The organism is Methanomicrobiales archaeon (assembly GCA_030019205.1).
Classification (GTDB): Archaea; Halobacteriota; Methanomicrobia; order Methanomicrobiales; family JACTUA01; genus JASEFH01.
On the sequence record JASEFH010000010.1, the window covers coordinates 1 to 88239 of the forward strand.

Below are 88239 nucleotides of genomic sequence, written 5' to 3' on the forward strand. Positions count from 1 at the left end.
ACAGGTAAAAGGTATTTATCAATGGAAGAGAGATGATCATGCGGGATCCAGGGTATCCATTTTACAGAAAATTTGAGACACTACCAAAATTCTTGTTCTGCACGCCAATCCATGATTAATTTCAGGCACTTGTGTTAGCTCCACGCCACCAGAGGTTCGTTCCATTCACAGGGCGTACCAACCTCCCGTTTCACGTCCTTTCGGGGACTCCGGGCGTGATACTCCCCGGGCCTCGGCAGTGACCGTCACCCAATCACCGAGTTTTTTTCCTGCTGTTGTCCTTTGTTTCATGCGGCACCCTCCTCAATCGGCCCATCACCGTCTTATCCCATGGTGATTCCTCGTCGCGCAATCTGCTCCCTGCAGGCTGCCCTTTGTGCTCCGGGTCACGGTACAGGTCACGCACGATCCCGCATGCCGAACCCGGTTCTTGCACGAGTGCGGAAAATGCCCTTCAGATCCTCCGCAGGGCTCTCCGGCATCGCAGGATGGCGCCCCCGCGATTCGATCTCTCCGATTATTCCCTGTCTTCCGATGGCAGCAGGACCGCTCTGCACCGTGTATCATGCCACAAGACCCCCTCTCCCCGGAACGCGGCGGATCCTGTCGTGTCGTGATGTGGTAGCGCGACCGATTGGCATGGCAATCGCATGGGCACCCATTCATCCTCATCCAGAAGCCTCCGGCTCATGGCATGCTCTATTGAAACTGCCATCGAAGGAGGGAGCTACGCCGGGACGACGAAACCCCACTCCCTCGGGCAGAACCGGAGAGTATGTTTGCTCGGGATGCCCCGACCCTGCCGGCCTGGCACACGGATCCCAAGGAAACGGGGGACTCCCCGCAGGTCAGAGGCAAACTGCGCCGGAGAGCGTTTCCTCAAATGGAGGATCCCCTCACAGGGAACACGGTTTCTTCGTCGGCGAACCTGAGGTTCCCGGGCGGCAACAGAGCCGCGCAAATGACGATTCTTCCGGTGGATCGTGCCGGGATTGTTCCGATGAACGCTCGTTCCGCAGAACAGGAAAGACCGTGTACCGGATCCTTGCTGGGCTCACGGGCCGCTTCGGTGGATATCGACTGCCGGCATCGAACGGACCGACGCGACTGCAGTACGGGAGCCGTCGCTCTGCAGGAGGAATATCCGGGAGAATCGGGAAGGCGGAAGACCGCCGGATGAGGGGGTGAAGAGAAGCCATGCGGACCTCTTCACGATCGACTCTCCGCCCTACACCGTATCGAAACCCATGATCCTTCTCGATTGGCGGTTCCGCGAGGGTCCTCCAGTGAGATCTCGTTCCTTCCTGGCAGAGTCGATCCGGGAGGAGATGAGGGGACCGGACAGCCGGAAGAGAATTCTGCACGGCTGCAAACGCCTGTCCGATCGCCTTTCAGGGGGTTCACCTGGCACGCGGCTGGATGATGAACTCCCCGGACTGGACCCAGAAGTTTTTTACTTCGGGAGGTTCCGCAAGGTTCTTCTCCAGATCCGACGTGGCTGCCCCGAAAATCTCCTGATACGAGGAACTCAGCGCCGCTTCGTCCTCCCAGAGCGATATCACAACGATGGTGTCGGGGTCATCCCGGGCGATCAGGTTGAATGCCCCCCGATAGCCCCTTGCCGCACGGGCGATCGGATCCGCGATCTTCTTCTGAACGTCGAAGAAGGTCTTCTGCTGACCTTCTTTCATCCTCCACGTGGACATCCTGGCAAACGTCATCTGAATCGTGGCCAATTGCCGTGCATGGCATATAACCGTTGTGCCTCCCGAGAACGCTTCCGGGGGTCAATGGCTCCCGGGCGCTCCGGCAGATACGCATTCCTGACTGCACCGCTGCAACCCGATGCAGGAAGACCTATCAATGACGATTTCACTGGCGGCCCCATTCGACAGCATCCCTTTCGGCCTGCACGGTCTCGCACCTACCGCAGCAGCTTCTTCGATCTTCCCGGCCGGCGGAGCGCCTCCCTCGTACCCTCCCCGATGCCCTTCGGTGCGCCATCCGCAGTCCCGTCGGCATAGAGGGCGAGCATCAGCCCCCGGAGAAGGACCTCCCTCGCGCCCGCAGTCAGCTCTTTTGAAGCCTCGACCTTCTCGATCAGATCGAGGATGGCCATCTTCCGGTACCCGTCCGACATCACAGACGACTCTCCCGTACAGGGGGACGAGCCGGTTTTTTCTATATAAACATTCGTCTGCCGGCTCCCGTGCGGTCAGGGGACGACCCTTGAGCGGGGATGCCGCCATCATCCGCAGGTCTCCAATGAGCCATGCGGCCGGCTCGGCTCTGGCGTCGGGATCGGGAAATCCTGCAGTGCGCGTGAATACCACCGGGATCGCACAGAATCTGGCACGATTCCAGGGGGCAGGATACGGCCGGATGTACTTCTGCCCCCTCTGCCGGGTCGGAATGGGTAGGGCCGAAGCAGCGGATTACCTGGGGCCTTCATGCTGCAGGAGCGGAAGAGGCGCGGCCTTCCTCCCGTTTCTCTCTCCCTTCGGCAGGATTCGGCAACGAAGAGACGGGTGATGCAGAAGGAGCCTCCGAAGAGATGAGCGGGAGGACGCACCCGGGGCCGTCCCCCGGGATATTCCTGCGGGAGAGCGCCCCTGCATGCAGGTGATTGTCTCGAGAACCGGTTCTCGTTGAGTTCAGGTATGCTCCGTGCGGATAATGCCTTCTCGGAATTCTGACTGCGGGGGGTACCGGGCGAGGGAGCCCCCCCTTGATCCCCCACCGATGCGAAAGGGCTGTATACAGAGAGCATGAGATCGGTGTTCGTTCCGTTCCAGTGCGGATCGGGCTGGCCGCGTCTCCCCGTCGCTCTGGCATGCGGAACTTCAAGACAGAGCGGAATGGAGACACCCGGGGATCGGTCCTGCGCTCGAGCTCAGGGTGGAGCCGCCCTTCTGCGGCATCCCGCGGTGCAGGTATCCTGCAGGCTGACAGATAGAGAGAAACCGATCTCCGATCGTGCGGATTGGCCTGGAACGGGGATACGGGCTCGGCAGCCCCCGATATCAGGCCGCTCGCACCGGGCGCGTGCATTCCGGAACCAAATCGCGGTCTCGATGGTTCGAGCGTGTATGGCTGCGACGGGAGGGTCTGCCATGAGCAGGGAGTTCTCGGCAGGTTATCTGCGATCCGCCGTCAGCCAAACTTCAGCTTCATGCCCAGGATGTAGCCGACGAGACCGATCGTGACCACGTTGGCGATGACGATGGGATGCGACTGGATGGAGACGCCGTACCACGTCCAGAGGGAGAGCCCGGCGAGAAAGAGGGTGAGCATGCCGTAGGAGAAGTCCCGCGCCGATCGCGTGGCGCGGGTCTTTGCCACCTGGGGGAGGAAGGATATGGTGGTGAGAAACCCGGCGATGAGGCCGAGCGCTGTGATCTGATCCATGAATGCTCCTCCATACTGGATCGCAGCCGCTGAAAAAGGTGTCCGTTCGTGCGGCGAAAACCTGATAATGCGGCCGATGCGATAACTGAACCGGCAGATCCGTATTCTACCGCTCGCCGCAGGCGGGCGATCAGCGGAGAGTGTAAGGTGTCGCGAAACGAGAGGGCGGGGCGGGGCGGCATGCCCGCTGCACGGCTGGCCGGGGGAAGACGGGCAGGCGCACCCATCCGCGCGGTCATCTTCGACATGGACAACACCCTGTTCGATTTCGTGCGCGCCCAGATCGGGGCATGCAGGGCAGTCGTGCATCACCTCGGGAGAGGGTCCGGGCACGAACTCTTCGAATACTTCCGCCGCCCGGGGAAAGGATTCGAGGACCCCGAGAACATCCTCGACTACATGCGGGATATCGGAATGGCGCCGGACGGGCAGTTCGCCCGCTGCTGCCGCATCTACGAGGATGTGAAACTCTCGGGAATCGCCCCCTACCCCGGCGTGCCCGAGATGCTGGACCACCTCGCAAACCTGGACCTCTCCCTCTCCGTCGTCACCGATGCCGTCCAGGAGAACGCCCTTCTCCGTCTGGAGCGGGCCGGCATCCGCGACCGTTTCGACCTGGTCGTCACGCCGGATCGCAGCGGCAGTCGCAAGCCCGATCCGGCGCCATTCCTGTACGCTCTCCGCGGGATGGGAGCGGTACCCGAAGAGACGATCGTGGTGGGCGACAGCATGCGCCGCGACATCCTGCCGGGCTGCCGGCTCGGCATGGTGACCGCCTATGCCGCATACGGAGACCGCTCGTTCACGGCTGCGGAGTCTCACGCCGCGGATTTCGTCCTCCGCAGCCCCGCCGAGCTGTGCCGGATCGTCAGGGCCAGGGAATAGCGGCGCCCATCCGAGTCAGAGCAGCGGGGATGGGGTGCTTCCCCCTTCGAAGGGGAGCTTTTCGGACTTCACCAGCAGAGGATCGCCCGACTCCCGCAGCTTCGCCAGGACGATCTCCTTCCCCCTCGGCGTGATGGCGAAGACCGGGATCGCGGCGCCCGCCTGGAGGAGGGCGACCCTGCCCGCCGCCTCCCGTACGGTCCGGGATGCGCAGGCGGTGACCAGGTCGGCAGCCTGCACCAGCCGTTCGGCCCCGCCCCTCGAAATCCCCGTCGTATGGACCCCGAAGATGAGGGAATCGGGGAACCGCCGCCGGATCTCCGCCGCCACGTCGGGATCCGCCACGGTGACACCCACCTGCCGGAAACCGGCGTCGCAGGCCCGCTGCACACCCGCTGCCAGGTCGATCCGTGCCGTCTCTCGATCGAGCACGACACCGCCCTGCTCCTCGATCGCCGATATCAGCTGCGGAATGGGAGACGTGCTGACGAGACCGGACATCCGGCCGCCGATCCCCTGCACCAGTGCGGGATTCTGCACCAGCACCGTGCCCGCCCCCTCGCAGACCAGAACGACGCAGTCGAGAAGCCCCTGCCGCAGCCCGCTGCTGAGCAGCTCGGATGCTCCGAAGAGGACGAAGTCGCGGTCCGAGACGATCTCACGCCGCGGAGTGAACATGCCATAGGACTGGATGCGGTTCTCGATGTTCTCGCGCACCGCATCCTCGGTGATCTCGTGCACGGGTCGTGCGAACCTCCGCGCCAGGGGGCACTCGCGGATGATCGGAGGCCCGACCTCCACCACGCGTCCGTTGCGGATCACGACGCGGCACCTTCCGATCGCTTCGATGATATGCTCGTCCTCGCTCATGGACATCGCCACCAGTAAAGTAGTTGAGCCCTGCATATAATAGATATACGGGACGCATGGACGGGAGCCGCCTGATCCGCAGTGCCGAGGGGAGATACTGGGAGATCGACCTGGTGCGCGGGATCGCTGTCGTGATGATGATCACCTTTCATGCCCTCTTTGCCGTGAACTACCTCGGGGTATACGACGTCGAGGTGAGCAGCGGGTTCTGGCGATCGTTCGCCCTCGCCACGGCCATCCTCTTCGTCTTCCTCGTCGGTCTCTCCCTCTCCATCCACGATGCGCGGCTCCAGGAGAAGGGCGGCATATGCTCCTGCCGCCCCTACGCCCTCCGGGGTCTCCGCATCTTCGCCCTGGGGCTGGTCATCACCGCCGCCACATGGCTGATCCTCCGCGAGGGCTACGTCGTCTTCGGGATCCTCCACCTGATCGGGCTGTCCATCATACTCTCGCCGCCTTTCTTTCGGCACCGCGGCCTCGCCCTCTTTACGGGAATCTACGTCATTGCCCTGGGGCTCCTCCTCCCTTACTATCCGGGCCCCATCTGGCTGATCTGGCTCGGGTTCCGGCCGTATTCCTTCTACAGCATCGACTACGTCCCTCTCTTCCCCTGGTTCGGGGTGGTGCTCCTCGGACTGTACGCGGGCGGCGTTCTCTATCCGGACGGGCGGCGGCGGTGGGCGCTTCCGGAGGAGGGGAGATCGATCGCCGCGCCTCTCGCGATCCTCGGGCGCAACAGCCTGCTGGTGTACATGGTGCACGTTCCCCTGATCCTGCTCGCCATCGGGATCTGCTGCCCCGAATCGATCGCAGCCCTGCTGGGGTGAGGGGCGGCATTCGAAACGGATAAGGGGTGAGCAGACAGAGGTACGGTGCATGGCCCGCCCTTCTGGCCGCCCATACCCGGAACGACCCCCACTCCACCGACAGCGGCAGGAGACGCTGCTCTCCCGCCTTCTCCTGCTGGCGGTGACCGTGGTTGTTCTTGCCTTCCTCTGCGCCAGCGCCGCAGCGGCTCCGCAGGATCCGCCTCCGCAGGATCCCGTCACGGCCGTCTACTTCACCGGAGTGGGATGCTCGCACTGCGCCCGGGTGGATCCCGTGCTCTTCCAGGACTGGATGCAGGCGTATCCCGAGCTCGTCGTCGTCGAGTACGAGATCTTCCGGCAGCGGGAGAACGGAGCGGTCCTTCTCCAGTTCGACGAGCGCTACGGGACCGGGACCGGGGTGCCTCTCCTCTTCTTCTCCGGCGGCCTCTCCTATGCCGGAGACAGCGCGATCCTGGCGCAGACGCCCGGTACGATGGCCAAGCTCCGGGAAAATCGATCGCTCCTGGCGGAGGATGGAATCGATATCGCATCCGCGGATATCGCAGCGCTTCCGGGCTATCCCAAGATCTGGCACCGGGAGAGAGTGCTCATAAAGAAGGGTTCGGGAGGGGAGACGGCTATCCTCCGGACGCTTCTCCTCTCCGGGAACGTGACGGCATCCCTGTCCGGCATCCCCTACCGTGTCGTCCCCCCGGAGCCTGTCCCGCTCTCCGGACGGGAAGCGGCGTTCCAGCATGCGGTGGAGCTGGAGGGCTGGATCCTGCAGTGGAACGCCTCCGTGGGGCCCAGCCCCTCGGATGAAGGCCAGGTCGGGAATGAGAGCAGCGCCAACTGCACCGCCCTGCCGCAGATCTCGCTTCCGACCGTGATCGGCCTCGCGATCGTGGATGCGATCAATCCCTGCGCCCTCGCCGTCCTGATCCTGATGCTCCTCGCGGTCACCACGCACAATCCCGGCGGAAAGCGGGACGTCCTCCTGGCCGGAACCGCGTTCACGGCCGCCGTATTCGTCTGCTACTTCATGTACGGCATCGCCCTCACCCTCTTCTTCCAGGCGCTGCAGGGTCTGGCACCCGTCCGGCTCCTGCTCTATCAGGTGCTCGGGGTGGGAGCGATTCTGCTCGGTTCGCTCCACCTGCTGGACTTCTTCGGGCGGAGCGGAGGACGGAGAATCACCGCGCTGCCGGGGAGCTCTCGCGCCCGCATCGGGCGGATCCTCTCTCGCATGATCTCACCCCGCGGAGCGTTTCTCGTCGGGGCGTTCGTCTCGGTGTTCCTGCTCCCCTGCACCATCGGCCCCTACATCCTCGGATGCGGGATCCTCTCCATCCTCGGGCTCGTGCAGGTGATTCCGTACCTTCTCCTCTACAACCTGATCTTCATCCTGCCGATGGCGGGAATCACCCTCGCCATGTACGTGGGCATCGGCACAGCGGCGGATGCTGCCGGCTGGAGAGAGCAGAACGTGCGCTACCTCCACCTGATCTCCGGCACGATCATCCTGCTGATCGGGACTGCGATGCTGATCGGGCTTATCTGAATGTCTCTGCCGAACCCTTCCCCCTCCGCGTGGCTGCCACCCGCCCATATTCTTATATGGGTACCCCTCCTATACCGCGCCTCGAAGCGTGGAGGGATGACGATGGTTGCAGAGATGGGAGGGACCAGATTCTCCATCGAGACAAATACCGAGATGATGAAGGTTGCACGAGACGTCCCCCGGTTGATCGAGACGCTCCTCTACAGCGAGGATATGTTCGCCCGTGCGCGGGCAGCGGAGATCCTGGGGGAGCTGCAGAACGGGCTCGCCATCGAACCACTGGTCGAGGCCCTGGCGGATTCCCATGCCAGTGTGAGGGAGAATGCGGCGGAGGCTCTCCGAAAGTTCGGCGATATGGCCGTGGACTCGCTGATCGATGCGCTCGGGGATCGTAGCGAGACCAAGCGCTCCTATGCGGCCGGCATCCTGGGGCGGATCGGATCGGAGAAGGCAGTATCCGCCCTGATCGCCGCTCTGCAGGACGAGAACCCGGATGTGCGCTGCTATGCGGGCGGGTCTCTCTCGCAGATACCGGCGGCGGTGGATTCCTTGATCAAGGCCCTTGAGGGGGGGAACCCGGACGTGCAGGCCCTGGCTGCCGCGGCTCTGGGGAGGATGGGGGATGCGAGGGCAGTCGAGCCGCTTGCCGGGGCGCTCGCCAGCGGTGACGAGCGGGTGCGGAACGCCGCTGCCGGCGGGCTCCTCGCCCTGGGGCGGGATGCGGTGACGTCCATAATCGGACTGCTCTCCGACGGGAATGCCGTCGTCCGCTTCTACGCCGCCTCCCTCCTTGGGATGCTCGGGGATCCTCGCGCGCTCGGTCCGCTGGAGGAGCGCCGGGGAGACGCGGATGCTGACGTGCGGGAGGCGGTGCAGAGAGCGCTGGAGAGGATCCGGAAGGGTGAGTGAACGGGGGACCCCGTCAGGCATCGCGGACGAAGAGGGGGACGTCCCGGAACGCAACGGCATCGAACGGACCGCGGATCGTGACGCGGAGCTCCGGGATGACGGTCAGGGCCAGGAACGAGAGGTACATGAAGGCGTCCTCGATCCCGCCCATCGCTGCAACCCTCCGCTGCAGTTCCCGCAGCCGGCGGGCAACCTCGTCGTAGGGCTGCTCCGACATCAGCCCGGCGCACTCCAGCGGGAGCCGTGTGCACCCGCCCCTGCTGACCGCGACCATACCGCCTCGGAGAGCGATCACCTCCCCGATCGCGCGCAGGATGGCAGAATCCTCAACGCCCGCCGCCACGATGTTATGCGCATCGTGCGAGACGGATGCTGCGATCGCCCCCTCGGAGAATCCCAGACCGTGCACCAGCCCCAGGCCGAAACCCCGGTTGCGGTAGCGATCGCAGACGACCACTTTCAGGATATCCCGCTCCGTATCGGGGATGCTCTCGACGGAGTACCGCAGGTCCCGCGTTCGGATCTCGCCTTGCACCAGCCCGATCACGCGGGCCTCTCCCGCGCCCGCGAGATCGAGGCGTTCGGGAACCCGGCTCTCGAATGCGCAGGAAACGCCGCCGCTCCTGCGGTAGGGCAGGTCACGGATACGGATGCCTTTCTTGTACGTCTCCAGAACCCGGAATCCCCCCTCGCCATCGACGATGCAGAAGTCGGCCCACCGCCCGGGGGCGATGGCCCCGCGGTCCGACAGCCCGAAGCGCTCGCTCGGGGTAAGAGTGGCCATGCGCAGGGCGATTTCAGGTTCCATGCCATATTCGACTGCCTTGCGGATGCAGTCGTCGATCTGTCCGTCCGCCTCCAGCGTCTCCGTCGAACGGTCGTCAGTGGCGAACGAGCATCGGGAGGTGGTGCAGGCATCGGCGAGAGGGGCGAGAGCCCGCAGGTTCCGCTCGGCCGATCCCTCCCGCATGTAGATGTACATACCGCGTTTCAGTTTCTCCCGGGCCTCGGCGAAGGTCGTGGACTCGTGATCGCTCTGGATGCCCGCGAGGATGTAGGCGTTGAGCTCCTTTCGCGTGAGCCCCGGGGCATGGCCGTCCACCGTCCGCAGGAGCGCGATCTTGGCGAGCACCTCCGCATCCCCCCGGAGCACGCCGGGCACGTTCATGACCTCCCCCACCCCGATGATGCCTTCCCGCCCGCTCAGGGAGGCGAGGTCCCGGCTGGAGAGCATCGCACCCCCGCTGTCCTGCGGGGTTGCCGGGACGCAGGAGGGAAGCATGTAGAAGATATCGAGAGGGGTGCGTGCGCTCTCCCGCAGCATAAACTCGATGCCGGGTATGCCGCAGACGTTGGCTATCTCGTGGGGATCGGCGATCGCGGTGGTGGTGCCGTGCCGGAGCGCCAGGCGCCCGAACTCCGATGGAGTCAGGAGAGAACTCTCGATGTGCACGTGGGAGTCGATGAGGCCCGGCACCACGCGGGCGCCGTGCAGGTCGTGTTCCTCGATCCCGCGGTAGTCGCCGATCCCGACGACTATGCCCGCCCGTACGGCAAAGGAAGCCCTCTCCCAGCTGCACGTAAACGGACTGAAGATCTCGGCATTCTCGAAGACTGCGTCGGCAGGCGTTCGCCCGAGCGCAGTCCCGAGCATGTCCTCAACAGGCATCAGACGACGATGTCCCGGATGATGCTCGCGGTCCTCTCATTTCCGATGGTGATGTAGACGTAGAGCTTGTACCTGCCGGGATCCAGGTCGACGGGGAGGGAGTAGGCGTTCTTCCCCTGCGCGAACGTGACGATGCTGGCATTCTCGAAGATCTGCATCTGCTCGAGGTCCCGGATCTGGAAGATATTCACCTGCAGCACGGCATCAACAGTCCCGCCTCCATTGGTCGCCTCGACGTGAAGCTCCCTGCCGTCGTAGGAGACGTCATCGAGGCTGGTTCCGACGCAGCCCGCGAAGACGCCGAGGATACCGAGTGCCGCCACCAGTAGGATCGACCATCTCGACATTATCTCAATGTAAAATGTCCAAGTTTTAAAACTATTGGATTGTTGCAGGAGAGAGGACCTCTTTCACAAAAGCCTCGAATGCATCGGAAACCGTCTCGGGGCGGAGTGCGGACACGGCGTAGATCGGCGCACGGTAGAAGCGACTTCTGAACCTCTCCGGCGTGGAACCGGGGTGATCGCACTTGTTGAGCATGATCGCGTAGGGAATGCCCCTCTCCTGCAGCCAGCGGTGCTGGCGCTCCGTCAGGGCGTCCAGATCCCGCGTGGTATCCACCACCATGACCGCCCCGTGCATCCCCCGCGAGAGGATCTGGCGGGCGAATTCGAAGCGCTCCTGTCCGGGGGTGCCAAAGAGGTAGACGACACGCTGCCCCATCCGCACCCTCCCGAAGTCCAGCGCGACGGTGGTCGTCCCGCCATCGCTCTTCACCTCGATGTGGCGGGAGAAGGGATCCAGGGATCGGATGAAGGTCGATTTTCCCGCATTGTACGCCCCAAACACCACCACTTTGCACTTCTCTTCTCCCATGGATCCAGCGTGACCGCAAAGGGCATAAATATCTTCCGTGTCGCGCGGACATCGATAGAAAAAATTTTAGAGGTTAAAATGTCGTATATGCTGTTATTATCTGTTATTATATCCTTTAATAAATTAAAAATTGTTTTCTATCAAAAGACAGGTATAAATATTCAATATGCAAATCCCAATTCTGCCGCTTCCGGCGGTTTCTGCCGGACTGCTTCCTCTGCATCTGAACACGGTTCTAAGAGACTGCATGCACCTTATTCAGAAAAATATCAGTTTTTTACTCAATATAGGCAATTATGTCAGACATAACAAAAAGAAAATATTTAAATATTAAATAAAGAAAATGTTCAGATCAGAGGATCCGAGATGCATCCTGCGGTGACCGCCGAATGGCAGGGATGCGCCGCAGGATCGATACCTGAAGTGATGGATATGTCAAAAGCAGCCAAGAAAGCGATAATCTCCCAGGTCGCCCGCGAACCTCCGGAGACTGCCAGTACCGAACTTGAAGCGCAGGTGCATGCGATCGAGGAGGCCCTGCACAGGGCCCTCTCGGGAGACTTCTCCGTGCGCCTGAACGGCGAGTTCGCGGAGCCCTCGATGCAGGCGCTCGCGGGCACCGTGAACACGGCGATCGAGCGGCTGGCCGCAAAAGACGCAAAAGGCCAGAACCTGATCTTCTCAAGGAATCCCCTGCCCATGGTTGTCGTCGACTCGAAGTTCAAGCTCCTGGATGCGAATGCGGCGTACGAGACGCTGATGCAGCTCCCGCGCGAGCGCCTGATGCGGATGGAGGCAGGAGACTACCGGATCCGCTTCATCCAGGGCGACCGCACGGAGAAGACGTTCAACGAGGGGCAGACAACGAAGTGCGAACTGGAGCTCACGTTGAAAGACGGCTCGCGGAAGATCGTTGAGCAGTACGGCGTCCCGCTGCTCACGAGCAAGGGAGAGGTCAAGACCGCCTTCTTCGTCTACAACGACATCACGCGCCAGCGCCAGGACGAGCAGGCGTTAAAGGAGCAGATGGAGAAGAACACGGTCTTCCGCAAGCGCTCCGACACCATCGTCCAGCAGAACCCGATGCCGATTCTCCTGATGGACCCTGCCTTCAAGATCCTGATGACGAACGATGCCTTCGTCTCCATGAGCGGTTTTTCAAAAGAGCAGCTCCGCGGCATGAGCGCACGGGACTTCAAGGTTCTCGCGCAGAAAGGCGAGGGGCTCAAGTACGTCCTCCAGGAGAAGAAGCGCAGCTTCGGCGAGACGACGGTCGACCTCCCGAGCGGCGTCCATATCCTGGAGCAGTACGGCATCCCGATCCTCGGCGAGAATGGCGAGATCTCCACCATCCTGATCGTCTACAACGACATCACCGAGCGGCGCAGAAAAGAGGAGGAGGTCGCCAGGCTGATGGAGGAGTCCTGCGAGAGGGCGGAGCGGCTGACGCAGAGCGCGATGGATGTGGAGCGCGTCATGGCCGCTGTCGCCCGCGGGGATCTGACCGCCGTATGCACGATCGCGGAGAACGACCCCCTGGCAAAACTGAAAAACGATTACAACGACTCCATCACTGCCATCCGTTCCCTCCTCCTCGAGGTGGCGAAGGCGGTCGTACAGGTTCAGAACACCACCCGCGACGTCAGCCAGAGCACCGCCGAGATCGGCAAGGCGACCGAGCAGGTGGCCACATCCACCCAGGCATCCGCGGACTGCGCCCGCAAGCTCCTGGAGCAGATCGAGGCGGTGGGACGAGAGGTCTCGGATCTTTCCGCTTCGATCGAGGAGATCGCCAGCACCTCCCATGAGGTGACCGATCGCGCTCAGGGAGCATCCCGGGAGGGGCAGAACGCTGCAAACCTGGGAAGCCAGGCGAACGCCAAGATGCAGGCGGTGGAGAGGATCGCCCGCCAGAGCGTGGAGGAGATCAGTCGGCTCAACGAACAGATGCGGGAGATCAGCAACATTGTCAAGCTGATCACCGACATTGCCAACCAGACCAACCTTCTTGCACTCAACGCCGCCATCGAAGCGGCGCGGGCCGGCGAGCATGGGCGGGGGTTCGCCGTCGTCGCCGGGGAGGTCCGCAACCTCGCCGGCGAGGCGAAGAAGGCGACCCAGCACATCGAAGACGTGATCAGCAGCATCACGGCAAACAGCGACCGCACCGCGACGTCGATGAAGAACGCCTATGGAGAGATCGCGCTCGGGATTGAGAGCGTAAACAAGACCATCGAGGCCCTGAACCGGATCATCGCGGAGATCGGGGTCGTTGCAGATGGCATCACGGAGATCTCGAAGGCGACAGAGGATCAGGCGAATGCTACGAATCGCGTGATGGAAAGAATGGACGAGGCCACACGGATCACCAAGGGGAACATGACCCAGATCGAGGATATGGCAGCTCTCGCCGAAGAGGTGAACGCTTCGACCGAGGAGGTCGCCAGCGGGAGCCAGGAGCTCTCACAGATGGCGGTCCAGCTGAAGTCCATGATGGAGCAGTTCCGGCTCAACTAGGGTGGATCATGAACGCGACGATCGACCTGGTGGAGTTCGAACTCGGCGGGGAGCACTATGCGCTGGACATCCAGCTGGCGCGGGAGATCGTGGAGATGATGCCGATCACACCCATCCCCCGCGCGCCGCCCTACCTCTCCGGTGTCATCAACCTCCGGGGGGAGATCACCACCATCATCCATCTCGCAAGCCTCCTCGGGATTCAGGAGCGGGACCGGCAGGCAAACCAGAAGATCATCGTCCTGATGTCGGAGTTTGCCCGCGGCGCCAACGTCGGCGTGATCGTGGACGACGTCCACTCCGTGATCCAGGTGCCGGAGTCTGACATCGAACGGCTTGGCGACGGGCTCTCCACGGAGTTTGCCAGTTTCGTGAAAGGCATCATCAAGATCGGCGGCGAGAACGGAGAGGGGGCCGGCAGGCGTGAGGACGGGAAGCGAAGAAAAGAGCTCGTCATCTGGATCGACCTCCAGAAGATCGTCGGGGACCGGCTGGATCCAAGGAAAGGATCCTGATAGGCCCCATCGCTCCGCATCCGCCGGAACCATGAACTCCTTCCAGACGCTGACGCGGACGATCGAGCGGATTCTCCACATCCGCTGCTCCTGCTACAAAGAGGACTACATCCAGCGGAGGATCCTGTCCAGAATGCGGCTGCGGGGCGTGGAGGGGTTCGACACCTACCACCATCTCCTCCTTTCCAGCCCAGATGAGCAGGAGGCATTGCGGGACGCGCTCACCATCAACGTCACGAAATTCTTCCGGGATCCCGCCGTCTTCCAGATCCTGCAGAGAGAGATCCTCCCCGACCTGCTGACCCGGAAACATCGGGTTCGCATCTGGTGTGCAGGATGTTCGAGCGGCGAGGAGCCCTACTCCATCGCCATGATCTTGCAGGATCTCCGGTGTCTTCATCCCACGCTGTCGGCTGTCATCTACGCAACCGACATCGACAACCGGGTGCTGCAGAGGGCAGAAGAAGGCATTTACGAGAGAAGATCCCTCGATCACCTCGATCGGGGGCAGATCAAGCGGCACTTCTCTCTTCTCCCGGACGGCAGGTATGCGGTGAAGCCGCATGTACGGGAGTGGGTGCGGTTCCGCCGCCACGACCTCCTGACCGATGCGCCCGTCGCACGATTCCTGGATCTGATCACCTGCCGGAACGTGACGATCTACTTCACGGAGGAGCAGAAGAACGCTCTCGCCCGCACGTTCCATGCCGCCCTGAACAGCGGTGGCTATTACGTCATGGGAAAGACGGAGTATCTGGGCAGGGAGGTCGAAGCCCTGTTCACCCCGTTCAACACCGCAGAGAAGATCTACACCCGCGGGGACACTACCCCCTGGTAATCCAGGATGACCGATGCCGGCAGGCGGATCCGCCCGTGGTAGCAGCGGACAGGATAGATCTCCTCCAGGATATGGAGCGAACAACGCTCCAGGCATCCCCCCAGCAGGGCATCGTAGCGCTGCTCCTCCCGCCGGTAGAACTCCTGCAGCGCATCCGCCACGGGGAGGGCGCTCCCTTCGATGACGCCTGCCACCAGGCGGTGTCCGATCTCCGTCGGAATCGCCTCCTCCCTTCCATCCACGATCAGCAGCGTCCTGTGCACCTCCAGCGTCCCGGGGGGGATCACGGTGAACAGGATCTCGATGTCCACGGCATGCAGGCTGTTTGCTCCGGCGACGACGAAGTGCTCGAGGAGTTCGAAAAACGTCGTTCGGTTCGCGGCGATCTCCGTGTTGACGGCATGGATGACCGCATCTTTCAGGGCATCCGCGATCGCTTCCTCGGAGCGCAGCCGCTCCACCAGCTCCCGTTGAGCGCTCCTGCGCAGGAGCACGGACCGCAGGTGCATGTAGCGTTTCCAGAACTCCTTCTCCAGGAACTGCATCGAAGCCGTCTCATCGGTCATGACCATCTCCCCGCTCCGCGGGCTCGGGGACGAACAGACTCTGCATCCTCCTCCGTCGCGAGGCATGCCGGCGGATCTCCCCGCACACGATCGCACCATTGACGCCAACGACCACGATGACCAGCGTGAGGCTGATCCAGAGCATGGAACCCTGCGCGGTCAGGAAGACGGCCCAGAGCAGGGTGGCGAGCGACACGAGGTAGAAGATGACCCAGGTCTTCGTCTCCAGGAGATCCATCAAAGAATAAATGAATACAATCTTATTTAAATTATTTTAAATAATATTAGCCTTTTATTCCCAACTAATAATAATTTAAGCAAACAATCGAACATTTTCAGGGCTTACTCCATCTATAATCCATGCGAAGATGGCATGCACTATCGGAAGGGATTTATCTGAATTTTCGCCATAATATGGCGTGGATAAACGGGATCTCCTCTTTCTCGCCGCGGGGGTGGCGTTTGTCGTTGCCCTCTCCCTTCTTCTGCATCCGCCGGCGGTTCAGCCTCCTGCCGGGGACATCCCGCCGCCGGCGGCGCCCACCCCCCCGCTGTCACCCCCGCCGGCACCGCCTGAGGCGACCCGCCCCGAAGTCGCCCCGCAACGGATCGTCTACACCGAGAGACCCCACCAGTATACGGTGTACCTGCTGCCTGCCGACATCGCCTCGTACGGGAATTCCGATCCCCCCTGGGTTTACCGGAACGTCACGACGTTCGCTGTCATGGAAGGATCCCGGGGAGGAGTCACGGAGCGGTTTGCGGTTCCCTATCCGCTGTGGAGGATCAACTGCTCCGTCGCAGCCGAGAGGACCCCGCAGTACGCCCGCTTTCAGGTGGCCCTCATGGACGCGGAGACGGGATCGCTGGTGGATGCCCTGGAGATGCGGTATCCCGGCAGCAGCACGCGGATCATCCGTGAGCACAGCCGGGAGTTCTACCTGATCGTCGGCGCCAGCCAGATCGACCGCTTCACCATCGCACTGGAAGTGCCCGACGACTGGACCGGCGCTCCCGTATCCGGATGCACGGGAATACGGTGCGGCTGAAATCCTCGCGCTGCTGAGGATGGTTGCGCTACTCCCGCACCCGGGTACGGTTCCCCGCCGCGGATCCTCTCCGTCAGGGGGGACACAGGGCGGGGCGCGGATCCGGACGCGAGCGGTCTCTGTAGGGGAGGCTTCGGCCGCCGCGGACGTTCGGGAGAGTTCTCCTCCCGCCGTCGATGCGGCAGGCCCGGGAATCCTTTCCATCGCGGAGACGTGACCGTCGCCGTCTGAAGCGAGGAGTCCTCGCACCGCGGGAAGACGGTGAAGCCCCGCTCCCGATCGCTCTCTCGGGGAGGGCGCCCCCGTGCAGGGGCGATCGCGTGCGGGGACGATCGGGTGGGGGCGGGAGAGCGGGAAGAAGGCTGCCGTTATCAGGATGATCCTCTCGCGGCAGGGAGTACGGGGCGGGGCGCGAGGTTGCGATTCTGACGGCGGAAAGGCTCATGGATGCAGAGCCGGGCGGTGCAGGATGCGCCCTCGAAGGCGTAGTTACGTCTCTGCGGGCGATCAGAGCCTCTCCACCGTAACCTTGACCCGATCCCCGGCCTTGAAACCGTGCCCCTTGGGGAGATCGATGTTGAACCAGGGGACCGCGGGATCGTCCTGCGTCTTGTCCTGGGACATCAGGCAGTCCTTGCTCTCGTTGATGTTGGCGACGAAATCGATAGTGCCGACAATCTCGACTCTTTTCTCCACGGCAATTCACCTCGAACTGTATGCGACCGGACTGCCCGCCGCCGCGGACGTCCTCTGCAGGATAGAAAAGACGCAGAAAGAGATAAACATGTAGGTCCTGCGGGTAGCCGACGGGCGGGAATCTTACGGCGCCGCTTCAGGCCGCTGCCCCGATTCACGTGCTCCGCGGGGCGGGAGAATGCGGGGAGGGGGGTTGGGAGCGATACCACTAACCCGAAAGGCACGCCATCTGGCACGGGGGACGGGAGGCCCCTACCCCAGGGCCTTGTTGGTGACCATCCATGTGGTGCTGTTGGAGTAGCTCCATTTGATGATGTTCAGCTCCTCGCAGACCTCCGCCAGAATCCCCATGTTAGTCCCCACCTCTTTGGGGGAGAGCCCCAGGTCCCGTGCGATATACTTGGACTTGAAGAAATGATTTCCCCGTTTCAGGCCCTGACTGAGGTAGTATACGATCTTCCTCTGGGTCTCGTTGTACTTCTCTCGGATTCTCCGGGTCGACGGCACGCAGCCCCACCTCGATTGTTGCTAAATTCTATCCAGTTCGAATATATATATCTAGCGATATTATCGCAGCAAGACGCATTTACGTTTTCATTCGTTCTGCAAATCCATTAGCCGGCCCGCCCGGGTGGCTGCTGCCGCCCGGGCCTGTACACCACGACCGTCACGTTATCCTGCGTGACTCCGAGGGCATTCTTCAGCAGGTCGTGCACGATGGCGGAGCAGTCGCCCCTCGACGCAGCCGACACGAGCACCGCATCCTCCACGTAATCGTGGATCCCGTCGCTGGTGAGAAGGAGAGTCCCTCCCGCGGCAAGGTCGACCTCGTAGAGATCCAGGCCGAAGTCCAGCCCGAGAGCACGGGTCACGATGTGCCGCAGGGGATGCCGCCTCGCCGTCTCCGGCGAAATCTCGCCGCGATCCACGAGCTCCCGCACGAGGGAGTGGTCCTTCGTCACAAACGCGATCCCCCTGCCGATCACGTAGGCGCGGGAATCCCCGGTATTGGCAATCACGGCGGTGCCCTCTCTCGCCAGGGCGGTGACGAGCGTCGTCCCCATGCCTTCCCGCCCGCTCGTGGCCTCTTCCAGGATCTTCCGGTGAGCCTCGCGGTAGGCTCCGGTGAGGAGCAAGCGGATGGCGGGTGCATCCATCCCCTCCTGATAGGAGTCTTCCATCACGGCGCGGACCACGTCCACCGCAATCCGCGCAGCCTCTTCTCCGGCGGAATGCCCGCCCAGACCGTCGGCGACCGCGAGGAGCGAGGCATCCTTCAGGGAAAGAACGAGCATCGCGTCCTCGTTCTGCGGTCTTCCTCCCGCGTGGCTGCCCCCGCAGGCATGGTCGGTTGCGACGAAGCGGAACCTCTGCGTATGGATGCGGTGAACCATGGAACCCCCGACTCCGGGGATGCGATTCCCTCAGCTGCCGAGGGGGGCTTTCCCGATCTTCTCGATCAGCCCCTTCAGCACCGCATCCCGCATCCCTTCCACGAACTTGATGCTGCCAACCACCAGGTGACCCCCGCCGGAGACTCCCCCGCCCGAGATCTCGGTGCGGAGTTCGCGCACCATCTTCGGGATGTTCATCATCACACCCCGGGAGCGGAGCACGGCGAAGTCCGGCCCGAAACCGATGGTGACCACCGGCTCGCCGGCATGCTGCTGCACCAGGCGGTCGTGCACCTCGCCGGAAGTCTTCCCCGGCGGCGGGAAGGTGAACTTGTGCGCGTGGATCTCCACGTCCAGCAGGAAGAGACGGGCTCCATTCGGGAGCACCTCCGAACGGACATGAGGCATCGTGGCTTCCAGCTGATCCTCGATGGCGGCATTCGCCGCGGCCGTGAGCAGCTCCACCAGTTTCCGATGCCGCAGGGTGTTGCCATTCAGGTTCAGGATGTCCTTTATCAGTTCCCGCCCGTCGTTGAACCGCAGCCAGAATTGTTCGTAGTCGAGGGCGAGAGCGATATCCCTGCAGAGCTCCTCGGTGTACTCCTCCTCTACGAGGGCCAGGTACCATGCCCGCTCGGGAGCCTCGCTGCGATCGCCGACGGCGGCAACGGCCGGCAGATGGCGGATGAGAGGGTCCACCGCGGGATTGATCATGCGGGCGATCTCGGTGCCCAGCATCCCCGAGGTGATGCCAAAATCCCCGCCGACATGGTAGGGGTTGACGTGCGCCTGCAGATACTGGTCGATCACGGCATCGGGATGGTGGTGGTCCACCACGACCACGGGCAGCCCGTAGACCTGCGCAATCTTCAGGGAGGGTTCGTCCTCTTCGGTGGAGCCGTTGTCCGTGAGCAGGATCATCGGGAGTTTCTGGCCGAAGCGGGCGAAGTCCTTCAGGGCTCCGTCGAGGTCGCGGGTGATGTCCTCGATCTCGTAGAAGGGCGCTTTCGAGGGAGCCCGCCGGAACAGAAAATAATCCGAATCGAAGTCCCCGCCGCACTCGCGTATGAGCGCAACCACCGCCTGCTCGATGGCGACCGCCGAGCAGATCCCGTCGGCGTCGGCATGGTGGCGGAGGAGGATGGGCTGGGCCTCGAAGACCGCTTTGCGGATCAGTTTCGCCACCTTCCGCATCTGGGGACGGAGTCGATCCAGGATCTCGCTCTCGATCAAAAAGGGCATGTCCTGCGGTTCCGCCCGCCGATCGAGAGCCTGCTCAATCTGCTCTTTCAGGTTCCTGGCATCCTCCCCGGTGAGCGTGGACAGGGATGAGACCTCCACCTGCAGCTGGTTGTTCCGCTGCATCACCTCCCCGACGATAGACACCCCTTCGCCGAGCTGCACCTCCGGGTAAGCCCTGACACCGGCCTCGACGAATGCGGCCGCATTCACCGTACCGTAGCCATCCACGAGGGTGAAGATGGTCGGTCCGCTGGTCTGCTTGATCTGGGCGACCTCCCCCTCGATGTAGACGGTCCGCCCGATCTTCTTCCCGAGCTCCGAGAGTTTCACGGGGGCGGAAGTCCGTTTGACCACCTCCACGCGGTACTCGGGGAGGATCACTTCCTCGAGGTCGATGTTCCCGTTGCTGCGGATGGTGAGCACCTTCACGAGCACCTGATCCCTCTCGGCGTGCCGCGTCCTGACGTTGCTCTTGTGGATCAATCCCTTCGTGCGGTCGTTGAGCTGCACGAAGGTGCCGAAGTTTGCAAATCCCTGCACCCGTGCTACGTAGGTCTTGCCCACCTCCACATCCTCGAGCCCGCAGGCGGGGCAGAGGCGGTATACAATCGTATTCGTATCTTGCGCCATGATTACTGTTCTCCGCATTCCACAGGGACCACCTCTCGCTCTCCCGAGAGCTGCAGCAGCCTGCACTCGCCATCCCGCCGCCCCTTGGCAATGATGACATCCCCGCCCTCCAGCCTCGTCCGCTTGCCGGGGCGGTAGGTCCAGCGGTCCCCTCTCTTGATGGCAAGGACCACCATTCCCGTGACTGTCCCGAGGGATGCCTCCTGGAGGGTTCTCCCCGCCAGCAGAGAATCCGCCCGGATCTCCACGCGGGAGATGATCTCGTCGGACTCCCGCACGATCTTCCGGAAGAGCGGAGGTATCTCGATGTCCCGCAGGATCACATCGGCGATGGCATGTGCAGCATCGCCAATCGCCTCGGCAAACGAGGTCATGTAGAGGAGCCCGCGCAGATATTCCACGTCTGCTATCCTCCTCGCGGACTCCAGCACCCAGAGATCCAGCTGGTAGCGCATCCCGTGCATCCTGTCGGCGAGTGTGGCGACCTCGTTTGCCACCTCCTTGCTGTTGAACAGGAGGGAGGTATAGGCAAGACCGACGGCAAGCTCGCTCAGGTTCTTCATCTCCACGATGAGCCGCACCGCCCGATCGAGGTCGTCGACATCGCCCGTGCTTTCGCGTTCGCGCCAGGCGTCCATTGCACCGCCGGCCATCTCGTGCAGAAGCGCCACTCCGCCTTCCAGACCCTTGGCGATGAGGATGTCGCCGCCGCAGATCTCCGAATTCTTGTCGGGGTCGAAGAACCAGCCGTATCCCCTGCGGATGGCGATCACGCGCATTCCGGTGCGGCTCTGGAGCCTGAGTTCGCCCAGGGTATGCCTGTCGAGGGCGCTCCCCGGGTTGACGATGACGCGGATGGTCACCTCCTCCGCCTCGGGGAGCGCCTGCTTGATCTTGGCGGGGAACCGGATATCACGGAGCACGATCTGGGCGATCTGAGATGCCGAGTTGGAGATCCGCTCGGCAGCCTCGGCGACCTGCAGCATCCCACTCATCCACTCCGCCTCCTCGAGGCGCCGGGCGCCCAGGATGCTCGTGATCCGGGCCTGGTACACCATCTCGTTCATCGACTCCTCGAGGTGCACCACCTCCCGGGCTATCTCTTTGTTCTCGAACAGTATCGCAGAATAAGAGAGATCGACCATCAATTCCGAGATGTCTTTCATCTCGATCAGAACATCTTTGAAGCTTCGGGGTTGATAATCGCGTTCCACCATAGGTCGCTTTTCACTTCGTCTCACATACGTATGACCATGTAACACTATATTAGTTTATGTTCAGGCACGGAGAACGCCCTGGCCGCAGGGATACCCGCATGAATGCGGTCGATGTCAGGCTCTTACCGCCGCCGATCGAGGGGCTCATCCTCCTGCCGCTGTTCCCAGGCCGGTTTACCGCTCGGGAGACTGTGGACGATGAAGGACCGCCAGCCCGGCGGTTCACCGTGAATTCATCCTCCAACACGCACGGATCCGCGGACGATCCGAGGAGGATCGGTCATGCCTTCTTTACCGGGATCCGATGCGACCCGGGCATAGAGGTTGCATGACCGAACGGTGCGATCTGAAACGGTTTCGGCCGGGTATCCCGGAGAGGGGGCAAACCGCGGTTCAGGCCACCGTGTGAAAGAAGGCCCATGGAGGCTTCATCCCGAGGGGATGGGGGGACAGGGGAGAGATCCCCGCGGGATCCGAATGCAGCCTCGGTGAAGCCGGCGGGGGGAGGGGCCCTTCCCTTCCAGCAGGATTCCCCTTCCTTCGTGCGGCAGGCTCTGGGAGGGGAGACCGCAGGCTATCACCGCAGATGGATGAAACGATGTTTGCAACAGGATCGAGCCCGGGCCTTCGGGATTGGCGAAGCTCGCGGCGGAGTATACGGATCCCGTCGTGCACGACAGGGACAGGGCGGGTGGCATTGCCCGGATCCTCCTTCCCGTGCATCGTATCGGGGGTTGCGCACCCCGCCACTCCGCGATACCCTCTCCCCCTGTGACAGCGATACGGCCTGTGCCGGGATACTCTCTCCTGTATTCCGTGGCCGAAGGGCGGACAACACCTGCCCATCCTCCCGCCGCGCTGATCGAAGAGACGGGGGGTGCGAGACTCGAAGAAGTTCTGCCGGTGATGCGGGCATTCCCGGAGCCTTCCGGGATCCGGTTATTCGTGGAGCGGGGAGTCTCGCCCTGTCCGGAGAACGATGAGCGATGCGGGTACCCCTGCCGAAGACGAAAAAAGGGGGCAGGGCCATGCAGCGATTCTCAGATATCCTGGGATATCCTGTATTCCGTCACGTGCAGTGGGGCACCCCCAGCTCGCCTTCGTTGTAGTCGTTGATCAGGTCCGCCAGCTCGATGAACCTCTGCCGGACCGCACTGTTCCCCTTCAGCTGAGCAATCTGCGAAGGGGTGTACGTGTTGAACAGAACTGCCGCATCTTCCATCGCATCCTCCACAGCCGGCGGGAGATGCGCACCGCTCAGGACGTTCAACTGGGCGGCGATGAACTGGAACGAGAGGATGTAGTACGCGTTGCCCCGGGGTTCGGTCCACAGCACCTCATAGAAACTCTGGCCGCTCTCGTAGAACAGGGTATCCTCTCCAATGGATGCCCAGGTGCTGTCGTAGGGTGCCGGGCCGTATACAGAGTGCGTCTTCCAGTATCCGGGTGTCCGCGTGCATCCCAGGGGTTCGTTGCAGAAACTTCTCCAGATCGACTTGTGGCATGCATCGCCGCACGGGTCAGGGTTGCAGCCGCAGCACAGGTACGCTGCATGGTAGCCGTAATTGGGCAGGAGTGGAAAAGTCAGCACCCAGCCATTCTGCTGGACTTCGCGGATGTGGTATTCGACAGAGTCCTGAGTGCAGTCGAACTGGATCAGGTAATTGCCAGTCTCGTTCGTGATGTCGTAGGGCTCATTCTCATCCCACATCCCGTTCTTGTTCAGGTCGATGTAGATCTTCCAGCCCTCGAGCCCGGTGCAGGTCTCGCGGGAACAGCAGGTTCCTGCCTCGCAGTAGCCATACTTTGCACCCTTCACGGTGCACTTGCAGCCGTCGGACGGTGTGCATACAGAATCGCCGGCACTGGCGACCCCGACAAACGCCACGGCAACCAGCAAGACCATTGCGAGAATGGTGCCTGCTCTCATCAGCATCTTCATAGCGTTGTTCTCACCTCAACCAGATGGAGTATTCCCTGCCTAGCGAACCTAAGCGGGGGCACGGGGATATACATTGCTTTAACTATTTAATCCTTATTACCGACTAAAAAGTTTAAAATCCATCAGCCTGTATCAAGATTATAAGATAAAATTAATATATAAAACTTGGTTGAACCTGAATCAATGATAATTATGTTGATTCCGTATTTACATCGCCCAATAGGGAGATCCATGCAGACACCACCGGAATAATGTTTTGCGGTCCCAAAGCGCACCGCATTCGTTCAGACCTGAGGCATGGATACTGCGGGGATTTCACCCGATTCCGCCTTACATCCCCGAAACGATCCCCGCATATCTGTCTTTGTCGCAGTGCAATCCTGCCCTCCCCATCCGGTCGGACTGGGTTCATGCGGGTATGCGCACATCGGATTTCCAGCACCTGCCATCAGCAGAGACCGGCAGAACCCGGCTCTGGTGCATGCAAGGGGCTTCAGAACTCATTTTCTTCCTGTTCTGCAGCCCTGAAGTATCCATCTCGCTGCTCAGGGCACGACTTTCCAGGGAGTGCTCGCGGCTGAAGGGGAATGAGCGCGCAGGAAGACATGTGCCGATCTGTCAGACCGATTATGCCTTCGTCTCTCCCCCTCTCGAACGGCCGGAATCCACGGCATGGATGCACAACTGCTCGCACGGGACCTGATCGCCTGCGCATCGGATGCACCATCGGATCTCTCTCATCCCGGAGTACATCCGCCTCTTTTCGGTCGGCGAGCCTGTCCGCAGCCTTTGCCTGCAGTCTCGACTCGTGCGAAGGTAACAAATACCGGCAACTCCTCCGCTTCCTCGAACTGTGCGATCGGAGCCCGCCTTTCCTCGGGATAAAATCGCAATTTCGGGACAGAGGACCGGACAGGAATCAGCCGAGCACAATGGCGATCATCGTCGTCAATACCAGCGCTCCAATCACATCAATCGTGGTTGTGATGATCGGTATCCCGAAACTGTCCGGATCCAGATCGTGCAGGAAGGAGAGGCTGGCAACCAGGTAAGCGATGGCACTTGTCAGGGCCATGACTGCCACTCCCGCGGACATGCTGATCCCCACCAGCAGGAGCGCGCCGGGCGATCCCATCCCAAACACCCCGGCAGCGATGTGGACGGTGAATCCGAGGAACGGGAGCAGTACGACCGCGTACAGAAAAGTGAGGGAGAAGTAAGGAAGAGAGTCCCGCCCCGGCAGGTATGTCGGAGAGATTGTCCCCATGTGGAGTCCCGTCGCGAGCCGCGAACTCATGATGCCTCCAATCGAACCGCAGACCCCCATGAAAGGCGGGATAAGGATGAGCAGCGCTGCAGAGGTGGTCAGCTGCTCCGCCTCCGTGCTGTAGACAGCACCCGCGATGATGCCAAGGAAGGCGAGCAGGGGTAAGAGCATGAGACTTTCCCGAAAGATCGAGCGGATGCGGTCTGTTGTCCGCGAAGTGTAGGCCACGAGGAGAATGGCCAGTATGAGAATGGCAATTCCGCAGGCGACCCGGATCTCCATTGGAATCCGGAGAACGCCGAGTGCGGTGATGAGCAGGATCGGAACCGTCACCAGATCCCCGATCGCTGTCACCGATGGAGCCCCGATCATGTCCAGATCGAGACCATACCAGTAGCTGGCGGCGGATATGACCAGGGTGAACAGGATCAGGAGAGATCCTGACAGGATCCCGCTGAAGACGGATATCAGCGTGAAATCCAGGGGAGTGAGACCGTGGATCCCCATGAGTCCGGCCGTTCCACTCGCCATGAGTCCGAGAAGAAGGGAGATGACCAGGGTGATGATGATGGCTGCCCGAATATTGTCCCCCAGCACACTCTCTTCTGCAAGTTTGATTTCAAACTCGCCAAGGTGCATGGACGATGCCAGGCGGGAGACGAGTGCGCCGGATATATTCCCCCGCATGTCTATCGATGGCGGCACCAGCAGCAGCAGGCCGGGGAGCATCGCGATGAGCTCGTTGACGGAACCTAGGGATATTCCTGCACCGATTTCGGCCAGGGAAGCGATCAGAAGTGCGATCAGCCCGGTAAGAAGATATCCGATGCGGCGGCCTATGCCCTCGATCATCGGAATCACTCTCGCCTGCCATATCAGCTCCTGAAGGATATCTCCAGCACGGTCAGATCGGGCGGCGCGATCACTTCCCCGTCGAACTTCTTGCGCGCATCGCGGATGTGGGTTGCCGGATTCGTGTACCGGGAGCTGATGTGCACGAGCGCAAGCCTCTGCACGTTCAGATGCGCCGCCGCCTCCCCGGCCTCGCCAGCGGTGGAGTGGAATACCTCGATCGCCCGCTCCCGCTCGGCATCGTCGAACGTGGCGTCGTGGATGAGGAGATCCGCCCCCCGTCCCACCGTCTCGATGCTGTGGTGTATGGGCCGCGTGTCGCCCGTATAGATCAGCTTCCTCCCCGGGCGGGGAGGCCCCAGGACATCGTCGGGATGGATCTCTCTCTCCCTGCCGTCCTGCACGATCGTGACCGTCTCCCCCCGCTGGAGCCGCCCGAAGAGCGGTCCCGGAGGCACTCCCAGTTCGATCGCGCGCTCCCGGTTGAACCTCCCGGGGCGGTCGTCTTCTGCGAGGATGTAGCCGAGGCCCGGCATGCCGTGCTGGATTCCGAACGCGGTGACGGAGAACCCCTCGAACGGGACCGTGGATCCGGGAGTCAGCTCCTGCGCAAGGAGGGGGAAGCCCAGCTTGGACCTTCCGATCTGCCGCACCAGCCCCGCGAACTCGTGCACGCCCTCCGGCCCGTAAACGGTGAGCGGCTCCGTCCTGCCCATGAACGAGAGCGTCTCCGTGAGGCCGAAGATCCCCAGGAAATGGTCCGCATGCCAGTGCGTGACGAAGATGCCGTCCACTGAAAACCCGCTGCGGGCCCGCATCATCTGCTGCTGCGCCCCTTCCCCGCAGTCGAAGAGGAGGGTGACAGAGCCCCGCCGCACCATGATGCAGGGCGGGTTCTTGTAGGGGGTGGGGAGTGCCCCCGCCGTCCCCAGGAAGTAGACGTGCAGCGTCTCGCCGGCTATACGAACCACCTCCGGAACATGGACAGGCTCTGGTTCGCTTCTTCCAGGCTCCGCCCCTCCACCACCACCGTTCCCGAGTAGCGGGAGGCGACTGCCCGCCCGACCTCCTTCCAGTCGATGGTGCCTGCGCCCAGGGCCAGATGTTCGTCGCGGCTGCCGTGGTTGTCGTGGATGTGCAGGTGGTGCACGGATCCGAGATGGGCCAGGAACGCCGGTACCCGACCGACCGTGTTCGCGTGCCCCACGTCGAGCGTGATCCCGATTCCCTCCAGATCCTCGGTCATGCCCAGGATCTCCTCCGGGAAGCGGCAGAGGAACTCCCGATATCCTCCCAGGTTCTCCAGGCATGCCAGCACCCCGAACTCCGATGCCGCCCGCCCGATCTCGGCGAGAGCGGACTTTTGCGCTGCCCAGACCTTGTCCGGCACCAGTTTGCCCACGGGGGAGAGGTAGCCGGGGTGAAAGGTCACTGTCGAGGCCCCGAGCCTGTTCGCAGCCTCGATCGTCTTTATCGTCTGGCGGATCGACTCGCGGTAGATGGGGTGGTTCATCGAGGCGATGTTGAGGTCGCTGTAGGGGGCGTGTACGGTCACCTGCAGGGAGGTGCTCCCGATCGTATCCCGGATGCCCCGGAATGTATCCTCATTCAGGAGGCTGTACCTTCCGTCCGAGACGATCTCCCAGCCCCGGTAGCCCATGGGCTCAAGGGCATGCACCCAGTCGCATGACTCCCAGACGCGGGATGAGGCGGAGAAGGCCGGTGTGAGCGGCATTTACGCCCCCTGCAGATTGGACAGCAGCCGGATTACGCTCTCCTCGAACTCCGCCACGGTTCCCTCGTTGCAGACGGTGTAGTCCGCTTCGGCAAGAGCCCTCCCCAGCCCCCAGGCGAGCTCGCGGCGGTCCCGTTCCCGCAGCTCCGCATGGTGGCGGGGATCGTCGCTCCTTCCCCGTCGGCTCAGTCGCTGCGCCCGAATCTCGAACCCGCAGCAGATACCGACCAGCGTGAAGTCCGCACAGTGGCGGCGGAACGTCTCCACCTCCGCGTCCCCTCGGATGCCGTCCACGACCACCCGGTCGGCGTCCAGCCCCGCCAGAAGGGGGAGCGTGCGCTGCGCGATGGCATCCATGCCCTCCTCCCTCCGGAGGCGGTTTGCCATGTCGCCCAGGTTGCGGTCGGTCAGGGGAAGCCCCTCCTCCTCCACCGCAGCCCGGATGACGTCTCCCATGACCACGACGGGGATGCCCATCCCCCGCGCGATCCGCGAGAACTCTCCCTTACCGCTCGCGGGCAATCCAACGACTCCGATCACCTTCATACTCCACCTCGCCTTCTTCCCTCGTGCGGATCTTCACCCGCCGGCCGAGCTGATCGCCGACCCTCTTCATCTCTGCCAGCGTCAGCGGGGCGATGGTTCCGAGGACGCCCTGCTGAAGCACCAGATCCACGCCGTTCGCCTCCCTGGCGATGTACTGGGCCTCGTCTTCGCAGCCCCGGAAGAGGGTGATGACCACCTCGAACTCCGGCAGTTCGCCCTTCTCGTACGCCTGGCGGCAGATGAGGAGCGAGCGCTGCACCTTATCCACGAATTTTCGCTTCAGAAGATTATCATACCTTTCCCAGCGGGTCTTCAGGTCGAGGGCGATCCGGTCGACCAGACGCCGCTCCAGGAGAGCTTCGAGCGTTGCCGGAAACACGCCGTTCGTCTGGACCCCAATTGCAAGGCCCATCTTCCGACAGGCAGACGCCAGCGCCAGCAGGGGGGCTTTCTGGAGGGTGGGCTCCCCCCCCGAGAAGACCACACCGCTCACCAGGAGCCGGGAGGTATGGATCAGGGAGATCACTTCCTCGATGCTGCGGAAGTCCTCGCCGTCCTGGATGGATCGGTTGTGGCAGTAATCGCACCGCACCGGACAGCCCCGCAGGAATACTGTGCAGACCGCTCTCCCCCGCCAATCGACCGTGCTGAGGGGGACAAAACCCCCGAAATTGACCTTCAACCAACCACCGACTCGTGTACTAAGTGGGCAACAGCGGTTTTTAATCTATTGCGTGGGGCGCGGGCATGTCCCGCTCCCGGGGACGGAGCAGATCTCCCGCCGTCCCCCTCCTTCGAAGGGCTCGTGCCCGCCGTGCACCGCCATCCTTCCTCCCCGTTACGAGGCCACGCATCATCGCGCCCGACTGAGATGGCGAGAGGGGAGTTGAGTCTCTCGCCCCTCACCCGCGTCCCGCCGGGATCGCCCTTCGCGATGATGGAAAGGGAGTCATCCTCAGGGACACACCGGGTGCGCATGCGCGAAGCCAGGGGGCGCTGGAGGGGTTGCAGCTTCGTTCCCTCCCTCCTCGAGCCCCACAGGGTAAAAAAAGTTGTCCTAATGCAAATCAAGTTTACTTGATGAGTTAACAAGCCAGATTTAGTCAGGAACAGAAAAACCGAGCCTTTATCAGGTCTTTTCTCCCACCAATACTGCATGGGACTCATTCAGGATGCGCGACGGGGCGTCGTCACGGAGGAGATGCGGCAGGTGGCAAGGGCTGAAGGCGTGACGGAAGATTTCGTGCGGCGAGGCGTCGCCAGCGGCCACATCGTCATCCCCGTATCCCCCTACCGGAATGTCAGAATATGCGGGATCGGCGAGGGGCTCCGCACCAAGGTCAACGCCTCGATCGGCACATCGACAGACATCGTGAACGTGGACATGGAGGTGGAGAAGGCGATCATGGCGGAGCGGGCCGGCGCGGATACGCTGATGGAGCTCTCGACGGGCGGCGACTTCGTGGACATCCGAAAACGGGTGATTGCGGCCACATCCCTCTCCGTCGGCTCTGTTCCCCTCTACCAGGCATTCATCGAGGCGGCGCGGAAGCACGGCGCCGTGGTGCATATGCGGGAGGACGACCTCTTCCGGATCACCGCCGAACAGGCGAAGCTCGGGACCAACTTCATGGCCATCCACACGGGGATCAACTACGAGACGATGAAGCGGCTGCGGAACCAGGGGAGACACGGGGGTCTCGTCTCTCGCGGCGGGGCCTTCATGACCGCCTGGATGATCCACAACGAGAAGGAGAACCCGCTCTACAGCGAGTTCGACTACCTCCTGGAGATCCTGAAAGAGCACGAGGTGACGCTCTCCATGGGGAACGGCATGCGGGCGGGCGCCGTGCACGACGCCACCGACCGGGCGCAGGTCCAGGAGCTGATCATCAACGCCGAGCTCGCCGACAGAGCGCATGCAGAAGGTGTCCAGACGATCGTGGAGGGGCCGGGCCATATCCCGATCGACGAGATCGAGGCGAACGTGATCCTCCAGAAACGGGTGACCAACCGCAAACCCTTCTATATGCTCGGGCCGATCGTGACCGATATCGCGCCCGGTTACGACGACCGCGTCGCCGCCATCGGGGCGTCCCTCGCATCCGCCAATGGCGCCGACTTCATCTGCTACGTCACCCCGAGCGAGCACCTGGCCCTGCCGACGCCTGAGGAGGTCTACGAGGGTGTGATCAGCTCCCGGATCGCCGCCCACGTCGGGGACATGATCAAACTCAGAAGACGGGATGCCGATCTGGAGATGGGGCATGCGCGCCGGGATCTCGACTGGGAGCGGCAGTTCCAGGTGGCGATCAACCCGGAGCACGCCAGAAGGATCCGAAGCGAACGGATGCCCGCCGACACGGATGCCTGCACGATGTGCGGTGACTACTGCGCTCTGAAGATCGTCAACCGCCACTTCACCTTTTAACACCCCTTTTGCATTTCTGCGGTTCCTGGGACATTTCAGAGGACTATTCCGGACGACCGTTGAGGCCCGGGGCAACCCCCCCGATCCTGCACGGGCGGCAGGAATGCGCCAGCGGAGCCAACTCGTAACGGCACGGCGGGGCGATCGCAAACCCGCGGGATCCGATGCCTGACCGGTCGGCACTGGCATCCGCCAGTTTCCCGGGATCCGGCTCTGCAGAATAGCTCCCCGGCAGATTTTCCACCTGTCCCGCGGATGACCCATCGATGATCCGCATTCACCCTTCCCCTCGGTGAGGGGAGGGGGACCGTGCGACAGGCCCGTACCGGAACTGTACATGCCGGGCAGGATGCTCTCTGTCGCACGAAGGGGCAGGAGGAGCGGGGCCCTTCCCCGGAGAACACCCGAGAGCCGAACACAGGCCCTTGGTGAGGATTTCGACAGAGCCCGGGATCCAATATTTTAAGTGGGTATTTCATCAACTATACGTAAATGAGCGGCACATGAGTGTCGATAAGCGGGAGCTGCGGCAGGTGGCGAAGGATCGGAGGCTGAACCTCGCACCGGGGGTGCGCGCGGAGAAGGCGCGGCAGATCCGCACGCACCTCCTCCCCCTTCTCGAAACGCACGATCCCATTCTCACGTACGTCTCCAAAGAGCCGGAGGTGGACACCCGCGAACTCATACAGTGCCTCCTCGCCAGCGGAAAACATATTGTCGTCCCAATCATTGAGCGGCAGACGGTGTCGCTCCGCCTGACCTATCTGGAGCATCTCCATCACCTGGTGGAGAGCACGTTCCACGTGCCCGAACCCATCGGGCACGAGATTCCGGCACGGGCGGAGGACGTCACGGTCGCAGTCATACCTATGCTCGCATTCGATCCCGCCGGGAACCGCCTGGGCTACGGTGCAGGCTACTACGATCGGTTCCTGATCCGTCACCGCAGAGTGGTGAAGATCGGCGTGGCATTCTCCTGCCAGCAGGTGGATGCAATTCCGGCCGATGCAAACGATGTCAGGATGGACTGGATCGTCACCGAGGACGGGGCGATCCGCTGCAACCATTCGGGCGATCCAGAGTAAAATTTATATATTCTAATACACTTACCTTACGTAAATCTCATACCTGTAGACGACGCATACTGAAAGAGAGTGGGAGATCGTACCATGGCCGATACATACGAAGTCACTGTGAAGGAGGCCTTTCACGGGGATGCGGGAAGAGGCATTGCGCGGCTGAGCCTGGACCTGATGAAGGAGATGCGTCTCGTCAGCGGAGACGTGATCGAGATCTCCGGGCGGAAGAAGGCCGCTGCAACGGTCTGGCCCAGCGATCCCGAGGATACCGGAAAGGCCATCCTCCGGATCGACGGCAACATCCGCAGTAATGCAGGGGCAGGGATCGACGACAAAGTGCGCATCCGCAAGACAGAGGCCGGCTACGCCAAGAAGGTCGTCATCCAGCCGACTCAGCCCATACGCCTCGTGGGGGGCGAGCAGTACCTGGGACGCCTCGTGCGCGGGCGGCTGGTCATCGAGGGGCAGACCCTCCGCGTCAACCTCATGGGCAACCCGCTCACCTTCGTGATCTCGAAGGTGATGCCGAAGGGGGTCGCCATCGTCACGGACGATACCGAGGTGGAACTGAAAGAGACCCCCTATGAGCCGGAGAAAGGGAAGAAAGAGATCGGGGACGTGCACTACGAGGACATCGGAGGACTGGACCGCGAGCTCCAGCTCGTCCGCGAGATGATCGAGCTGCCCCTCCGCCACCCGGAGCTCTTCGAGCGGCTGGGGATCGAGCCCCCGAAGGGCGTACTCCTCTTCGGCCCGCCGGGCACGGGCAAGACGCTGATCGCGAAGGCGGTCGCAAACGAGGTGGACGCTCACTTTATCACGCTCTCGGGCCCCGAGATCATGAGCAAGTACTACGGCGAGAGCGAGCAGCGGCTCCGCGAGGTCTTCGAGGAGGCGACCGCGAACGCTCCGGCCATCATCTTCATCGACGAGATCGACGCGATCGCCCCCAAGCGGGAGGAGGTGACCGGCGAGGTGGAGCGCCGCGTGGTCGCCCAGCTCCTCTCCCTGATGGACGGCCTCAAGGCCAGGGGGCAGGTGGTGGTCATCGCCGCAACCAACCTGCCGGACATCATCGATCCCGCCCTGCGGCGCGGCGGGCGGTTCGACCGCGAGATCGAGGTCGGCATTCCGGACAAGCGGGGGCGCCTCCAGATATTCAACATCCACACCCGGGGAGTGCCGCTCGCAGGCGACGTCGATCTGGAGTACTACGCCAACATCACCCATGGATATGTCGGCGCAGACATCGCTCTCCTGGTCAAGGAGGCGGCGATGCATGCCCTGCGGAGGGTGCTGCCCCAGATCAAGATCGAGGAGTCGATCCCCTCCGAGATCATGGACCAGCTGGTCGTCACGCGGGACGACTTCGACGAATCGATGAAGTATGTCGAGCCAAGCGCGATGAGGGAGGTGGCCGTCGAGGTCCCTGACGTGGACTGGAGCGATGTCGGAGGTCTCGAGGAGGTGAAGGCCGAACTGACGGAGGCGGTGGAGTGGCCGCTGAAGTATCCGGACGTCTATGCCCGCCTCCAGACCAAACCCCCGAAGGGCATCCTGCTCTTCGGCCCTCCGGGCACAGGAAAGACCCTGCTTGCCAAGGCAGTGGCGAACGAGAGCGAGGCCAACTTCATCTCGGTGAAAGGCCCGGAGCTCCTCTCGAAGTGGGTGGGCGAGTCCGAGAAGGGCGTGCGTGCGGTCTTCCACCGCGCTCGCCAGGCGGCGCCGTCGATCATCTTCTTCGACGAGATCGACTCTCTCGTGCCCAAACGCGGGCTGTACGTGGGCTCGTCCCATGTGACCGAGAGCGTGGTCTCCCAGGTGCTGACCGAACTGGACGGCATGGAGGAGCTCAAGAACGTGGTGGTGATCGGGGCGACGAACCGCCCCGACATGATCGACGGTGCACTGCTCCGCCCGGGGCGGCTGGACCGGCTCATCTACGTGCCGCCCCCCGACGCGGATGCCCGGCGGAAGATCTTCGAAGTGTACCTGCGGAACGCTGAGCAGATCCTGGGCGGCGATGTCAGCATCGACGAGCTGGTTGGATTGACGGACGGTTATGTGGGCGCCGATATCGCCAACCTGGTGAGAGAGGCCAAACTTTCCGCCATGCGGGAGTTCCTGGCCACCATGGGCGGGCGGCCGGAGTCGGAGAGGATGGATGCGATCGGGAACGTGCGGATTACCCGCCGCCACTTCGAGGAGGCGATGGGAAAGGTGCGGGGCTCCATGGACCGTGAGTCGATCGAGGAGGCCGAACGCCAGGCCTGGGAGATGATCTACAACGCCGAACAGCGCAATGCCCTCGAGGAGGCGGTCGCGATCGTGAAGCGTGCGGAGGGCATGATGAAGGCGCCCGGGCTCCCGGAGGATGTTGCGGCGATGAAGGAACAGCTCCGCCAGAGGGTCTTCGAGCGGCGCAAGGAATGGGTGGAGATCCGCCGCCTCACGAAAGAGCTCGCCGAGAGGCTGGAAAAGGAACAGGAGAAACTTCGAAGACTCGCAACCACGGTCGCCCGGTAAACGGTCATGAACAGCCATTTCGAAAACGACGGCTTCGAAGATCTGCATTCGATCATCGAGGCGCTCTTAAGGCAGGCCGGTATCGGCTCACAGATGCTCCCCGGAGGATTCCGGATCGTCATCATCGGTTCGAAGCCGAAGAGGGTTCCGATGGACAGCACCGAGCCGGGAGCGGAGGTGCACACGATCGGCGATCTCGTGATAGCGGCCGCCGAGGTGCCCGGCGCTCGCCTCGAGGACATCCATCTCGGGCTCACGGGCGGCACGCTCACAATCGTCGCCGAGACGGGAGACCGTACGTTCCGTAAAAGCGTGGACCTGCCCCCGGTCGATGCGGAGTCCATGCGGTGCTCCTGCAGGAACGGCGTGCTCGAGGTGACGTTTCGGAAGGCGGCAGCCCCGGGATGATCCATTTTTACCGCACCTCCCGCCTGATCGCTCTTCCCCGAAATTAGCTATACATATGATGAATACCACTACTAATGTGGTGACGTATGCCCAGGACAACTGTCTCTGTCATCAAAGCGGATATTGGTAGTTTCCCCGGCCATTCCCGCATCCACCCTTCGCTCATGGAGAAGGCGGCGCAGATGCTCAAAGCGGAAGAGGGGAAGCGGATCATCGACTCTTTTGTGACGCACGCCGGTGACGATCTGAACCTGATCATGACCCACACCCGGGGCGAGGACGACGCGGAGATCCACACCCTGGCATGGGACGTCTTCAGCGCCTGTGCCGAGATTGCGAGGGGGATGAAGCTCTACGGGGCGGGCCAGGACCTCCTCTCGACCGCGTTCTCCGGCAACGTGAAGGGCATGGGGCCCGGGGTTGCCGAGATGGAGTTCGAGGAGCGGGGGAGCGACCCGGTGCTGGTCTTCATGGCGGACAAGACCGAGCCGGGAGCCTGGAACTATTTCCTGTACAAAATTTTCGCCGATCCCTTCAACACTCCCGGTCTCGTGATCGATCCCGGGCTGCACAGCGGGTTCATCTTCGAGGTGCACGATGTCGTGGAGAAGCGGAAGATCACGTTCCGCTGCCCCGAGGAGATCTACGACATGCTCGCCTACATCGGTGCGCCCTCGCGCTACGTGATCAAGTACGTGCACCGCAAGGACGGTCTCATCGGGGCTTCGACGAGCACCCAGCGCCTGAACCTGCTGGCCGGCCGCTACGTGGGCAAGGACGACCCTGTCATGATCGTGCGGGCCCAGAGCGGGCTTCCGGCAGTGGGCGAAGTGATCGAGGCCTTCACCAACCCTGTCATCGTGGCCGGCTGGATGCGGGGCTCCCACCATGGACCGTTCATGCCCGTCGGACTCTGCGATGCTAACTGCACGCGGTTCGACGGACCCCCCAGGGTGGTCTGTCTCGGGTTCCAGGTGAGCGACGGGCGGCTGATCGGCCCGGTGGACATGTTCGACGACCCCGGGTTTGACCATGTGCGGCAGAAGGCCAACCGCGTGGCAGACTACCTCCGCTCGCACGGCCCGTTCGAGCCCCATCGCCTCTCCCTGGACGAGATGGAGTACACGACGCTCCCTCAGGTGGAGGCAAAACTCAAGGAGCGGTGGGAGGGCCTGCCCGAATAACACCCCCTTTTCTGCCAGCGGCCGATGCGGGGGCAACCGTATCCCGGATCCCTTTCCTTGCCTTTGCCCGAGACCCGTTCCGTGCCGGGTTCGCACCGAGCGGCACAGACGTTCCTGCGGGAGGCAGGGGATCTGCCGCGCACCGCAGACTCTCGATCAGCGGCGGTGTCGCTCGTCCCGAGAGCAGGGCTGAATCCTGCAGCGGGGTAGCGGTCGGCAACCCCGTGAACGCGTATTTTTGCCGCTCGTTCATAGCCGGTTTCTCAACACACCGCAGGGCGACCCGCCGCCATCCGCCTTTCGGGGCGTACGGGGATTGGCATGGTCGCGATCCGGAATCGGTCCGCGCCTGGCGCAGGAGTGCGCCCTTCTTCCCCATGCAGTGCGATAGAGCCCGGTTCCCTGCAGACCCTCTCATCCGGGCTCGCCGGCTGTCGCCCTCTTCGATCTCTCCGCCCGTTAGTCCTAACAAAGAGAGACTATCTACCCGCTCCATTCCCCCATACGACATTCCGGAAGGAGCGGCCCGGCAACACCCCCGGATTGCAGCGTCTCGGGGATAATGACATACAGCGTTCCTTTCCCGATCCCGACGTCAGCCTGTCGGGATACTGGTTCTGCGCCCTGCATCGCGAGAGATCGAGGCACATCGTCCACCCACTGCACGGACTCCCGACTGTTCTCCACAACCAATCCGCCCGCGAAAGACGTCCGGCCACCGAATTTCCGGCCCTGTCGCACGTTAGGGCTGGCGGGCGCAACCCTGCCGGAACCTCCGCTCCTCCGGCGGGGTATACTGAAGGGCGAGAGGATCCCGGAGAGCCCGGGTCGACTGCGCTGCATCCCGCATGCGACGACGGTCTCCGGGGATCTCCGCCGTTGCCGGGAAGAGAAAGGCAATCCGGGCCGGAATGCGCTACCGGGCCCATGCACAGGAGCAGGGGACGTCACCCCTGCACCGATTGGACGAGGCGGGTCGGAGACGCTGCGCGCATACCGTATTCGCTGTGGACGGAAGGTGCAGAGGCTGGCAGCGAGACATCCCTCCCCCCGCGTGGCCGATCCTGCGTGTGCCCAACGTCCCTGTGCACCCGGGTCGATGCCCGCGCACGCCCGGCGACGGCAGATACGGGGCGGTAACAACAGGAGAACGAAAATGTTCCCCGCCCGCGGGCGTCGAGATTCCTGCAATAGAAAATTTAATCAACTCACACCAACCACATAACCGAAGATGGCGACCAGCATCGTTCTGCCCATAAAGAAGGTATTCGGCCTCGTGGATTCAAAGATTATCGTAGAGATCAAAGACGAGAAGCGGAAACTGCAGGGAAGGCTCGTTGCCGTGGACGAGTACCTGAACATCCACATGGATGAGACGATCGAGTATACCGACAGCCAGAGGGGACGGAACCTGGGCACAGTAGTGATCCGGGGGAACAATATTCTGACAATATCCCCCGTTATCTGAACCTGCCATGGCGGAGCAGAAGACTGTGCCCCTGACAGAGGCCGAGGCGGAGGCGCTCCGGATCATCCAGTCGAAGCCGGAGGGGGTTCTCCAGAGCGAACTCTGGAAACTGCTGGACATCGACAGCAGGAAATGCTCCCGAATCGTCAAGCGGCTCCTGGACGCCGGTCTGATCGAGCGGATCGAGTTCCGCCGGGAAGGCATCAAGACATACGTGCTCCGGGCCCGCAGACAGGCGGTGACGCCGAGGCTGATCATCGCCGGCGGGGAACTGGTGCCCTGCATCGGATGCGAGCGGGAGTGCACGGTCGAGGAGTGCGATCTCCTCGTCGACTGGATGTACCAGCTGGCCATCGAAGAACTCTCGGAGTAGCCCGCTGCCCGTCATCTCTCTCTGCGTTCCTGCGGCGGGGATTCTCGCGCCCGCTCCTTCTATCTCCTTCTCGAAGACGTCTTTCTGGAAGTTCTGCGGAATATGTGCCGAAGGACGATGAATGTGACCATTACTGCGGATACGACCAGGACGCCGACGCCACCCAGCCCGGGCTCCAAAAAGAGGGAATCGAAAAGACCGCGCTCCCCGGAGGCCGCCTGGGATGTCAATCCGAACCTGGCAGACGAGTTATCAGAGACCGCTTCGAAGACGACGTTGCCGAACAGATCGTAGCCCACAAACGTCGTCTCCAGCACCAGCGGAGACCCGTCTCCGCTCCACTCCGCGATGCGTATCCCGGCTATCCCCCCGGGCTGCCTCTCCACCCACTCCGGGGCGGCCGCAATCCGCACCCGAATCGGGCCATCCGGATCCCGGTCGAGATGGGTGACGGCGGACATGTAGGTGTACTCCCCCGGATCCTGGGCTGATCCGCCGGTATACAGGTATTCCTGATGCACTTCCGCCAGGCCGACGGCACGGGCAGCCAGTCTTCCCATCTGTTTCTCGGGCACGGGCTTCACGGCGCTCAGGGAGAAGTAGTACACCCGCTGATCGCCGCTGCCGCTGCCGGCAAACAGATGATGTCCCGAGATGGCAGCACGGGTGATCTCGGGGCCCACCAGCGCGCCGAACGAGGTGGTGGAGACGTAGTTGCCCTCGTTTGTGGTATCGAAGACCCACAGCGGTCTTCCCTCGGCGGTGAATACGTGGATCCGGCTCCCCTCGCAGACCGCTGCCAGATTCCCCTCGGGAGATATGGAGACTGAAGAGATCCGTCTGCTGGCAGCGTACTTCCAGAGAAGCGCTCCCTCCCGATCGAAGAAGTACGCCACGCGGTCCGTCGAACCCGCTCCGACGAGTGAACCGTCAGCCGACATGGCGACACCCGCCACGCTGCCCCCCGTGACGCGCTTCCAGAGAAGTCTTCCCTTGGAGTCAAGGAAGTAGATGGCCCTGTCGTCCGAACCCCCTGCAACATAGCTGCCATTTTCGGATATCGCAGTGCTGATCACGTTGCCCTCTGCCGCATACCGCGCGATCTCTCTCCCTTCCTGGTCGAACACCTGGATGCTCCCATCGTCAAACCCGGCGGCAACACGGTTACCATTGGCTGACACTGCCACGCTGTAGGCGAAGTATCCCGTATTCCTGCTCCACTTCTCCGCTCCCTGCCGGAGAAAGAGGTATACCCTGTCTGCGGCAACGGCGACGTACCTGCCCTCCGGCGAGATCGAGATGCCGTTGACAGGTACGCTCAGCCCCTTCGTCCACTGGACCGTGCCGTTTCCATCCCAGACATAGATCTGGCCGGGGCGGTAGGTTCCCGCTGCCGCCAGGGATCCGTCCGCCGCGATGGATGCTGCCGTGATCCTGTCCACGGTCGCGTACTTCCAGAGAAGGGTTTCGTACAGGGCCGGAGCCTGGTGGAGTTCGATCTCCGTTTCGGTGTCGCTGACGGCAATAGGCGGGGCGGAGCCATCGGTGGCGTTCAGCCCGGTCTCCGCATCCACGGGGAGTTCCTCCTCTTCCTCCTCGACGATGACGGGATAGAGTTCCTCCACCTCGCCGCCCCCATCCGATTCCTGAGCGGCGGCCGGAAGCAGGAGGCACAGGAAGAAGAGAACGATGATGCTGAGTCGGATCGGATCGCAGCCCATGGCACGAGAATATGGGCGACAAATCTATTTAAACCAGCACGAGCCGGTACTCCGCGGGGATGCCGTTGCCTCCTCCCGGCGGCGCTCTTGCGGTGCCGCAAGGCGGGGTGCGACATGCGCTGGCACGCTTCTCGCGCAAAGGATGTCGGGAATCTGGGGTCGAATTCATGTCTTTTCCATCCGTTCTCCTCTGCCGGGATAGGAAGAGCGGGATCGGCGTATCTCTGTAGCCTTTCCCCGCCGGTTCCGCCATTCGTACGCTCCGAAGGGGTATCCCGTGCCGTGCCAGTCCAGCCCGAGCGTCGATGGAAATGGCCATCCCGATCCTGCCACGGAGGGGGGTGGCTGCGGGGGAATCAGGTTCCTGCAGAGGTATCCTCTCCCGAAGCGCCAAACGGGCGCAGCATGCGATCTCCAACGCCCGCCGCCCCCTATCCCGCTCTTCCCGCATGAAATGGGAGCGGACGCTGCCGCATGCGAACGGACGCATCGCGCCGTGGAGAGATTGCCCGCCGGGGGGGAAGAGATCCAGGTACGCTGGCTGCTGGGGTTCCCCGACCAATGCATCGGCGTCGGTAAAAGCCGAACGGAAAGACGGTCCTTTTCAGAAAATGAAACGTCCCGCGATGGCGGGACTCTTGGGAATCCTGAGCCCGGATCGTGACATTCCGGAAAGTCGACGGCGATCCCGTGGAGAGTCTCCGGAGCATCCGCCTCATAAACCCCCCCCTATCCCCAAGCTCCCTTCGGAACGGCATCCCCTGTGCCCCGACCCCCGTGTGTATTCCGCAGAAAGGGGAACCTGCCCGGCGATTCTTCCGACTCCATCTGCAATCCGGCTGCGACCTTTCGAAGCTCTATCGAACCTGCGGCACGCATGCACGCCGCCCGTAGAACAGAAAGCGGCGCTTCGGAGCGCGATCCCGGTCAATCACGAAACCGGTCGCATCCGGAGGGAGGAGGCGCGATCCGGTGAATGAAGAATCTGCAGGGGACGGAGTGGCATCGAACGATTCTACATCAGGATCGAAGCCTTCCGGAAGATCGTTTCCCGCTATGGATGGCATGACACGCATTCCCGGGGCCTGTCCGCCAGGTCTGTCCGAACCGGTCGGGAGAGTTCTGGGACGACCTGAAAGTTTATCCCTGCTTCCTGCAGAATTTCAGTATGGAATGCTTCGAGCGGAGGACGCGGATTCACACTCCCTGGCCACCATCCTTCTGATTGCCATCACCATTCTCCTCGCTCTTCTGGTGCTCCTCCTCTTCCACCTGCCAGCACTGGAATGGTCGTCCGGCATTCCCGCCATCTTCGTCATCACCTCGATCCACCACGAGAGCGAACTGTATCCTCATTCCCTGAACTACGACAGCCGTATCATTCTCCGGCACAGCGGTTCGCAGGAGATGAAAAACGACGATCTAGAGGCGAAAATATACAAAAACGGCATACCGCTGCGCTGCAACATATCCACCCTGAACGGCCATAACTTCATTGGCACCCACCACTATGGAGTCCAGTGGATCGGCGGATCGGGGTGCCAGGGGGTATTCTGGAGTCCGGGGGAGACACTGATCATCGACCTGACCGACGGCACCATCCGCCCGGGAGATACGATCCGCGTGGATGTGCTGGAACGATCGGGAAAGCGGGTGATATCCCGCCACACTTATCAGACCTGACGGAGCGCTCTTCCCGCAGCGGAGCCCCGCTTCGCCGTATCCGTCAGGTCCCGGCGGTCGAAGCCGTCCCGGTGCCACGGATGGCTCCGGCAGGAGGCGACGTCGCGGTACAAGAGGGATTGCAGCACAGCGGATGCGAACGGGTCCGCCTGCATCGGGTTACCCGAGAGTCCATGGAGAGAGGCCCGCAGTCTCGGCTGCCTCTCCGGCGGGCAGGCGGGACGGGTCTGCCCCGACCCGCCCCTTCGGCCGGTACAGGAGGACCCTCCTGCGAACCTCCCCCTGTCCTACCTCTCCAGCCCTTTTTCCGTCCATTCCAGGTTCAGAAGCTGCCGCTTCTTGCTGTCGAAGTCCTCCGCCGTGATGATCCCCCTGTCCCGCAGTCTTGCCAGGTGCTCGAGCTCCGTCACGTACTCCGGTGCAGCGAAGGTCCGGGACTCCTCCACCGCTGCCCGCTCGCCGTGCTCGCTCGCCTCCGCCCCCCTCACCTGCCCCTGCCGTTCCTGGATGAACTTCCGATAGTTGTTGAACTCGTCCTCGATGAACTCCAGATCGGTCCTTGTCAGGATGCCCGTCGATGGGATCGAGATGTCGTAGTCGAAGAGCACCTTGACGCCCTCGCTGCCCGGCGAGAGATACACCCGCAGCGTCGTGATCCAGCGATCCACGTGGAAGGACGTGTACGAGCCGTGCGTCGTTCCCCGTCTCACCTCCAGATGGATGGGTCTCTCCGCATTGACCACCGAATAGTTCAGCGTGGAGAGGTAGTTTCTGGTGAGATCGAATATGGTGCCCGTCTCTCCGCCGACAGTAAACGATCGGGTAATCCGCCTTCCCATACGGAGACATCTTATCCCTCATATATATCTTTGCCCTCCGCCGGCTGCCGTGTCGGAGAGCCCCTGCCGTCCACCAAGCGATGCCGGAAAGGGAAAAGAGGAGGTTGCGCCCGTCGGTATCTGCAGGGGTTACCCCACGAGGGGAATCGGAGTCGAACAGGCACAGACAAGGAACAACCCGCCCACGATCGTCCAGAGCATCTCCCTCAGCATACCTGTATTTTTGTCCGTTTTAAAAATAAGCATTCCCATGAGTTCGAATTTCTTCGAAGTCAACCGGATAGCGGATGCCGGCTTCCCGAATACCGCAGCACCGCCCGGGCCAGGAGTTGGGCGAGCCGGACCGGTTCGGGAGTCTTACCCTCGAGCGTGAAGTCGTTGCAGAGCCGTGCTGCGTCGGCGGCCGATATTCCGCTCACCCGCAGATACACGGTATGGCCGGTGTGCAGGGGCACGGGGGTGCGGGGGCCCAGTCTGCGGTACGCGGAGAGCCTGCCGGCATCCCCCGGAAAATGGCGGCAGATATCGCCTTCGAGTCCTTCCGACTCCTCGTACGTGACAATGATGACCGGAAGCGAGGTGCGGCGGGCAATCTCTTCGGGGTCGATGATGTTGTACCAGGCGATGACACATCCGCTGATCAGGAGGAGGTTGATATCCCGACGTCGCAGGTCCGCGATCAGCCGCAGCACGGCGTCCGTGGCATCCATGCCCCCGACGGTGACGTGCGTGCAGGCCATGCCGTCGACGCGGAGATCCTTTCGCATCACGACCCCGCCGAGAATGGACCGCTCTCTACCGCTGAAACTCTCGGCGATGCCCAGCGCCCGGAGCCCTCTTTTGGCAATATGCATGGAAGCCATTATGAGGATGGATCATAAATACAGTTACCAATGAGCGTTCCCAGAGACGACGTCTGCATCTTCATACCCACGCTGAACGAAGCCCCCACCATCGGGCAGCTCGTCTCAGAGTTCCGGGAACTCGGCTACCTCCACATCCTGGTCGTGGACGGGGGCAGCACCGACGGCACGATCGAGATCGCCAGGGCTGCCGGCGCCAAAGTCCACATCCAGACCAGCAGGGGGAAGGGGAACGCGATCATCGAGGCGCTCGACCTGATCGATCGCCCCTACGTGCTGATGCTGGATGGAGACGGCACCTACTCGCCCCGGGACGCGGAGATCATGCTGAGGCCGCTCTCGCTGGGGTACGACCATGTCATCGGCAACCGTCTGAACAACCCGAACTCCGCCGCATTCTCGCGGCTGAATCTGTTCGGAAACCGCATCATCAACGGGCTCTTCAAATTCGCGCACCGGCGGGATCTCTGCGACATCCTCTCGGGGTACCGGGCATTCACCCTGGACTCGCTGCGGCAGATGCATCTGAAAGAGGGGGGATTCGCGATCGAGACCGAGATGTCGGTGGGCGCCGTGCGCAACAACCAGCGGGTGATGGTCGTGCCGGTAAAGTATACAGAGCGGCAGGGCACCGCGACCAAACTGAACCCCATCCAGGACGGTGTCCGCATTGCCGGAGCGATCTACCGCCTTGCCCGGATGAACAATCCTCTCTTCTACTTCGGTCTGCTCGGCGTCGCGATGGTGATCCTCGGGTCGATCACCGGCGTGTACGTCGTGCTGGAGTGGCTGAAGGACATCGAACATCTCCCGCTCACCATCCTGACCGTGCTCCTGATCACCGTGGGATTCGAGATCTTCATGTTCGGGGTGATCAGCGACATGATCCTGACCTTCCACCGCGAGATCATCCGGGAGATCCAGCAGCCCCCGAGAGAGCCCAAATAACTGCCCGGAAGTGCCGCCGGGGATCACTCTCCCTGTCTGCGGCATGCCCCCGAAACGGACCCGTGAGGCTTCGATCGGGATCGCCCTCTCCCCTTCGCGGGCGCAGCCGCGGATCGGCCAGCGGCATCGGACACTCACTGCATTTCTACCATTTCCCCGTTTGCCGCTGCCGTTGTACGAAGGCCCCGCAGTAGCGGCGCAGCACTTCCCCAGGACGGAGCGACGGTGTCCTGCCAGGAGCCTGACAGGGGATGGAAGCATTCCCGTTGCCAAGGGACCGCTCACCTTGCCAGGATAGAGGCTCTGCCCCGCATTGGAGGGGCGGGTTTCTCCCTGTCTTCCGGCAGGCGGGAGAGGGGCTGTCGCACCCCCTCCTTCCCGCCCGATGCGACAGGAGTCCCGCGAAGAGTACGGTCCAGCCCCGAATCGATCCCGGCTCGACTCTCCCCCCCTGGCATGGGAGACCGTTCGCTCCGGCCTTCGGAAGCAGGGGATATCGCACGCGATGAGGAGGCCTGCGGGAGACCCCGTGATTCCCTTCTCCCCCCTTGGGGGGGGGAGAATGGATCCGGCGACGGGCGGGATCGGACAGGGGGCGCCGTTTCTGGATCGATCCGCTACCCAACGGGATCGATGGTTCAGTCGCCGTGCGGGCATCTCGGGGATCGTACCAGCGGGGGAGGGAGACGGGGGGAGAGGGGACGCACCCCCTCCCTCGGAGGTGCGGCAGGAGCGGTTCCGGAGGTGTGGATGGCATCGATCCAGGGCGAACACGAACCAGACTCCGAAGAAGCCTCTCTTCCCTGTCATCGATCGACCCCTCATCCGGATCAGGCCTCGTCGAACTGGGGGCGGATGCATCCCGCCCCCGCGCGGTTCGATGGGACCTGTGGGGGGAAGCGAGAATCGAATTTCTCCCGTCCCGGATCGGAATTCCCGTGTTTCCCGGGAGGTGGGAGGAGCACCTCTGACTCTCGTGCCCGATCAGATACGGCGAGGAGGTCTCCTGCCAGGAATCCCTTTTGGTACGGGAGAGAAGGGCATGTGCGCAGATAGGGGCATTCTATCAGACGAACCAGCCGCTCCGAACGGAAAAGAGGGCGAGGATCCGGACATTCCGGTAATGCTACCCTTTCGCCCGCCCGATCAGGTACCCGGGGCCGTTCGTTTCTCCATCGGACGGAGCTCGCCCAGGATGTGGAGGATGCGGCAGGAGTGCTCCACGGCCGAGGTGACGAGATACGCCTCTTCCAGCGTGCTGCCGCAGGAGAACGTGCCGTGCCCCCGCACGAGCACGACTGCGGCAGCGGCCAGCGCATCCGCCACGCGCTCTGCCAGCTCCTCCGACCCCGCTCTCCCTTCGATGACTGCGATGCGGGGGCAAATCATCCCGCCCTCGACATCCTTCGGCTCAACCAGGTCCCGCACCATGGACGCGGCAACGGCGTACGGCGGGTGTACATGCAGCACCGCGCGGCGGTTCGTCCGGAGGTAGATCGCGCGGTGGACGACGGACTCCCGCGAGGCCTCGGGAGGGGGGCTGCCAGAGAACGGCACGAATACCGCGGTTCCCGGTTCGTCCATATAGGCCCCCGTCCGCTTGATCCAGAAGCCCTTCCCCTCGCGGACGCTGAAGTTTCCGAAGTTGCCGCCGGTCAGCCCTTCCGCGAACAGACGCCTGCCTATCCTCGCAATCTCCGGATCCCGCAACTGTCGCACCTCTTCTTTGCACAGCGCTCTTTGGCGTACTCCACGATGTGGGCATGGCTCTGGCGGCATGCCTCGGGGTCTCCCGATACGGCGTTCTCGAACGCACGGCGGAGTGCATCGCGATTCCCCGGAATGCCCGCACAGCGGCATATCCTCTCCGTATACGCATCCATGACAAAGCAGGGGCGGGAGAAGCCATAGCAGAGGATGCTGTCCGCCGTCTCTTCCCCAACGCCGTGTACGGAGAGCAGCTGCTGCCGTAGCTCGGCGGTGGTCATCTCCTGCATCCGCTCCACGCCCCCGCACGTGCGTACGTGTCGCGCCAGGTTCTGGAGGCGCCGCGCCTTTACCCGGTAGAAACCGCTGCTGCGGATGGCACGCTCCACCACGTCAGCGGGTGCATCGCATAGCCGGTCCAGGGAGAGTAGCCCCACCTCGCGGAGCCGTTCCAGCGCCCTCTCCACGTTCTCCCAGCGGGTCTGCTGCGTCAGGATCGCACCGATCATCACGCCGTCCGGATCGGAGTCCCACCATTCGATGCGGCCGTATTCCGAGGATAGGAGGCGGAGGATCTCCGCTGCCTTACCTGAACTGGATGCCGACATCCTTCATCCTGTTGAACCGGGCGATGTTGAGAAGGACGGGGGTGATGCTCTCCACCATGGACGATGCGCGAAGCGGCCCGGCGTCGAACGCACGCAGGTTCGGCATCGAAGCCACCAGGTCCATGACCTGCCGCTTCGCCTGCGGATCGTCGCCGCATACCGCGACAGAGTAGTCCAGGGACTCGCCGATCGCCTTCCAGCGGTTCGCAGCGATGTTGTTGAAAGCGGTGCAGACCCGGGCGCTCTCCGGGAGGAGACTCTGAATCAGCATGCCCGCGGAGCCTTCGGGAGGAGGCGCATAGTAAAAGCAATCGGACCGCTCGATCGGGTTCACGGGGCTGATCACGATCTTGTCCTCGAATCCGCTGATGCTCTGGAGCGTGGACGCCACATGCTTGAAGGGAATGGCGAGAACCACGATATCGGCTTCGTCCACGGCGCCCTGGTTGTCCGCCCCCCTGCAGGCTGCTCGGAGCCCCCGCGCCTTCAGCGCCTGCACCGTCAGGTCGCTCGCCTCGCAGGCCTTCCGCTCCTCGCGGGAGCCGAGGATCACTTCGTGGTGCAGCGAGAGCCGGAGCGCCATTCCTTCGCCGATGTCCCCGGTTCCGCCCAGGATACCTATCTTCACTCTTCCACCAGCGGCTGCAGCAGGATTTCCAGGGTCTGTGCGGTGGTGAGCCCTTCCAGGGTCTGCACGACCCTGCCGTCCTTCTCGATGATCAGGGTGGGAACCACCTGGATCCCGTAGCGTTCGGCCTCGTCCATATGCTCGTCCACGTTGATCTTCCGGATATCCACCTTATCTCCCATCCGGGTCGCCAGCTCGTCGATCATGGGTGACTGCCGTTTGCACGGACCGCACCAGTCTGCGTAAAAATCTATCAGAACGGGTTTACTCATATGCAATCCCACCTCGCGTTGCAGCAGGGGAAGATAAACGTTCTCATCTTCCCTCCTGCCCAGCGAATCTCGCTTTCGCTTCGAGAGATACAAGGAGTTACTCTTTCAATATATATTGAGGTTCTGGTACGGGAATATCCGCGGCATGGGAGAAGACGGGAGGACTCTCTCATGTTCGCCTGTGCACGGACCCATCGCACCGATCGGGAGGGTAAGGGAGTGCCCCTCTTCCGGGCCCTCGCTCCCCGCCGGAACGATAATCCGCAGGACAGGATGCCTCATTATTGCGAGTAAAATGCATGGCAGTCGATCATTCGATCGACTCTGCAGAATCTTGGGATGATGTCCCTGTAAAGCCGGATCATTCCTGCAGAGAGGCACGCGGTAGCATACGGTTATCAGGTGTGCTCTAATCCATGGTTATTATCGTTATATCGGCATATTTATATAAAATAAATTGTATGGTGGCGGCCGCAGCCTGCCGGATCATGCGCTCCGGCAGGTTGCAGGAAGAGAGAGAATGGCACGAAGAGGAGAAGAAATGGAGCCCTCGGTTCGGGGTGGCGAAGAGTCGCTCCGGACGCCGGGAAGCGCCTCGCAGTTCCAGTCCTACACCAAGGGGATCGACTACCCGAAGTCCAAGCGGGAGGTAGTCGAGTACATGCGGAGGATGAACGCTCCCGACGAAGTCATCCGTGAGGCAGAATCCCTGCCGGATCAGGAGTTCCGCTCTGCCGCCGAGCTGAGTCAGGCATTCGGGAAGATCAGATAACTCTGTGAGCCATACCTGCCACCCCAAATTTTTCACGGTGCGTATTCGCAACCGAAGGTTCTCGAACAGCAATCCCATCTCCACAGCCTGACCGCAGGCGGCTCTCCTTCGGCGCAGTGATCAGGGTATCCGCGATCCCGCTGCAATGCACACCGCCGCCGCGCGCCGAATATGCGCAGGCCATCCCGCATGCGTCCCCGAATCAAAATACTGCTTCCGGGAAACATTCAGCCGCTCCAACCCCTCCAAAAGGGAGAGGTGCCGCCAGGGCAGCCCACGAACGCACACCGCACAGGGGCGTGTTCCGCGGCGTTCAGGGCAGGAGATCCCCGCCCTTGACATTCGCCGGAATGCCTGCGATGGGGGCAGATGCTCCATCCAGGAGGCACCCCCCCCGAGGACGGCTACCATCAACCCGCCTGACATGCGGGCAGAGTCGCACACCGTTGAAGGGGAGGATGACGAAGGCAGGGACACGTGCTCCGCCCTCCTTCACCGCCATGGAGAGGGGGATCCGATCGGAGCGTGCCGGAGTGCCCCGTATCTGGCGGACCGGGAAGAGGTAAATCGTTAACACCATCGATCGCTGGCGGTGTGATCTGCTGCCGGGGACGTCTGCGGAGGACAGGGAGGGTTTCCGTGAATGCTCTGCCGGAGCAGCATGGGGATAGGGGCGCCCGCGAGCCGCACCGGGGCTGTCTGCGCTGTTCACGCCCCGTCACCCGAAAAGATGAATGGATTCGCCCTCAGCGGGAGAGGATGGTCATGATGATCCGACCGTAGGCCGGGCGCGTCACGAGCACCCCGATGAGAACGCCAATGATGGTGACGATGGCAAATCCGCGGAGCGTTGAGAGATCCATCAGCACCAGGGGCAGCATGGCGATGACGACCGTCGCGGCGGCGACGACGATGATGCCGAGCGCCCGCGAGAGCCTCTTTAAGTAGAGGTTCGGGGAGGGCACGCGCCCTTCATGCAGCACCTCGTCGGTGATCACCACCAGCTGATCGATGCCCGTGCCCAGCACCGCGATGATACCGGCAATCGCCGCCAGATCGAGCTGCTGGATGAAGCGGGCGATCCCGAGCAGGATGATGATCTCGGCAACGTTGATGGCCATCATGGGGAAGACGACCATCGGTTCGCGGTAGCGGAAGTAGACCACCGCCCCGACAGTCAGGACCGCCAGGATGCCGGCGTACAGGCACATTGTCTTGAAGTGGTCACCGAGCGAGGCGGGGACGGATCCGGAGCCCGCCACCGAGACCTCCACGGGGAGCGCACCGGCCCGGAGGTGGATCTCGAGGGCCATCGCCCGATCGAGGGCCTCCTGTCCGGCGCCCGTCGAGGCGGAGAGGACGCGAACGGGACCGGATCGGAGCTGGTTTGCCAGATCGGGGCTGAGCGGAGCGGAATAGACCGATCGATTGTCGAGCAGCATGATCAGCTCGTGGTTGTCGGGATCGTTCACCGCATTGTGGTCGATGGCAGCCCGGCGGAAGGCGGCAGCCCCTTCGTCGGAGAGGGTGAAGGGAACGCCCCAGGTGCCCTGTTGCGGATCCCGCTCCGGCACCCCGACGCTGGTGATCGCGTCCCCGAAGAGCACATGCTCGGTCTGGTTGCCCGAGGTCACGATCCGGATCTCGAACTTGCCCTGCTTGCCCACGATGTCGCGCGCCGTTGTCATGTCCACACCGGCCAGCTCCACCCGCACATAGCGCGCGATCCCCGAGAGCGAGGTGAGCGTGTTTACCTTCGCGTCACGGGTGCCCAGGCTGTTCAGCTTGTCTTCCAGGATCCGCTTTACGTCGTCCGCCGTCGCGCGGGAGACCCCCTGCTCGTAGGAGACGAGCTGCCCCCCGGAGGCCGAGAAGGCGGAGGCGAGCTCGGGTTCGGTGTAGAGCCTGCGGATCTCGAGCTTGTTCTCCTCGACAAGGTAGACCTCGGCGTCAAGCCGTTTCTGCAGATCGCCGACGAAGTCCTGGACTGGGCGATCCGTGTCGAAGCCGGCGATCACCGCCTTGAACTCCAGCTGGAGCCAGGCCCCGCCCTCCAGGTCGAGCCCGAACTGGAGCGCCGTTGCCGGTTTGCCGTCATCGATGTGAGGGAATATGGCAATCAGGGAGGCGATCGTGAGGATGACCACCAGAAGCACGCGCCAGTCGCGGAGCAGCCGTTTCACGTCATCTGCTCGCACGGAACCGCCATCCTCGGGCTTATCGCTCCCCGCCTTCTGCTTCTTCGCACCTCTGTGCTTCATCGTGCCTCACTCCTCTGCACATGCCACTTCAGGAGCCCGGCATTGGTCATCCAAGTGTTCATCAGGTCGACCGCGAGTCCGATGAGGAGAACGGAGGAGATCTCCATGATGACCGGAATCTGACCCAAGAACGACACCGCCCACATGGCGGCGATCGCCGCGAGCGTGGTGGTGGTCATGATGATACCCGTGCGGTAGGCGCCGGCGAACCTCTCCTCGAGCTTTCCCTTCCGCTTGAGCACGCGGGTGGTGAGCAGGATGTCGCTGTCCACCGAATAGCCGATGAGCATCAGGAGGGCGGCGGTGGTGCCGAGGGAGAGGGGGATGCCCACGAGATCCATGACGGCAGCAGTGACTGCGATGTCCGCGAACGCCGACAGGACCACGGCGAACGACGGGACAACGGCTCGGAAGGCGACAAAGACCACGATGGACATGCCGATGAAGGAGATCGCGAGGGCGAGCAGCGCCTGCTGCTGTAAAGTCTTTCCGAACGTCTCCCCGATCTGGTCGATCTTGGCGTCGGGGTAGCGTTCATTGACGAACGCGATCAGCGACTGGAGGTCGTCATCGCTCATCGGCTCGAACTTCAGGTAGTAGCCGGTTGACTGCCCCCCCTGGAGGGGGGTGATGAGGGGATAGGCGGCGAACGTCGAGATCAGAGTTTCTTCGGTATCGGTTGTATGGAGGGTGACCGCTGTCCCCCCGGCGAAGTCAAGGCCTGGCTCCACCGGCAGACCGATCGTTGCGATGTTGTAGGTGAGCAGGGCCAGGGCAACCATCAGGATGATTGCCGGGATGACGACCATCTGCTTTGGGGTGTAGCGGTTCACGTCATACGTGAAAAATCCCATACCATATCATTTTATCAAGATAACCATATAAGATTTGGTTGTTTTCCAGGAGTAAAAATGGAAGCCAAAGCCTCGTTTATACCATCGAGAGAAAGAAAACATTTATATAAAATCTGGAGTCAAACGCAGTTATGAAATTTCCGTCTGATATCAGAAAAGATATCGAGGCCCGCCTCATCGGATATCTCTCACGGGATCGGACCGGAATCAGACGCGAATTGCTGGGGCTGTTCCTTCGGATAAAAGCTCTCACGATACCGCAGATCTACAATGCCCTCAAGAACCGATTCTCCATCAGTTACCACCAGGTGGCGTCCATGGTGGGTATCATCGCCTCCAAACTGGGCATCCTCCGCCTTACCCGGAATGCTGAAGGCACGAACACCCTGTACGAGCTCAAGGAACAGTACGTCGACATGGTCCGACGCATCGTTTCCAGCGCGTGAGACGCGCCGGCTGCTTCTCCTCCTTCCCATGGCGCATGACCCCGATCCGGCAGTCCCTGCCGATTCAAGCGGCGATTCCGCTTCTCCGGCGATTCAGGTGACAGAGGAGGTCCGGTCCTATATCAAGTCGCGGAGGTGCAACTTCCGGCTTTCGACCTCCTGCGGGGGGGCCATTCTTCTCCCCGTCAGCGTGAAGCCCCCCAAACCGACCGACATCCAGATCAGCGTCGGCGATTACACCCTGTACGTATCGCGCTACCAGGCACGGGATCTCCGCACCATTCACCGGGGGATGATCCCGAGACATTATATGTACTACTGAAATCCCGACCTGCCATGCCGTACGAAGAACTCGAACACACAGCCGATGTACGGATCCGGGTGAGGGGGGAGTCCATCCCCCATCTCTTCGGAGAGGCGGCGCGGGCGATGTTCCAGACCATGTACGGGCCCTGCACGGGGAGGTCGATCTCCCGCACCATCGTCCTGGAGTGCGCCGATCCCGAGTGCCTGCTCGCCGATCTCCTGTCCGAGCTGCTCTTCGTCTCGGAGGTGGAGGATGTCGTCTTCTGCTCGTTCACGGTGGAGATCGCGGGGGCGCGCCTACGGGCGGAGGGCTTCGGAGAGCCGCTCGACCGCACGCGGCACGCAGGACGGGAGATCAAGGGAATCTCCTACTCCGGCCTCCGCATCCAGGAGAAGGACGGGGAGTACTCCGTTGACATTATCTTCGACGTCTGAAGAGATCGTCGCTTCTGCGGCGACCGTTCCGCTCGCGATCGCACTACGCACGCATTCCGTAACAGAAAGGGGCGTTCCATCGGAGAGCCGGGCCGTGCGATGTCCCCGATATCCCTCCCTTCGAGGCTGTCGTATCAGCGGGCGCGATTCCGGATCCGCACGGGAGCATCGTCCCCGGGGTGCGAGGGAAATGGGAGGAGGCAGGTTCGCCCCATCTTCTCCCCTTCGGTTCGATGAGGCAGGTGATCGAGACCCCCTGCTGGATCCGCCAGGTCTCTCATTCTGTGTCTGTAGCCTCCTGATCGTGAGAAAACCGCCCGGGCTGCCATCCATCGAGCTGCAGCATCTTCACCTCCACCTGCCCGCCCCAACCCCATGCACGGGAGATGGGGGCGGGCCCCGGGCGGTCCTGCAAGGATGCCCCGGCCCCGCATGACGAATGATGCTCATTTTTATCCACGCCGATTCCCGAAGGATCCATAGAACGCAGACTTTATGCCCGACTGCATCCGTACTACCACACACGGGGTATGGGAAGACACGTCTGCTCCCGCTGCGGCATCGCCCTGAACGAGAAGAGTACGTATCTCGGGTACGTCCGCGGCTATCGCTGCGTCCCGTGCGGAAAGTACTTCTGCCAGCGGTGCATGCGAACCAGAAAGGCGCTGGTCCGGGTGCGGAAGACCTGCCCCCTCTGCAGCCGCGAGCTCACCGACATGTTTGACGTTTAGGCCTGGCATCCCCCGCGGGAGCGGCAGGCGACCGCATGCTTCCCGGGAGAACACAAATATTATCGTATCCGTCCAATACGTACCAGCGCGGATGCCGCGGGCAGGCGCGGCATCGGGGTGAGGTCATGAAGGAAAATTCTGTTGAGAAAGGGGACGGGGGCATCCGGAGAGTCGGCGATCTCGAGTGGGAGGTGGAGATCGGGTTCGTGCCCCGCATGCGGGTGCCGGGACGGTTCTTCCTCTCCCAGGAACTCTACGAGAGCCTCGAAGAGGGGGCTCTCGTCCAGCTCGCGAACGTTGCGACCCTACCCGGCATCGTGCAGCACTCCCTCGCCATGCCGGATATCCACTGGGGGTACGGGTTTCCCATCGGGGGTGTAGCGGCGTTCGGGATGGATGAGGGGATCATCTCCCCCGGCGGTGTGGGTTTCGACATAAATTGCGGCGTCCGCATCTTCACCACCCCGCTGCGGGCCAGGGACCTCGGGAACAGACGGGAGCTGATCGAGAACCTCTTTCGGGACGTGCCCACCGGGGTGGGGGCCAAGAGCACGCTCCGCTTCTCGATGCGGGAGCTCGACGAGATGATGGTCTCCGGAGCCCGCTGGGCGATCGAGAAGGGATATGGGCTGGAAGCGGATGCCATCCACTGCGAGGAGGGTGGCGCCATGCCGGGCGTCGATCTCGCGGCCGTGAGCCAGAAGGCGCGCCAGCGCGGAATGCCGCAGGCCGGAACGCTCGGTGCGGGGAACCATTTCCTGGAGATCCAGGAAGTGCGGGAGATCTACGACGAACCGTCAGCGAAGGCATACGGACTGTCGCCGGGTCAGATCTGCGTCATGATCCACAGCGGCTCCCGGGGGCTGGGGCACCAGGTCTGCACCGATCACCTGAAGCTGCTGGATGCGGCCGTGCGGAAGTACGGCATCTGGCTGCCCGACCGGCAGCTCGCGTGTGCGCCGCTCGCCTCCCCCGAGGGCAGGGCCTACTACGGGGCGATGGCGGGCGCGGCGAACTACGCCTGGGGGAACCGCCAGGTGATCACCCATATGGCCAGGAACGTCTTCGAACGGCTGTACGGGATACCGCACGAAGAGATGCCGCTCGTCTACGATGTGGCGCACAACGTCGCCAAGTTCGAGGAGCACCGCGTGGAGGGGAGACTGCAGCGGGTCTGCGTCCACCGAAAAGGGGCCACCCGCGCTTTCGGCCCTGATACGCCGGGGATTCCCGCGGAGTATGCCTCCGCCGGGCAGCCGGTGATCATCCCGGGGAGCATGGGCACGCCCTCCTACATCCTGCACGGGACGTCGACTGCCATGGAGCGTGCCTTCGGGAGCACCTGCCACGGGGCCGGACGGACGACCAGCCGATCCCAGGCCAAAAGGCAGAGGAAGGGCTCGGAGGTTCGCCAGGACCTCCAGAAGCGGGGCATCCTGGTGCGGGCTCCCAACGACGCCTCCATCGCCGAGGAGGCCCCCGAGGTCTACAAGCCCAGCAGCGCCGTCGTCCAGGTGGTCCATGATCTGGGGATCTCCCGGCTCGTCGCCCGCCTCGAGCCGCTCGGGGTGATCAAGGGATGATGGCGAGGATCGGTCTCTTCTGGGACTGCACCCAGATCTTCAACCGCTTCCTGGAGGACTGCAGCCTCTGCTGCGAACTGGTCACACCGCACCTCCTGGCCGCCCCGTTCTACCGCGGCCGTTTCTCCTGCCTCCTGGTTCCCACCGGGTTCGCCAATCCTGCGTATTCAAGGCTCCTGCCAGCCCTCCGCTCCTCCTCCTCCCGCGTCGAGAGGTTCCTGGAGAACGGGGGGCGTATGCTCGTCTACGGCGCCGCCGTGGATCGGGATGATGCCTACGACTGGCTCCCGTTCTCCATCCGCTACCGTCAGATCTACGCGGAGCGGAGCGTTCGGTTCGAGTGCCGGGAGTACGCCTCCATCCTGCAGGGCTACGATACCGCCTCGATCGCCTGCGACGGATATTTCACGGAGGCCGACGCGGATGTGCTGGCCCGCGACGAGTGCGGGCAGGCGATCTTCATCGGAAAGGATGTCGGCGATGGGCTCGCACTGGTGACGACCTTCCACGAATACCCTTCGCGGACGTTTATCCGCGAGTTCTGCGATGGGAAAAAGGAAATAGTATTCTAGCATACAGGGATGTATACGAGTGGGTGCCATGGAACGGTTTACCATCTCTGAAGAGTCAACGGCGGACGATCTCATTCCGATTGCGATGAGCATCCATGCGATGCTCTACCAGCTTCCCATTACCGCACGGTCCCGTGCGAATCCGGGCGTTCGAGTCGAGGAGGGGCGGGTGATCGACCGGAACTACAGCGGGCCGGTCCTCGAAGAGGTGCTCCAGGAGAACCGTACCATCAAGAAGACTCCCAGGAGCGGGACATACAGGGGGATTCCCGTCATCGTCGCACCCATCCAGGATACGGCGGGAACCGCGATCGGAGCCATCGGGGTGGTGGACATCAGCGGCATCTTCGATCTGGCAGGCCTCATGGAGCACCGCCAGGCAATCCTGCGTCAGATCGGCGGGGGCGAGACACCATCGCCCGAACCCTCCGCCAGGAAGGGCGGACCATGAACGAATCTGCGTTTGCCGTGCTGGAGATCCTGGACAGGAGCGATCGCCCGATGCATGACGACGAGATCGCCGCCGCACTCGGTGTTCCGCTCTCCCGCGTCCGTGCGGACATCCAGGAACTCCAGCGGCTCGGCTACGACTTCGCGCTGACGGAGAAGGGCTACCGGGTTCGGATGCGGAGCAGCCGCCTGCTCCCCTACGAAGTCCAGAAAGTGCTCACGACACAGTTCATCGGGCGCGAGATGCTCTACTGCGAGAGGACCGCATCCACGACCTGGATCGGAAAACAGGTGATGGCCGAGGAGGATCCGGCCCGCCATCACGGCATGGTCATCATCGCAGAGGAGCAGACGGGCGGCACCGGCAGGCTGGGCCGCGCCTGGATCTCTCCTCCGGGGGGGATCTGGATCACCATCGTCCTCCACCCGAAGATCCCGATCGATCGCGTCTTCATGGTGACCATGGCGGGATCCGTCGCGGTCGCACGGGCGATCCGCAAGGAGTTCGATATCGGCGCCCTGATCAAATGGCCAAACGACATCTTGGTGGGGGATAAGAAGATCGCCGGCCTGCTCGTCGAGCTCGCGAGCGAGGGGGAGACCATCCACTACTGCCTCCTCGGGATCGGGATCGATGCGAACATCCCGATCATGGAGCTCACCCCCGGCCTCCGCCAGTCGGCCACTTCCCTTTCCGCGGAGCTCGGGCACGACGTGGACCGGCCGGCGTTCCTGGCGGCGGTCCTGAAAGAGTTCGAGCGGCACTACCTCCTCCTGGAGAGTGGCGAGTACGATACCATCATCCGCGAGTGGAAGTCACTCTCATCCACCCTCGAGCACCGGGTGCGGATCCGCACCCACACCAGGCACTTCGAGGGGGAGGCGATCGATATCGACGATCACGGTGCGCTGATCGTGCGAAGGGACAACGGGGCTGTCGAGCGGGTGATTGCCGGAGACTGCCACCTGCTCTGAATCGGCAGGGGGTGCAGCCCCCAATACAAACTGGTCACGCCATGTACGGAAACCGTGAAAGAACCGCGGTACTCGCGCATACGGCCACGTTCATCGCGCTGATCACCGTGGGAAGCTGGATATCCATCCCCTTCATTCCGGTGCCGCTCACCCTGCAGACGCTCTTCGTGCTGCTCGCGGGGGCGATCATGAAACGGAACGGTGCCGTGCCCGTCCTGCTTTACGTCCTCCTCGGGGCCCTGAACCTGCCCGTCTTCCACAACGGCCTGGCCGGCATCGGGATCCTGCTGGGTCCGACGGGGGGCTACCTCGTCGGGTTCATCCCGGCGGCCTTCATCGTCGGGCTCGCGTACACGCGATCCGCCGCTGTCGGAAGAATCCTGGGGCTGCTTGCGGCCGACGCCACGCTCCTTCTCACCGGCATGGCATGGCTCGCGTTCTCGACGGGCATGCCGCCCGCGACGGCGTTCTTGGTAGGCGTACTGCCCTTCATCCCCGGAGATCTGCTGAAGATCGCTGCCGTCTACACCATTGCCAGACGATTCCCATGATAGAGATCCGGAACCTTCGCCATCGATCCCTGGATATCCCCTCTCTCGCGATCCCGCCGGGCAGAACGGCAGTGATAGGGCTGAACGGCAGTGGAAAGACCACGTTTCTCTCGCTCTGCGTCGGGATCGCTCTCCCGCAGGGCGGCTCGATCCTCCTGGATGGCCGTCCGCCCCGCGAGACGGACGTGGGATGGGTGGCGGAATTCCCGGATCGGAACATGCTCTTTGACAGGGTCTCCGACGAGATCGCATCGCCCCTGCGGTTCCGGTTCGTGCCTGCCCCGAGGATTCGGGAGGCGGTCGAGCGGATCGCGGCGGATGTCGGCATCTCGGGGCTGCTTGCCCGGAACCCCCGCAGCCTCTCCGGGGGCGAGAAGACTCTGGTCGCCCTCGCCACGGCGCTCGTCTCCCGCCCGGTAGTGCTCGTTCTGGACGAGTTCGACTCCCATCTGGACGCCGAGACCCTGGGGGAAGCGGAGCGGGCGATCGGGCGGGCTCGGGTCCCCTACGTCCTCCAGTGCACCCAGAACCCGCACGTGGCGCGTTCGGCAGACCGCGTGCTCTATATGGAGGCGGGACGGGTCCGAGATCTGGGGGCGCTGGATCGGATGTTCCGCGCCGGAGACGCGGATCGGGCAGCGTGGGAGTTACCGGCATGAGAATCACCCTCGACGAGGTCTCCCTGCGGAGGGGGGAATGGCAGCTCATGGCCAGCGGCCGCTTCGACCTGGGCATCCACCAGGTCAGCGGGCGGGTGGGGAGCGGCAAGTCCACGCTCGCCCTCTTGATGGGCGGCCTGCTGGAACCCGAGGAGGGATGCATCCGAATGGAGGGCATCCGGCGGAGGATGCTCTCGTTCCAGTTCCCCGAGTACCACGTCACCGAGAGGAGCGTTGCGGGCGAGATCGCCTCCTGGGGCTGCGACCCGGACACCGTGATCGCCGAAGCCGGGCTCGGGGGAAGGGGGGACGAGGATCCCCTCCTCCTCAGCCGCGGGGAACTCAAACGGCTGCACCTGGCCTGCATCCTCCGGTGCGACTGCGACCTCCTCCTGCTGGACGATCCCTTCTGCTCCCTGGACTGGCGGGGCAGACGTCAGGTCTGGGACTGGATCGAGCGGCGGCGGGGGATTGTCGTCGTATTCACGAACGAGCGGCGTGTGCTCCCCGGGGTGCGCTGGCGGTGGGAGATACGGGAGGGGCTGCTCCGATCCATGGACGGGAGCCACCCTCCCGCCGTGGATCCGCCGCCCTTCGCGGGGGAGAGGGGGCGGGAGGAACGATGCGGGATCCCCGGCTGAGGCTGCTCGCCACGGTTGCCCTCTCCATCGCGGCCTATTGCAGCCTTGCGGGAGCGGCGGCCGCAGGTGTCTGGTGGCTCCTCTTCAGCGGGAGGACGCGATCCATCCCCCACCCCCGGGCGCTTCTTTCGTTTATCGCCCTTCTCGCTGTCTTCTCTGCCGCCATCCATATCGGCGGCGGGGACGGTATCTCTTACCTGGTGCGGTTTTCGGTCATCGCCCTGATCGCCGCCTGGACGTTCGCCGACCGCCAGCCGGGCGAGCTCCTGGATCTCTCCACCTGGTGTCTGGGGGAGCGTATCGGATTCGAGATCGGGCTCGTGGCTGAGATGAGCATGCGCTCGCTCGAGGTGATCGCGGAAGATTTCGAGCGGATCCGCCAGGCCCAGGGGATCAAGGGGGTGCCGTGGGGAGTGCGGAGTCTCGTGCCGGCCGTCTCGGCGCTGATCCACGCCGGGCTGGTGCGGGCGGAGGATCAGGCGGATCTCCTGGCGGTGCGGGGCTACCGGAGGGGCGGGACCTCCTGCCCCCGCTTCTCCCGCGAGCCGATGGACGTTGCGGCAGCTGCATCCGCAATTCTGGTTGGATTGGCGCTTTTTGTGCCAGCTGGTGATATTTTTATACTTTTACAAAGAAGTTTTTAGGGACTTTGTTGCGTACGAATCCTCAGTCCGGAGACCTCAGATGACTGCCAGCAGTTCTTCCCGAGTGCGCATCACCGACACCACGCTGCGGGATGCGCATCAATCGCTCATCGCCACCCGGTTGAGGACGGAAGATCTCCTTCCCCTGGCGCGAACCCTGGACGATGTGGGGTTCTTCTCCGTCGAGGCCTGGGGTGGAGCGACCTTCGACTCCGCGATCCGGTTCCTGAACGACGATCCCTGGGAGCGGCTGCGTAGCCTGAAGGAGGAGCTGAAGAAGACGCCCATCCAGATGCTCCTCCGCGGGCAGAACCTCGTCGGTTACCGCCATTATCCCGACGACGTGGTGGAGCGGTTCGTCGACGCCGCCTGCCAGAACGGCGTGGATATCTTCCGGATCTTCGACGCCCTGAACGACATCCGCAACATGCGGAAGGCGATGGAGGAGGTGAAGGCAAGAGGCGCCCACCTCCAGGGAGCCATCTGCTACACGATCAGCCCGGTGCATACCATCCCTGCCTTCATCGAGATGGCCCGGGAGCTCTACAGCCTGGAGTGCGACTCGATCTGCATCAAGGATATGGCCGGGCTGATTATGCCCGAGGCGGCGCGGGAGCTGATCTGCGGCATAAAAGACGAGATGGACATCCTGGTGGATCTCCACTCCCACTCGACAAGCGGCGTCGCCCCGATGAGTTACCAGGCGGCAATCGATGCCGGCGCGGATATCCTGGACACTGCCATGTCGCCGTTCGCTCTCGGGACTTCGCAGCCTCCCACCGAGAGCACGGTCGCCGCTCTCGCCGGCACGGCGAGGGACACGGGCATCGATCTCGTTGCCCTCCGAAAGGTGCGCAATCAGTGCCTGCGTATCCGCGAGAAGTACGCCGGCCTGATCAGCCCCATCTCCGAGCGGGTGGACAGCGATGTGCTGATCTACCAGCTGCCGGGCGGGATGATCTCCAACCTCTACTCGCAGCTCAAGGAGCAGGACGCCCTGAACCGACTGGAGGACGTCTTTGCCGAGATCCCGCGGGTGCGGGAGGATCTCGGCTACCCCCCGCTCGTTACCCCGACGAGCCAGATCGTGGGCACCCAGGCGGTCATCAACGTGCTCGTGGGCGGCGAACGCTATCAGAACGTGACGAACGAGGTGAAGGACTACGTGCGGGGGCTCTACGGGAAACCGCCGGCGCCCATCCGCGACGAGATTCGCGAACGGATCATCGGCAGCGACCCTCCCATCACGGTGCGGCCGGCGGATCTGCTCGAACCGATGTATGAGAAGATGAAGCGGGATGCGGTAAAAGCGGGGCTTGTCAAGAAGGAGGAGGATATCCTCACCTACATCCTCTACCCGGCCATCGCCCCCGCGTTCCTGCGGGGCGAGAGGAAAGCGGAAGTCCTGCCGGTGAAGGAGGCGGAGAGCAAGCCGCCCGTGGATCTCCCGAGCAGCATGGAGGTGGAGGTCGACGGCGAGATCTTCTCCGTGCGGATCCTCACTGTGGAGGGTTCCGCGGTCACACCGACGCCAAAGCCTCACGAGAAGATCCCCCGCGGCGAGATGGAAGGGGGCGTGAAGAGCAACATGCAGGGAATGGTGCTCGAGGTGGTGGCTGCGACCGGCACCATGGTCAGGAAGGGGGATGTCCTGATCGTCCTCGAGGCGATGAAGATGGAGAACCCGATCCACAGCCCGAGGGACGGCAGGGTCGGGGAGATATTCGTGAACCAGGGGGATGTGGTGCAGCCCGGCGACGTGCTGCTGGTGATCGAATGACGCACTTCGAGAAGATCCTGATCGCCAACCGCGGGGAGATCGCCATCCGGGTGATGCGGGCCTGCCGGGAGCTCGGGATCGAGACGGTCGCCATCTACTCCACGCCGGACAAGAACGCGCTGCACGTGAAATACGCCGACGAGGCCTTCCACGTCGGGGACGCCCATCCCTCCAAAAGTTACCTGAACAAGGAGCGGATCATCGATATCGCTCATAAAGCCGGTGCGGAGGCTATCCACCCCGGTTACGGGTTCCTGGCCGAGAACAGCGCTTTCGCGAAACTCTGCTGCGACGAGGGGCTCGTCTTCATCGGCCCCTCCTGGAGGGCGATCCAGGCGCTGGGATCCAAGGTGGGCGCCCGCAGCCTGATGCGGTCTTCCGGCGTGCCGGTGCTCCCCGGTACGCCGGACGGTGTCACGGACATCGACGAGGCGAAGCAGGTGGCCGCCGAGATCGGCTACCCCGTGATCTGCAAGGCGAGCGCCGGGGGCGGCGGTATCGGGATGCAGATCGTCCATGAGGAGTCAGCGCTCGAGGAGGCGATCGCCGCCGGGATGCGGATCGCGGAGTCCGCCTTCGGAGACCCGACCATCTTCATCGAGAAGTACCTGACGAAACCGCGCCACATCGAGTTCCAGGTGCTCGGCGACAACTATGGACACGCGATCCACCTCTTCGACCGCGAGTGCTCCATCCAGCGGCGCCACCAGAAGCTGATCGAGGAGGCGCCTTCTCCCATCATGACGGCGGACCTGCGGGAGAGGATGGCGGAGTCGGCCCTCACGGCGGTCCGTGCGTCGAGGTACTCCAACGCGGGTTCGATCGAGTTCCTCTACGCGGACGGCGACTACTACTTCATGGAGGTCAACGCCCGCCTGCAGGTGGAACACACGATCACGGAGTTCATCACCGGCGTGGATCTGGTGAAGCAGCAGATCGCGATCGCGGCCGGAGAACCGCTCCTCCTCGACCAGGAGGACGTGACCGCCACCGGGCACGCGATCGAGTGCCGGATCAATGCGGAGGATCCCATGAACAACTTCGCCGCGGATCCAGGCAAGATCGTCCGCTACCGCTCCCCGGGAGGGCCAGGCATTCGCGTTGACAGCGGGATTCATGTGGGTTACACCATCCCGCCTTACTACGACTCCATGATCTCGAAGCTCTGCGCCTGGGGCAGCAGCCGCATGGAGGCGATCCAGAGGATGCGGCGGGCGATCTACGAGTACGTGATCATCGGGGTGAAGACCACGCTCCCGCTCCACCACGCCGTGATGCACAACAGGCGCTTCACGGAGGGGGATACCCACACCCACTTCCTGCAGGAGGAGCGGATTATCGAGAACCTGCACCGCTACCTGCGCGAGGAGGAGACCCGCATGCAGACGCTCGCCGCATCCCTTCGCCAGGGCAAGGAGATCGCGGCGATCTCCGTTGCGGTCAACGTCTACATCAACCAGCAGAAGAAGCGGTAGGCCCTCCGAATCAAGGACCTATAGGTTTATTAGGGTTTCCGCCCAAACTGTTTAGTCCGGGCTGCGGTGGCCTAGCTGGTTAGGGCGCCAGACTCATAGGGTTTTTGAGCGAACGAAAGCGCCATCATCTGGGATATCTGGAGATCGCGGGTTCGGATCCCGCCCGCAGCACTTTTACGGCAGGTTTGGAATTGAATACTGCAATCATGACTCTGCCGAAGGGGAGCAGTCTTCACCCGTGCTCTCTTGATGCAGAGTCATCAGTGTATCGACGCTTTTCCCTCCTTTGACCCGAAAACCGGAAAATACGGCAATGTTGTTCCCTATCATGCGCTCGATGGACGCAACTGGCGATTTTAACCGGTGCAGGGGCAAAAGTGAAGTAGATCCCTGGTAATTCGAACAAGATCGAGGAGTATGCGATCGGGGATCCGATCCCGCAGAAGGCCTGCATCTACTGCCTCTCGTATCCACCTCCAGCATCATCCCAACCGCCAGAACAGTAGCTGCTCCATCCATACGAGTATGTTTGTATACTCCACACCCATGCCAGCTGTGCCGTGTGACCCTGTCCCCAAGGCGGCTGCACTCGCCGGGATATCAAGCTCCCACTCCATGCCTTCATCGTCGCTGTCATCGGATACCTGGCACCGGGGCTTAAACTGCGTTACACACGAATAGAAGCGAGCTTAGAGCGGTCGGCTCCCCGTGTGCCGCTTTCATGAACGTTCTGGGAACGGGCAACTCCGGACTCTCGGCCATCGCATTCGCAGTAGTTCTCCGGCGGGCGCTCGGGGGCGGATGCGCAGCCTCGGCAATCAGCCGGTTCGTCGGGATCGCCGGAGCCGCGGGGATTGCCCGGGGGTCTTCCCCTGCGATCCCGGTCGCATTCCGATAACCCCCTCCGGTACTCTCCACCCGATGATCGGAATCGTCCCGCTGATCGCGACGCTCATCGCAATGGAGGTATTCGCCTTCTCTGAAAGGGCCAGGGCTGAATGGCGCGGTTTCTTCATCGCCGCCCAGATGGCAGACGGGACGACCGTTCTCGGGCACGGACTCTGGCGGGTTCTTCCCGCTTTCTCAGAGTTTCTAACACAATCTGCTCCCTGCTGGCAAATTGCCCGGGATCATCGATGCAGAGATCCCCCGGTGCCAAGGGAGTCGGAGAGGGGGGCAGGCATACTCTGCCGCAACCTGGAATCTCCCTAGCCTCCTTCAGGCGTCTTCAACTCGTCGACGAGGACGCGGTAGCCCGCCAGAACGATCGACGCGATCAGAGGCCCGAACACGAACCCGATGGCGCCCAGCGCATACAGACCCCCGAAGATGGCGATGAACATGATCACGGGGCTGATGCCGGCACGGTTGCCCATCAGGACGGGGCGCAGGAAGAGATCCGGAAACGCCGCGACGATCAGGTATCCGGCGACCAGCATCACAATCCCCCGCGCCAGGTTGCCCGTAAAAATGTCCAGGATGGCGAGGACGACGATGACGAACGATGGGCCAACTACGGGGAGAACCTCCGAGACCGCGAGAACGAACGAGAAGAAGATCACGTGATCGTAGCCCAGGATATACAGGAACGGAGCCGCGATGAAGAACGTGACGACGGCAATTCCGATATCGACCACAAATACCGCGTACAGGGTGTCCGATACCGTCCTGCCGATCTGCTGGAGAGCGTTCCCCATCCGCCCGGGAACAATTCCCAGGATCTCTCCCCATATCTCCTCTCCGTGGAGGAGGAAGAGGTAGAGGCTGAAGAAGAAGATCGCGATCTCGACCAGGTAGTCGGGAATCGAGAAGACAAGCCTCTCGAGCGTGCTCCCGGCGAGTTCCGTGAGCCGGTTCAGCCAGCTGGCGATCAGGTCCTGCGGGATGAGGGGCATACCCAGGAGACCCCCGGACACGAGATCCGCCCAGCCCGCCTCGATGCTCTCGGCTATCCGCAGGATCAGGTCGCGGTTCTGGTAGAGTATGCCGAGAATGCCCAGGATAAAGACCAGGATCGCGAGAAATACGAGCGTGGTCGCAATAGATGCCGAAACGAAGACGGTGAACCTGCGACCGATCCATCGGCGGAGCGGCATGACCACGACGGCGGCAGCGACGCCGAGAAGGAGGGTATCAAGGATTCTGAAGAATGCCGCTATTGCGAGGATGTAAAGGGTTAAGACCAGAATGAAGATCCACACACGGCTTGTGCGGAGGGGATCTGCCATATGCCGCTCCATTGGCGGAGCATACTATTAATGTATCTGCTTTGGGAATGCCCTCTGTTGCAGGCGAGGGGCAGTGATCTCCCGGCCCGTCGTATCAGCGTGGTGGGGCGATGGGGTGCGCCCCCTCCCCCGTATTGCGGTAGCCTCAAAGGGCGGGATGGCAACATGCCATGACAGCCCCCCTTCATATCCCTCGGTGAAGAGGCTCCTGCGTCCGGAACTGCAGTCGGATGCGATCGTGCCCGTTGTTTAATTTCTACGCTGCTCCAGGGACCCGGTTCAATCGCATCGGCGGGGGGTGGAGCGCGAGAGGGGGGGGGCGCCGACCCCTCCCTTCCTGTGCTCATGGGATGGGAATTCACCAGCGGGAGCTGGGCCCAAGCAACATGATTGGCCACGGAGGTGGCGAAACGGCGACGCTTCCGGAAAAAAAGGGGAGGGTTTTCCCTTCTACTCCACAACCAGGCTGCCCGTCATGGTGGTCGGATGGACGTCGCAGCGGAAGAAGTAGGTCCCGGGTTCCTCCGGGGCCGTGAAGGTGTAGGTGATGGAGTCCACCCCGGTGATGACCTCGCCCACGAAGATGGGCTCGGTCGCCGCCGACGTCGTGTAGGCTGCGAAGTTGTGGGGGATGCCCTCGTCCCGGTTCTCGAAGTTCATGGTGACGTTCGCCCCGGCCGGCACCGTGATGGTGTTCTGGTCGAAGGCGATGCCTTCCGCCACCAGGTCGACGGTCACGTTCTGCCCTGCCGGAGGCGTGGGCTCCACTGCAGGAGTCTGCATGGGGGTCGTAGGTATGAGGGCAGTAAGGTTCACATCCGGCGGGATCAGCACGGCATCGATGGCATGGATGACGCCGTTGCCTGCCGGGATGTCCGCCGTGATCACCGATGCGTTGTCCACCATCACCACGCCGTCCGTGATATTGACGGTCAGGTTGCTGCCCTGGACCGTCGTGAGATTCATGCCATCCTCCAGCCCGGAGGCGTTTATCCGCGCCGGCACGACATGGTAGAGTAGAATCTCGGTGAGATCCCCCTCCGGTTCTGCGAGGAGAGATTCCACGGTCGCATTGGATAGGTTAGCAAAAGCCGCATCCGTTGGGGCAAAGAGCGTGAAGGGGCCCTCGCCGCGGAGGGTGTCGGTCAGGGCGGCGGCATCCACGGCCGTGAGCAGCGTGGTGAAGTTGCCGTCCTGCTGAGCAGTCTCGATGAGATCCGGAAGTTCCGGCATCATGGAGGGTGTGACGTTCGGCGTCGCATTGGGTGTCACATTAGGAGTGATCGCGGGAGTAATCGTAGGTGTCATGGTGGGCGACACGTTCGGGATCACAACTCCCGGCGGGGCTGGGGTGGTGACGTTGGGCGACGGCGTTTCGGTCGGCGTCACGTTGGGGGCGGCGCCTTCCGCGGTCACGTTGACCGTCTGGTACACCAGCGGGATCAGCGGCGTGTGGTCGTTGTTGACCAGCTGCACCGAGAGGTTATGCTCCCCCGGCGTCACGTTCGCCCAGGTGTAGCTGGTGTTGACCGTCGGCACGTAGGTGCCCGGTGCGGTGATCGCCGGCGCACTCGCGTTCCTCGGGACCGCCGCGTCCAGGTAGTAGTGCAGGTGCCCCTCGCCCGGCACGTTCGCGGCGCCCAGCCGGTCCACCAGCGTGAAGTTGGTCACGTTCACGGATACGGTGATGGTATCGCCGCTGAGGTTCGCGCCCTCCTGCGGCTCCGTGATGTTCAGCGCGGGAGTGACGTTCGGGACGGGCGGCGTCATCGTTGGCGTCACATTGGGTGTCGGTGTCACGGTGGGCGTGACGTTCGGCGTTACCGTCGGGGTCACATTGGGGGTGACATTCGGCATCGCCGTCGGTGTAACCGTCGGGGTGATCGTCGGCGTTACTGTCGGGTAGGGAGTCGGCAGCACTTCAGGCCCCAGCTCCGGCGGGACGATCACCTTGTCGATGATATAGACAAAACCGTTGGCGGTCTGTACCACCGTGACGTTCACTGCCACGTCGTTGATGATCAGGATATTGTCTCTCGCATCGACCGTGATATTGGACCCTTCGAGGGTCGTGAGGGTGACGTTATCCAGATCGGTGATGTTGTAGGCGCCCGGCACGCAGCTATACTGCACCAGCTTGGTCTTGTCCTCTTCGGAGAGGTTCTCCGCCGTGACGTTGTCAAAGGCATCGTTTGTCGGGACGAAGCAGGTGAAGTTCTGGTCCTGCTGCAGCGTCACATTCACCTGTGTCTGCTGGATGATCTGGATGAAGACGGAGATGTTGTTGTAGATGTTGATCGTCTGGATGATGGTTGTCGGACTCTTGATCACCTTGGGCGGCGGCCTCGGTGTGGGTGTGGGCGTTGGCGTGGCCGTGGGTGTTGGCGTGGGCGTAGGAGTCGGCGTCACGTTCTCTCCCAGCCGGAGCGCCAGTACAGCGCGATCCTCCCCGACTCCCGCCGGCCAGACGATGGTGTCATTGGCGACGGCAGGCCAGGCGTTGATGCCGGCCGGAGCGGTGTAGTTCCATACGATCTCGCCCGTCATGCGGTCGAGGGCGTAGATGGTGCCGTCGAACGTGGCCGTGAAGACCAGGTCGTTCACTACGGTTGCGCCGCCGACGTTGATCGCATCGAACTTCTCGTCCCAGAGGATCTTGCCGGTGTCCGCCTCGATGGCGACGAGCCCGCCCGTGCCTTCATCGAACGGCTGGAGCTCGGGCGCGATCGCTCCTTCCACTCCCAGACTCAAAGAAGAGATCGAGGTCCAGTTGGTGTAGAGATCGACATACGGCACATAGACGATGCCGCCGGAATAGGCGATGGGCGTCTCCACGCCGCCGAGGGCACCGGGGTACACCGTGACGGTCTCGTTGCCTTCTGGCAGGGCAGCCAGCTGGTCGTTCTGGTGCTCTCCGACCATGGCAATCCAGAAGATGCATCCGCCCCTGTCACGGTCGAAGGCATACACTCTGCCCATCTTGCCGGCACCGATCACGATCTCCTGATCGTCTCCGCTGATTTTCGCCTCGGCGAGGATGGGCGAGATCTGGAAATCATGGTCGAAGAGGTCATGGGGCAGCACCTGGGTGAACCCGAGCAGTTCGCCGTCCGCATGGTCGAGGGCCACCAGGCTGTTGGTGTAGAGGTTCGGACCCGGGCGGCTCGTCCCGTTCGGGAACTCGGGGGTTCCCGCGAAGGGAGCCGGGTTGGCAACGGCCCAGAAGGTGATGTTCGAATCCGTATCCACCGCCGGCGGATACCAGGCACCCCCGCCGCTGTTGACCTCGGGGTTGCCCCAGATGCTCTCGGGGTCGTCCACCGTGCTGAAGTTCCAGACGACATCCCCGCTCTCCTGATCGAGGGCGAAGATGATCCCGACGGCGCCGCCCTGGTAGAAGACGTCGCCCCTGCCCGGCACCGTCGAGGTGTACACGAGCCCGTTATAGACGAGGGGCTGGATGTCGATGCCCTCTCCGGTGGCATTGGGCGGATCCTCGATCAGCCTCGCCTCCCAGATCTCCTCACCGTCGGTCGCATTGAGGGCTGCGATGGTGAATGGATCCTTGGTGACAAAGACCTTGTCCCAGCCCACCGCCGGACCGTTGGGTCCGGTTAGGTTCGTCGAGTTGTACTCCCGGGCCCAGAGCACATCACCCGTCTCGAAGTCGAGCGCATAGGTGTTGCCGAAGAGGTCCTGGAAGTAGACCGTATCACCCAGGATGAGCGGGTTGCTGCTCGCCCCGCCGAACTGGCCCGTGGCATTGATCTCGAAGGTCCAGGCCAGCCCCAGCTGATCCACGTTGGAGGCGTCTATGCTGGAGTCGTTGGTCGCACGCGTGTTGCTGTAGTCCCTGTTGGGGAGCGGCCAGTCTTCTGCATACTGGACCACCTCCGGTGGAGCACCCTCCACCATCCCCGTAGCTGCTGACACGGTATCCGTGTCGTTCGCTCCTTCCTGGGCTCCAACCCCGGATAAGAGGGTAAAGGAGGCTATTACCAAAAAGGAGACCAACAGTATGAATACTCTTTTCATACCCCCGCCCGGATGGTATGCTGGTTGATATACTTTCTGGCAATCCATTACCATTAAGGGGTAAAATTAGCCTTCCAGAGCTGATTAAATAAAATCCATCTCTATCTGTGTCATAATCGGCTTCTGGAAGCGACTGCATCTCACCGGCATTCATTCGTTTCCGCTCAGACGGGATGAGTACTTAATCGGCTAACGGCAACGGCATTTAGCGGAACTATCTGCAATGTATACCCATATGCTGAATGCACCCTGACATTTGCAGCGGACGTGAGAACGCCCAATTTTCCGACATCGTTCCGCCTCGCCATCGACGGGACGCAGCCTCCCTTTGGACGGTCCCTATCCGGGACCCGTTCCCCCCACCTTGCCACCGCCCTACGGATCCGCACGATGACGGGAGCATCCGCGCCGCCGGTCGCAATTTTTATGCGCAGCCGATGCCGCAGGAACGATCCTCGCTCGATTCGTCGGCGGCGTCCGCCCCATTCCCCCCTATAACTCCCGGGAGCGGGACGACCGCGGCGACCTTCCCACGCCCCCTCCGCCGCGTCACCGCTCCACCGCCGGCAGCGTGAAGAAGAAGGTCGAGCCCTTCCCCGGCTCGGACTCGACCCAGATCCGCCCGCCATGCCGCTCCACGATCCGTTTCACGACGGCGAGCCCGATGCCGGTGCCGGGGTACCGCTCCTGGGCATGCAGCCGCTGGAAGATCACGAAAATCTTGTCATAATACGGAGGCTCGATCCCGATCCCGTTGTCGGCGACGCTGAACTGGACCATGCTGTTGCGTCGCTCTGCCGCAACATGGACCCGCGGTGGCACGCCCTCCCGCCGGAACTTGATCGCGTTCTCGATCAGGTTCTGGAAGACCTGGCGGAGCTGGGAGGCGTCGGCCACAACCGTGGGCAGGGGGGTCCAGGCGACCTCGGCGTGCACCTCCTCGATCTGGAGGCGGAGACCCTCCAGAACCTCCCGGAGAACGGCAGTGCAGTCCGTCGGCTGGAGCGGCTGCGCCTGCGTGCTGATACGTGAATACGCGAGCAGGTCGGTGACCAGCGCCTGCATCCGTCGCCCTCCCTGCTCGATGAACCCGATGAAATCGTCGGCATCCGCATCCAGCCTCCCGCCGTACCGACGCTGCAGCAGCTGCGCATAGCTGACGATCATGCGGATCGGCTCCTGGAGGTCGTGGCTGACCACGTAAGCGAACCGCTCCAGATCCTCGTTGCTCCTCTGGAGGTCCCGCGCGTATCGGTGCAGCTGCTCCTCCGCTTCCTTTCGCTGCTGCACCTCCCGGACCAGCTGCTCGACCATCTGCTGGAGCTCCCGCGTGCGCCCTTCGACCAGATCTTCTAGGCGCCGCTGGTAGGTCTGCAGCTCTCTCTCCGCTCTTTTCTGCCCCGTGACATCCGAGAAGAGGTAGAATCTCCCGTGGCAGCGATCCCCGCAGTTTCGGATTTCGGCCGAGAATCGGTGTATGAGCCGGCCGTCTCGAAGAGCGATCTCGTCCTCGATGCAGGTCCTGTGCTCCCCGGAGGGGAGGGGTCCGCATGCGGCCATGAAGGTCGCGGGGTCGGCGACCATCGGGAGCCAGGCCCGGATCAGATCCCCGTGTTTCAGCTCCCCGCGATCCAGCATCGATCGCAGGTGAGCCATGCCCATCATTTCGAGGAAGCGGTCGTTGCAGTGGAGGACGATGTCCGTACGGATATCCACGATGTAGCATCCGTAGGGGGCCGCATCCATCATCCAGGTGAAGATCATCTCCCTCCCGCAGTTCCGGAGGGGCGCCATCCCCTCCCCCCGCACGCTACGGGCAGGATCTCGTGCTGCATGCAGCGCTGCTCTGAACCCGGCAAACTGCTGCCGCGGATTGCCCCTCTTCAGGATATAATAGTTCACGCCGCTGTTGATCGCGGCAATGGCCGTCTCTGCGCTGCCCTCCTCCACCAGCAGGGCTTCGAAGATCCCCCTGTCCAGGAGCCGCGCCTCCCGGAGGAGCGAGAGCCCGTCCATCCCGCACGTCCCCTGCTCCGCGAGTATGGCATCGAACGCCCGTTCCCGCAGCAGCTCGAGCGCCCCGATAGCGGAGTTCGAGATGGTCACTGCCAAACCGCATACCCTCTCCAGCCAGAGGCGGGCGGCATCCAGATACTCCTGGTCATCGCCGACCAGTAGGAGCGATAACATCGGGATGGCATCTCCTGTACTACCTGAATAATTGAGGCCAGGTGTATTAATTGTAGTGCCTGGACGCCCTGGAATGTGCCGGATCCGCGAACAGAACCCTTTCATCGCTCCGGTGAATATTCACCGGAGCGATGAACCGGAGGATCCTCGGGGGGGCTTCCGATCCGGGAACCGTGCCGGCGGTCGCTGCCAATACCTATATACGCCTGCAGGGGTGTGAATATTCCTGACAGGTATGACAGCGGGGGCTCGAACAGAGGCGATGCGGAAGGCGTGCCGCTCCCGGAGGCGGGCGGGGGCGGCGGAGATCCCGCTGAGGTGAGGTGAGACCGTGCATATGCGGCAGCGGAGGGAAGCCCCATGAGCGGTATCCCTGAACGTATCGCCATCGCCGGCGCCGGAGTGAGCGGCGCCTGGCTCTACCGGGCGCTCACGGCGCAGGGGAGATCCGTGGACATCTACGAAGACGGGCGGAAGGGGACCGCCTGCGGGATTCACTCCTGCGCCTGGGGGGTGGGGCACGAGTTCTTCCCGCTCGTGCGGAGCGTCGGGCTGGAGCCGGAGACCTACGTCACCAACCGTATCCACACGGTGATATTCGGGGGGCGGCACCTGCCTGCGGATCAGCTCTTCCTGATCGATAAGCCGGGGCTCATCGAGGATCTCCTCTCCGGCGCGGAGATCGTCCATGGACGCATCCCGAAGAACCGCTACGACCGCATCCTGGACTGCAGCGGGGCGGCCCGGGCCTGCCTGCCTCCGACGCGGGATCCGGATCTCATCTGCAGCACCGTCCAGTACCGTGCCAGGATCCCCGCGCACCCGAACGACACCATCGTCTTCACTTTCGGCCCCGTGGGAGGGGCCTGGCTCTTCCCCCTGGGGGATGGCACCTCCCACCTGGGCAGCGCCTGCCTCTCCGACCGCGAAGAGGACGCCGCTGCCATGCTGGAGAGATCGGGAATCGCCGCCGGAGATTCGGTAGAGCGCATCTGCGGCTGCCGCTCCCGCCTCCGCATATCCGGTCCGGCAGGCGCCCTGCCGCACACGGTGCCCGAGTCGGAGTTCGGATGTCCGGTCTGGGGCGTCGGGGAGTCGATCGGCACCGTCTCACCCCTATCCGGGGAGGGGATCACCAATGCCCTTCGATGCGCCACGCTGTACCTGGCGCACGAGTCGGACCCGCACGCCTACTCATCCGCCGTGCTCGAGGCGTTCTCCTGGATGGTGCGGGAGAGGGAGGTGCTGGACAAAGTCATGCGGGGCCAGATGCTCTGGCCCCGGGACATGCAGGTGTTCCGCCGGAATGCGAGCCGGGTGGGGATGCGGATCACCGTCGTCGACGTGCTCGCCATCCTCAAACGCGCCTTCCGAAACGACTGGCGGGCTCCGCTGATGAGGACGTGAGAACGCTGAAGGCATCCCGGCACCCCCAACGTGCGTTCCCCCTCCCTTCCGTCCTACCGGATGCGTATGCCTGCCTGCAGGGAGAGGATCAGGCCTCTTGAGAGGCGGAACGGAGCATTTCCGGAACCGAAGAAGATGGATACTCCCGGCATTGCAGGAATTTGTGCATCTCGCGGTATCCCCGGGAGGGGATGGTACGCCCCCATGGGATCGCCGTCACGATCCCGACCGCCGCGCTGAAGGGATGCCCCTGGAGAGATCCAATCCAGGCTATATCGCACCAATAGGGGGGAGGTCGAGAAGGGGAGGGGGCTTTCCCCCTCCCCCCGCCTTCCTTCCCCCGATAGTACGATAGCCTGGAAAGACGGGTCGAAAAGGGCTATTCCGAGTCCTCCCCTCTGTAGTTGCGATACTCCCGGTACATGAAATCGGCCGGCACAGAAAGGCCGCGTGCAAACTCCCCCATACTCCCACCAGGAGAAGGGCGATTGCAGAGGATTGGCGGAGATGTGCCTGGAATGCCGTACGATGAAATCCCATCAGATGCAGCGGGCTTGCTGCGGGAATGAGCGGGACGCTCTCTGGCCAGAGAACCAGATTCGGCCAGCCCCCCTCCCCTGCAGATTCAATCCAATGAGTCGGGTTATCCCGCTGGCGCGGTCCGGGGAAACAGTACAGAGAGTGCTGGCGGAAGTCCAACCCGTGATTGCGAAGCAGGCCGGTCATCGCCGCCTGCGGCGGACTTTCGGGCCCGTCGCAGGAAAGGTTTTTTATAGGATTCATGCCATTCCCACCCCCGGTGACTGGCCATGGTGATGACAATCCGGTGCGCCGATCTCGGTCTTGCGTGCGAGCATGAGATTACAGCAGAGGGAGAGGACGAACTCCTGAAGAGGGTGGCGGAGCATATACAGACCGTGCACGCCATGAACCCGGAGGCGCCGGGGATGGAGGAGAAGTTCCGGGGCGCGATGCGGGAGGAGTGAACGCCCTCCCCCTTCTTCTGATCGTATCTTTGGGATGCGGGGCGTCCCGGCACCTGTTCTTCCGAATGCCGCTGAGGATGCCGCGTACCGTCACTCGCACGCAGGGAGGATTTTTGGGTTCTGTGACAGCACTCTCCGGCGTATTTCTGCACCGATCCCGGGGAGAACCCGTCGACGATTCTTCCCCGCAGCCCTGAGAGAGCCGACCTCCCTCCCCCTTGGAGAGGGGAAGGGAATCGTGCGACAGGCTCGGACACTGAATGACGGGGAAGAAGCCATCCTATCGCACGAAGGGGGATAAGGGGCGGGGCTCTCGCCCTGAGAACATCAGAGAGCCGCTGACATACTCCTGGTGAGGATTCCGACAGATCCGATTCTGTTTCAATCGCCGGAAGATCGGCTTATGGGGTGACAGGATAATTACGTATGGCACAGATGCCGCCATTCCAGCAGGATCCATCCCCGCCCATGCAGCTCGGCGCCCTCGTCTCCGGCGGGAAGGACTCCCTCTTCGCCTGCCACAGGGCGATGCAGAAAGAGCACGTAGCCTGCCTCATCACTGTCGTATCCGCGAACCCGGAGAGCTACATGTTCCATACGCCCAACGTCCGCCTGGTGGAGCTGCAGGCAGAAGCCGCCGCTCTCCCGCTGGTGCAGGAGGAGACGCGCGGCGAGAAGGAGAGGGAACTGGCAGACCTGAAGCGGGCGATCGAGACCGCCCGGGAGGAGCACGGGATAGAAGGGGTCGTCAGCGGTGCGATCCTCTCGGTCTATCAGGCGACCCGCATCCAGCGCATCTGCCATGCTCTCGGCCTCTGGAGCTTCAACCCCCTCTGGCATGCGGACCCGGAGGCGTACATGGAGGAGCTGATCGCCTCCGGGTTCTCACCCCTGATAGCGGGAGTATACTCCTGCCCATTCGACGCCTCCTGGCTGGGCCGCCGCATCGATGCGCGGGCACTCTCCGATCTGAAGGGCATCGCAGAGAAACACCGCGTCACCCTCACCGGAGAGGGCGGGGAGTACGAGACGTTCGTCCTGGATGCACCGTTTTTCAAGAAAAGGATCGAGATCCTCTCGGCGGAGAGGACGTACCGCAACTACAACGGCCTCTACCGCATCAGGGAGGCGCGGCTGGTGGAGAAATGATCCTCGTCCTCGACCTCTGCTACCGCCGGGACTCTCTATCCCGGTACGAGTTCGTCGACCCGATCGCCGCCATCGTGCGACGGGCGGGAGTCCCGTGCACTGTCCGCCACTATATCGATGTGCGGGATGCCGACCGGGAGGAGGCGGAACGGGTTATCCTCTGCGGGACGGCGCTGAAGGACGACGGTTTCGCAGCGTCTCCGGAGGCGTTCGGCTGGATGCTGGACTTTCCCCGCCCCCTTCTCGGCATCTGCGCCGGCATGCAGGTCATCTCCCGGACATTCGGCGGAGCCGTCGAGCCGGGGTGCGAGATCGGGATGATCCGGATCCACCGCACCGCGGACGACCCCCTCTTCGACGGGAAGGAGACCTTCGAGGGGTATGCACTGCACCGCAACTCCGTGCGCCCCCCCGGGACGTTCCGGGTGCTCGCCGTCTCGGACGGCGGCATCCAGGCGATGCGGCATCCCGGGCGGCCGCTCTACGGGGTGATGTTCCACCCCGAGGTGCGGAACGAGTGGGTAGTGGAGAGATTCCTGCGCATCCCCTGATGCCCGCGGGATCGGGGAACAGGGGGCCTTCCGCACTACCGTTCCGTCGCCCGCAAGATGCTCTACTCGTTCCGCCTCCCCTCTTCCGGTATTCCCGGCGCCACGGCGCGGACCGGCTCCGTCACCCCCACACCCACCTTCGCAGGCGTCTCATCCCGGGGTCCGCCGCCCCTCCTCAGCCCGATGATGTCGCTGCCGGAGAGCGGTTCGACGGGGGCGGCGGCCGGCTTCACCACGCGGGTCCTGTCCTCGACGATCCAGGTCACGTTCTGGGTCATGGGCAGCTCGGCCCGGTTGATGCCGGGCGAGTTGTCCAGATCCTCCTTCGGGACATCCAGGATCCCGTAGTTCGTACCGGGCCGCATCATGAACGACGCCCGGGGAACCGCGAAGTACCTGGCTCCTCCCAGGATACTGCCGCCGTAGGCGAGCACGGCATTGACGATCCTGCCGCTGACGACGTCGATCATGATCTCCTCGATAGTGCCGAGGTCTTCTCCCGCCGGATTGCGGATCCCGCTCCCGATCAGCCGGCTGCCCGCCAGCACCCTCGGGGCCAGAAGCGTGCGTTCAACCATCGCTGTGGACTCTGTCTCCGTTGTCTCGATCATCTCTCCTCCTCGGTGCAGCAGCATCGGATGAAGCCCGAAGCGATTTATCATTTACCGGCACGGGCGGGGGCCGGCCCCCTCGCCCCGCAGACGAATCCCGCCCTCCTTAGAGAGACCGTCCGGCAAAACCGCCCGCGCGTCGCCGGCGGAGCGCACAAAGACTGATGGTGTTTTAGAGCACGTGTATATATATGGAAGGTTTCCTGACTGGTAAGGAGTAAATGACGATGCCAGGACTCGACCAATCCATTGAGAGAGGGAATACAAGCCTCGGTGCGCGCATGGAGTCCGTCCGGGGGCGGCTCGGCTACGAAGGCACAGCGTACCATCTTCCCATCGCGTATGCCATCACGGGGATGGAGGTAAAAGACGCTGAGGCGGCACGGGAGGCGTACCGGCGCTCGAACAACAACCCCCTCGTGGCGGCGGAGGCGCTGGTCGCCCGGGATACGGCGGCGCAGGGCGGTCTGCCGGAGCCCTACACCGGTTTTGTTCCGGATACGGCCATCCGCAAACTCGGCTACACCCTGGTGGACGGGAGCATCCTGGGGCTGGCCCTGCTCGTGGGCAGACCCGCACGGGTGGACGCGGCGGCCGCCATGTGCCGGGAGCTCCAGGAGAAGTTCATGCTCACATTCCTCGCCGGCGATATCGTCGCCGGGCTGCAGGCGGCTGGAGTCCGAGTCGGCCTCGACTACCGCCTGGTGCCCCTCGGCCCGACGCCCCTGCACGGAGTGCACTTTGCAGACATTCTCGCCCGTGTGGCGATGATGTTCGGCGGAGTTCCGCCCGGGGATGCCGGAAGACTGGTCGGCTACGCGCAGGAGCGGGCCCGCGCCATCGCGATCGCCTTCTCAGGTCTCTCGGACGAGGATATCGCATTCATCGATGCGCTCCGCATCCTGGGGATCCCCATCCTCTCGGTGGACGACTACAGCGGCGGAGCCTGGATACGGAGTGGCGCCGAGGAGGCGGTCCAGCACGGTATGGAGCTGCGGGGGATCAAGGTGAAGGTGACCGCCATCCCGATCCCCATGGCCTGCTCCCCCGCGTTCGAGGGAAAAAGCATCCGCAAGGAGGAGATGTACGTGGAGTTCGGCGGGGGGAGATCGCCGGCGTTCGAGCTCCTGCGGATGCGGCCTGTCGAGGAGATCACGGATGGCCAGGTGACCGTCATCGGCCCGGATATCGACCAGATGCAGGCGGGGTCCGCCGTCCCCCTGGGCATCATCGTCAATGTGGGCGGCGAGCGGATGCGCAGGGAGTTCGAGCCGGTCCTGGAGCGGCGCATCCACAACTTCGTCAACTACGGCGAGGGGACCTGGCACGTCGCCCAGCGGAACCTCATCTGGGTGCGGATCTCGAAAGACGTTGTTAAAGGCGGGCTCCGCATGGAGCACCTGGGGAGGCTGATCGGCGCGAAGTTCAAGATGGACTTCCCCGATCTGCTGGATCGGGTGGAGGTGACCATCATCACCGACCGCGAGAAGGTGCTCGCGGCGATGCAGGAGGCGGAGACGATCTACGATGCGCGGGACGCCCGCATCCGCGGGATGACGGACGAGGACGTGGACACCTACTACTCCTGCACCCTCTGCCAGACCTTTGCGCCGAACCACGTCTGCATCATCACGCCGGAGCGCTCCGCCCTCTGCGGGGCAATCACCTGGCTGGACGGTCGCACCGCCTACGAGATCTCACCCTCCGGCGCGAACCAGCCGGTGGAGAAGGGGGAGGCGATCGACGCCCTGCGGGGCGAGTACGAGGGAATCAACCGCTTCGTCCGGAAGGCTTCCCACGGGGAGGTCGAGCGCTGCTCCCTCTACAGCCTCATGGAGTCCCCGATGACCTGTTGCGGCTGCTTCGAGTGCATCGCCGTGGTGCTGCCCGAGGTGAACGGGATCATGGTGGTGAACCGGGAGTACACGGGAGAGACACCCTCCGGGATGACGTTCTCCACGCTCGCGGGGACCATCGGCGGCGGCGCCCAGACGCCGGGGTTTGCCGGCATCTCGAAGGCGTTCATCCTGAGCGACCGCTTCTTCCAGGCCGAAGAGGGTACAAAGCGGCTCGTCTGGATGCCCTCCCAGCTCAAAGCGGAGCTCGCGGACCGCCTGAAGAAGCGCCTGGAAGAGATCGGTCTGCCCGATCTCTTCGACAGGATCGCGGACGAGACGGTGGCAACCACAATAGAGGAGCTGACGGCGTTCCTTGAGAAGGTGGATCATCCCGCCCTCTCCATGGAGCCGCTGCTGTGAGGATGCCTATGGAGTCTGCACAGAAGGAAGAGTGGAGTGGCAGCATCGATCGGGTGATCCTGGGGGCGACGAGGGCGGAAGGGGGAACCCGAACGCGATCGTACGCGATCGGCGGGGAGAGCGGTCTCGCCTTCCTCTCGGAGCCGCCCGCGGGGAATCCCCTGCCGCTGATCGCGCTCGAGATCTGCGACGATATCGACCTCTGGCCCGCTATCGTAACCGACTACGTGGGCGATACCGCCCGGGATCCGCCCGCCTGGGCCGCCGCCGCGGAGAAAGAGTACGGCGCCGATCTCGTGCGGCTCTACCTGACCAGCACGCGGCGGCGGGGGTTCGGGGACTTCGCCTCCCTCCGCCGCACGGTGGAGGCGGTGCTCTCGGCGACGGGGCTTCCCCTGATCATCGAGGGGAGCGACGAGCCCTCCATCGACAGCGAGGTCTTCCGCACCTGCGCCGAGGCGGGGGAGGGCGAGAGGCTTCTTTTGGGCACCGCGGAGGCGGACCGCTACCGCAGTGTCGCCGCGGCGGCGCTCGCCTACAACCATGCCCTCATCGCCCAGTCTCCGATCGACATCAACCTGGCGAAGCAGCTGAACATCCTGCTGCGGGAGATCGGGGTGCCCCACGACCGCATCGTGATCGATCCGTATACGGGGGCGCTCGGCTACGGCTTCGAGTACTCCTACTCGGTCATGGAGCGGATCCGCCATGCCGCCCTGAAGGGTGACGCTGATCTCGCGATGCCGATGATCAGCAGCGCGATCGACTCGATGAACGTGAAGGAGGTGCGGGAAGCGGCCGACAGGATGGAGATGGCCGTGAACTGGGAGTTCTACACCTGCTTCTCCGCCGCCGTCGCCGGTGCGGACATCGTCTGCGTCCGCCATCCGGCGACGATTCCACGTCTGAAAGAGAGTTTTGCCGCTCTGCGGGGAGCGTCGGTGCCGAAGGAGGGGGAGCCATGGCCTTGAAAGCGCTCGACATCTACAAGATGCTCCCGAAGAAGAACTGCAAGGAGTGCGGATATCCCACCTGCATGGCCTTCGCCATGAAGATCGCCTCCGGTAAGGTCGGGATCGAGGACTGTCCATACATTGACGAGGAGACGAAGAGGAGCCTGGGAGCGGTCACACGCCCGCCCATCCAGCGGGTGAAGATCGGCGTAGGGGAGCGCTCGATCGTTCTCGGGGAGGAGACGGTAATGTACCGCCACGAGAAGACCTTCTACCATCCCCCCGCTCTGATGTTCCGCATCTCCGATCTCTGGCCCCGCGATCGGATCCGCTCGGTCCTGGAGCGGGTGGAGAAGGAGATCTACACGCGGATCGGACAGGATCTCTCCATCAACGGCGTGGCTATCGCCAACGACAGCCTCTCCCCCGAGCGGTTCGGGGAGACCCTTGCGACCGTCGAAGATCTGGCCAGCCTGCCCGAGGTGCTGATGGCCGACGACCCCGCGGCCCAGGAGCGGGGCCTGGAGCACTGCGGGGCTTACCGCCCGCTCCTCCACGGCGCGACGGCCGGCACCTACGAGGAGATGTGCCGCCTCGCGATGAAGTTCGGCTGCCCGCTCTCGGTGCGGGGGGCGACGCTCGAAGAGCTCGCCAATCTTACGCAGAAGTGCGGCGCCCTCGGCGTTGAGAAGCTCGTCCTGGACCCCGCGCCGGCCACGCTCCAGGACTACCTGCGGGATGCGACCGCCATCCGCAGGAGCGCCCTCGCGCGGACGGCGCCGGCGCTCGGCTACCCCATCTTCCTGGACGCCTCCGCAACGGGGATCCAGGACGCGGCGATCGCGCTCGGGATCCTCAAGTACGCCTCCGTGATCGTCACCGACCCGCTGGACGCCGCATCCCGCCTGCCGGCGCTCATCCTCCGCCAGAACATCTACACCGACCCCCAGAAGCCCATCCAGGTCGCCCCGGGCCTCTACCGGGTGAACAACCCCGACGAGAACGCCCCCGTGCTGCTCACGGTGAACTTCTCGCTCACCTACTTCACGGTGCTCGGCTACCTGGAGAGCGGACGGATCGCCTGCCACCTCCTGGTGGTGGACACCGAGGGGATGTCTGTCCTGACCGCCGTCGCCGCCGGGAAACTGAACGAGACGGTGGTCGCCGGGGCGCTGCAGAAGTTCGGTGTCGGGGATGTGGTGAAGCACCGCACCCTGGTGATACCGGGATACGCCGCACCGCTCTCCGGGCGGATTGAGGATGCCAGCGGATGGAAGGTCGTCGTGGGCCCCAGGGACGCGGCGGAGATCGCGGAGTTCCTGGAGACGGGGGTGTAGATGCCGACGGTCACCTTCCTCCCCAGCTACCGCAAGGTCAGCGTCGAGCGGGGCGCAACCATCCTGGACGCCGCCCAGCAGGCCGGACTCAACATGAACGTGGTCTGCGGCGGCAAGGGGAAGTGCGGTAAGTGCATCGTCTACGTGAAAGACGGTTACTTCGCATTAGACAGGGAGAAGTACGCCATCTTCTTCACCCCCGAGGAGGTGGAGCGGGGGGCGTGCCTGGCGTGCCAGGCGGAGGTCTCGACGGACATGCTGGTGCTGGTGCCGGACACATCCCTTATCCAGGAGCAGAAGATCCTGGTGGAGAGCCTCTGCCTCCGCACCGGTTTCTGCCCGTCCGTGCGAAAGTACTGCCTGGAGCTCACCCCGCCCACGCTCGAGGATCCCTCGCCGGACCTGACGCGCCTGCTCTGGGGGATCGAACGGCAGGGGGGGCCGAAGGCGACGAAGATCTTCGCCCCCCTGGACATGCTCCGCAGCATGTCGCAGCTGCTGCGGAGCAGCGACTGGAAGGTGACGGCGACGGTGGCGATCGTCCCCGGCGGCTACCGCCTGATCAACCTGGAGAGCGGCAGGACGACAGAGCGCCTCTACGGGGCGGCGGTGGACCTCGGCACCACCACGATCGCCGCCACGATCCGCAGCCTCATCGACGGCTCCGTCGCCGGCACCGGCTCGACCTACAACCGCCAGATCGGCTGCGGGGAGGATATCCTCTCGCGGGTCAACTACGCGCAGAAGAGCGGGCTCTCCCGCCTGCAGCAGCTGGCGGCGGAGAGCATCAACATCGCCATCCGCAGCGCGGCGGACAGCGCCGGCATCGACATGGAGGACATCTATGAGGTGGAGATCGCCGGGAACACCGTGATGACCCACCTCCTGCTCTCCATCGACCCCTCCTACATGATCGCCGAGCCTTACGTGCCGGTGGTCAGGCGATCGATCTACGCCGCCGCCGGGCGGCTGGGGATCGCTGTCCACCCCGCCGCCGGCGTCTATACCTTCCCCGCCGTCTCCAACTTCATCGGCGGGGACATCATCGCCGATATCCTCACCTGCGGCATGGGCGAGAGCGAGGACGTCTCTCTCCTGATCGACATCGGCACCAACTTCGAGGTCGTCCTCGGGAACAGCGACTGGATGCTCTCCGCCGCCGGCGCCGCGGGGCCGGCTCTCGAGGGCGGGGAGGTGCTCTTCGGGATGCGGGCAAACCCGGGGGCGATCGAGCGGATCGAGGTCGACCGGGAGACGCTCGACGTCACCTACGCGACCATCAACGGCGCCAAACCCCGGGGCCTCTGCGGCTCGGCCCTGATCGACCTTCCCGCCGAACTCCTCCGCGCCTGCGTCATCGACCGCACCGGCCTGATCGACACCCGGATCGACCACCCGCGGGTGAGGAAGGGGCCGTACTACCCCGAGTTCGTGGTGGCGTTCAAGGAGGAGACCGATGCGGGAAAGGACATCGTCGTCACGGAGAACGATATCAAGAACCTGATCATGAGCAAAGCGGCGGTGCTCGCCGCCTGTCTGACTCTGATCGAGGGGGCGGGCATCACGCTGGCGGATATCCAGCACCTCTACCTCTCGGGGGCGTTCGGCAACTACATCAACAAGCAGAACGCCGTCACGATCGGGCTGATACCGGAGATCCCGCTCGATCGGATCCAGAACATCGGCAACGGAGCACTGGAGGGCGCGAACATCGCCCTGATCAACCGGGACCGCCGCCTGGTGCTGGACGAGATCGCGTTCAAGATCGCCTACATCGAGCTGAACGCCGATCCCTCGTTCATGGACCGCTACACCAGCAGCTGCTTCCTGCCCCACACCGACCTCGCCCTCTTCCCCGGTGTGCAGGCGATGCTCGAGGCGTGCCGCCTGCGACGGGAGGTGGTGCGACCCCATGGCTGAGAACATATCCCCGCCGAACTCGCTCGCGAGCGGCGTCGGGGCGCTCCCCCACCGTGACCCACCCGCTGCCTGCGACGCCGTGCTCGCCGCATTCCCCCGCTTCCCCTACGCCCCGACGCTTCCCGGCCGCGGGCTGCTGGAGGGGATCGTCTTCTCAGAATCCGCCCAGCTCCCCGGTCGGATTCTCCGAGAGGGGCGGCTCTACGTGGACACCCGCCTCGACCACTCCGCTGCGATGGAGCAGGTCTACCAGGACTTTGTGGAGGGGGACTACCGCAACTACCCGGCCACCCCGGAGTACAATTCGGGGTTCCACGCGATGCTGGAGCGGGACCTGAAGGACGCACAGATCCTGAAGTGCCAGGCAACCGGGGCGGTCACCTTCGGGATGCAGGTGACGGACTGCGCCAAACGCCCGCTCTTCTACGACTCCCTCTGGGCCGATATGCTCGGGAAGCTGATCGCGCTGCGGGCCCGCTGGTACGAGGCGGCGATGCGGGAGCGGACAAGCGTCCCCGAGACCCTGGTCGTGCTGAACGAGCCCTACCTGGCGGCTCTCGGCTCCTCCGTGGTGCCCATCGACGCCGATGCGGTGGCGGCGGTGTTCCAGGATGCCGCCTCCCTCCTGAAGGGGGGGCTCGGGGTGCACTGCTGCTCCAACACCGACTGGGGGTTTTTGATCTCCCTGAGGCCGGCACTGATCTCGTTCGACGCCTACACCACGGCGCGGGAGTTCCTGCTCTACGCCGACGAGATCGCCGGGTTTCTGGAGGGGGGCGGGGCGATCGCCTGGGGGATCGTGCCCGCGGAATACCAGGTGTTCCGCCAGGAGACCGAGGCGTCGCTCTACGAGAGATTCCAGGCGATCCGACAACAGGTCTGCGAGTACGTGGACGACGAACTCTTCTTCTCCCAGTCCCTGATCACGCCGACCTGCGGGATCCGCTTTGCCGACGAGGAGGGTGCGGAAGCCATCATGCAGATGACGGCGGGGCTCTCGCGCCGGGTGCGGGGGGAGTCGGCATGACCCCCCGCCCCTGCCGCATCGCCGTCTCCGGGAAGGGCGGGACGGGGAAGACCACGATCGCCTCGCTCATCATCGCATCGTTGAAAGACGCCTGCCAGACGCCCATCCTCGCCGTGGATGCCGATCCCAACGCCAACCTCAACGAAGCGCTGGGTCTGACCGTCCGCGAGACGCTCGGGAGCATGCGGGAGGACGCCTTCACAAAGAGCATCCCCCCCGGCATGTCGCGGACCGATTACGTCCGCTACCGCTTCCGCCAGGTGCTCGTCGAGTCCGGGGGCGTCGACCTCCTGGCGATGGGCAGGCCGGAGGGGAGCGGCTGCTACTGCTTCGCGAACAACCTCCTCCGGGAGTCCATGCAGACGCTGGAGAAGGAGTACCGTTTCGTCGTCGTCGATACCGAAGCCGGCATGGAGCATTTCAGCCGGGGCACGGTGGGCCGGCCCGACGTCCTGTTGATCGTGAGCGATCCCGGGGTCCGGGGGCTGCGGACGGCGGACCGGATCCGCGAGATCGCCGCCTCCCTGGGGTTCGCGGAGAGCCGGATGTTCCTGGTCTTCAACCGCTATCGGGAGGATGCCGCAGCCGTACCCTCCGTCCGCCTGCGGCCGATCGCCTGGATTCCGGAGGATCCCGCGGTGCTGGAGGCCGATCTCCATGGCATGCCGATCGCCGACATTCCGGCGACGAGCCCCGCCCGGGCTGCGGCGCGGATCTTGACCGACACCCTTCTTGAGATCTGCGGTGACCTGACCCCCCGCGAGTGACGGATTAAAAGACGATGGTTCATACGTGCGGATGCCAGAGTCAGGTACAGCATCCGGCGGGATGCACTGGCGGTGCACGGTGGACCTGTTTGTCTACGACTGGATTCTGCTCCCCGGGCTGATCCTGGCAGCCCGGATCGTCGAGACCTGCCTGAAGACGGTGCGGCAGGTCTACGTGGCGCGCGGGTTCAAGCGGCTCGCCGCCGGGATCGGAACGGGGGAGATTGCGGTCTGGCTGCTCTCGACCGGGCTCGTCATCACGCACCTCACCAATATCCCGGGCATCGCCGCCTACATCGCGGGCTATGCCATCGGGACCATGCTCGGGATCGACCTGGAGAACTACCTCCGGGTCGGGAACGCGGTCGTGCGGATCATCACGCGGAACAGACCCGAGCCGATGATGCTGGAGCTCCGCGAGAGGGGGTTCGGGATCACCCGCCTCGAGGGGAGCGGCAGTTTCGGTTCGCCGGTCTCCGTCCTGCTCGTGCTCGTGCCGCGGAGCGAACTATCGGAACTGGTCGCCATCCTGAACCGCAACTACCCGGACGCCATCTTCACCGTCGAGGATATCCGCACCGTAAAAGAGGATGCCCGCCTGTTCCATCGCGACCAGCACCCGGGCCTGCTCCGCTGGCTCCAGAGATGAGGCCTATGCCGCCTCTGCCTCCCGCAGCGGAATCCCGCACACCGGGCATCGCATGGCGCTGCAGGGGACGTTCTTTCCCTTCTCCACGATCCTCTCGCACTGCGGGCACTGGCAGAGAATCCTGCGGGCCGGCCGTCCCACGCGGCGCCGTTTCCTGGTGACCATGAGAGGAGTATGCTGCCCGCCGTTAAAAAGGCTCGCGGTCAGGATACGCCGTACTGGTTGATGGTGCGGATCAGCGCGGCGAATCCTTCCATCTCCAGCTCCAGCACCTGCAGTCGCGTCATCCCCATGCTCCGCTCCCCGTCCGCGGTGAGGGTCTCGGGCCCCCGCACCACGGTCCGCTGCACGCCGTCCGCGGAGAGAATCTCCTCCGCCTCGCGGATGTGGACGAACGCACGCCCGGGGAGGATGACCGTCTCTTCCAGATCCGTCAGATCGATCTCCTTCAAATCGTCCCGCGTGATGAGGCAGGCGATCTCCTTTCTTACGGGCAGGACCCGCCCGGAGAAGCCGCGGGCATCGAGCACCTGCCGCACGCAGGGGGCGGAGATGCTGCCAGTCACGACGGTCGCCCTTCCTGCCGCCCGTGGCAGCAGAGCCAGGAGATCCGCCTCCTGCAGGATGGCGAAGGGAGAGCCGATCTCGGGATCCCAGAGCGGGGTTCCGCTGATCTTCATCGTGAACCGCCCCGCGAGATCGGTGACGAGGGAGCGGAACTCCTCCACCGTATGCGTCCGCTGACCCGGGATCAGCGGGGCGTTCCCCAGGATCAGCCCCTGCTCCGCGGCGTTGGCGAACCGCATCAGGATCAGCCCCTTCGCGCCCCTCTCCTCCAGCCAGGCGCAGGTCCTCTCCAGATCTTCGCCGTCGTTCACGCCCGGAATCACGACCGCCGCCGCGTAGACCTCGATCTCCCCCATGAGGTCCTCCAGGACGGCGAGCGAGACCTCCGGCGTGGGATCGTGCATGTACGTCCGCCGGAGGTCGGGATCGGCCGAGAACACCGTGAACGAGACCTCCGACAGTCCGTTGTCGACGAGGAACCGCGCGACGTTCGGATCGTCGAATCCCTTGCCGCTGGTATAGCCGATGTGGAGGGGGGCTTCCATGCTCCCCAGGAGCTCCACGAGGTCCCGGAACCGGGGGTAGCAGCTGGGATCGCCTCCACCGCTGATGGTGATGCGGGCGAGGTCTCCGTCCAGCCTCTGGAGCTGCACCAGCACCGCATCGGCGATCTCCCGCAGTTCCTTGAACCCGCTGTACTGCTCCTTCACGCTGCGGGTGCAGTAGTCGCAGCCCACACGGTAGGGGGGACAGTACCGGCAGCCGAACGGCGGCATGTCCTTCGCGTGCTTGAAGTAGCAGTACTCGCAGAAACCTCGGCAGTCCCGCCCCGGTCTCCCCCCGATATCCACGTTCAGTTCCGGCACAACAGAACGTTGGATCCGCTCCCTGATGAGCCTTTTCTCCTCCCGTTCCGTGCACGGGGCTGCCCGATGTTTGCGGTGTCCTCCTGCTGCCGCTCCGTCAGTGCGTGCGGCGGATCCGCCTGACCATATCCCGCGTGCTCTCCCTGCAGGGCCGATCCTCCTCCGGTTGTTCGACCTTTCCCGCTAGTCCGCGGAAGATCTGGGAGATCGCCTCCCCGTGGGAGGGGCCGTAGCCCCCCTCCAGCACCAGGGCGAGCGGGAGCGATGCTGCGTCCCGCAGGAGACGGGTGAGGTGCGCCAGATCCCGCGGGCGGACCTGCATGCCGCCCAGGGGATCGTCGTGGAGGATGTCCTGCCCGGCCGAGACGATGAGGAGATCGGGACGGAAGCGTTCGATCGCCGGCGCGAAGATCTCCGCGAAGACGAGCGCGTAGTCCGCTCCGCCGGCGTCGGCGGAGAGGGGCACGTTGATGGTAAAACCCGTCCCATCGCCATAGCCCCGCTCTTCCGCCTGCCCTGTGAGGGGGAACGCGTTCCACTGGTGGACGGAGCAGTAGAGCACCCGGTTCGAGCCATAGAACGCCTGCTGGGTGCCGTTGCCGTGGTGGATGTCCCAGTCGACGATCGCCACACGGTCAACGGATGTGAGGGCAGCAGCGGCTGCAATCGCCACGTTGTTCAGCAGGCAGAAGCCCATCGCGCGCTCCTTCTCTGCGTGGTGCCCCGGCGGGCGGACCAGCGCAAAACAGCTCTCACCGTCCATCGCCCGCTCCGTCGCCCCCATCGCCGAACCCGCGGCATACAGCGCCACCTCGCAGGAGTGGGGGGTGATGTAGGTGTCGGGATCCAGAAAGCTTACCCGCGCTGTGTCAGCGCAGCGCTGCTCCAGCCAGTCGAGGTAGCGGGGCGAATGCACGCGCTCCAGATCGGCGCGGCTCGCCTGCACGGGTTCGTAGACCGTTATCCCCCGAGGGAGACCGGAGAGCGCCCTACGCAGCCGCTCGTTACTCTCGGGGTGCCCCCGGAGGTCGTGCCGCGTGAAGAGATCCCCGCTGATGGCAGAGCATTTCATACAGGTCCCGCGATCCAACCATCGCCCATGGGGCGTATAAAGGTTGTCCCGCCGCGAGGCGGGAACGACTCATCCGCCTACTGCCGCACCCGGTATCCAGCCGCTTCCAGAACGGACGCAACCCGCTCCCGCCAGACGGCGTCGTCCTCCTCCCGGATGCCTCCCACGCACGCTTCCCACACCGAAGAGAAGATCGGGTCCTCGGAGCAGAGGTGCCCCCGACCCATGACGCGCCCGACCCGTCTCCCCTGCGGATCCAGGATCAGCAGGGTCCAGCATCCGAACTCGCGGCAGATTTCGGGGCGCGTGCGGTGGACGGTGCAGCATGCCTTCCCGTCGCGGGGATCGCGCCGCAGGAACGGGCAGGCATCGGGCCAGTCCGCGAAGATGCTCCTGTCGGCGTAGAGATCGGTCTTATCGGAATCGATGCGGACCAACTGCTCCTCACCGGTGTACTGGTTCCGCAGGAGAAAGCCGCCGTCGCTGCGCTCCTCTTTGATCGCATGCATCCGTCCCATGATGCTGCAGCACTCCCCGCACTGACTGCACTCGAAGCCCAAGCCGTTCCCTGGATATCTCTTGGAAGTTCCCCACCATGAATACCGCTCTTATCCGGCGGTGTCGCGACCTGTGCTGGTGCATCCCCATGATGGCAGTTTGTGCCATCCTTCCCCCCGCGGGCGGAGTGTCCGCCTCTTTGGTCCCGGGGGGCATGGCTCGTTGCCTTGAACCGCCCCTGGAGGCTATCGTTCCAGCAGGGGTGGGGGCCCCTCTCCCCCTCTTGATCCCTCCCCCATAAATGCGATAGGTCAGCATGGGTGAACTGAAGATCGAGCGGTGTTTACAGTCGAGCCCATCGCTCTCACATGTGTCCCGTTATGCTATGGCGCTATGAGGAGACATACCGTATCGCATGCGGGTATGAAGGGTATCCCTTGCTGCGATCGATCCGTGCAGAGGAGAGCAGAAGATCAATTCGGATACCTCCCGGATTGGGGCCATCGGACAGTGACATTATTAGCCGCAGACCCGCAGATACATTAAGACAGGACGCTGCATCGGGCTGGTTCACCAGCCCTCCGGGCACCGTTCAGGGGGGGGATGCACTATAAACGCCCGCGGGATATCGGAGGATACGGCCGTGCGTGAGACAGACGGCATGAGCGGAAGCGGCAGCCCGGCGGCACCGCCCATCCCCGAGCTCCTCGCTCCCGCGGGATCTCCCGAGGCGCTGCGGGCGGCTGTCGCCGCCGGAGCGGATGCGGTCTACCTGGGCGGCAGGATCTTCTCAGCCCGCCAGTTCGCAGCCAACTTCAGCGACGTGGAGCTCGCCGAGGCGGTCCGGTACGCCCACGCCCACGGTGTGCGGGTTTACGCCGCCGTGAACACGCTCATCCTGGACGAGGAGCTCGGCGAAGCGCTCCGCTACCTCCTCCGCCTCTACGGATGGGGCGTGGATGCGGTGCTCGTCCAGGATCTCGGGCTCGCCGCGCTGGCGCGGACGGTCATTCCCCGCCTCCCCCTGCACGCCTCCACCCAGATGACCATCCACAACCGCGAAGGTGCGGAGTGGGCGGCCCGCATGGGATTCGCCCGAACGGTCCTGGCGCGGGAGCTGCCCGCCGACGAGATCCGTGGGATCGCCCGCGCGATCCCGGCGGAGAGGATGGGGCTGGAGGTCTTCATCCACGGCGCCCTCTGCTACTGCTACTCCGGGCAGTGCCTCCTCTCTTCGGTCATCGGTGGGAGGAGCGGGAACCGCGGCATGTGCGCCCAGCCCTGCCGGAAGCCCTACACCCT

82 protein-coding genes, 1 tRNA gene and 1 pseudogene are annotated in these 88239 nt (G+C 63.3%); 47 read left to right on the forward strand and 37 right to left on the reverse strand.

The genetic code is table 11. The features are described from left to right. Positions 1 to 1400: 1400 nt before the first annotated feature. The 3 genes from QMC96_06975 to QMC96_06985 all read right to left on the reverse strand — a co-directional run bounded on the left by QMC96_06975 (position 1401) and on the right by QMC96_06985 (position 3408). Positions 1401 to 1721, reverse strand: a complete 321-nt coding sequence (locus QMC96_06975; protein MDI6876496.1) for an antibiotic biosynthesis monooxygenase — start codon at positions 1719 to 1721, stop codon at positions 1401 to 1403. 203 nt (positions 1722 to 1924) lie between these two features. After that, a complete protein-coding gene (locus QMC96_06980; GenBank protein ID MDI6876497.1) occupies positions 1925 to 2140 on the reverse strand; it encodes a hypothetical protein in 216 nt (71 codons plus the stop codon). Positions 2141 to 3153: 1013 nt separating this feature from the next. Continuing rightward, on the reverse strand, positions 3154 to 3408 hold the full coding sequence (locus QMC96_06985; protein ID MDI6876498.1) for a SemiSWEET transporter: 255 nt from the start codon (positions 3406 to 3408) through the stop codon (positions 3154 to 3156). Between the two features lie 147 nt (positions 3409 to 3555). Between QMC96_06985 and QMC96_06990 the strand changes: the two genes are divergently transcribed. After that, the gene (locus QMC96_06990; GenBank protein ID MDI6876499.1) at positions 3556 to 4293 is read left to right on the forward strand and encodes an HAD-IA family hydrolase; all 738 of its coding nucleotides are present in this window, start codon (positions 3556 to 3558) and stop codon (positions 4291 to 4293) included. Between the two features lie 15 nt (positions 4294 to 4308). Here QMC96_06990 and QMC96_06995 read toward each other — a convergent pair whose 3' ends face one another. Next, positions 4309 to 5169: a DUF2099 family protein gene (locus tag QMC96_06995; GenBank protein ID MDI6876500.1), complete on the reverse strand. Its 861-nt coding sequence runs from the start codon at positions 5167 to 5169 to the stop codon at positions 4309 to 4311. Between the two features lie 50 nt (positions 5170 to 5219). Here QMC96_06995 and QMC96_07000 point away from each other — a divergent pair, with 50 nt between their 5' ends. From QMC96_07000 to QMC96_07010, 3 genes are all read left to right on the forward strand, one after another. Next, positions 5220 to 5990 (forward strand): heparan-alpha-glucosaminide N-acetyltransferase, encoded by a 771-nt coding sequence (locus QMC96_07000; protein ID MDI6876501.1) that lies wholly within the window; start codon positions 5220 to 5222, stop codon positions 5988 to 5990. A gap of 49 nt (positions 5991 to 6039) precedes the next feature. Next, positions 6040 to 7533 (forward strand): hypothetical protein, encoded by a 1494-nt coding sequence (locus QMC96_07005; GenBank protein ID MDI6876502.1) that lies wholly within the window; start codon positions 6040 to 6042, stop codon positions 7531 to 7533. A 96-nt stretch (positions 7534 to 7629) separates the two neighbouring features. Continuing rightward, complete coding sequence (locus tag QMC96_07010) at positions 7630 to 8442, forward strand: HEAT repeat domain-containing protein (GenBank protein MDI6876503.1); 813 nt, start codon at positions 7630 to 7632, stop codon at positions 8440 to 8442. A 13-nt stretch (positions 8443 to 8455) separates the two neighbouring features. Here the strand turns inward: QMC96_07010 and ade are convergent, their stop codons facing one another. From ade to QMC96_07025, 3 genes are read right to left on the reverse strand one after another with little or no spacing between them, the layout of a single operon-like run. Beyond that, positions 8456 to 10111 carry an adenine deaminase gene (gene ade / locus QMC96_07015; protein ID MDI6876504.1) on the reverse strand — a complete coding sequence of 552 codons (1656 nt, stop codon included), beginning with the start codon at positions 10109 to 10111 and terminating at the stop codon, positions 8456 to 8458. Continuing rightward, entirely contained in the window at positions 10111 to 10458 is a 348-nt protein-coding gene (locus tag QMC96_07020; protein ID MDI6876505.1) for a hypothetical protein, read from the reverse strand. The genes ade and QMC96_07020 overlap by 1 nt, the downstream gene beginning before the upstream one ends. A 31-nt stretch (positions 10459 to 10489) precedes the next feature. Next, positions 10490 to 10987 carry a 50S ribosome-binding GTPase gene (locus tag QMC96_07025; GenBank protein MDI6876506.1) on the reverse strand — a complete coding sequence of 166 codons (498 nt, stop codon included), beginning with the start codon at positions 10985 to 10987 and terminating at the stop codon, positions 10490 to 10492. A gap of 426 nt (positions 10988 to 11413) precedes the next feature. Here QMC96_07025 and QMC96_07030 point away from each other — a divergent pair, with 426 nt between their 5' ends. Genes QMC96_07030 through QMC96_07040 form a run of 3 tightly spaced genes read left to right on the forward strand, consistent with a single transcriptional unit; the run spans position 11414 to position 14857 of the window. Then, positions 11414 to 13504 (forward strand): PAS domain-containing methyl-accepting chemotaxis protein, encoded by a 2091-nt coding sequence (locus QMC96_07030; GenBank protein ID MDI6876507.1) that lies wholly within the window; start codon positions 11414 to 11416, stop codon positions 13502 to 13504. Positions 13505 to 13512: 8 nt separating this feature from the next. Next, on the forward strand, positions 13513 to 14019 hold the full coding sequence (locus tag QMC96_07035; protein ID MDI6876508.1) for a chemotaxis protein CheW: 507 nt from the start codon (positions 13513 to 13515) through the stop codon (positions 14017 to 14019). A gap of 31 nt (positions 14020 to 14050) precedes the next feature. Continuing rightward, entirely contained in the window at positions 14051 to 14857 is an 807-nt protein-coding gene (locus QMC96_07040) for a protein-glutamate O-methyltransferase CheR (GenBank protein MDI6876509.1), read from the forward strand. Here the strand turns inward: QMC96_07040 and QMC96_07045 are convergent. Then, entirely contained in the window at positions 14827 to 15423 is a 597-nt protein-coding gene (locus tag QMC96_07045; GenBank protein MDI6876510.1) for a hypothetical protein, read from the reverse strand. The genes QMC96_07040 and QMC96_07045 overlap by 31 nt on opposite strands. After that, a complete protein-coding gene (locus QMC96_07050) occupies positions 15413 to 15661 on the reverse strand; it encodes a hypothetical protein (protein MDI6876511.1) in 249 nt (82 codons plus the stop codon). The genes QMC96_07045 and QMC96_07050 overlap by 11 nt, the downstream gene beginning before the upstream one ends. A 181-nt stretch (positions 15662 to 15842) precedes the next feature. Here QMC96_07050 and QMC96_07055 point away from each other — a divergent pair, with 181 nt between their 5' ends. Then, on the forward strand, positions 15843 to 16472 hold the full coding sequence (locus tag QMC96_07055; protein MDI6876512.1) for a hypothetical protein: 630 nt from the start codon (positions 15843 to 15845) through the stop codon (positions 16470 to 16472). 507 nt (positions 16473 to 16979) lie between these two features. Here the strand turns inward: QMC96_07055 and QMC96_07060 are convergent. From QMC96_07060 to QMC96_07080, 5 genes are all read right to left on the reverse strand, one after another. After that, positions 16980 to 17168, reverse strand: coding sequence for a hypothetical protein (locus tag QMC96_07060; GenBank protein ID MDI6876513.1), 189 nt, complete (start codon positions 17166 to 17168; stop codon positions 16980 to 16982). A 252-nt stretch (positions 17169 to 17420) separates the two neighbouring features. Then, a complete protein-coding gene (locus QMC96_07065; protein ID MDI6876514.1) occupies positions 17421 to 17675 on the reverse strand; it encodes a hypothetical protein in 255 nt (84 codons plus the stop codon). 107 nt (positions 17676 to 17782) lie between these two features. After that, entirely contained in the window at positions 17783 to 18562 is a 780-nt protein-coding gene (locus QMC96_07070) for a protein phosphatase 2C domain-containing protein (GenBank protein ID MDI6876515.1), read from the reverse strand. A 30-nt stretch (positions 18563 to 18592) separates the two neighbouring features. Further along, the gene (locus QMC96_07075) at positions 18593 to 20434 is read right to left on the reverse strand and encodes a phosphoesterase (protein ID MDI6876516.1); all 1842 of its coding nucleotides are present in this window, start codon (positions 20432 to 20434) and stop codon (positions 18593 to 18595) included. 2 nt (positions 20435 to 20436) lie between these two features. Next, entirely contained in the window at positions 20437 to 21651 is a 1215-nt protein-coding gene (locus QMC96_07080) for a TrkA C-terminal domain-containing protein (GenBank protein MDI6876517.1), read from the reverse strand. Positions 21652 to 21749: 98 nt separating this feature from the next. On the opposite strand from QMC96_07080, the gene QMC96_07085 reads away from it, so the two are divergent. Continuing rightward, on the forward strand, positions 21750 to 21983 hold the full coding sequence (locus tag QMC96_07085) for a hypothetical protein (GenBank protein MDI6876518.1): 234 nt from the start codon (positions 21750 to 21752) through the stop codon (positions 21981 to 21983). A gap of 737 nt (positions 21984 to 22720) precedes the next feature. On the opposite strand, the gene QMC96_07090 is transcribed toward QMC96_07085, so the two are convergent. The 6 genes from QMC96_07090 to QMC96_07115 all read right to left on the reverse strand — a co-directional run bounded on the left by QMC96_07090 (position 22721) and on the right by QMC96_07115 (position 28675). Next, positions 22721 to 23593 (reverse strand): hypothetical protein, encoded by an 873-nt coding sequence (locus tag QMC96_07090; protein MDI6876519.1) that lies wholly within the window; start codon positions 23591 to 23593, stop codon positions 22721 to 22723. 919 nt (positions 23594 to 24512) lie between these two features. Next, complete coding sequence (locus tag QMC96_07095) at positions 24513 to 25712, reverse strand: magnesium transporter (protein ID MDI6876520.1); 1200 nt, start codon at positions 25710 to 25712, stop codon at positions 24513 to 24515. A 23-nt stretch (positions 25713 to 25735) separates the two neighbouring features. Further along, a complete protein-coding gene (gene rnz, locus QMC96_07100) occupies positions 25736 to 26683 on the reverse strand; it encodes a ribonuclease Z (GenBank protein MDI6876521.1) in 948 nt (315 codons plus the stop codon). After that, on the reverse strand, positions 26671 to 27447 hold the full coding sequence (locus tag QMC96_07105) for a sugar phosphate isomerase/epimerase family protein (GenBank protein ID MDI6876522.1): 777 nt from the start codon (positions 27445 to 27447) through the stop codon (positions 26671 to 26673). The genes rnz and QMC96_07105 overlap by 13 nt, the downstream gene beginning before the upstream one ends. Continuing rightward, positions 27448 to 27993, reverse strand: a complete 546-nt coding sequence (locus QMC96_07110) for an AAA family ATPase (GenBank protein ID MDI6876523.1) — start codon at positions 27991 to 27993, stop codon at positions 27448 to 27450. It lies immediately after the preceding gene. Beyond that, positions 27953 to 28675, reverse strand: coding sequence for an anaerobic ribonucleoside-triphosphate reductase activating protein (locus QMC96_07115; GenBank protein MDI6876524.1), 723 nt, complete (start codon positions 28673 to 28675; stop codon positions 27953 to 27955). Before QMC96_07115 ends, QMC96_07110 begins: the two co-directional genes overlap by 41 nt. 474 nt (positions 28676 to 29149) lie before the next feature. On the opposite strand from QMC96_07115, the gene thiC reads away from it, so the two are divergent. The 7 genes from thiC (at position 29150) to QMC96_07150 (ending at position 37462) form a co-directional block, all read left to right on the forward strand. Then, complete coding sequence (gene thiC / locus QMC96_07120) at positions 29150 to 30424, forward strand: phosphomethylpyrimidine synthase ThiC (protein ID MDI6876525.1); 1275 nt, start codon at positions 29150 to 29152, stop codon at positions 30422 to 30424. Positions 30425 to 30927: 503 nt separating this feature from the next. Next, positions 30928 to 31509 carry a 5-formyltetrahydrofolate cyclo-ligase gene (locus QMC96_07125; GenBank protein MDI6876526.1) on the forward strand — a complete coding sequence of 194 codons (582 nt, stop codon included), beginning with the start codon at positions 30928 to 30930 and terminating at the stop codon, positions 31507 to 31509. Positions 31510 to 31593: 84 nt separating this feature from the next. Then, entirely contained in the window at positions 31594 to 34029 is a 2436-nt protein-coding gene (locus QMC96_07130) for a CDC48 family AAA ATPase (protein ID MDI6876527.1), read from the forward strand. A 6-nt stretch (positions 34030 to 34035) separates the two neighbouring features. Further along, complete coding sequence (locus QMC96_07135; protein ID MDI6876528.1) at positions 34036 to 34437, forward strand: Hsp20/alpha crystallin family protein; 402 nt, start codon at positions 34036 to 34038, stop codon at positions 34435 to 34437. Between the two features lie 86 nt (positions 34438 to 34523). Continuing rightward, on the forward strand, positions 34524 to 35621 hold the full coding sequence (gene fbp / locus QMC96_07140) for a fructose-1,6-bisphosphate aldolase/phosphatase (protein ID MDI6876529.1): 1098 nt from the start codon (positions 34524 to 34526) through the stop codon (positions 35619 to 35621). A gap of 1231 nt (positions 35622 to 36852) precedes the next feature. Beyond that, entirely contained in the window at positions 36853 to 37089 is a 237-nt protein-coding gene (locus tag QMC96_07145) for a ribonucleoprotein (GenBank protein ID MDI6876530.1), read from the forward strand. A 7-nt stretch (positions 37090 to 37096) separates the two neighbouring features. After that, a complete protein-coding gene (locus tag QMC96_07150) occupies positions 37097 to 37462 on the forward strand; it encodes a MarR family transcriptional regulator (protein MDI6876531.1) in 366 nt (121 codons plus the stop codon). 59 nt (positions 37463 to 37521) lie between these two features. Here QMC96_07150 and QMC96_07155 read toward each other — a convergent pair whose 3' ends face one another. Then, the gene (locus QMC96_07155) at positions 37522 to 39183 is read right to left on the reverse strand and encodes a PQQ-binding-like beta-propeller repeat protein (GenBank protein ID MDI6876532.1); all 1662 of its coding nucleotides are present in this window, start codon (positions 39181 to 39183) and stop codon (positions 37522 to 37524) included. Between the two features lie 1173 nt (positions 39184 to 40356). Here QMC96_07155 and QMC96_07160 point away from each other — a divergent pair. Further along, entirely contained in the window at positions 40357 to 40866 is a 510-nt protein-coding gene (locus QMC96_07160; GenBank protein MDI6876533.1) for a type IV pilin, read from the forward strand. 287 nt (positions 40867 to 41153) lie between these two features. Here QMC96_07160 and QMC96_07165 read toward each other — a convergent pair whose 3' ends face one another. Both QMC96_07165 and QMC96_07170 read right to left on the reverse strand, forming a co-directional pair. Further along, positions 41154 to 41705 carry an SHOCT domain-containing protein gene (locus QMC96_07165; GenBank protein MDI6876534.1) on the reverse strand — a complete coding sequence of 184 codons (552 nt, stop codon included), beginning with the start codon at positions 41703 to 41705 and terminating at the stop codon, positions 41154 to 41156. 272 nt (positions 41706 to 41977) lie between these two features. Further along, complete coding sequence (locus tag QMC96_07170) at positions 41978 to 42559, reverse strand: DUF99 family protein (GenBank protein ID MDI6876535.1); 582 nt, start codon at positions 42557 to 42559, stop codon at positions 41978 to 41980. Positions 42560 to 42598: 39 nt separating this feature from the next. On the opposite strand from QMC96_07170, the gene aglJ reads away from it, so the two are divergent. Then, positions 42599 to 43516 (forward strand): S-layer glycoprotein N-glycosyltransferase AglJ, encoded by a 918-nt coding sequence (aglJ, locus tag QMC96_07175; GenBank protein ID MDI6876536.1) that lies wholly within the window; start codon positions 42599 to 42601, stop codon positions 43514 to 43516. Positions 43517 to 44662: 1146 nt separating this feature from the next. Here aglJ and QMC96_07180 read toward each other — a convergent pair. The 4 genes from QMC96_07180 to trxA are packed head-to-tail and all read right to left on the reverse strand — an operon-like array spanning position 44663 to position 46731. After that, entirely contained in the window at positions 44663 to 45226 is a 564-nt protein-coding gene (locus QMC96_07180) for an aldolase (protein MDI6876537.1), read from the reverse strand. Then, the gene (locus QMC96_07185) at positions 45199 to 45831 is read right to left on the reverse strand and encodes a Fe-S cluster assembly protein HesB (protein ID MDI6876538.1); all 633 of its coding nucleotides are present in this window, start codon (positions 45829 to 45831) and stop codon (positions 45199 to 45201) included. The genes QMC96_07180 and QMC96_07185 overlap by 28 nt, the downstream gene beginning before the upstream one ends. Next, on the reverse strand, positions 45809 to 46459 hold the full coding sequence (gene npdG, locus QMC96_07190; protein ID MDI6876539.1) for an NADPH-dependent F420 reductase: 651 nt from the start codon (positions 46457 to 46459) through the stop codon (positions 45809 to 45811). The genes QMC96_07185 and npdG overlap by 23 nt, the downstream gene beginning before the upstream one ends. Further along, complete coding sequence (gene trxA, locus QMC96_07195) at positions 46456 to 46731, reverse strand: thioredoxin (protein MDI6876540.1); 276 nt, start codon at positions 46729 to 46731, stop codon at positions 46456 to 46458. The genes npdG and trxA overlap by 4 nt, the downstream gene beginning before the upstream one ends. A gap of 541 nt (positions 46732 to 47272) precedes the next feature. On the opposite strand from trxA, the gene QMC96_07200 reads away from it, so the two are divergent. Then, positions 47273 to 47503 (forward strand): DUF2795 domain-containing protein, encoded by a 231-nt coding sequence (locus tag QMC96_07200; GenBank protein MDI6876541.1) that lies wholly within the window; start codon positions 47273 to 47275, stop codon positions 47501 to 47503. A 746-nt stretch (positions 47504 to 48249) separates the two neighbouring features. On the opposite strand, the gene QMC96_07205 is transcribed toward QMC96_07200, so the two are convergent. Both QMC96_07205 and QMC96_07210 read right to left on the reverse strand, forming a co-directional pair. Then, on the reverse strand, positions 48250 to 49701 hold the full coding sequence (locus tag QMC96_07205; GenBank protein ID MDI6876542.1) for a preprotein translocase subunit SecD: 1452 nt from the start codon (positions 49699 to 49701) through the stop codon (positions 48250 to 48252). Between the two features lie 59 nt (positions 49702 to 49760). Next, complete coding sequence (locus tag QMC96_07210; protein MDI6876543.1) at positions 49761 to 50618, reverse strand: protein translocase subunit SecF; 858 nt, start codon at positions 50616 to 50618, stop codon at positions 49761 to 49763. Positions 50619 to 50749: 131 nt separating this feature from the next. On the opposite strand from QMC96_07210, the gene QMC96_07215 reads away from it, so the two are divergent. From QMC96_07215 to QMC96_07290, 16 genes are all read left to right on the forward strand, one after another. Next, the gene (locus QMC96_07215; GenBank protein MDI6876544.1) at positions 50750 to 51064 is read left to right on the forward strand and encodes a DUF2551 domain-containing protein; all 315 of its coding nucleotides are present in this window, start codon (positions 50750 to 50752) and stop codon (positions 51062 to 51064) included. Positions 51065 to 51161: 97 nt separating this feature from the next. Next, entirely contained in the window at positions 51162 to 51386 is a 225-nt protein-coding gene (locus tag QMC96_07220; protein ID MDI6876545.1) for a hypothetical protein, read from the forward strand. 14 nt (positions 51387 to 51400) lie between these two features. Beyond that, complete coding sequence (locus tag QMC96_07225) at positions 51401 to 51805, forward strand: archease (GenBank protein MDI6876546.1); 405 nt, start codon at positions 51401 to 51403, stop codon at positions 51803 to 51805. Positions 51806 to 52335: 530 nt separating this feature from the next. Next, positions 52336 to 52536, forward strand: a complete 201-nt coding sequence (locus QMC96_07230) for a hypothetical protein (GenBank protein ID MDI6876547.1) — start codon at positions 52336 to 52338, stop codon at positions 52534 to 52536. A 125-nt stretch (positions 52537 to 52661) separates the two neighbouring features. Next, positions 52662 to 54119, forward strand: a complete 1458-nt coding sequence (locus QMC96_07235) for an RtcB family protein (GenBank protein MDI6876548.1) — start codon at positions 52662 to 52664, stop codon at positions 54117 to 54119. Continuing rightward, positions 54116 to 54691: a hypothetical protein gene (locus QMC96_07240; GenBank protein MDI6876549.1), complete on the forward strand. Its 576-nt coding sequence runs from the start codon at positions 54116 to 54118 to the stop codon at positions 54689 to 54691. The genes QMC96_07235 and QMC96_07240 overlap by 4 nt, the downstream gene beginning before the upstream one ends. A gap of 28 nt (positions 54692 to 54719) precedes the next feature. Then, positions 54720 to 55142 carry a DUF2111 domain-containing protein gene (locus QMC96_07245; protein ID MDI6876550.1) on the forward strand — a complete coding sequence of 141 codons (423 nt, stop codon included), beginning with the start codon at positions 54720 to 54722 and terminating at the stop codon, positions 55140 to 55142. Next, positions 55139 to 56116: a biotin--[acetyl-CoA-carboxylase] ligase gene (locus tag QMC96_07250; protein MDI6876551.1), complete on the forward strand. Its 978-nt coding sequence runs from the start codon at positions 55139 to 55141 to the stop codon at positions 56114 to 56116. Before QMC96_07245 ends, QMC96_07250 begins: the two co-directional genes overlap by 4 nt. 41 nt (positions 56117 to 56157) lie before the next feature. Continuing rightward, positions 56158 to 56667, forward strand: coding sequence for a biotin transporter BioY (locus QMC96_07255; protein MDI6876552.1), 510 nt, complete (start codon positions 56158 to 56160; stop codon positions 56665 to 56667). Further along, entirely contained in the window at positions 56664 to 57326 is a 663-nt protein-coding gene (locus QMC96_07260; GenBank protein MDI6876553.1) for an ABC transporter ATP-binding protein, read from the forward strand. The genes QMC96_07255 and QMC96_07260 overlap by 4 nt, the downstream gene beginning before the upstream one ends. Next, positions 57323 to 57967, forward strand: coding sequence for an ATP-binding cassette domain-containing protein (locus QMC96_07265; GenBank protein ID MDI6876554.1), 645 nt, complete (start codon positions 57323 to 57325; stop codon positions 57965 to 57967). The genes QMC96_07260 and QMC96_07265 overlap by 4 nt, the downstream gene beginning before the upstream one ends. After that, a complete protein-coding gene (locus tag QMC96_07270; GenBank protein ID MDI6876555.1) occupies positions 57949 to 58611 on the forward strand; it encodes an energy-coupling factor transporter transmembrane component T in 663 nt (220 codons plus the stop codon). Before QMC96_07265 ends, QMC96_07270 begins: the two co-directional genes overlap by 19 nt. Before the next feature lie 40 nt (positions 58612 to 58651). Continuing rightward, positions 58652 to 60391, forward strand: coding sequence for a pyruvate/oxaloacetate carboxyltransferase (locus tag QMC96_07275; GenBank protein ID MDI6876556.1), 1740 nt, complete (start codon positions 58652 to 58654; stop codon positions 60389 to 60391). After that, on the forward strand, positions 60388 to 61866 hold the full coding sequence (locus QMC96_07280; GenBank protein ID MDI6876557.1) for an acetyl-CoA carboxylase biotin carboxylase subunit: 1479 nt from the start codon (positions 60388 to 60390) through the stop codon (positions 61864 to 61866). The genes QMC96_07275 and QMC96_07280 overlap by 4 nt, the downstream gene beginning before the upstream one ends. Positions 61867 to 61926: 60 nt before the next feature. Continuing rightward, positions 61927 to 62037: transfer RNA gene (locus QMC96_07285), tRNA-Met, on the forward strand. A 750-nt stretch (positions 62038 to 62787) separates the two neighbouring features. Then, the gene (locus tag QMC96_07290; GenBank protein MDI6876558.1) at positions 62788 to 63078 is read left to right on the forward strand and encodes a hypothetical protein; all 291 of its coding nucleotides are present in this window, start codon (positions 62788 to 62790) and stop codon (positions 63076 to 63078) included. Here QMC96_07290 and QMC96_07295 read toward each other — a convergent pair. From QMC96_07295 to QMC96_07305, 3 genes are all read right to left on the reverse strand, one after another. Then, on the reverse strand, positions 63075 to 64094 hold the full coding sequence (locus QMC96_07295; protein MDI6876559.1) for an AI-2E family transporter: 1020 nt from the start codon (positions 64092 to 64094) through the stop codon (positions 63075 to 63077). The genes QMC96_07290 and QMC96_07295 overlap by 4 nt on opposite strands. 450 nt (positions 64095 to 64544) lie before the next feature. Then, positions 64545 to 68027, reverse strand: coding sequence for a fasciclin domain-containing protein (locus QMC96_07300; protein MDI6876560.1), 3483 nt, complete (start codon positions 68025 to 68027; stop codon positions 64545 to 64547). Positions 68028 to 68678: 651 nt separating this feature from the next. Further along, on the reverse strand, positions 68679 to 70319 hold the full coding sequence (locus QMC96_07305; GenBank protein ID MDI6876561.1) for an ATP-binding protein: 1641 nt from the start codon (positions 70317 to 70319) through the stop codon (positions 68679 to 68681). 360 nt (positions 70320 to 70679) lie between these two features. On the opposite strand from QMC96_07305, the gene QMC96_07310 reads away from it, so the two are divergent. The 4 genes from QMC96_07310 to QMC96_07325 all read left to right on the forward strand — a co-directional run bounded on the left by QMC96_07310 (position 70680) and on the right by QMC96_07325 (position 74412). Beyond that, positions 70680 to 71726 (forward strand): hypothetical protein, encoded by a 1047-nt coding sequence (locus tag QMC96_07310; GenBank protein ID MDI6876562.1) that lies wholly within the window; start codon positions 70680 to 70682, stop codon positions 71724 to 71726. An 809-nt stretch (positions 71727 to 72535) separates the two neighbouring features. Further along, positions 72536 to 72712, forward strand: coding sequence for a DUF1059 domain-containing protein (locus tag QMC96_07315; protein ID MDI6876563.1), 177 nt, complete (start codon positions 72536 to 72538; stop codon positions 72710 to 72712). Between the two features lie 468 nt (positions 72713 to 73180). Beyond that, positions 73181 to 73861, forward strand: a complete 681-nt coding sequence (locus QMC96_07320; GenBank protein ID MDI6876564.1) for a TIGR00289 family protein — start codon at positions 73181 to 73183, stop codon at positions 73859 to 73861. Beyond that, the gene (locus QMC96_07325) at positions 73858 to 74412 is read left to right on the forward strand and encodes a hypothetical protein (GenBank protein ID MDI6876565.1); all 555 of its coding nucleotides are present in this window, start codon (positions 73858 to 73860) and stop codon (positions 74410 to 74412) included. The genes QMC96_07320 and QMC96_07325 overlap by 4 nt, the downstream gene beginning before the upstream one ends. Positions 74413 to 74474: 62 nt before the next feature. Here QMC96_07325 and QMC96_07330 read toward each other — a convergent pair whose 3' ends face one another. Further along, the gene (locus QMC96_07330) at positions 74475 to 75023 is read right to left on the reverse strand and encodes a PRC-barrel domain-containing protein (GenBank protein ID MDI6876566.1); all 549 of its coding nucleotides are present in this window, start codon (positions 75021 to 75023) and stop codon (positions 74475 to 74477) included. Between the two features lie 221 nt (positions 75024 to 75244). Between QMC96_07330 and acsB the strand changes: the two genes are divergently transcribed. Genes acsB through QMC96_07365 form a run of 7 tightly spaced genes read left to right on the forward strand, consistent with a single transcriptional unit; the run spans position 75245 to position 83934 of the window. Further along, positions 75245 to 77281, forward strand: coding sequence for an acetyl-CoA decarbonylase/synthase complex subunit alpha/beta (gene acsB, locus QMC96_07335; GenBank protein MDI6876567.1), 2037 nt, complete (start codon positions 75245 to 75247; stop codon positions 77279 to 77281). An 8-nt stretch (positions 77282 to 77289) separates the two neighbouring features. After that, a complete protein-coding gene (locus QMC96_07340) occupies positions 77290 to 78252 on the forward strand; it encodes an acetyl-CoA decarbonylase/synthase complex subunit delta (GenBank protein MDI6876568.1) in 963 nt (320 codons plus the stop codon). Continuing rightward, positions 78243 to 79571: an acetyl-CoA decarbonylase/synthase complex subunit gamma gene (acsC, locus tag QMC96_07345; GenBank protein ID MDI6876569.1), complete on the forward strand. Its 1329-nt coding sequence runs from the start codon at positions 78243 to 78245 to the stop codon at positions 79569 to 79571. The genes QMC96_07340 and acsC overlap by 10 nt, the downstream gene beginning before the upstream one ends. Then, a complete protein-coding gene (locus QMC96_07350; GenBank protein ID MDI6876570.1) occupies positions 79572 to 81491 on the forward strand; it encodes an ASKHA domain-containing protein in 1920 nt (639 codons plus the stop codon). Then, positions 81484 to 82518 (forward strand): hypothetical protein, encoded by a 1035-nt coding sequence (locus tag QMC96_07355; protein ID MDI6876571.1) that lies wholly within the window; start codon positions 81484 to 81486, stop codon positions 82516 to 82518. Before QMC96_07350 ends, QMC96_07355 begins: the two co-directional genes overlap by 8 nt. After that, the gene (locus tag QMC96_07360) at positions 82515 to 83285 is read left to right on the forward strand and encodes an AAA family ATPase (GenBank protein ID MDI6876572.1); all 771 of its coding nucleotides are present in this window, start codon (positions 82515 to 82517) and stop codon (positions 83283 to 83285) included. The genes QMC96_07355 and QMC96_07360 overlap by 4 nt, the downstream gene beginning before the upstream one ends. A gap of 31 nt (positions 83286 to 83316) precedes the next feature. Then, complete coding sequence (locus QMC96_07365) at positions 83317 to 83934, forward strand: DUF5698 domain-containing protein (protein ID MDI6876573.1); 618 nt, start codon at positions 83317 to 83319, stop codon at positions 83932 to 83934. A 3-nt stretch (positions 83935 to 83937) separates the two neighbouring features. Here the strand turns inward: QMC96_07365 and QMC96_07370 are convergent, their stop codons facing one another. From QMC96_07370 to QMC96_07385, 4 genes are all read right to left on the reverse strand, one after another. Further along, the gene (locus QMC96_07370) at positions 83938 to 84099 is read right to left on the reverse strand and encodes a hypothetical protein (GenBank protein ID MDI6876574.1); all 162 of its coding nucleotides are present in this window, start codon (positions 84097 to 84099) and stop codon (positions 83938 to 83940) included. A 38-nt stretch (positions 84100 to 84137) separates the two neighbouring features. After that, positions 84138 to 85367, reverse strand: a complete 1230-nt coding sequence (mmp10, locus tag QMC96_07375; protein ID MDI6876575.1) for a methyl coenzyme M reductase-arginine methyltransferase Mmp10 — start codon at positions 85365 to 85367, stop codon at positions 84138 to 84140. 97 nt (positions 85368 to 85464) lie between these two features. Next, a complete protein-coding gene (locus tag QMC96_07380; GenBank protein ID MDI6876576.1) occupies positions 85465 to 86439 on the reverse strand; it encodes a histone deacetylase in 975 nt (324 codons plus the stop codon). A 77-nt stretch (positions 86440 to 86516) separates the two neighbouring features. Continuing rightward, entirely contained in the window at positions 86517 to 86999 is a 483-nt protein-coding gene (locus QMC96_07385) for a YkgJ family cysteine cluster protein (GenBank protein MDI6876577.1), read from the reverse strand. A gap of 599 nt (positions 87000 to 87598) precedes the next feature. Here QMC96_07385 and QMC96_07390 point away from each other — a divergent pair. Beyond that, positions 87599 to 88117: pseudogene (locus QMC96_07390) on the forward strand (peptidase U32 family protein). Positions 88118 to 88239: the final 122 nt, after the last annotated feature.

Coding starts and splice junctions, on each gene's coding strand:
- QMC96_06975 (MDI6876496.1), bottom strand. CDS start 1,721: ATGACGTTTGCCAGGATGTCCACGTGGAGGATGAAAGAAGGTCAGCAG.
- QMC96_06980 (MDI6876497.1), bottom strand. CDS start 2,140: ATGTCGGACGGGTACCGGAAGATGGCCATCCTCGATCTGATCGAGAAG.
- QMC96_06985 (MDI6876498.1), bottom strand. CDS start 3,408: ATGGATCAGATCACAGCGCTCGGCCTCATCGCCGGGTTTCTCACCACC.
- QMC96_06995 (MDI6876500.1), bottom strand. CDS start 5,169: ATGTCCATGAGCGAGGACGAGCATATCATCGAAGCGATCGGAAGGTGC.
- QMC96_07000 (MDI6876501.1), top strand. CDS start 5,220: ATGGACGGGAGCCGCCTGATCCGCAGTGCCGAGGGGAGATACTGGGAG.
- QMC96_07005 (MDI6876502.1), top strand. CDS start 6,040: ATGGCCCGCCCTTCTGGCCGCCCATACCCGGAACGACCCCCACTCCAC.
- QMC96_07010 (MDI6876503.1), top strand. CDS start 7,630: ATGACGATGGTTGCAGAGATGGGAGGGACCAGATTCTCCATCGAGACA.
- ade (MDI6876504.1), bottom strand. CDS start 10,111: ATGCCTGTTGAGGACATGCTCGGGACTGCGCTCGGGCGAACGCCTGCC.
- QMC96_07020 (MDI6876505.1), bottom strand. CDS start 10,458: ATGTCGAGATGGTCGATCCTACTGGTGGCGGCACTCGGTATCCTCGGC.
- QMC96_07025 (MDI6876506.1), bottom strand. CDS start 10,987: ATGGGAGAAGAGAAGTGCAAAGTGGTGGTGTTTGGGGCGTACAATGCG.
- QMC96_07030 (MDI6876507.1), top strand. CDS start 11,414: ATGGATATGTCAAAAGCAGCCAAGAAAGCGATAATCTCCCAGGTCGCC.
- QMC96_07035 (MDI6876508.1), top strand. CDS start 13,513: ATGAACGCGACGATCGACCTGGTGGAGTTCGAACTCGGCGGGGAGCAC.
- QMC96_07040 (MDI6876509.1), top strand. CDS start 14,051: ATGAACTCCTTCCAGACGCTGACGCGGACGATCGAGCGGATTCTCCAC.
- QMC96_07045 (MDI6876510.1), bottom strand. CDS start 15,423: ATGACCGATGAGACGGCTTCGATGCAGTTCCTGGAGAAGGAGTTCTGG.
- QMC96_07050 (MDI6876511.1), bottom strand. CDS start 15,661: ATGGATCTCCTGGAGACGAAGACCTGGGTCATCTTCTACCTCGTGTCG.
- QMC96_07070 (MDI6876515.1), bottom strand. CDS start 18,562: ATGGTTCACCGCATCCATACGCAGAGGTTCCGCTTCGTCGCAACCGAC.
- QMC96_07075 (MDI6876516.1), bottom strand. CDS start 20,434: ATGGCGCAAGATACGAATACGATTGTATACCGCCTCTGCCCCGCCTGC.
- QMC96_07080 (MDI6876517.1), bottom strand. CDS start 21,651: ATGGTGGAACGCGATTATCAACCCCGAAGCTTCAAAGATGTTCTGATC.
- QMC96_07085 (MDI6876518.1), top strand. CDS start 21,750: ATGAATGCGGTCGATGTCAGGCTCTTACCGCCGCCGATCGAGGGGCTC.
- QMC96_07090 (MDI6876519.1), bottom strand. CDS start 23,593: ATGAAGATGCTGATGAGAGCAGGCACCATTCTCGCAATGGTCTTGCTG.
- QMC96_07095 (MDI6876520.1), bottom strand. CDS start 25,712: ATGATCGAGGGCATAGGCCGCCGCATCGGATATCTTCTTACCGGGCTG.
- QMC96_07105 (MDI6876522.1), bottom strand. CDS start 27,447: ATGCCGCTCACACCGGCCTTCTCCGCCTCATCCCGCGTCTGGGAGTCA.
- QMC96_07110 (MDI6876523.1), bottom strand. CDS start 27,993: ATGAAGGTGATCGGAGTCGTTGGATTGCCCGCGAGCGGTAAGGGAGAG.
- thiC (MDI6876525.1), top strand. CDS start 29,150: ATGGGACTCATTCAGGATGCGCGACGGGGCGTCGTCACGGAGGAGATG.
- QMC96_07125 (MDI6876526.1), top strand. CDS start 30,928: ATGAGTGTCGATAAGCGGGAGCTGCGGCAGGTGGCGAAGGATCGGAGG.
- QMC96_07130 (MDI6876527.1), top strand. CDS start 31,594: ATGGCCGATACATACGAAGTCACTGTGAAGGAGGCCTTTCACGGGGAT.
- QMC96_07135 (MDI6876528.1), top strand. CDS start 34,036: ATGAACAGCCATTTCGAAAACGACGGCTTCGAAGATCTGCATTCGATC.
- fbp (MDI6876529.1), top strand. CDS start 34,524: ATGCCCAGGACAACTGTCTCTGTCATCAAAGCGGATATTGGTAGTTTC.
- QMC96_07145 (MDI6876530.1), top strand. CDS start 36,853: ATGGCGACCAGCATCGTTCTGCCCATAAAGAAGGTATTCGGCCTCGTG.
- QMC96_07150 (MDI6876531.1), top strand. CDS start 37,097: ATGGCGGAGCAGAAGACTGTGCCCCTGACAGAGGCCGAGGCGGAGGCG.
- QMC96_07155 (MDI6876532.1), bottom strand. CDS start 39,183: ATGGGCTGCGATCCGATCCGACTCAGCATCATCGTTCTCTTCTTCCTG.
- QMC96_07160 (MDI6876533.1), top strand. CDS start 40,357: ATGCTTCGAGCGGAGGACGCGGATTCACACTCCCTGGCCACCATCCTT.
- QMC96_07165 (MDI6876534.1), bottom strand. CDS start 41,705: ATGGGAAGGCGGATTACCCGATCGTTTACTGTCGGCGGAGAGACGGGC.
- QMC96_07170 (MDI6876535.1), bottom strand. CDS start 42,559: ATGCATATTGCCAAAAGAGGGCTCCGGGCGCTGGGCATCGCCGAGAGT.
- aglJ (MDI6876536.1), top strand. CDS start 42,599: ATGAGCGTTCCCAGAGACGACGTCTGCATCTTCATACCCACGCTGAAC.
- QMC96_07185 (MDI6876538.1), bottom strand. CDS start 45,831: ATGTCGGCATCCAGTTCAGGTAAGGCAGCGGAGATCCTCCGCCTCCTA.
- trxA (MDI6876540.1), bottom strand. CDS start 46,731: ATGAGTAAACCCGTTCTGATAGATTTTTACGCAGACTGGTGCGGTCCG.
- QMC96_07200 (MDI6876541.1), top strand. CDS start 47,273: ATGGAGCCCTCGGTTCGGGGTGGCGAAGAGTCGCTCCGGACGCCGGGA.
- QMC96_07210 (MDI6876543.1), bottom strand. CDS start 50,618: ATGGGATTTTTCACGTATGACGTGAACCGCTACACCCCAAAGCAGATG.
- QMC96_07215 (MDI6876544.1), top strand. CDS start 50,750: ATGAAATTTCCGTCTGATATCAGAAAAGATATCGAGGCCCGCCTCATC.
- QMC96_07225 (MDI6876546.1), top strand. CDS start 51,401: ATGCCGTACGAAGAACTCGAACACACAGCCGATGTACGGATCCGGGTG.
- QMC96_07230 (MDI6876547.1), top strand. CDS start 52,336: ATGGGAAGACACGTCTGCTCCCGCTGCGGCATCGCCCTGAACGAGAAG.
- QMC96_07235 (MDI6876548.1), top strand. CDS start 52,662: ATGAAGGAAAATTCTGTTGAGAAAGGGGACGGGGGCATCCGGAGAGTC.
- QMC96_07240 (MDI6876549.1), top strand. CDS start 54,116: ATGATGGCGAGGATCGGTCTCTTCTGGGACTGCACCCAGATCTTCAAC.
- QMC96_07245 (MDI6876550.1), top strand. CDS start 54,720: ATGGAACGGTTTACCATCTCTGAAGAGTCAACGGCGGACGATCTCATT.
- QMC96_07250 (MDI6876551.1), top strand. CDS start 55,139: ATGAACGAATCTGCGTTTGCCGTGCTGGAGATCCTGGACAGGAGCGAT.
- QMC96_07255 (MDI6876552.1), top strand. CDS start 56,158: ATGTACGGAAACCGTGAAAGAACCGCGGTACTCGCGCATACGGCCACG.
- QMC96_07260 (MDI6876553.1), top strand. CDS start 56,664: ATGATAGAGATCCGGAACCTTCGCCATCGATCCCTGGATATCCCCTCT.
- QMC96_07265 (MDI6876554.1), top strand. CDS start 57,323: ATGAGAATCACCCTCGACGAGGTCTCCCTGCGGAGGGGGGAATGGCAG.
- QMC96_07270 (MDI6876555.1), top strand. CDS start 57,949: ATGCGGGATCCCCGGCTGAGGCTGCTCGCCACGGTTGCCCTCTCCATC.
- QMC96_07275 (MDI6876556.1), top strand. CDS start 58,652: ATGACTGCCAGCAGTTCTTCCCGAGTGCGCATCACCGACACCACGCTG.
- QMC96_07280 (MDI6876557.1), top strand. CDS start 60,388: ATGACGCACTTCGAGAAGATCCTGATCGCCAACCGCGGGGAGATCGCC.
- QMC96_07290 (MDI6876558.1), top strand. CDS start 62,788: ATGATCGGAATCGTCCCGCTGATCGCGACGCTCATCGCAATGGAGGTA.
- QMC96_07295 (MDI6876559.1), bottom strand. CDS start 64,094: ATGGCAGATCCCCTCCGCACAAGCCGTGTGTGGATCTTCATTCTGGTC.
- QMC96_07305 (MDI6876561.1), bottom strand. CDS start 70,319: ATGTTATCGCTCCTACTGGTCGGCGATGACCAGGAGTATCTGGATGCC.
- QMC96_07310 (MDI6876562.1), top strand. CDS start 70,680: ATGAGCGGTATCCCTGAACGTATCGCCATCGCCGGCGCCGGAGTGAGC.
- QMC96_07315 (MDI6876563.1), top strand. CDS start 72,536: ATGGTGATGACAATCCGGTGCGCCGATCTCGGTCTTGCGTGCGAGCAT.
- QMC96_07320 (MDI6876564.1), top strand. CDS start 73,181: ATGCAGCTCGGCGCCCTCGTCTCCGGCGGGAAGGACTCCCTCTTCGCC.
- QMC96_07325 (MDI6876565.1), top strand. CDS start 73,858: ATGATCCTCGTCCTCGACCTCTGCTACCGCCGGGACTCTCTATCCCGG.
- QMC96_07330 (MDI6876566.1), bottom strand. CDS start 75,023: ATGATCGAGACAACGGAGACAGAGTCCACAGCGATGGTTGAACGCACG.
- acsB (MDI6876567.1), top strand. CDS start 75,245: ATGACGATGCCAGGACTCGACCAATCCATTGAGAGAGGGAATACAAGC.
- QMC96_07340 (MDI6876568.1), top strand. CDS start 77,290: ATGGAGTCTGCACAGAAGGAAGAGTGGAGTGGCAGCATCGATCGGGTG.
- acsC (MDI6876569.1), top strand. CDS start 78,243: ATGGCCTTGAAAGCGCTCGACATCTACAAGATGCTCCCGAAGAAGAAC.
- QMC96_07350 (MDI6876570.1), top strand. CDS start 79,572: ATGCCGACGGTCACCTTCCTCCCCAGCTACCGCAAGGTCAGCGTCGAG.
- QMC96_07355 (MDI6876571.1), top strand. CDS start 81,484: ATGGCTGAGAACATATCCCCGCCGAACTCGCTCGCGAGCGGCGTCGGG.
- QMC96_07360 (MDI6876572.1), top strand. CDS start 82,515: ATGACCCCCCGCCCCTGCCGCATCGCCGTCTCCGGGAAGGGCGGGACG.
- QMC96_07365 (MDI6876573.1), top strand. CDS start 83,317: ATGCCAGAGTCAGGTACAGCATCCGGCGGGATGCACTGGCGGTGCACG.
- QMC96_07370 (MDI6876574.1), bottom strand. CDS start 84,099: ATGGTCACCAGGAAACGGCGCCGCGTGGGACGGCCGGCCCGCAGGATT.
- QMC96_07380 (MDI6876576.1), bottom strand. CDS start 86,439: ATGAAATGCTCTGCCATCAGCGGGGATCTCTTCACGCGGCACGACCTC.